We start from the raw sequence: 115,343 nt of genomic DNA, 5'->3' as shown, positions 1-115,343 counted from the left end.
GTGCGCATCCACGCCGTGGACACGCCACCGAGCGCACACAGTGAAAGCATCATTGCGCGTCAGATCGTCGACGCCATTCCCAATGGCGAGCTGAAGCTGCGCTACCAGCCGTTGGTGAGTGCACGCGACGGCCATGTGGTCGGCATGGAGGCGCTGCTGCGCTGGCAGTCGCCCACGCTGGGCATGCTGGTGCCGGAGCGCTTCATGCGTACCGCCGAACGCCTCGGCATCATCGTGCAGATCGGCACCTGGGTGCTGGAAGGCGCACTGAAGCAGGCACGCCTGTGGCGCGACCAGGGCTTTGATGACTTCACCATCGCGGTGAACGTGTCGACCCTGCAGCTGCTGCGGCCGAATTTCTTTGCCGAAGTGATGGGGGTGATCCAGGCCTCGGGCGTGCCGGCGCAGATGCTGACGCTGGAGATCAACGAAAGCGCACTGACCAACAACGTCAATTTCGTCCACGAGACGCTGGCCAACCTGCGCAACGAAGGCATCAGCCTGAGTCTGGACAATTTCGGTACCGGCGACTCCAGCCTGAGTGCGCTGGTGCGCTACCCGGTGGACAAGCTGAAGATCGACCGCAGCTTCATCAAGAGCGCGCCTGCCGGCAACCGCGAGGCGGCTATTGCCCGCGCGATCATCGCGATGGGCCACCAGCTGGGCATGACGGTGATCGCCAACGGTGTGGAGTCGCAGGCGCAACTGGGCTTCCTGCGCCGCAACGATTGCGATGTATTCCAGGGCTACCTGTTCGGCGAACCGATGTCCGCCGATGCCGCCGGCATGACCCTGCGCCGGCGCTACCTGCGCCCGGAAGCATTCGCCGAAACACGGCCGGACCGCACGCTGTTGCTGCTGGATGACGAAGAGAACGTGCTGCGCTCGCTGGTGCGCCTGTTCCGTCGTGATGGCTACCGCATCCTGGCGGCGGGCAACGTGCGCGATGCGTTCGACCTGCTGGCGATCAACGACGTGCAGGTGATCCTGTCCGACCAGCGCATGAGCGACATGAGCGGCACCGAGTTCCTGGGCCGGGTGAAGATGCTGTACCCGGACACGATCCGCCTGGTGCTGTCGGGCTACACCGATCTGAACACGGTGACCGACGCGATCAACCGCGGCGCGATCTACCGCTTCCTGACCAAGCCGTGGAACGATGATGAGCTGCGCAAGCACATCCACCAGGCGTTCCGTACGTACGAGGAGCAGCGCCGCAGCAACGCCGGGCCGGCGCCGGTGGAGCCGGTCGAGGGTGGCGAGGATCGTCCGCCACCGCGCTGATGGCGGCCGCTGGGCATGGCCCGGCGCTACAGGTGCACGCGGGTAGCGCCGGGCCATGCCCGGCGGATTCCCCCACAGGAGCGGTCAGCGCGGCTGCTTCACCGGCAGCACCACACGGAAGCGCGAGCCCACGCCCGGGGTGCTGTCGAGGTCGATGCGGCCGTGGTGCTTGTTGATGATGCTGTAGGAAATCGACAGGCCCAGGCCGGTGCCGCTGCCCACCGGCTTGGTGGTGAAGAACGGATCGAAGATGCGCTGGCGCAGCTCCGGCGAGATGCCGCCGCCGGTGTCCTCGAACTCGACCCACACGTGATCGCCATCAACGCCGGTACGCACGGTGATGGTGCCGCGCTCGGCGATGGCATGACCCGCGTTGAGCAGCAGGTTCATGTAGACCTGGTTCAACTCCGACGGCAGGCACTCCACCAGCGGCAGCTGGCCGAACTCGCGCACCAGGTGCACTTTGTACTTGAGTTCATTCCAGATGATGTTGATGGTCGATTCCAGGCCGGAATGCAGGTCCACCAGCTTCCAGGACTCATCACGACCGGAGTACGAGAAGTCCTTCAGGTCGCGCACGATGCGGGTCACCCGCTCGATGCCCTCGCGCGATTCGGCCATCAGCTGCGGCAGGTCGCGGCTGATGAAATCGATGTCCAGCCGGTCACGGATATCATCGATTTCCGGGATCAGGGCCTTGGGATCCGGTGCACGCAACGCACGTTCGTAGGCTTCAATGACGGTGAACAGGCTGCGCAGGTATTCCTGCAGGCTGCCCAGATTGGAGTGCACGTAGCCGATCGGATTATTGATCTCATGCGCGACGCCGGCAGCCAGCTGACCGATCGACGCCATCTTCTCCGACTGCAGCAGCTTTTCCTGGGTACCGTTCAGGCGCAGATAGGCCTGGCGCAGCTCGGCATGACGCTGCTGCAGCTCCCGTTCGTAATCTTCCTGCCCTTCGATATGGCGGAACAGGGCCAGGAAATGCCCTTGCCCGACCGGGCCGTGATGGTACAGATGGGCGATGATCACACCCTCGCCCAGCGGAAGGCTGCCATTCCAATGGCCGTGCTGGCGCGCCTGCTCCAGCGCATCCGGTGGCAACAGCTCGCGCAGGCGCTGCGGTGGTGGCAATGCGCCGTGCTCGCCGCTGGCCAGCAGGTTCTGGGCGGCCGGGTTGGCCAGGGCCACCTGCCCGTCTTCGGTGAACAGCAGCAGGCCTTCGCGCAGGCGCTCAAGCAGCGCCTGCAGCACCGGCTGCGGCGGAAGGGGGGCGGTAACCAGGGCGTTGGCAGCGGACACGGCAACTCGGGACGTTCGAACAGGCGCCCAATATACGCGGTCATGCGGCGGGCTTCAGCCCGCCGGAATGTATTGTGCGACCGCCGTCGCGTCAGGCGACGGCGAGTGGGCGGCGCGCAGTGACCGTGTGCGACTGACCCTTGGCGTCATAGGCCGAGGCGTCTTCGGTGCGGCCCAGCTGGCGCAGTGCCCAGTTGACCTCACGACGGCGGCGCGACAGCAGTACGCCGTTGGCGCGGTTGCGCTCGGCCAGTTCCTGCAGCTGTTCGCCCTCGCCGACCGGCGGCGCGCCTTCCAGCGCACGCAGCGCTTCCAGCTTGGCACCGGTGGCCCGGATCAGGGCGTGCACGTCGTGCTCGACCAGGGCCTGGCGTTCAACGTCCAGGGCCTGGGCAAGGCGCTGCAGCGGCTCGCTCATCGCCGCGGTCATCCGTGCAGCTGCTGGTCCAGCTCGAGCATACGCGAGGCAATCGCGTCCGGATTGATCTTGTAGGTACCGTTCTGCAGCGATTCGCGCACGGCCGCCACGCGCTGGGCGTCGATCGCCGGTGCGGTGGTCAGCTCACGCTCGATGGCCTGCAGATTGGTGGCCTCGCCGGTCAGGCGCAGGCTGTCGGCCGCCTCGACCGGGCGGGTCGGCGCATCGCTGCTGACGCCGGGCTTGTTGGCCGGGGTCGTTACGCTGCGCAGTGCCTGGGGGACCTGCAGGTTGCCGTCGATTTTCTGGCTCATGGGGTGTCCTGGAGTTGCCGTACACAAGGGATAACGGCCGCAGGGCCGTGATCTTTAGGGATATTCTGCGGTAATTCAACGCGCCACGATTACGTCACCTGCGGCATCGACCGTGCCCTGCACGATCCGCCGCGAGGACAGGTTCTCCACCGAAACCCGTTCATTCTCACCGGCATCGCCCATCGCACGGCCGGCAATGCGGACCTCGACCGAGCCGCGACGCGAGACCAGGGCTACATTGTCTCCTCGCTTGATGAGACGCTGCACCACCAGATCGTTGTTCGACAGCAGGGCCCCGGCCTGCAATGGACGGCGGGCAATGCGGCCGATCGCTGCATTGGGATCGGCCAGCACCGCGCCGGCAATCCGTGCGGCATCACGCTGGGCAGTAGTGATATCGGCGGCAGTGAGGGTTTCTCCAGTGCCGATTCCTCGGTTGAGCACCAGCACGGTCTGGTTGCGCCGCACCTTCACCGGCACGAACAGGCGCCAGCCACCGGCATCGGGGCAGCTGACCTCCACGGTGGTGTTGGCGGTGGGCTGCACCTGCAGCGGGCCGCCGCACTTGGGCAGGCGCAAGGCATCGGCCACCTGGGCTTCCCCCTCGCTACCGGCCGCCAGCGTCGACAGCGCTGCGGCGCGGATGCTCGCCACCGGCTGCCAGTCTGCGGCGGCCGCCCACGGCGACGCCAGGGCGAACGCGATGGCGAATAGAGATGTGACCCGGCGCATGGCGCCTCCTGTCGATGGGATCTGGTCCTGGTGCGTGCAAGGGGTGTGCCAGAGCGACGGGCCTGTTGATCGGGTCCGGGATGGGGGTCCGACCGGATGGGTAGCGTCGACTGTTAGTCGACTTTCGCGCGAAGCGCGGGGTTTCCCGCGATCGGATCGAAGAGCAGTCGACTAACAGTCGACTCTACAAAAGCAGTGTGGAGCACACGGGCGACACACCACCCTCAAGTTCCGCCGCTGCGACGCCGATACAGCAGCCATGTCCCATGACCTGCTCAACCGGATCGACCAGCGGACCCGCCTGGCCGGCCACAACCGCCTGGCGCTGCTGCTGTTCCGCCTCGGCGGACGTCAGCTTTTTGGCGTCAATGTCTTCAAGGTGCAGGAAGTCCTGCGCCGCCCGGAACTGTTCCAGGTGCCCGGCCTGCCCAGCCAGTTCTCTGGTGTGGCCGACGTCCGCGGACGCTCGGTGCCTGTGCTGGACCTCGGTCTGGCCATCGGCCACCCAGAGCGTGAGCCCGATGCGGACACCTCGCCCGGCTACCTGGTCGTCACCGAATTCAACCGTTCGATCCAGGGCTTCCTGGTCAGCGGCGTGGAGCGCATCGTCAACATCGCGGTGGAAGACATCCATCCACCGCCGGAACTGGGCGCCGAGTCGAGCTACCTGACCGCGGTGACCCGCTTCCAGGGCGAGCTGATCCAGGTGATCGACGTGGAAAGCGTGCTGGCCGACATCGCCCAGGTGCGCGGCGAAGCCGTACTCGACCCGGCAATGGCGATGCCCTCCGACGGCCCGCAACTGCAGGTACTGGTGGTGGACGACTCGCGCGTGGCCCGCCAGCAGATCCGCAGCGTGCTGGACCAGCTGGGCGTGGGCGCCACCCTGCTCTCCGACGGCAAGCAGGCGCTGGAGCATCTGCTGCAGATCCATGCCTCCGGCGAGAACCCGGCCGACCGCTACGCCATGGTCATCTCCGATATCGAGATGCCGGCCATGGACGGCTACACGCTGACGACGGAAATCCGGCGCCACCCGGGCCTGGCCGGCCTGTATGTGCTGCTGCACACCTCGCTGTCGGGCGTATTCAACAATGCGATGGTCGAGCGCGTCGGCGCCAACGCCTTCGTGGCCAAGTACTCGCCGCACGAGCTGGCCGACTTCGTGCTGGACCGCCTGCGCAAGGTGGCGATGGCGGCGTAAGGCCGCCGCACGCGTCTCCGCCGGGCATGGCCCGGCGCTACCAGACACCTGCCCCGACCCACGGTAGCGCCGGGCCATGCCCGGCGAGCGCGACCTTGCGCACCACGATTTGGCACACCCCTTGCAGCTTCCCGGGCAACGTTCCTGTGGGAGTGCATCGTGCGCAACCTGATTACCGACTACCTGGGCGTCCACGCCCAGGCCATGCCGTTGCGCGAACAGCGGATGAAGCTGATCGCCAGCAACCTCGGCAATGCCGACACTCCCGGCTACAAGGCCCAGGACCTGGACTTCGATGCCGCCCTGCGCCATGCCCAGGGGCTGGACGCCAACGGCCTGATGACCACCACCAACGAGCAGCACTACGAAATCAGTAGTGGCCTGAACCCGTTCCAGATCGCGCGCGAAGGCGTGCAGCCCAGCCTGGACGGCAACACCGTCGACCCCGATGCCGAGCGCGCTGCCTATGGCCGCGCCGCCCTCGAGTACCGCGCTTCGCTCAGCTTCGTCGAGAGCAAGGTGCGTTCCATGCTGACCGCGATCACGGGGCAATAAGCCATGAGCAATCTGCCGATCTTCGATATCGCCGGCTCTGCGCTGCAGGCGCAGTCGGTGCGCATGAGCACCATCGCCTCCAACCTCTCCAACGCCGACACCGTGGCCGGTTCCGCCGACGCCGTGTACAAGCCGCTGGAGCCGATCTTCCAGGCCGTCACCAGCAAGAACGATCCGAACATCACCTCGGTGAAGGTCAAGGAAATCACCCAGAGCGATGCGGCGCCGATCAAGCGCTACGAGCCGGGCCATCCGCTGGCCGACGGCGATGGCTACATCTACCAGCCCGACGTCGATCCGGTGGCGCAGATGGTCAACCTGATCTCGACCTCGCGCAACTACCAGGCCGGCGTGGAGATGTTGACCACCGCCAAGGAGCTGGCCCTGGCCACCCTGACCATGGGCCGCTGAGGCCCGCAGCACCGGATACCGCCATGACCACCGCCGTCAACAACCAGACCAGCCAGGACGTGTACTCCGCGCTCGGCCTGAATGCACCCAACAGCAACGCCACGAAAAAGAAGAACACGCTGGACCAGGCCGATTTCCTGCGCCTGATGACCGAGCAGCTGCAGCACCAGGATCCATTGAAGCCGATGGACAACACCCAGATGGTCGCGCAGATGGCGCAGATGTCGACCGTGCAGGGCATCACCGATCTGAACAAGACGGTGAAGGGCTTCCAGCAATCGATGGCCAGCGACCAGGTACTGCGTGGCGCCGCGCTGGTCGGCCACCAGGTGCTGGTGCCGTCGGAAAAGCTGGTGCTGGAAAAGGAAGGCACGGTGGAAGGCACGGTGGCCGCACCGTCGGCCGGCATCATCACCGTCGACGTCACCGATGCCAACGGCGCCAAGATCACCTCACTGAGCGTGGAAGCCAAGGCTTCAGGCGAAACCGCCTTCAAGTGGGATGGCAAGGACGCCAACGGCAAGCGCATGGAACCGGGCAAGTATTCCATCGTTGCCAACCACGTCGACACCACCGGCAAGAGCACCAAGCTGTCCACCTATGTGCAGGCACCGGTGGAGAGCGTGACCGTCGGCTCCGACGGCCTGTACCTGAACCTCAAGGGCCTGGGCACGGCCCCGATCGACTACGTGCTCCGCGTCAGCTGAGCCGCACACCCCGCACTTACCAGGAGCATCCCATGGGCTTCAATGTCTCGCTGTCCGGCATCAATGCCGCCAACTCCGACCTGAGCGTCACCGCCAACAACGTCGCCAACGTCAACACCACCGGCTTCAAGGAATCGCGCGCGGAATTCGCCGACCTGTTCTCGGCCACCGGCTACGGCCTGTCGAAGAATGCAGTCGGCTCGGGCGTGCGCGTCTCCAACGTCGCCCAGCAGTTCAAGCAGGGCCACAACGAACAGACCGGCCGCAGCCTGGACATGGCCATTTCCGGTGAAGGCTTCTTCACCATGAACATGAACGGCTCGCGCGTGTACTCGCGCGCCGGCAATTTCCAGACCGATCCATCCGGCTACGTGGTCAACCCGCAGGGCGCACGCCTGCAGGTGTTCGCACCGAATGCCGATGGCACCAACTTCGACGCCGGCCGCATGGTCGACCTGCAGCTGTTGACCACCGACAGCCCGCCGAAGCAGACCAGCGAAGTAAAGGTCGGCTTCACCCTGCCGGCCAACGCCAAGCAGCCGACCGTCACCACGTTCGACCCGACCGACTCGAACAGCTACAACCATTCCAGCGGCGGCATCACCGTGTATGACTCGCTGGGCGTGAGCCACATCCAGGTCTCGTACTTCGTGAAGGGTGCCAACCCCAACGAGTGGACCGTGCGCAACTATGTGGACGGCCAGCCGGCCGGTGCACCGACCCCGGTCACCTTCGACAACAGCGGCAAGCTGACCGCACCGGCCAACGGCAAGGTCAGCCTCGGCACCTTTACCCCGACCACCGGTGCCGGCGTGCTGAACATGACGCTCGATGTGAGTGGCTCGACCCAGTACGGCGAGAAGTTCGCCCTGCGCAACACCCAGCAGGACGGCTACGCCGCCGGCAAGCTCAATGAAATCACCGTGTCGGAAACCGGCGTGGTCTACGCCCGCTACTCCAACGGTGCCGACAAGCCGCTGGGCCAGGTTGCGCTGACCACCTTCAACAATCCGCAGGGCCTGGAATCGAAGGGCAACAACCTGTGGGTGGACACGTTCAGCTCGGGCACGCCGCGTACCGGCATGCCGGATACGTCCAACCTCGGCAAGATCCAGGCCGGTTCGCTGGAAGCATCCACCGTCGACCTCACCGAGCAGCTGGTCAACATGATCACCGCGCAGCGCAACTTCCAGGCCAACGCGCAGATGATCACCACCCAGGACCAGATCACCCAGACCGTCATCAACATCCGTTGATGACCTGCTGACCCTGCAACGGAACTTCCCGCATGGATAAAGCCCTTTACGTGGCGATGACCGGTGCCCGCGCCTCCCTGCAGGCGCAGGGTACGCTCAGCCACAACCTCGCCAACTCCGACACTCCCGGCTTCAAGGAAGCGCTGGCCAACACCGAAGCCTTCCCGATCCGCGGGCCGGGCTTTGCCTCGCGGGTGGATGCGTTGCACGTCGACGCCGGGTTCAACCGTACGCCCGGCTCGCAGCACATCACCGGCAAGCCGCTGGACCTGTCATTGCAGACCGGCACCTGGCTGGCGGTACAGTCCAGCGACGGCAGCGAAGCGTATACACGGGGGGCGGCGCTGTCGGTGACGCCGAACGGCCAGCTGGTGACCTCCAGCGGCCGTGCGGTACTGGATGACAACAACAATCCGATCGCCATTCCGCCCTACCAGGCGATGGAGATCGGGGCCGACGGCACGATCTCGATCATCCCGCAGGGCGAAGGCCCGCAGACGATGGCACAGATCGGTCGCATCAAGGTGGTGCAGGCCCCGGATGAGCGCCTGGAGCGTGGCCTGGATGGTCTGTTCCGCAACACCGACCCCCTCCAGCCATTCGCCCCGGCGCAGGGCACGGCCGTGCACAGCGGCCAGCTGGAAGGCAGCAACGTGGATGCCGCTGGCGCGCTGGTGCAGATGATCCAGCTGCAGCGCCAGTACGAAATGCAGGTGCAGGTGATCAAGCACGGCGACGAAAACGCGCGCAGCGCCAACAGCATGTTGCGCCTGGGCAGCTGACGGAATTCCGGCGCTGGCTGACGCCGGCGCTGGCACACCGCTTGCACACCCGCACTCAAGGGCCGCACCACGCGGCCAGCTTCACCAGACAGGACAGCGAAGATGAACCAGGCACTGTGGATCGCAAAAACCGGACTGGATGCGCAGCAGATGCGCATGTCGGTGGTTTCCAACAACCTCGCCAACACCAACACCACCGGCTTCAAGCAGGACCGTGCCAGCTTCGAAGACCTGCTGTACCAGCAGGTACGCCAGCCCGGCGGCTCGTCTTCGGCGCAGACCCAACTGCCGACCGGCCTGCAGCTCGGCACCGGTGTGCGCGTGGTCGCCACCGCCAAGAATTTCGAACAGGGCGGCCAGCAGCAGACCGGCCGCGCTCTGGACGTGATGGTCAACGGCCGCGGCTTCTTCGAAGTGCAGATGCCCGATGGCAGCTCGGCCTACACCCGTGACGGCTCGTTCAAGATCAACCAGGACAGCGAACTGGTCACCAACAGCGGTTACCCGGTGCAGCCGGGCATCCAGATTCCCGAAGGCGCGCAGTCGGTGACGATCGGTACCGACGGCACCATCAGCGTGAAGATGGCCGACGGCGCAGCTTCGGTGGAAGTGGGCGCGCTGACCCTGACCGACTTCGTCAATCCGGCCGGCCTGCAGGCGCGCGGCGAGAACCTGTTCCTGGAGACCACGGCCTCCGGCCCGGCACAGAACGGCAATCCCGGCCTCAATGGCCTGGGCACCGTGGTGCAGGGCGCGCTGGAAGGCAGCAACGTCAACGTGGTGGAAGAGCTGGTGTCGATGATCGAAACCCAGCGCGCCTACGAAATGAACGCCAAGGCGATTTCCACCACCGATTCGATGCTCGGCTACCTCAACAACAAGCTCTGACCGGCCCAACCGGGAAACCGCCATGTCGCCCCTTTCCAACTTCGCCCGTACCGCCCTCGCCTGCACTGTGGCCGCCCTGCTCGGTGGCTGCGTGATCGCGGGCGACGTGCGCCCCTACCCGACGATGGCACCGATCCAGCCGATCATGCCGCCGCAGGCTGCACCCACCGCCGGGGCGATCTACGCCGCCGGCCCGACCCTGCAGCTGTACTCGGACCGTCGCGCACGGGACGTAGGCGACCTGCTGACGATCAGCCTGCTGGAAAACACCACCGCACAGACCAGTGCCAACACCGCCACCAACAAGGAATCGAACCTGAGCCTGGGCACGCCGTCCATCTTCGGCGCACCGGTCACCCTGGGCGGCAAGGACATTCTGAGCGCCTCGGCCAAGGGTGCACGTGACTTCACCGGCAAGGGCAACAGCGCACAGAGCAACCGCCTGCAGGGCAACGTTACGGTGACCGTGATCCAGCGCCTGCCCAACGGCAATCTGGTGGTACAGGGGCAGAAGAATCTGCGCCTGAACCAGGGCGATGAACTGGTGCAGGTACAGGGCATCGTGCGTCCCGGCGACATCAGCCAGGACAACACCATTCCGTCCAGCCGCGTGGCTGAAGCCCGCATCGTCTATGGCGGTCGTGGACCGGTCGCGCAATCCAACGCGATGGGCTGGCTGAGCCGCTTCTTCAACTCCGGCCTGACGCCGTTCTGAGTATGGCCATGAAACTCTTCTCCTCTTCTTCCTGGCAGCGACGCAATAAAACATGCCCCGAGTCGGCGCGGCCGGTCCTGGGCGCGTGGCGACGCGTTCTTGCAACCGGCGCACGTCGGTCATGGGGCGCGGCGTCGCTCTACTGTGGCGTGTTCATGGTCTTCGCGGTGGTGGCCCCGGCCAGTGCCGAGCGCATCAAGGACCTGGCCCAGGTGGGTGGCGTGCGCGGCAACGCGCTGGTCGGCTATGGCCTGGTGGTCGGCCTTGATGGCAGCGGCGACCGCACCAGCCAGGCGCCGTTCACCGTGCAGAGCCTGAAGAACCTGCTCGGCGAACTGGGTGTCAACGTGCCGGCCAACGTCAATCCGCAGCTGAAGAACGTGGCCGCCGTGGCGATCCACGCCGAACTGCCGCCGTTCGCCAAACCGGGCCAGCCGATCGACATCACGGTGTCGTCGATCGGCAATGCGGTATCGCTGCGTGGCGGCTCGCTGCTGATGGCGCCGCTGCGTGGTGCCGATGGCCAGATCTACGCCATTGCCCAGGGCAACCTGATCGTCGGCGGCTTTGGTGCGCAGGGCAAGGACGGTTCCCGCGTCTCGGTGAACGTGCCGAGCGTTGGCCGCATCCCCAACGGCGCGACCGTTGAGCGCGCCCTGCCCGATCCGTTGGCCAATGGCGGCGACATCACCCTGAACCTGCACAACAACGACTTCACGACGGTCTCGCGCATGGTCGCCGCGCTCAACAACGCGTTCGGCGAAGGTGCCGCGCGTGCGGTCGACGGCGTGACCGTAGCGGTCACCGCGCCGACCGATCCGGGCGCGCGCATCGGCCTGCTGGCACGCATCGAGAACCTGGAACTCACCCCGGGTAGCGCCCCGGCCAAGGTGGTGGTCAATTCGCGCACCGGCACCGTGGTCATCGGCCAGCAGGTGCGCGTGGGACCGGCCGCGATCTCGCACGGGTCGCTGACCGTCACCATCCAGGAAAACACCAACGTCAGCCAGCCCAACGCCTTGTCCGGCGGACGCACCGTAGCCAGCCCGCAGTCGACCATTACCGCCACCAATGACGGCAGCCGCATGTTCAAGTTCAGCGGCGGCACCACCCTGGACGAGATCGTGCACGCGGTGAATGCCGTAGGCGCGGCACCGGGCGATCTCATCGCGATCCTGGAAGCCCTGAAGCAGGCCGGCGCATTGAGTGCCGAGCTCGAGGTGATCTGACATGCGCATTACGCCCGCATTCGATCTGCACCCGGCGCAACAGAACGATCCGGCCAAGATCGACAAGGTCGCGCGGCAGCTGGAAGGCCAGTTCGCGCAGATGCTGGTCAAGAGCATGCGTGACGCCAGTTTTGGCGACTCGCTGTTCCCCGGCGAGAACAAGATGTTCCGCGAGATGTACGACCAGAAGATTGCCGAAGCGATGACCCGCGGCAAAGGCCTGGGGCTGTCGGGCATGATCAGCCGGCAGCTGTCCGGGCAGGCCGCCGAGGGCCCCGCGCTGGACACCCGCGTGGACCCGGCCAAGGCCAGCCGTGCCTACCAGCTCAATGCACCGGCCAAGCCGGCACCGTCGCTGCCACTGGAGGACGGCAGCCAGGCCGTACGCCTGCTGCAGCAGATGGCCGCCGGTGCGCAGCAGGGTGCGCAGGCATCCGTCGCGCCGATGGAACAGGCCCTGGACCTGATCGCCGGTCGTGAGAGCAGCAGCATGCACCGCTCGCTGGGCACCGAAGATCCGTACATCGGCAGCCTGCAGGGCGAAGACTGGGCCGCCAACAGCGACCAGTGGTCGGCCACCGCCAGCAACCGCGGCACCGCGATGAACCCGGCCGATGCGATGGCCACCCGTACCGCCGTGGCCCAGCTCGGCGAACACACACCGGAGGGCTTCGTCGCCAGCATCTGGCAGCACGCGCAGAGCGCAGCCAAGGAACTGGGCGTGGATGCCCGCGCCCTGGTCGCCCAGGCGGCGCTGGAAACCGGCTGGGGCAAGCGCCACATCAAGCATGCCGACGGCAGCACCTCGCACAATCTGTTCGGCATCAAGGCCAATGGCTGGAACGGCCAGCGCGCCGTGGCCGGCACTCATGAATATGTCGATGGCGTGCGCCGCAACGAGACCGCCAGCTTCCGCGCCTACAGCTCACCGGCCGAGAGCTTCGCCGACTACGTGCGCCTGCTGAAGACCAGCCCGCGCTACCAGCAGGCCCTTCAGGCCGGCACCGACGTGCAGGGCTTCGCCAGCGGCCTGCAGCGCGCCGGCTATGCCACCGATCCGCGCTACGCGGCCAAGATCGCCGCGATTGCCGGCGGCCCGACCATCGAGCGCGCCGTCAGCGCTGTGGCCGATGCCGGCTCGCGCCTTGGCCAGACCTTCGCCAGCACCGCAACCGCGGCGCTGGGTATCACTCGTCGTTGAGGAACCCCATGTCCAGCGTACTTTCCACCGGTACCGGTGCCCTGCTCGCCTTCCAGCGTGCGTTGGCGACCACCAGCCACAACGTGGCCAACCTCAATACTCCCGGCTACAGCCGACAGAAGGTCAACTTTGCCACCGCCGATCCGCAGAACTACGGCTATGGCACGGTCGGCAACGGCACCCGCATCACCGACATCCGCCGCACCGCCGACCAGCTGGCGATCTCGCGCCTGCTCGACAGCAGCGGTGAGCTGGCGCGCCTGAAGCAGCTTTCGAGCATGGCCGACCGCGTCAACGCGCTGGTCTCCGACCCCGCCACCAACGTGTCCGGGGTCTGGTCGAACTTCTTCGACTCGGTCAGTGGCCTGTCCTCCAACGCTGCCGGCACCGCAGACCGGCAGAACATGCTGGACGGCGGCAAGGCCCTGGCCAACCGCTTCGTGCAGCTCAACACGCACCTGAACAACCTCAACGGCGAGGTCAACAACGGCCTGATGGCCGGTGCCACCGAGGTCAACCGGCTGGCGCAGGAAATCGCACAGATCAATGGCGCCATCGGCACCAACATCGCCAACGCCGCGCCCGATCTGCTCGATCGCCGCGACCAGCTGATCACCCAGCTGATCGGCTACACCGGCGGTACGGCGGTGATCCAGGACGGCGGCATCATGAATGTCTACACCGCCGGCGGCAACGCGCTGGTGGTAGGCACCACGGCGACCAAGGTCACCACCGTGGCCGACCCGTACCAACCGGAGCGCCTGCAGCTGGCATTGGAAACGCAGGGCAACACGATCCGTCTCGACGCCAAGGCGGTCGGTGGCCAGATTGGCGGCCTGCTGGAGTTCCGCGACACCGTGCTGACCCCGGCCCAGGCCGAACTGGGCAAGCTGGCCGTGGGCCTGGCCGAGAGCTTCAACCAGGCCCACCACCAGGGCGTGGACCTTTACGGCAAGCTGGGCGGCGACTTCTTCAACATCGGCAATCCGCGCGTCACCGCCAACAACAGCAACACCGGCACCGCCAGCCTCAGCGCAACGTATGGCGATCTGGGCAAGCTGGACGCGCAGAACGTGGTGCTGCAGTTCGATGGCAGCAACTGGAAGGCCAGTCGCGCCGATACCGGCGCCAATGTTCCGCTGACCGGCACCGGCACGGCGACCGATCCGCTGGTCATCAACGGCGTCAAGCTGGTGATGGCCGGTACCCCGGCGGCCAATGACCGATTCCTGCTGCAGCCCACCGCCGGCGTGGCCGGCAGCATGGAGATCGCGATCACCGATCCGTCGCGCATCGCGGCCGCCGCAGCCGTGAAGGGTGCCGCCGCGACATCCAACACCGGCACCGGCAAGCTGAGTGGCGTTGCGGTCACCGACTCGACCCATGCCAACCTGCGCAATCCGGCGGCGATCGTGTTCACCTCGGCCACCACCTACACCATCGACGGTGGCCCGCCGCAGACCTACACCCCCGGCCAGACCATCAGCGCCAACGGCTGGAGCTTCGTGCTGGATGGCGCCCCGAAGGTCGGCGACACCTTCAACATCACGCCGACGCCGGCCGGTTCCTCGGACAACAGCAATGCCGCCAAGCTGGCCAAGGTCGAGAGCGCCAAGGCGTTCAATGCGGGCACCGTGACCCTCAACGGCGCTTTGGGCGGCCTCACCACCCAGGTCGGCGCCGCCGCCCGTTCGGCCGAGTACTCGCTGGATGCGCAGCTGGTGATCAACGACAAGGCGCAGGAAGCGCGTGATGAGGTGTCCGGCGTCAACCTGGATGAAGAAGCCGCCGACATGCTGCGCCTGCAGCAGGCCTACCAGGCCGCCTCGCAGCTGATCTCCACCGCCGACAGCATGTTCCAGACCATCCTGGGAGCGGTCCGCCGATGAGCAGCCGCATCTCCACCAGCATGATGTACAACCAGTCCGTGTCGCTGATGATGGCCAAGCAGGCCAAGCTCAGCCACCTGGAGCAGCAGATCGCCACCGGCAGCAAGATCGTCACCGCCAAGGACGATCCGGTCGGCGCCGGTGCTGCGGTCGGCCTGGACCGCAGCCTGGCCGCACTGGACCGTATGAAGCTCAACGCCGGCAACGTGCAGAACCGGCTGGGCGTGCAGGAAAACACCCTGGCACAGGTCAACAACCTGATGGGACGGGTCAACGACCTGACCATCCAGGCCAGCAATCCTGCGTTGAGCGCGGCCGACAAGAAGACGCTGATCACCGAGCTGAACCAGATCCGCGACGGCCTGCTGTCACTGGCCAACGCCGATGACGGCACCGGCCGCTACGTGTTTGGCGGCACCAACGACGGCGATCCGCCGTTCGCCAAGATCAATGGCAAGGTGGTCTACCGCGGTGACCAGACCCAGCGCCAGATCGAGGTCGGCCCTGACACCTACGTACGCGACTCCCTCCCCGGCAGCGAGATCTTCATGCGCATTCCCACCGGCGATGGCTTCGTCGACGGCGGTGCCGCGGCGGGCAATACCGGCAATGGCGTGCTGACCAACATCACCCGCGATGGCAGCGACAGCTGGAACGGGCAGAGTTTCAGTGTCCGCTTCACCGCCGCCAACCAGTACGAAGTGCTCGATGGCGCCGGCAACGTGACCGGTACCGGCACCTACAAGGCCGGTGACAATCTGGAAGTGAACGGGGTGCGCCTGCAGATCACCGGTGCGCCCGCTGCGGGCGACAGCTTCAACGTGAAGCCAGCGACCAGCCGCGACATCTTCGACACCATGGACAAGCTGATCACCGCGCTTGACGCCGACACCGGTACCACCGCGAAGATGAGCGCGCAGCAGAACGAGTTGCAGAGCGCGCTGCGCGACGTGGCACGTGCATCGGAACGGATGATCGATTCACGAGCGGCCGGTGGTGCACAGCTGAAGGCGCTGGACAATGCCGCTGACATGCGTGAAGCCAACAGCGTGACCCTGAAGACCACGCTGTCGCAGATGCGCGACCTGGACTATGCCGATGCGCTGAGCCAGTACCAGCTGCAGAGCACTGCCCTGCAGGCGGCGCAGACAATCTTCTCGCAGATGCAGTCGATGTCGTTGTTCAACAAGATCCGCTGACGCATCTCCTGCGTCACCCCTGAAAGGCCGCGTTGCCCTGCATCGCGGCCTTTTTCGTTTCCGCGGCCCTGGCCCGCTGCGCCCGCCGGGCATGGCCCCGCGCTACCGGCATACGGCTATCTCAGGCCGATTTTCCGTGATTGCCCATCAAGCCCGGCCGGACCCCGCCGATACCTTCATCAGCGCTGGTTGGGCATGCCCGGCCGCTTCCTTCCGGGGTCGCCTTCACGCCCTTCCCGGGCTGAAAACCCCGGAAAAACAGCTTCCGGCAACGAATTACGGCTTCAACGGAATTCACGGCTAAAGGTTGTTGACAAAGCGCCGTTATTCATTTGGCAACAGCGAAGCACACAGCCACACAAAAAAACAGGCGGCGCTTCGTTTCATTCACCAACGGGTTCCATATAAGAGGAGACGACCCCATGGCACAGGTAATCAACACCAATACGATGTCGCTCAACGCTCAGCGCAACCTGAGCACCAGCGGCAGCTCGCTCGCCACCAGCATCCAGCGCCTCTCGTCCGGCCTGCGCATCAACAGCGCGAAGGACGACGCGGCCGGACTGGCCATCAGCGAGCGCTTCACCACCCAGATCCGTGGTCTGGACGTGGCCATCCGCAACGCCAACGACGGTATCTCGCTGGCCCAGGTCGCCGAAGGCTCCCTGAACGAAGTCGGCAACAACCTGCAGCGCATCCGCGAACTGGGCGTGCAGGCCTCCAATGCCACCAACTCCGCCAGTGACCGCAAGGCCCTGCAGGCCGAAGTGACCCAGCTGGTCGGCGAAATCGACCGCGTCGCCAAACAGGCCGACTTCAACGGCACCAAGCTGCTGGATGGCTCCTTCACCAGCCAGCTGTTCCAGGTCGGCGCCAACGCCGGCCAGGCCATCGCCATCAACAGCGTGGTCAACGCCAAGGCCGATTCGCTGGGCGCCGCTACCTTCGCCAACGGCTATGCCGGCACCAGCCTGGCCGCAGCCGACAAGGCCACCGCCGACACCACCTACTCGGGTCTGCAGATTTCGGTGACCCCGCCGGGCGGCACCGCCACCACGATCACCGTCAGCGACTTCACCGTGAAGGCGGGTGAATCGATCACCTCGGCCACCTCCGCTGCGATCAACAACAAGCTGGGCGAAACCGGCGTCATGGCCTCGGTCAATGCCGGTGTGATCAGCCTGGCTTCGGTCAAGGACGGCCAGACCTTCACCCTGGGTGTCAGCGCCGCAACCCCGCCGACCGGCGCCACCGCCGCAACCATCGCCGGCCTGGGCCTGACCGAGACCAGCACCAATGGTGGCCTCCTGACCACTGCGACGGCCAGTTTCGTAAAGGACCTGAATGTGACCACGGCGGAAGGCGCGCAGAAGGCGCTGTCGATCGTCGACAAGGCCCTGGAGTCCGTCAACAGCGTCCGCGCCGACCTCGGTGCGATCCAGAACCGTTTCACCTCGGTGGTGGCCAACCTGCAGACCTCCTCGGAGAACCTGTCGGCCTCGCGCAGCCGCATCCGCGATACCGACTTCGCCAAGGAAACCGCCGAACTGACCCGCACCCAGATCCTGCAGCAGGCCGGGACGGCCATGCTGGCCCAGGCCAACCAGGTACCGCAGAACGTGCTCAGCCTGTTGCAGCGCTGACATGAGTCGTCCCCGAAGCACGTCGGGGGCGTCTAACCCAACTCACGTGCAACCGCTCAAGGACCTCTCCTCATGGCACAAGTCATCAACACCAACACGATGTCGTTGAATGCTCAGCGTAACCTGAGCACCAGCGGCAGCTCGCTGGCCACCACCATCCAGCGCCTGTCCTCCGGTTCGCGCATCAACAGCGCCAAGGACGACGCCGCTGGTCTGGCGATCTCCGAGCGCTTCGGCACGCAGATCCGCGGTACCGACGTCGCCATCCGCAATGCCAACGACGGCATTTCGCTGGCCCAGGTCGCCGAAGGTTCGCTGACCGAAATCGGCAACAACCTGCAGCGTATCCGTGAACTGGCGGTGCAGTCGTCCAACGCCACCAACTCGACCAGCGACCGCAAGGCGCTGCAGGCCGAAGTGACCCAGCTGGTCGGCGAAATCGACCGCGTCGCCAAGCAGTCGGACTTCAACGGCACCAAGCTGCTGGACGGCTCGTTCACCAGCCAGCTGTTCCAGGTCGGCGCCAACGCCGGTCAGGCGATTGCCATCGACAAGGTCATCGACGCCAAGTCCGGCTCGCTGGGCAACGTCAAGTTCACTGCCGATGTGGCTGCAACCGCCAGCGCCGCCGCCGCGACCAGCGATGGCAAGGTTTCGGGCATGAAGCTCAATGGCGTGACCATTGACGACATCAGCTGGAAGGCCGGCGCGACCGCTTCGGACGTCGCCACCGCCGTGGCCAACGGCATCAACAAGCAGATCGGTGAAACCGGCCTGAGCGCCAGCGTCGACGCCACCGGCAAGATCACTCTGGCATCGCTGAAGGCCGACAAGGACTTCACCCTGGATGCGGCCGGCACCATCACCGGCGGCGCTGGTACTCCGGGCACCCCGACGGCTGCCACTGAAATTGGCATGACCGGTATCGCCAGCACCACCGCTGCGGCCACCACCAACGCCAGCTTCGCCAAGAACCTGGACGTCAGCAGCTTCAAGGGCGCCCAGCAGGCACTGGAAATCGTCGACAAGGCACTGGGCTCGATCAACAGCACCCGCGCCGACCTCGGTGCCATCCAGAACCGCTTCACCTCGGTCGTGGCCAACCTGCAGTCGTCCTCGGAGAACATGTCCGCGTCGCGTAGCCGCATCAAGGACACCGACTTCGCCAAGGAAACCGCCGAACTGACCCGCACCCAGATCCTGCAGCAGGCCGGTACGGCCATGCTGGCCCAGGCCAACCAGGTGCCGCAGGGCGTGCTCAGCCTGCTGCGCTGATCCGCACCTTGATCGACCACCGGGCGGCGGTTGAACTGCCGCCCGGTTCCTGAAATACGTTCCACCTTCGCCAAAGGAAAGCACCATGGCACAAGTCATCAACACCAATACCATGTCCCTGAATGCTCAGCGCAACCTGAGCACCAGTGGCAACTCGCTGGCCACCACCATCCAGCGCCTGTCTTCCGGTTCGCGCATCAACAGCGCAAAGGACGACGCCGCTGGTCTGGCGATCTCCGAGCGCTTCGGCACGCAGATCCGCGGTACCGACGTGGCCATCCGCAATGCCAACGACGGCATTTCGCTGGCCCAGGTCGCCGAAGGTTCGCTGACTGAAATCGGCAACAACCTGCAGCGCATTCGTGAGCTGTCGGTGCAGTCGTCCAACGCCACCAACTCGACCAGCGACCGCAAGGCGCTGCAGGCCGAAGTGACCCAGCTGGTCGGCGAAATCGACCGCGTTGCCAAGCAGTCGGACTTCAACGGCACCAAGCTGCTGGACGGCTCGTTCACCAGCCAGCTGTTCCAGGTCGGCGCCAACGCCGGCCAGGCGATTGCCATCGACAAGGTCATCGACGCCAAGTCCGGCTCGCTGGGCAACGTAAAGTTCGCTGCCGACGTTACCGGCGCTGCCATCGTAGATGCTACCGCCGCCGGCTCCGTCGACGGTCTGACCATCAATGGCATCGCCATCGACAAGGTCTCCTACGAGGCCACCGCCAAGGGCGGTGACATCGCCCAGTCGCTGGTCACTGCGATCAACGCCAAGCTGGGCGAATCCGGGGTGACCGCCTCGGTCGACACGACCGACAAGACCAAGGTCGTACTGAGCTCGGTCAAGGCCGAGAAGGATCTGGTCGTCGGCGGCACCGTGGCCGGCAGCGGCCTCACTGCTGCCACCACCAACGCAGCTGATGGTGCCACCAGCGTCGTCAAGGGCCTGGATGTCACCTCGTTCAAGGGTGCCCAGCAGGCACTGGAAATCGTCGACAAGGCACTGGGCTCGATCAACAGCACCCGCGCCGACCTCGGTGCCATCCAGAACCGCTTCACCTCGGTCGTGGCCAACCTGCAGTCGTCCTCGGAGAACATGTCCGCGTCGCGTAGCCGCATCAAGGACACCGACTTCGCCAAGGAAACCGCCGAACTGACCCGCACCCAGATCCTGCAGCAGGCCGGTACGGCCATGCTGGCTCAGGCCAACCAGGTGCCGCAGGGCGTGCTCAGCCTGCTGCGCTGATCCACGGCAAGAAGGCGCCGCTGCCGTCGGGTCGAACCGACGGCAGCGGCAACCCGGAAGCCACGATGCACGAAGGCGCGGGCCATGCCCGGCCCGGGATCACTCCCGAACCGGCCTGGCATCGCCCGCTCCTGCGGATCTCTCTTTCAGCGCTGTACTTTTGACTGTACGTACCGGGCGGCTTCGTCTCCCCCCGATTGTCAGTAGCCTGATCCCTCCCCTGCATTGGGGGAGGGTCTTTTGCAGACCCCAGGCAGCCTGCGGTGAATCCACCCGCACCCTGCCCCAGCTCTCCTGCAACCTGCGTGCCAAAACCGCTCCCGGTGCTCTGGCACAGCACATGCATCAACGAAGTCCTCAAGACCCAGCGGCGCAGGCCGCTATTTTCGTTGACGACGGGCCACCGCACGGCGGGCAGGCCCGAATACCAGGAGAAACGACGTGGCAGACTTTGGATACGGTGGCATTGGCTCGGGACTGAATATCTCGGACATCGTCAACAAGCTGGTCGCGGCCGACCGCAAGCCCACCGACAATGCACTGAACCTGCAGCAGTCCAAGACCAAGATGCAGTTGTCGTCGGTCGGCACCGTCACCTCGGCCTTCGACAAGCTGAAGACTGCACTGACTGCATTGAAGGCCACCACGGCCTTCGACACCCGTACCGTGACGGCCACCGGCAAAGCGCAGCCAGGCAACACCGACGACGTGCTGACGGCATCGGTGGCGCTGTACGACCTGGGCACGACCAAGGCAGCGGCCTCCAACGGCACGCACCAGGTGGAGGTGAAATCCCTCGCGACGGCGCACAAGCTGATTGCCGACACCTCGGTACCCAAGACCGATACCTTTGGTGCCGGAACCTTGACGCTGACCGTTGGCGTCGGCGAAAAGGCCAAGACCATGAAGGTCGAGGTGGAGGCCGGTGACACCCTGACCACCATCCGCAACAAGATCGATGCCGCGGGCCGCAAGGAAGGCGTGCAGGCCACGCTGATCAGCTCCGGCGACAATCAGTACCTGTCGATCGCACAGGAAAAGACCGGTGCGGCCAGCGCCATCAAACTGGAGTACGGCGGCAGCGACCCGAAGCTGGGCGCGCTGGTCGGCAGCCTGAAGCAGAACACCGCAGCCGCCGACGCCGAACTGACCATCGATGGCGTGAAAGTTGTCAGTGCCAGCAATACGGTGGCCGATGCGGTGCCGGGCCTGACCCTGAACCTGAAGGTTACCGGGAAGAGTACTGTCGTGATCAGTACCGACACCACCGCCGCGACCAAGGTGATGCAGGAGTTCGTGACCGCCTACAACGCAGCGATCGCGGCGATCAACACGGAAACCAAGTACGACGCCAAGACCAAGGAAGCCGCCACGCTGACCGGCGACGCGCAGATGCGTGGTGCCACCAGCCAGTTGCGCTCCATGATGTCGGGTGTGTTGAAGGAGCTTTCCGCCGATGGCCTGGACCCGAAAACGCTGGGCTTGCAGACCCGCGGCTATCCCAACGCCGACGGCAGCCTGGTGCTGGACACCACCAAGTTTGCCGCCGCACTGGCCAACCAGCCCGAGAAGATCCGCTCGGCGATCACCGGCGATACAGGCGGCGCGGGCAAGCTCTACACCATGGTTGACGGCTACGTCAGCACGACCACCGGCAAGGAAGGCGCCTTCGTCGCCCGCACCAAGGGCCTGAACAATACGCTGGACAACATCGACAAGCGCCGCAAGGACCTGGACGTACGCATGAAAGGCGTCGAGGAACGTTACAAGAAGCAGTTCCTGGCGCTCGATAGCCTGATGGGCAAATTGCAGCAGAGCAGCAGCGCCTTGTCGCAGCAGTTGTCACAGCTCAATCGCTGAGGCACTGCGCGCAGCGCTCAAGTTTGGCGTGCAACGCACCGATAACGGACGCAACAGCCATCATCGCCGCACCGCTGGTAATGGTCCCCACGATCACCCGGCGGCACCCCGCGCAAGGAGAATCACGAATGTACGGTTCCAGCCGTCAATATGCCGAACAGTACCGCCAGGTGGGAGTGACCAGTGCGGTTGCCGACGCCGATCCGCACAAACTCGTGGCGATGCTGCTGGCAGGTGCACTGGAGCGCGTGCGTCGTGCCATGGCCAGCCTCGAACGGGGTGACCAGGCCGGCAAGGGCAAGGCGATCGGCGAGGTCTGCGCAATCGTCGGCCACCTCAACGGCTCGCTGGATCATGAGGCCGGCGGCGAGATCGCCGGCAATCTGTCGGCCCTCTACGACTACGTGCTGCAGCGCCTGACCGAAGCCAACCTGCACAACGACCGTGCAGCGCTGGACGAATCGCTGCAGTTGCTGGGCGAGATCGACAGCGCCTGGAATGCGATCCCGCAGGAACAGCGCCGTCCTGCAGCGGTGGCACCATGAGCCTGCATGAACTGCATGCCCAGCTGGACGCCTTCGAGAAGGCCCTGGGCGAGGACGCTTTCGAGCAGGCTGACAGCCTGCTCGACGGCCACGACAGCACGCTGCATGCCCTGCTCAGCCATCCGCTGACCGCGGCCGACCACGCTCCGCTGAGCGCACTGTTCGAGCGCCAGCAGAGCCTGCTCGGCCTGCTGCGCCAACGCCGCGACGCGGTCGCCGCCCAGATGAACGATGGCCAGCGCTCCCTTCGCGCGGCGCATGCCTACCTGCAGGCAGAATCGCTGGCATGACCCAACTGCCGACCACGTCACTGCACCATCCTGCAGAGAGCGAACTGTTCGACGAGACGCTCAGCTGCGAGCTGGCGCTGCCCGCCGAGTTCCAGGCCGGCAGCGCTGCCGGACGTACCAGCAGTGCCGAAGGCCTGCTGCGCAGCTTGGCGCTGGTCGAGGACAGCCGGGTCGACGAGCATGAGGAGCGCAGTGAAGCGAGCCTGCAGCTGCAGCGGCTGGAAGCGAAGCTGGACCTTGCGATGGTGCTGCTTGGCCGCCTGGTGCGCCAGCAGGGCCAGGAGCTGACCCTGCGCCCTGTGCGCTGGTCCCGCCGCGGTATCCGCCTGCAACTCGGACCGCGCAGCGGTGCCAGCACCGGTCAGGCCGGCGTAGTGCGACTGCAACCCAGCGACTGGCTGCCCGACCACATCGACCTACCGGTGGAAGTGATCGCTGAAGCTGCCGACGGCGGCGGCGGCCACTACCTGTGGCTGCGTTTCCAACGCCTCGGTGATGGCCTGGAAATGGCGATGGAACGGCATCTGTTCCGCCTGCATCGTCGTCAAGTGGCCGAAGCCCGCCGCGCCCGCTGAAACCTGCCACCATGAAGCCGGACAGGCAACCCTTGGCGCGCCCGTTCAGCTAAGTTAAGGTGGACTCCCCTCACGGATTCCCGACGTGCCTGTGCGAGTTCTCATCGTCGACGATCACACCCTTGTCCGCGCCGGCCTGGCGCGGCTGCTGCAGGGGTTTGCCGACGTGCAGCTCGTCGCCGAGGCCAGCAACGCCGAGCAGGCGCTGCAGCTGGCCCTGCAGCACGCCCCTGACGTGGTCCTGATGGACCTGTCACTGCCCGGCCGCACCGGCCTGGAAGCGCTCAGTGACATCCGCCTGCGCGCCCCTGGCACCCGGGTGGTGATGATGACGATGCACGACGATGCGGCGCATGTACGCGATGCGCTTGATCGCGGCGCGGTCGGATTTGTGGTCAAGGATGCCGCCCCACAGGAACTGGAACTGGCGCTGCGTGCCGCGCACGCCGGCCAGGTGTTCCTGAGCCCGCAGATCTCGGCCAAGATGCTGGCGCCGATGCTGGGCCGCGAGAAGCCCACTGGTATTGCTGCGCTGTCGCCGCGCCAGCGCGAGATCCTGCGCCGCATCGGCAAGGGCGAGAGCAACAAGGAAATCGCCGCCGACCTCGGCATCAGCGTCAAGACGGTGGAGACTCACCGCGCCCGCATGATGGAATCGCTGGGTTGCCGCCGCGCCAATGACCTGCTGCTTCTGGCCGCCCGACACCAGCACGAGCTGGAGTGATCCTCTGCGAAGGGGGTCAGATCCCTTTCCACGGGAAAGGGATCTGACCCCTGCCACGCCCCACGGACGACGAATTCCCGTCACCCTGACAGGCCCTGACAGGAATCCGTACACGACGCACCGCGGACACTGATCGTCACCCACGACGAATCAACAACTTGGCGAAGTTCATCGTCAACATTCCGCGTCAATGTAGGGAATATCCCCACATCCTGTCAGGGTATTCACCAAGCCCTTCAGGAACCCCCCGATTCCGCCCCCGCCGGATCAAAAGCAAGATGCGTTCCACAAGGCGCCGGGGAGCGGTGCCGGGGAACCACGATGAAGGCTGCACTCTCGACCCAGCTGGGCCAACAACTTCACCTCACCCCGCAGTTGCTGCAGTCGATCCGGCTGCTGCAGCTGGATGGCCTGCACCTGGAACAGGAAATCCAGCGCCTGCTGGATTCCAATCCGCTGCTGGAAATCGAAGAAGCTGAAGCACCGGCTGCCGAGTCCACCGATGCGGGCGTCACCGCGCTGGAGACGGCCGCCTTCGACGAACTGCCCGAATCTTCGATGTGGGATGTGGCCGGTAGCAGCTGGCAGGATGGCGATGATGACCGTATGGCGCGCATCGCGGCCGGTGAATCCAGCGACCCGCAGCTGCGTGTGCTGCAGCGCCTCTCGCTGGACATGGACGACCGTGAGCTCGCTGTGGCTGCGTTCTGGCTGGACCATTGCGATGAGGCCGGCTACCTGCAGGCGCCCCTGGCGCAGCTGCAGCTGCTGGCCAGTGCACAGTTCGACATCGCCGCCGACGGCGTCGAGGCCATCCGCCAGCAACTGCTGCACGGTGAGCCGGCCGGCATGGCCGCGCAGGACCTGCGCGAAGGCCTGCAGGCGCAGCTGCGCAGCCTGCACGGCGTGGTTCCGGCACGCCACCTGGCTGCGCACATCCTGGACGGCGCGCTTGATGCACTGGCCGCGCACGACTACACCGCCCTCGCCCGCCAGCACGATGCCGAAATCGATGACGTGCGCGAGGCCGTGCGACTGATCCTTTCGCTGCAGCCGCGCCCCGGCGACAGCCTGCTGCCCGAGCGCAACGCCGTGGTGGTGCCGGACGTGGTCGCCTGGCACGCCGACGGCCAGTGGAAGGTGGCACTGAATCCGGCCACCAGCCGCCGCGTCTCGATCAACAGCCAGTACGAACAAGCGCTGGCCGAAACCAGCGAAGCCGCCCCGGCGCTGCGCGAGATGCTGCAGGAGGCGCGCTGGTTCAGCCGCGGCCTGTCGATGCGCTACGACACCCTGCTGCGCACCGCGCGGGTGATCGTCGAGCGCCAGGCCGCGTTCCTGGTGCGTGGCGAGGAAGCCATGGCGCCGCTGACCCTGAAGGAAGTGGCCGAGGAAATCGGCATGCACGAGTCCACCGTCTCGCGCATCACCACCGGCAAGTTCCTGCAGACCCCGCGCGGCACCTTCGAACTGAAGCACTTCTTCGCCGTGCGCCTGGAAGGCGCCAGCGTCTCCGGCCAGGCCGTGAAGGCCATGGTCCGTCGCCTGATCGACGCCGAACCGGCCGGCCGGCCGCTGGCCGATGAGGCCATTGCCGGCCTGCTGTCGCGCCAGGGGGTGAACATTGCGCGCCGAACCGTCGCAAAATACCGAGAACAACTGGATATCGCCCCGGCCCGTGAACGGCGCCGGCTCGGCACCAGGCAACCGCAGCTGGCCCGGGTGGGCTGAAAAGGATGTTGGACATGAACAAGCTCACGGTCCTGCTGGTCGATGACCACGAGGGCTTCATCAACGCGGCTATGCGCCATTTCCGCAAGATCGACTGGCTGCAGATCGTCGGCAGCGCCGGCAACGGCCTGGAAGCGATCGAGCGTTCGGAAACGCTGCGCCCGCAGGTGGTGTTGATGGACCTGGCCATGCCGGAAATGGGCGGCCTGCAGGCCACCCGCCTGATCAAGTCGCAGGACGATGCCCCGTACATCGTGATCGCCAGCCACTTCGACGACGTCGAGCACCGCGAGCACGCGCTGCGCGCCGGCGCCGACAATTTTGTCAGCAAGTTGTCGTACATCCAGGAAGTCATGCCGATCCTGGAAGGCCTCAGGGAGGATCGATCGTGAGCGAATCGCGCATCCTGGTGCTGGACAACGACGCCGTGCGTGCCGAGCGCACCGTTGCCCTGCTGGAATTCATGGACTTCAATCCGCGCTGGGTCTCCGACGCGGCCGACTTCGACCTGGGCCGCCAGCGCCAGAACGACTGGATGGCCGTGATCGTCGGCAGCCTGGACGACAACGCCGCCAGCACGGCGCTGTACCACTGGCTTGGCGGCAGCAGCCTGCCGCCGCCGGTGCTGCTGGCCGATGGTGATGGGGTGACGTTTGCCCGCCAGCACGGTCTGCACGAAGCCAACATCTGGCCGCTGGAAACCCCGCTGCGCCATGCGCAGATGGAGGCGCTGCTGCGCCGCGCCAGCCTCAAGCGCCTGGACGCCGAGCACCAGGCAGGCGCCACGCAGGATCAGGGTCCTACCGGCAACGGCCCAGCTGTGACTGAGCTGCGCACGATGATCGAGCAGGTGGCCGCATTCGATACCACCGTACTGGTACTGGGCGAGTCCGGCACCGGCAAGGAAGTGGTCTCGCGCAGCATTCATCAGCGCTCGCCGCGCCGCGATGGTCCGTTCGTGGCGATCAACTGCGGCGCCATTCCGGCCGACCTGCTGGAAAGCGAGCTGTTCGGCCACGAAAAGGGCGCCTTCACCGGCGCACTGACCGCCCGCAAGGGCCGTTTTGAAATGGCCGAGGGCGGCACCCTGCTGCTCGACGAAATCGGCGACATGAGCCTGCCGATGCAGGTGAAGCTGCTGCGCGTGCTGCAGGAACGCAGCTTCGAACGTGTCGGCGGCAACCAGACCATCCGCTGCAACGTGCGGGTGATCGCCGCGACCCACCGCGATCTGGAAAGCCGCATTGCCGATGGCAAGTTCCGCGAGGATCTGTTCTACCGCCTCAATGTGTTCCCGATCGACGTACCGGCGCTGCGTGAACGTCGCGAAGACCTGCCGGCACTGGTGGAAACCATCGCCACGCAGCTGGCGCGCACCGGCCGTGGCGAAGTGCGCTTCACCCCGGAAGCCCTGCAGGCGCTGGCCGGCTACGAGTGGCCGGGCAACGTGCGCGAGCTGACCAACCTTGTCGAGCGCCTGGCGGTACTGCACCCGGGTGGCTCGGTGCGCGTACAGGATCTTCCCGCGCGCTACCGTGGCGATGCGGCAATGGTGGCGGTGGCCGTACCGGCACCGATCCAGCCGGCTGCCAGCGAGGAACGCCTGGACCTGCGCAGCTTCTCGTTCCACACCCCGGGCAGCGGCAACCAGCCGTCGCTCGAACACGGCATCGCAGTGAACCGCACCGCTGCACCGGCGGCACTGCCGGACGACGGCCTGGACCTGCGCAACCACATGGCCAACATCGAACTGGGCCTGATCAACGAAGCACTGGAACGCACCCAGGGCGTGGTCGCCCATGCCGCCCAGCTGCTCGGCCTGCGCCGCACCACCCTGGTGGAAAAGCTGCGCAAGTACGGCATTGAACGCGAGCCGGCCGAACTGGCCAGCTGACACGCGCTACCAGCATGAAGGGGGCACGAACGCCTGGGCTTGCCCGGGCGTTGGTGTTTGTGGCGCCGTTGCATGAGTAGATCCACGCCGTGCGTGGATGAAGACCGTGGCCGCGCGCTGACAACGCCGCGCATTTGCACAAATTCCTACAGACAACGTTGCCGCGTTCCGGAGGATGGAGTGGGACTTCTCAACGAGGCTCCACAATGCAACCCATCGCCCTGCTCACCGCCCTGCTCTGCCCCGCCCTGGCCGCCGCCGCCAACTGCACCCTGCCCGCCACGCTCGACCAACGTCAGTTCACCAACCTCAGCGACCCGTTGTACGCGCCCGACAACCCCAACGCCGGGCGCATGGTGCAGCTCAGCTTCGCCGGTAGCCAGTACGTGCTGGACATCCTCGGCACCGACACCCGCATCGGCGGCAGCTACCGCTACCAGCGTCTGGCCCCGCACATCGCGGAAATCGAGATGGTCGAAAGCCACCCCGCCGGCCTCGCCCGCTACACCCTGCTGCTGACCTGCCAGACCGACCGCCAGGGCCGCTTCATCTACACCCAGCACGACGGCCCCATCGCACCACGCCAGCGCCAGAATTCCGGCCGTTGGACCCTGCAGCCCTAGGCCAGAAAACCGACGCCGGTTAAATGGCGCCCTCAATGGGGTCGGATCTCTGTCAACCGAAGCGTGTCGACCAAGGTCGACACCCACCAGAGCAGGATGCCGTCCTGACAGATCGCGGAGGTCTGTCGAAGGCGGGGTGGGTCCGGTTGCGGGGGCGTGAGCGCCATGGATGGCGCGACCGAGCCTCCATGGACGGATTTACGGCGTCCCCCGTAACCGGACCCACCCCGCCAACCTACGGATAGCCCGATTTTGACGTTGATGTTGACGTGGCCTCGGCGGGTGCAGGGCGCAGCCCTGCCAGCACACCCCAACCCTCACTTCACTGAATCGAAAACCGGTTTCGGCACGGCACTTGCAGCTGCTCCCGATGACAACCCCATCCCCTGTTTCTGGAACCGTTGCAGATGTCCCACTCCGTCACGTCGATCCTTTCGCAGATCCGCTCCTATCAGACCCAGATGGGACAGCCGGCGCTCAACCCGCTGGGCGAAACACCGCGCAGCAATGCCCTGCCGGGCACGGTGCTGGATGCACCCCAGGTCCAGCCGGCCAGCTTCACCGAAACCCTGCGTGGTGCGATTGCCGGCGTCAACGATGCGCAGCAGAAGTCCGGCGCCCTCGCCAAGGCCTTCGAACTGGGTGACCCCAGTGCCGACCTGGCCAAGGTGATGGTCGCCTCACAGCAGTCCCAGATCGCCTTCCGCGCCACCGTGGAAGTCCGCAACCGTCTCGTCCAGGCCTACCAGGACGTGATGAACATGCCGCTGTAAGGATAGAACCGCATGGCCCTGTCGCTCTCCAAGGAATCCCTGAACGCCGAAAAGGCGGGCCAGTGGTTCGACCGGCTGCAAAGCCTGCAGATCACCCGTCGGCTCGGACTGATGGCGATGATCGCCGTGGCCGTTGCGGCCGGGCTGTTCGTGTTCTTCTGGTCGCAGAAGCCCGGCATGGTCCCGCTGTATACCGGCCTGGACCAGAAGGCCACCGCTGAAGCGACCGACCTGCTGCGTGCCGCGCAGATTCCGTTCCAGCTGGACCCGGCCACCGGTGGCATCACCGTGCCGGAGAAAAACCTGCACGACGCCCGCCTGAAGCTGGCCGGCTCCGGCCTGACCGACAGCGGCAAGCTCGGCTTCGAGCTGATGGAACGCGACCCGGGCTTCGGCGTCAGCCAGTTCGTGGAAAGCGCGCGCTACCAGCATTCGCTGGAAACCGAGCTGTCGCGCACCATCAACACGCTGCGCCCGGTGCGCGATTCGCGCGTGCACCTGGCCATTCCCAAGCCCAGCGCCTTTACCCGCCAGCGTGACGTGGCCAGCGCCTCGGTCACCCTGGAACTGCGTGGCGGCCAGCAGCTGGAACGCAGCCAGGTCGATGCCATCGTGCACATGGTCGCAGCCAGCATTCCCGATCTGGCGCCGGAACGGGTGACCGTGGTCGACCAGAGCGGACGCATGCTCAGCATCACCGACCCGAACAGCGAGGCCGCGGTCAACGCTGCCCAGTTCGAGCAGGTGCGCCGCCAGGAAACCTCGTTCAACCAACGCATCCGCGAACTGCTGGAGCCGATGACCGGCCCCGGCCGGGTCAACCCGGAAGTCAGCGTGGACATGGACTTCTCGGTGACCGAAGAAGCGCGCGAACTGTACAACGGCGAGCCGCAGAAACTGCGCAGCGAGCAGATGAGCGAGAACAGCACCACCACGCCAGGTCCGCAGGGCGTGCCAGGGGCTGCCAGCAACAGCCCGCCAGGCCAGCAGGCCGCACCGGCCACCGCGCAGACCCCGACCGAAAGCAGCAAGAACGCGACCCGCAACTACGAGCTGGACCGCACCCTGCAGCACACCCGTCAGCCGGCCGGCCGCATCAAACGCGTCTCCGTGGCAGTGCTGGTGGACAACGTGCCGCGCGCCGGCGCCAACGGCAAGGTTGCACCGCAGCCGCTGTCGGCGGCCGAGTTGACCCGCGTCGAGGCGCTGGTCAAGCAGGCCGTCGGCTTCAACGCCGAGCGTGGCGACACCGTGTCGGTGATGAACGCCCCGTTCGTACGCGATACCACGCCGGTCGAAGGACCGGCCTGGTGGGAACTGCCGTGGGTGCACGATGCCGGCCGCATGCTGCTCGGCGCGGTGGTGGTGCTGGCACTGCTGTTCGGCGTACTGCGCCCTGCGCTGCGTGCAATCACCGGCCAGAACAAGAAGAACGACGAGCAGTCGCTGGAACCGCACACCGCGGACGTGCAGCTGGTCGATGACGATGGCATGCCGCTGCCGGCGCTGGGCGCCGACCGGGCCAGCCTGGGCGGGCCGGATGCATTGGCCCTGCCGGTGGATTCATATGAGGAACGACTGCGGATGGCGCGTGAAGCCGTGAAGACCGACTCCAAGCGCGTGGCCCAGGTGGTCAAGGGCTGGGTGGCCAATGACTGAGGCACAACTGACCGGTGTGCAGCGCGCGGCTGTGCTGCTGCTGTCCCTGGGTGAGCTGGATGCAGCCGAAGTGCTGCGCCACATGGAACCCAAGGAAGTGCAGAAGATCGGCATCGCCATGGCCACCATGACCGACATCACCCGCGAGCAGGTGGAACGGGTGATGGACCAGTTCGGCCAGGAGCTGGGCTCGAAGACCTCGCTGGGCGTGGGCTCGGACGACTACATCCGCAACATGCTGGTGCAGGCGCTGGGCAGCGAGAAGGCCGGCAACCTGATCGACCGCATCCTGCTCGGCCGCAACACCACCGGCCTGGACGCGCTGAAGTGGATGGACCCGCGTGCGGTGGCCGACCTGGTGCGCAACGAGCACCCGCAGATCATCGCCATCGTGATGGCCCATCTGGAAACCGACCAGGCCGCCGACGCGCTGAAGCTGCTGCCGGACCGCACCCGCGTGGACGTGCTGCTGCGCATCGCCACCCTCGACGGCATTCCGCCGAATGCACTCAATGAGCTCAACGAGATCATGGAGCGCCAGTTCGCCGGTAACCAGAACCTGAAGTCCTCCAACATCGGCGGCGTGCAGTGCGCGGCCAACATCCTGAACTTCATGGACAGCGGCCAGGACCAGGCGATCCTGGGCGAAATCGCCCGCATCGATGCGCCGTTGAGCAACCGCATCCAGGACCTGATGTTCGTGTTCGACGACCTGGTCGACCTCGACGACCGCGAAATGCAGCTGGTGCTGCGCGAAGTGAGCGGCGAACGCCTGGGCCTGGCCCTGCGTGGTGCCGACATCAAGGTGCGCGACAAGATCACCCGCAACATGTCGCAGCGCGCCGCCGAAATCCTGCTGGAAGACATGGAAGCCCGCGGCCCGGTGCGCCTGTCCGACGTGGAAGGCGCGCAGCGCGAGATCCTGGCCATCGTCAAGCGCATGGCCGATGAAGGCACCGTCACCATCGGTGGCAGTGCGGAGGCCATGCTGTGAGCAACGTCGTGCGCTGGCTTGCCCCGGATCTGCTGGCCCAGCCCGAACCGGTGCTGGATCAGGAGGATGCGTTCGAACTCACCGAGCCGGACCCGGAACACGAGCCGGAGCCGCCGCTGCATCTGCCCACCCTGGAAGAAATCCAGGCGATCCAGGACAGCGCCGAGAAGGAAGGCTTCCAGCACGGCCATGCCGACGGCTACGGCCAGGGCCAGGCCGAAGTGCGTCGCCTGGCCGCGCAGATTGAAGGCATCCTCGACAACTTCAGCCGGCCGCTGGTGCGGCTGGAAAATGAAGTGGTCGGTGCGCTGGGTGAGCTGGCGGTGCGCATCGCCGGCGCCCTGGTCGGCCGTGCCTACGAGACCGATCCGGCGCTGTTGGCGCAGCTGGTCGCTGAAGCCATCGACGCGGTCGGTGGCAGCAGCCGCGATGTGGAAGTGCGCCTGCACCCGGACGACATCGCGGCGCTCGCCCCGCTGCTGAACCTGACGCCGCAGCAGCGCCTGGTGCCGGATACCAGCCTCAGCCGCGGCGACCTGCGCGTACACGCCGAAGCCGTGCGCATCGACGGCACCCTCGAAGCCCGCCTGCGCGGCGCGCTGGACGCAGTGATCCGCCAGACCGGAGCAGGCGCATGACACCCGAATCGCAACCGACCCCGCCACCGGCCGACTGGGCCGTGGCCCGCAACCTGCGCCTGGCCCGTCGTCTGGATGGCCTGCGCGTTGATACCGCGCACGGTCGTGGCCTGATCCGCGAAGGCGTGCTGCGCCGCGCGGTCGGGCTTACCCTGGAAGCCGTCGGCTGCGAGGCGCCGCTGGGCGCCAGCTGCAAAGTGGAAGTCGTCGATGGCGGCTGGGTCGACGCCGAAGTCGTCGGCTTCGCCGGTGAACGTACCTACCTGATGCCCAGCGCCGAACTGCATGGCCTGCTGCCCAATGCGCGGGTAGTGCCGTCGGCGCGCCGTGGCGGCGTGGAAGTGGGCGAAGGCCTCCTCGGCCGTGTCATCGACAGCGATGGCGTGCCGCTGGACGGCAAGGGCCCGATCCGCGCCGAAGGCCATGTCGGCATGGCCGGCGTGTCGATCAATCCGCTGGCGCGTGAGCCGATCACCCAGCCGCTGGATGTGGGCGTGCGCGCGATCAACGCGTTGCTGCCGATCGGCCGTGGCCAGCGTGTCGGCCTGTTCGCCGGCTCCGGCGTCGGCAAGTCGACCCTGCTGGGCATGATGACCCGCTACACCGCCGCCGACGTGATCGTGGTCGGCCTGATCGGTGAACGTGGCCGCGAAGTGCGCGATTTCGTCGAAACCACGCTGGGCGAGGAAGGCCTGCGCCGCGCCGTAGTGGTCGCCAGCCCGGCCGACCGGCCGCCGCTGGCGCGCCTGCACGGCGCTTACCGCGCCACTGCGATTGCCGAGTGGTTCCGCGACCAGGGCCTGAACGTGCTGCTGCTGATGGATTCGCTGACCCGCTTCGCGCAGGCCCAGCGCGAGATCGGCCTGTCGGTGGGTGAACCGCCGACCACCCGCGGCTATCCACCGTCGGTGTTCGCCAAACTGCCGGCACTGGTCGAACGTGCCGGCAACGGTGCCAAGGGCCGCGGCTCGATCACCGCGTTCTACACCGTGCTGACCGAAGGCGATGACCCGCAGGATCCGATTGCCGATGCGGCGCGCGCGATCCTCGACGGCCACATCCTGTTGTCGCGCCGCGTCGCCGACAGCGGCCTGTATCCGGCCATCGACGTCGAATCGTCGGTCAGCCGCGTGGTCACGGAAATCGCCGATGAACCGTGGCGCCTGCGCATCCGCAAGTTGAAGCGACTGGTCTCGGCCTACTCGGCCAACCGCGACCTGATCGCCATCGGTGCCTATCAGCGCGGCAACGACGCAGCCACCGACGAAGCCCTGGAACGTTGGCCGGAAATCATGGAATTCCTCGGCCAGGACGTTGCCAAGGCCGCAGATCTCCCGCACAGCCAGGCGGCACTGCAGCGCCTGGTGGAACAAGAGAGTTAAGCCATGAACCAGTCCAAGCGCATCGATCCCCTGCTCAAGCGGGCCCAGGAACACGAGGACGCCGTCGCCCGTGACCTGGCCGAACGCCAGACCGTGCTCGACACCCATTTGTCGCGCCTGGATGAACTGCGCCGCTATGCCGAGGAGTATGCGAACGCGCAGATGGCGGCAACCAGCCCGGCCCAGCTGCTGAACCGTCGCGCCTTCCTGGACCGCCTCGACAGCGCGGTCGAACAGCAGCAGGCGACGGTCAACGGCAACCGCGAAAAGGTGGAAGCCGAGCGCGCCCGGCTGATCTTGGCCAGCCGCGACAAGGCCGTGCTGGAGCAGCTGGCGGCCAGCTACCGCGCTCAGGAAAAGGTAGTGACCGACCGCCGCGACCAGCGCGAGATGGACGACATTGGCGCACGCCGTGCACGGCTGGCACAGGCCGAGGATCAGGAAGACGGTGAACAGGGAGGCCGCGCGTGATGCCCGCCCCGCTCGCCAGCAGCGCCAACGCGCAGCCGCAGAATTCTGGCAGCAGCGCAACGCGCGCGCCCCGCGGTGATGGCAACAAGGACTTCAGCCAGCTGCTGCAGGGTGGCTCGCCCGGCGCCGATGCACCCTCGAAACCCACGAACCCGCCAACGCCGTCCACACAGGGGCCGGCATCCGACAGCAATGGCCAGGCCGGCGCCGAGCGCAGGCCGGACAGCGCTGCCGCACCCGAAGACACCGCAGCTACGGTGCCCACAGCGCAAGCCAGGCCTGCTGCCGAAAAGGACGCTCCCGCGGCGACCGAAGAAGCCCCTTGGCCGCCGCTCGGCCTGGCCGGACTGGTGCTGGCAGTACCCACACCGGCCGATCCTGCCGCCGCCCTGCCAGCAGCAGCGACGGCTACCGACGCAGACGGCAACGCGCTGCCGGCCCCCGCTGCACTGCCGGTCGCAGCAACCCTGCCGTCCGCAGCAGCGGCGACCACATCGTCCACCGCCGACGGCAACGCCTCCAGCGCCGCCGACCAGGCGACCACTCTGCCGTTGCCTGAGCTGGTGCTGCCCGCCAAGCGCAGCGAGCGTGGGGAAGGCAGCGACGCAACTCTCATTGGTGACCGTGCCACAGCGCCGCTGCTGCACGCGCCGAGCAACGCCGCCGTGCAGGATCTGAAAGCCGCGCTGGCCACGGGCAACGCCATCTTCAACGGGGAACCGACACCGAAGCCAGTGCTCGGTGACGACGGCTTCGACCAGGCTATCGGCGCCCGCCTGGGCTGGTTGGCCGACCAGAAGATCGGCCATGCCCATATCCGCCTGAGCCCGGACGACATGGGGCCGGTCGATGTGCGCCTGCAGTTGAACGGCGACAAAGTGCATGCCAGCTTCAGCAGCCCGCACGTGGATGTGCGCCAGGCGCTGGAAAGCAGCCTGCCGCGCCTGCGTGAGCTGCTGGGTGAACAAGGCTTCCAGCTGGCCCACGCCGATGTCGGCCATCAGGCACCCGGTGGTGACGGCAATGCGTCAGGCCAGCCTGGTGGCGGCGGCATGGCGGGTGACGGAGAACCGTCGCCGGGCGACATCAGCGTGTCGTCGGCCCAGCTGATCCGCCAGCGCGGGTTGCTGGACGCTTACGCCTGACACCGCGCGAGCGGGTAGCGCCGGGCCATGCCCGGCGGAGCCCCAACCCTCCGCCGGGCATGGCCCGGCGCTACCGATACAGGCATCCCGACGGAATTCCGTCGCAGCCCTCGGCCCCGGCTCCGGCACGCCCCTTGCATATCCCGGTGAAGCAACCCTCAGGAGCTTCACCCCGTGGCCGCAGCCGCAGACAAAACCAAGAAGACCGCCGAGAAGGACAAGGCCGCCAAGCCGCGTAGTCCGATCCTGATCACTGCGCTGGTCGCCGTACTGGCCGCCGCTGCCGCCGGTGGCGGCGTCTGGTTCTTCACCCAGTCCAAGGGTGAAGACAAGACCGTTCAGGCTCCCAAGAAGACCACCACCCCGGCCCCGGCCCAGTACTTCGCGCTGGACCCGGCCTTCGTGGTCAACCTCAATGGCCCGGTCGACGGCCCGCGCTACCTGCAGCTGGAAGTGCAGCTGATGACCCGTGACCCGGCCGCGCTGGAAGCGATCAAGACCCACGCACCGGCCATCCGCGCACGTCTGCTGATGCTGTTCTCGCAGGTCAGCCCGGATCAGATCGCCGACATCGCCGGCAAACAGAAACTGCAGGCCGCGTCGCTGGCCGAAGTACAGAAGGTGCTCAAGGCCGAGACCGGCAGCAACGGCGCCGACGATCTGCTGTTCACCAGTTTCGTGACCCAGTAAGGGCTTCCCGATGAATGATCTGCTGTCCCAGGACGAGATCGATGCCCTGCTCCACGGCGTGGACAGTGGCGCGGTCGAGACCGATGCGGAGCCGCCCTCAGGCGAAGCCCGTTCATACGACTTCGCCAGCCAGGACCGGATCATCCGAGGTCGCATGCCGACCCTGGAAATGGTCCATGAGCGCTTCGCGCGGCTGTGGCGGATCGGCCTGTTCAACCTGATCCGCCGTTCGGCCGAACTGTCGGTGCGCGGTATCGAACTGATCAAGTTCAACGACTACATGCACTCGCTGTATGTACCGACCAACCTCAACCTGATCCGCTTCAAGCCGCTGCGTGGCACCGGCCTGATCGTGTTCGAGCCGACGCTGGTGTTCGCCATCGTCGACAACTTCTTCGGCGGCGACGGACGCTACCCGACCCGTATCGAAGGCCGCGAATTCACCGCCACCGAAATGCGCGTGATCCACCTGCTGCTGAAGCAGACCTTCGCCGACCTGCGCGAGGCCTGGGCACCGGTGATGGATGTCGAGTTCGAATACATCAACTCGGAGATCAACCCGCACTTCGCCAACATCGTGACGCCGCGCGAATACGTGGTGGTTTGCCGCCTGCATGTCGAACTCGACGGCGGCGGTGGCGACATCCACGTGACCCTGCCGTATTCGATGCTGGAGCCGATCCGTGAACTGCTCGACGCCGGCATCCAGAGCGACCGCAACGACCGCGACGAGAGCTGGGGCCAGACCCTGCGCGAGCAGCTCAACATCGCCGAGGTGACCCTGTCCAGCGTGCTGGCCAGCAAGCGCATGACCCTGCGCGACCTGACCCGCCTGAAGGTCGGCGACATCCTGCCGATCGACCTGAGCCCGCAGGTGCCGCTGTGCGTGGAAAACATCCCCGTGTTCACCGGCGAGTTCGGCGTCGCCAACGGCATGAACGCCGTGAAGATCACCGCTACCCATCCGCCCGGCACCCGTCCGCGCGTACCCGTCATCCAGGAAGACCCGCAATGAACGATATCGACGCCCTCGAACCGACCCCGGCCCAGTTCAGCAGCCTGCAGGCCGATGAAGCGAACGGTCCGGACCTGAACCTGGACGTGATCCTCGATGTGCCGGTGACCCTGTCACTGGAAGTCGGTCGTGCCCGCTTGCCGATCCGCAACCTGCTGCAGCTCAACCAGGGCTCGGTGGTGGAACTGGAGCGCGGCGCTGGCGAATCGCTGGATGTGTTCGTCAACGGCACCCTGATCGCCCACGGCGAAGTGGTGGTGATCAATGACCGCTTCGGCGTGCGCCTGACCGACGTGGTCAGCCCGAGCGAACGGATCCGGAGACTGCGTTGAGCCTGCTGGCCTCCACCCTGCTGGCGGTCGGCAAGGCCGCCGCCCCGATCGGCCCGCAGGTCGGCCAGCACGCGGCCGCCGCACCGAGCCTGTTCGGCGCGGTGCTGGCACTGCTGGCGGTGCTGGCCCTGGTCATCGGCCTGGGCTGGCTGCTCAAGCGCCTGCCCGGCAGCGGCTTCCGCCCTGCCGAAGGCATGAAGCTGGTGGCCAGCCTGAGCGTCGGTGCCAAGGAACGCGTGGTGGTGGTCGAGGTCAACGGCCAGCAGCTGCTGCTGGGCGTGACCGCTGGCGGCATCAACACCCTGCACACCCTGCCCGAACCGCTGCCGCCGCCGGCCCCGGTACGCGTGCCGGACTTCAAGAACCTGCCGAATTTCGCCCAGCTGCTGCAGCAGCGGCTGCGCAAGGACCCCTGACATGCGTGTCACCCGTACCCGTCTTGCCACCCTGATGCCGTGGCTGCTGTTGCTTGCCCTGTGCCTGTTGCCGGCGCTGGCCTTCGCAGCCCCCGGCGCGCCGACCACGCCGCTGCCCGACATCAATGTCGGCAAGATCGGAGGTGCACCGGTCAGCCTGCCGCTGCAGACCCTGCTGCTGATGACCGCGATCACCCTGATCCCGTCGATGCTGCTGGTGCTGACATCGTTCACCCGCATCATCATCGTGCTGGGCCTGCTGCGCCAGGCGCTGGGCACCGGGCAGACGCCGTCCAACCAGGTGCTGCTGGGCCTGGCACTGTTCCTCACCGCAATGATCATGCTGCCGACCTGGGACAAGTCCTGGAGCACCGGCATGGCGCCCTACCTCAATGGCGAGATCGACTTCCAGACCGCCTGGACGCTGACCACCTCGCCGCTGCGCGCCTTCATGCTGGCGCAGATCCGCGAGACCGACCTGATGACCTTCGCCGGCATTGCCGGGCACGGCACCTACGCCAGCCCCGATGCGATCCCGTTCCCGGTGCTGGTCGCTTCGTTCGTGACCAGCGAGCTGAAGACCGCCTTCGAAATAGGCTTCCTGATCTTCATCCCGTTCGTGATCATCGACCTGGTAGTCGCCAGCGTCCTGATGTCGATGGGCATGATGATGCTGTCGCCGATGCTGGTGTCGGCACCGTTCAAGATCCTGCTGTTCGTGCTGGTCGATGGCTGGGTGCTGACCGTCGGCACGCTGGCGGCGAGCTTCAATCCGGCGTGATTTAGAGGCAGTCGAGCATGGCTCGACTCTACAGAAGCACAGTCGGGCATGGCCCGGCGCTACCGATGGAACCATGATGTCTCCCGAACTTGCCTTGACCGAACTGCGTGGCGGCCTGATCACCGTGTTGTGGGTGGCCGGCCCGCTGCTGCTCACCGTGCTGGTGGTGGGCGTGGTGGTGGGCGTGGTGCAGGCCGCGACCCAGCTCAACGAACCGACCATCGCCTTCGTCGCCAAGGCCGCAGCACTCACCGCAGTGCTGTTCGCACTGGGCAGCCTGCTGATCGGCCATCTGGTTGAATTCACCACGCTGCTGTTCCAGCGCATTCCGCACCTGATCGGCTAGGACACGCGCTTCGATGGACGCCGCCACCCAGATGGCCGCCGATGGATTGAACGCCTTCGGCATGATCGGCACCGTGCTGTGGACCATGCTGCGCATCGGTGCGGTGGCCATGGCCATGCCGATGGTCGGTACCCGTGCCGTTCCCGCGCGGGTGCGCGTGGTGCTGGCCGGCACCCTGGCCATCGCGTTGGCACCGCTGCTGCCGCCAGTGCCGGACTGGACCGGCTTCGATGCCGCTACCGTCCTGACCATCGCCCGCGAACTGGCCATCGGCGTGTCCATCGGCTTTCTGCTGCGGCTGGTGTTCGAAGCCGGCGCAATGGCCGGTGAACTGATTGCCCAGGGCACCGGCCTGGCCTTCGCGCAGATGAGCGATCCGCTGCGTGGCGGTACCTCGGGCGTGATCGGCCAGTGGTTCTACCTGTTGTTCGGCCTGCTGTTCTTCACCGCCAACGGGCACCTGGCGCTGATCTCGCTGGTGGTGGACAGCTACCGGGCGCTGCCGATCGGCGCCCCGCTGCCGGACCCGCACGCGTTCTTCAGCATCGCGCCGACCTTCCTGCTGACCGTGCTGCGCGGCGCATTGACCCTGGCCATTCCACTGATCGTGGCGATGCTGGCGGTGAACCTGGCGTTCGGCGTGCTAGCCCGTGCGGCCCCGGCGCTGAATCCGATCCAGCTGGGCCTGCCGGTCTCGTTGCTGCTGGGCCTGTTCCTGCTGGCCCTGCTGGCCGGCGAAATGGGCCCGCCGGTGCAGCGCCTGTTCGACGCCGCCTTCCAGGCTGCGGACGCGGTCACACACTGACCCGATCATCACGTTTTACTGCTTGCCCTTCCCCCCGGTCTGCGCGTTAGAGTGAATGCGCGGCAACCGGGGGGATGCCGCACGTGGCCGGCGCCCTGCGTCGGCCTGCCTCATGCATGCCCCACCGTGGTTTCCGTCGACAGGCAGGTCCGGGAGACTGACGAATGCTGGTAGGCACGTATAACCCGTGGCTGGTGACGATCTCGCTGCTGGTCGCCGTGATGGCCTCATACACGGCGCTGGCGATGGCCGGGCGCACGGTCACCGCACCCGGCAAGGGTGCAGCATGGTGGTGGCGCCTCGGTGGCGGCTTCGCCATGGGCCTGGGCATCTGGTCGATGCATTTCATCGGCATGCTCGCCTTCGATCTGCCGATTCCGCTCGGCTATGACCTGCCGATCACCCTGCTCTCCCTCGCCCTGGCCATCGCCTCATCGGTGTTCGCGCTGTGGCTGGTCTCGCTGCGCACCCTGCCGCACCCGCGGCTGGCGGGCGGCGCCTTGCTGATGGGTACCGGCATTGCCGGCATGCACTACGTCGGCATGGCTGCAATGCGCATGCAGCCGGGCATCGACTACGACCCGGGCTGGCTGCTGTTTTCGCTGATGGTAGCGGTCGCTGCTTCGTGGACGGCCCTGTATGTTGCGTTCCGCCTGCGTGCGCAGCGCACCCGTGTCGGCGACCGGCTGGCTGCGGCCGGTCTGCTTGGGCTGGCCATTGTCGGCATGCACTACACCGGCATGGCGGCCGCGCGGTTCCCGGAAGGCAGCATCTGCGGTGCGGCGGTGGGCGACGGCCTGCAGAGCGAATGGCTGGCGATGCTGGTGGTGATGCTGACCGTGGCGATCCTGGCCGTGGTGCTGGTGGTGTCGTGGCTGGACCAGCGCGTGGAGGCGCAGCTGCTGCGCCTGCGCAATTCGCTGCTGAGCACGTCGTTGACCGACGCCCAGCAGGAGCTGACCCAGGCCGCGCTGCATGACCCGCTGACCCGCCTGCCCAACCGCCTGCTGTTGCAGCGTCGCATCGTGCAGGCACTGGCCGAGGCCGAACAGGGCGGCAGCCGGTTCGCGGTGATGTTCATGGACCTGGACGGCTTCAAGCAGGTCAACGATGCCTACGGCCACCAGGCCGGCGACGCGCTGCTGGTGGCGGTGGCCGAGCGCACCCGCCAGCTGCTGCGGCCCAACGACATGCTGGCACGCCTGGGCGGCGACGAATTCGTGCTGGTGGTGCGCATCGAACACGACGAAGACCTGCCGACCCTTGCCCGGCGCATCCTGCAGGCGGTCGGCAGCGGCCCGCTGCTGCCGGACAACGAACTGCAGGTGACCGCCAGCATCGGCGTGGCGATCTGCCCGGACCACGCCGCCAGCGAGCGGCAGCTGATGGCTTTCGCCGATGCGGCGATGTACCAGGCCAAGGAATCGGGGCGCAATGCATTCGTGCTGTTCGCCGATTGGATGAACGACAGCGCAGAGCAACAGTTCCGGCTGCTGGCCGACCTGCGCCGGGCCATCGGCAGCGAGCAGCTGTTTCTCCACTACCAGCCGAAGATCCGTGTGGCCACGCAGAAAGTGGCGGGGGCCGAGGCGCTGATCCGCTGGCGGCATCCGGAGCATGGGCTGATCCCGCCGGACCGCTTCATCCGCCTGGCCGAGCGCAGCGGCGCGATCAATGACATCGGGCGCTGGGCACTCGACCAGGCCTGCCAGCAGCTGCGCCGCTGGCACGACGCAGGCCACGAAGGCTGGTCGATGTCGGTGAATCTGTCGCCGGTCCAGTTCAGTTCGCCACACCTGCTGCAGGATGTTCGCGAGGTCCTGCATCGCTACGGCATCACCCCGCGCTATCTGGTGCTGGAAATCACCGAGAGCACGGTAATGCGCGATACCGATACCAGCCTGCGCCTGCTGCAGGCGCTGTCGGCGCTGGGCGTGGGCATCTCCATCGATGATTTCGGTACCGGCTATTCCAGCCTGCTGTACCTGAAGCGGCTGCCGGCCACCGAGATCAAGATCGATCACGCCTTCGTGCGCGATCTGGAGCACAGCGCCGAGGACGTGGTGATCGTCTCGGCCATCGTGGCACTGGGCCACGCGCTGGACATGGACATCGTGGCCGAAGGCGTGGAAACCGCCGCGCAGCGCGCCTACCTGGAGCGACTGGGCTGCGATTACCTGCAGGGCTACCTGCTCGGCCGCCCTGTCGATGCCTCCCGCTTCATGCAGCTGCACGATCTGCCGCGGCCGCGGGTGGAGCTGGCGCAGAGCCCGCCGCCCAGTGACAACGCTCCCCTGTAGCCGAGCCCGCGCCCGGCGCTACCATTGGGTGTCGATCCCCAGTAGATCCACGCCATGCGTGGATGAGCCGTTCCACCGTCATCCAAGGAAGAACCCGTGGCACTACGCACCACCCTTGTTGGTCTACTGCTGGCCCTGAGCTGCGCCCACGCGATGGCCGACGATCTGCCTTGGTCGCTGCCCGCGGGTGCGTCACCTGCGCAGACCGACGCCGCCCTGCTGGCACTGGGCACCGAACTGCTGAAGTCTGCGTCCCTGACCGATGCGCAGCGCAGCCACGCGCTGCTGGTCACAGGTCGCAACGCCGAAGCGCGCAAGGCCATCGAGCAGGCACGTCGTGCACTGGAGGACGGCGGAGACAGCGCAGCGTCCCAGCGCTGGGTACCGATGCTGTTGCTTGCCACTGCCGGCGAGCAGGACGCGCAGGCCTATGCGCGGGCATTCCATTCGGCGTTCGCGCGCCTTGATGATGTAGCCGCCGTACAGGCAGACGCCGCACTGGCCATCGAGCCCGCTCCGGTCCGTACACAGCTGGCGCAGGCCCTGGCCGCCGGGCAGGATGCTGCGGCGCTGTCCGAAACCACTGCACTGAACCTGATCCGCCTGCAAGCGGTACTGCGCGCACAGACGCTGGCCGCCGTACGGGCCCCTGCACTGGTCACCGCGGAAGAGCAGCGTCGCTTCGTCATCGACGACACCTTGCGCATTCCCGCAGGCGGCGACGTGGTGCTGTCGGCCCAGCTGGCGCGGCCACGCGCTGCCACCGCGCCACTGCCTGCGGCCATGCTGTTCACCATCTACACCGATCCACCCAAGAACCGGCAGAAGATGCTGCTGGCCGCCGCGCATGGCTACGCCGGCATCGTGGTCGATGCGCGCGGCAAAGGCCAGGGCACCGGCACCATCGCTCCCTACGAACATGACGGCGAGGACGCCAACGCGGCCATCGACTGGATCAGCCACCAGCCATGGAACGATGGCCGGGTCGCCATGTATGGCGGCAGCTACGAAGGCTTCACCGCCTGGGCGGCGGCGCGCCATCACCATCCCGCATTGAAGACCATCGTGCCCTACGTTGCCGCCATCCCCGGCCAGGGTCTGCCGATGGAGAACAATGTATTCCTCAGCGCCAACTACGGCTGGGCGTTCTATGTGGCCAATGGCCCGATGCTGGACAACGACACCTACGACCAGGACGAGCGTTGGTCGCAGCTGCCGCAACGCTGGTATGCCTCAGGACGCCCCTACCGGCAGATCGACCAGGTCGATGGCACGCCGAACCCCTGGCTGCAGCGCTGGCTCGACCACCCGACGTACGATGCCTACTGGCAGGCGATGGTCCCGCACGGCAGTGAGTTCAGCGACATTCGCATCCCGGTGCTGACCATCACCGGCTACTACGATGATGGGCAGATCTCGGCACTGCAGTACTTCAAAGACCACCTGCGGCACCGCCCCGATGCCGATCATGCCCTGCTGATCGGACCCTACGACCACCGCGGTGCGCAGTCGGCGCTCAAGCCGATGCAGCTGCGCGACTACACGGTCGACCCTGCCGCACAGTTCGACACCCCTGCAGTGACCTTCCAGTGGCTGGACCATGTGCTGCGTGGCGCACCTCGCCCGGCGCTGGTGCCTGACCGCGTGAACTACCAGCTGATGGGCAGCAATCGCTGGGGGCATGCGGCAACACTGGACGCCGCGGCAGGTGCTCACCGCCGCTACCACCTCTCGGCCGCACCCGCTTCGCCCGATGGCTACCACCGCCTGCAGGAACAGCCGCCAGCGCTGGGCCAGCTGAGGCAGACCGTGGACCTGGCCGACCGCAATGAAATGCGGCATGGCTACTACCCGTTCCCGATCATCTCAGCACAGGACGAAAGGGATACGGCGCTGTCCTTTGTCAGCGATCCCTTTACCGGCCCGATGGACCTGGTGGGCAGCTTCTCCGGCGACCTGAAGGTCCGCCTCAACAAGCGCGACTTCGATTTCACTGTCACCCTGTACGAGCTGATGGCCGATGGCCGCCGCATGCAGCTGTCCTACTACATGGGCCGGGCCAGCCACGTGCGCGACCCGAGCACGCGCCAGTTGCTGCAGTCCGGCCAATGGACCCACCTGCCCTTCGACCGGACGCGCATGGTCGCCCGCCGCCTGGCTGCAGGCAGCCGCCTGCTGGTGAAGGTGGACGTACTGAAGGACGCCATGCACCAGGTCAACCACGGCACCGGCCGCGATGTAAGTGACGAATCGGTCGCCGATGCGGGCGCCCCGCTGCAGGTGGACTGGCACAGCGACAGCGTGGTGACGATCCCCCTGCGCCCCGCCAGCGACACCCCCCAGTAGATCCACGCCATGCGTGGATGGGGCCGCCCCGTTCCGTGCTTCGGTAGATCCACGCCATGCGTGGATGGGGCCGCCCCGTTCCGTGCTTCGGTAGATCCACGCCATGCGTGGATACGCAACGGCCCATCACGGAACAGTTCTTGCACGCACCCCGGCAACCCCTGCCGCAGTGCCCGTGATGTCCGAGAACGAATCCGCCGGCGAAAAGACCGAACAACCTACCGAAAAACGCCTGCGCGACGCCCGTGAACAGGGCAACCTGCCGCGCTCGCGCGAACTCGGCACGGCCGCCGTATTCGGCGCCGGCGTGCTGGCGGTGATGGCCATGAGCGGCTCGATCGGTCGGGGTGCCAGCGCCTGGATGAAGCACGCGCTCAGCCCCGAACAGAGCCTTCGGCAGAACCCGAAGGAACTGTTCGGCCACTTCGGCGACCTGCTGCTGCAGTTCATGCTGGTGATCGCACCGCTGGTGCTGGTCTGCCTGCTGGCCAGCTTCGTCGCGCCACTGGTGATGGGCGGCCTGCGCTGGTCGGCCAAGGCGATGATGCCCGACATCAACCGCATGAACCCGATGAGCGGGCTCAAGCGCCTGTACGGCCCCGAGGCCATTGCCGAGTTCACCAAATCGCTGTTGCGCGTGGCCTTTGTCGGCGTTGCCGCCGGGCTGGTGGTCTGGACCGGCTTCGACACCCTGCGTGGCCTGATCCACCACCCGCTGGAGACCGCCATCACCGACGGCCTCGGCTTCACCCTGCGCCTGCTGCTGGCCACCGCCGGCGCGATGCTGGTGCTGGCGGCCATTGATGCCCCATACCAGCGCTGGAACTGGATGCGCAAGCTGAAGATGACCCGTGAAGAGCTGCGCCGGGAAATGAAGGAAAGCGAGGGCAGCCCGGAAGTGAAGGGCCGCATCCGCCAGCTGCAGCAGCAGATGGCCAACCGCCGGATGATGGAAGCGGTGCCCACTGCCGACGTGGTGGTGGTCAACCCGACCCACTATGCCGTGGCACTGAAGTACGAAGGCGGCGCCATGAACGCTCCGAAGGTGGTCGCCCTGGGCGTGGACGAGACCGCCCTGCGCATCCGTGAAGTGGCCGATGGCAACAAGGTCGCCATCGTCTCTGCCCCGCCTTTGGCACGCGCCTTGTATCGGGAAGGCCAACTCGGAAAGGAAATCCCCGTGAGACTGTATTCGGCCGTGGCCCAGGTCCTGTCCTACGTCTACCAGCTGCGCGCCTGGCGCACTGGCCCGATGCCGGACAGCCCGCACATCCAGGTGGATGAATTCGGCAAGGGAGGCCGCCCGTGAGCGCCCAGCCCTCCCCCGGCTTCAACACCCGCCGCGCCCTGGAAATGATCCGTCAGGGCCTTGGCGCGCCGCTGATCGTGCTGGCCCTGCTGGCCATGGTCGTGGTGCCGCTGGCCGCGCCGGTGCTCGATGCGCTGTTCACCTTCAACATCGCCATCTCGCTGATGGTGCTGCTGGCGGTGGTGTATGTGAAGCGCCCGCTGGACTTCACGATCTTCCCGATCGTGCTGCTGGTCACCACCATGCTGCGGCTGGCGCTGAACGTGGCCTCCACCCGCGTGATCCTGCTCAACGGCCAGAACGGTCACGAGGCAGCCGGCAAGGTCATCGCCGCCTTCGGCGAATTCGTGATCGGCGGCAACTACGCGGTCGGCATCGTGGTGTTTGCGATCCTGACCATCATCAATTTCGTGGTCATCACCAAGGGTGCCGGCCGCGTCTCGGAAGTGACCGCGCGCTTCATCCTCGATGCGATGCCCGGCAAGCAGATGGCGATCGACGCTGACCTCAACGCCGGTTTGCTGACGCGTGAAGAAGCCAAGCTGCGCCGCGAAGAAGTCCGCGAGGAAGCCGACTTCTACGGCGCGATGGATGGTGCCAGCAAGTTCATCCGTGGCGACGCCATCGCCGGCATCCTGATCCTGTTCATCAATATGCTGGGCGGCTTGGCCGTGGGCGTGCTGCAGCATGGCATGCCGTTCGGCGACGCCGCTGCAACCTATACCCTGCTGTCCATCGGTGACGGCCTGGTGGCGCAGCTGCCGGCCCTGCTGGTCTCCAGTGCCGTGGCGATGCTGGTCACCCGCGCCTCGCGCTCGCAGGACATGGCCCAGGCGATGACCGGCCAGGTATTCGGCCAGTACCGCGCGCTGGCCATCACCGCCGGCATCCTCGGCGTGGTCGGCCTGGTACCGGGCATGCCCAACGTCGCTTTCCTGACGCTGGCCGCCATCCTCGGCTTCATCGCCTGGAAGGTGTACCGCAAGGGCAAGGCCGCGGCTACCGATACGGCAGCCGGCAGCAATGACGCCGCCGCGCTCAATGCGCTGGGCCGCCCGGCCGCACCGGCACCGACCGCGGAACTGAGCTGGGACGAGCTGCGTCCGGTCGATCCGCTGGGGCTGGAGGTCGGCTACCGGCTGATCCCGCTGGTAGACAGCAACCAGGGCGGCGAACTGATGGCGCGGATCAAAGGCGTGCGCCGCAAGCTGACCCAGGATGTCGGCTTCCTGATCCCGTCGGTGCACATCCGCGACAACCTGGAACTGCCGGCCAACGGCTATCGCGTGCTGGTGCACGGCGTGCCGGTGGCCACCGCCGAGATCCATCCGGACCGTGAGCTGGCGCTGGACCCGGGCAGCGCGCTCGGTGCGCTGGAAGGCATCGCCGGCAAGGATCCCGCCTTCGGCCTGGATGCGACCTGGATCCAGCCGCACCAGCGTGCCCAGGCCGAGACGCTCGGCTACACCGTGGTCGATCCGGCCACCGTGGTTGCCACCCACCTCTCGCACCTGATCCGCGAACACGCGCCGGAACTGCTCGGCCACGAAGAAGTGCAGCACCTGCTGGCCAACCTGGCCAAGAGCGCCCCCAAGCTCGTCGAAGATCTGACGCCGAAGGCCTTGCCGCTGTCGGCGGTGGTGCGCGTGCTGCAGAACCTGCTGGTCGAACGCATTCCGATCCGCCAGCTGCGCAAGATCGCCGAGGCACTGGTGGAACACGCGCCCAGCAGCCAGGACCCGGCCGCGCTGACTGCCGCCGTGCGCACCGCGCTGGGCCGCTTCATTGTGCAGGAGATCGCCGGAATGTCGGCGGAGCTGCCGGTGTTCACGCTCAACCCACAATTGGAACGTGTCTTGCAGGAGTCCACGCAGGGCAACGGCGCCGCGCTGGAACCCGGACTCGCTGAGCGACTGCACCAGAGCCTGGCCGAATGTGTCAGCAAGCAGGAAGCCCGCAACGAGCCCGCGGTTGTACTCGTGCCCGGGCCGGTGCGCGCCGCGCTGGCCCGCCTGGTCCGCCACAGCGTCCCGTCGCTGTCGGTCCTGGCCTACAGCGAGGTGCCGGAGGACAAGCGCCTGAAGCTGGTCGGAACGATCAGCTGACGCCGCCCTCCAATGCGCCAGAAAACAGACACCACTTTCGAACCAACGCAACAGACAGATACCAAGGGGAACCCGCACCGTGCAGACCACCGACCACCCGAGTTCTCCGACCGCCACCCCGCCGTCTTCGTCCCGTGACCACAGCATGAAAATCAAACGATTCGTCGCCGCCGACATGCGCTCGGCCATGAACCTGGTGCGCAAGGAACATGGTCCTGACGCCGTGATCCTGTCCAACCGCCGGATCGAGGAAGGCATCGAGATCGTCGCCGCCGCCAACTACGATGAAAGCGCCGTGCAGCGTGCACTGGAAGCCTCGCGTCGTGACATTGCCCCGCCGCCGGCACCGAAGCCGCGCACCGCTGCCGACGCGGTGATCGCTGCCGTCACCCGCCGCCGCAGCAGCACCCCGGCACCGGAACCGGTGGCTGCGACCACCTCGGCCGTGGCCGCCCTCGCCCGCGCTGCGGTCGGCGCCACTGGCCGCACCCTGGACAGCGCCGACGAGATCGTGCCGACCCGCGGCAGCACCGGTTTCGCCGCAACGCTGGCGCGTGCCGCCGTCAATGAACCGGCGCGAGCGGAACAGGCGTTCGGCCCGTTTGCAGACGCTGTCGCCGCTTCCACCACGATCGCGCCTGCCAACCGCGCCCGCTTCCAGATCGACCCGCCGCACGCTGATCACCCGCAGAACCCGGCCACCGCCGTGCAGCCGCCACCGCTGCCGGGCAACGTTGTGGCCGACGCGCAGCCGCAGGCCTTGGCCGACGAACCGTCGCGGGTGGGCGCAATCGCCGACACCGCCCCGGAACCGGCCCTCGCACCGGCGCCGGTGCTGACCGTGGTCGCCCAGGACGATGCCGAGATCCGACAGCTGCGCCAGGAAGTGGCCGGCATGCGCCACGTGATCGAGCGCGAGATGAACCGATTCACCGACGAGCGCCTGCGTGGCTGCCCGGTGCGCGCCACCGCGCTGGACCTGATGGACGAGTACGGCTTCGACGCCGGCCTGGCCCGCGACGTGGCCATGCAGATTCCGCTGGAGACCGACGCTCACCGCGGCCGCGGCCTGATGCTGGGGCTCATTTCGCGCAAGCTGCCGATCGCTCCGGTCGATCCGCTGGAGGAAGGCGGGGTGATCGCGCTGGTCGGTCCGACCGGCGCCGGCAAGACCACCACCATCGCCAAGCTGGCCTCGCGTTTCGCCGAAAAGCACGCACCGCGTGACGTCGCCCTGGTCACCACCGACACCACCCGCATCGGTGCGCGTGAACAGCTGTACGGCTACGGCCGCCAGCTCGGCATTGCGGTGCACGAGGCCAACAGCGGCACCGACCTGGACCAGCTGCTGGAGCGCCTGAAGGACTACAAGCTGGTGCTGATCGACACCGCCGGCCTGGGCCCGCGCGACCGCGCACTGGCTGCCCAGCTGCAGTGGCTGCGTGCCGCCCGCCAGGTGCGCACCCTGCTGGTGCTGCCAGCCAATACCAGCTTCGGTGACATGGACGAGGTGGTCCGCCGCTTCGGCGCGGCCAACCTGCAGGGCCTGGTACTGAGCAAGCTGGACGAGACCGGCCGCTTCGGCAACGCCCTGTCGGTGGCCGTGGACCACGCCCTGCCGATCACCTGGGTGACCGATGGCCAGGACGTTCCGGAGGACCTGCACCGGGCCAGTGCAGCCAATCTCGTACTTCGCCTTGAAGATTTGCGCCGCGCGGCCGATATGCCCTGCAACCCGGAGTTGAACCATGCCGTCGCGTGAGTACGCCAAGCTGACCAAGACCTTCCCGCTGTCGGCCACCCGCAGCGAGCCGCTCGGCCCTGTGCGCACCATTGCGGTCACTGGCGGCAAGGGCGGCGTGGGCAAGACCAACGTTTCGGCCAACCTGGCCGTGGCGCTGGCCGGCATGGGCAAGCGCACGCTGCTGCTGGACGCCGACCTCGGCCTGGCCAACATCGACGTGATCCTGGGACTGAACCCCACCTTCACGCTGGCCGACCTGGTCGCCGGCCGCTGCTCGCTGGACGACGTCATCGTCGAAGGCCCGAACGGCGTGCTGGTGGTCCCGGCCGCGTCCGGCCGCCGGCACATGGCCGAGCTGGCCCCGGCCGAGCACGTCGGCCTGGTCAACGTGTTTTCCGAGCTGGAACGCGAACTGGACATCATGGTGGTGGACACTGCCGCCGGCATCAACGATGGCGTACTGACCTTCTGCCAGGCCGCACAGGACACCGTGGTGGTGGTCTGTGACGAGCCGGCCTCGATCACCGACGCCTACGCACTGATCAAGGTGCTGTCGCGCGAACGTGGCGTGGACCGTATCCAGGTGGTGGCCAACATGGTGCGCGACCCCAACGAAGGCCGCGTGCTGTACGAAAAGCTGACCCGCGTCTGCGAGAAGTTCCTTGCCGATGTGTCGCTGAATTACCTGGGCTGCGTGCCGCAGGATGACTGGCTGCGCCTGTCGGTGCAGCGCCAGCAGCCGGTGGTGAAGGCCTATCCGTCCAGCCCGGCCGCCCTGGCGATCACCGAGATCGCGCGCCGTACCGCCCGCTGGCAGGCGCCGACCGAACCGCGTGGCGGCGTCGAATTCTTCCTCGAACGCATCCTCAAGCAACGCGGGGTGACGGCATGAAAGGCGCAGCCCAGTACAGGGAAGTGCAGCGCTCGGCGGCGAACGAAGTCATCGCCCAGCATTCGGACCTGGTGCGGCGCATCGCCCACCACCTGGCGGCACGCCTGCCCGCCAGCGTCGAGGTCGATGACCTGATCCAGGCCGGCATGATGGGCCTGATCGAAGCCTCGCGCAGCTACGACGCCGACCAGGGCGCCTCGTTCGAGACCTATGCATCGATCCGCATTCGCGGCTCGATGATCGACGAGATCCGCCGTGGCGACTGGGTGCCGCGCTCGGTACACCGCCGCGCCCGCGATGCCGCTGCCACCATCCGCCGCCTGGAGCAGAGCAGTGGCCGCGCTGCCAGCGCCACCGAAGTGGCTGCAGCGATGGAAATGCCACTGCCCGAATACCTGCGGTTGATGGAAGACGCCGCGCGCGGCCAGGTGCTGAGCCTGGAGTCGCGCATCGAAGACCAGGGCGAGCTGGATACCGTCACCCAGGGTGGCCCGACCCCGCAGCAGGTGCTGGAACGCGGCGAGTTCGGCCGCGAGCTGGGCAAGGCCATCGGCCATCTGCCCGAGCGTGAGCAGCTGGTGCTGTCGCTCTACTACGAGCAGGAGCTGAACCTGAAGGAGATCGGCGCGGTGCTTGGCGTGAGTGAATCGCGGGTCTGCCAGATCCACGGCCAGGCAGTGCTGCGCCTGCGTGGCCGGCTGAAGCTGTTCGAGGCTGCCGACGCAGGCCTCGAAGAATGAACATGCCCGAGGTGGCTGCCCCCGGCCACCCGGACTGAACAACAAAGGAACTCTGCTTTGAACAAGAACATGCGCATCCTGATCGTCGACGACTTCTCGACCATGCGTCGAATCGTCAAGAACCTGCTGGGCGATCTGGGCTTCACCAACACCGCCGAAGCCGAGGACGGGCATGCCGCGCTGTCGCTGCTGCAGAGCCAGCCGTTCGATTTCGTGGTCACTGACTGGAACATGCCGGTGATGACCGGCATCGAACTGCTCAAGGCGATCCGCGCCGATGCCAAGCTGAAGACCCTGCCGGTACTGATGGTCACCGCCGAAGCCAAGCGCGAGCAGATCATCGAAGCCGCCCAGAGCGGCGTGAACGGCTACATCATCAAGCCGTTCACGGCGCAGACGCTGGAAGAGAAGCTCGGCAAGATCTTCGAACGCCTGGCGGCCAGCGCCTGATGGATACCACGGTCGACAAGAGCGCCCTCGCCCTGCGCCTGCAGGAAGCCCTGGACGCACTCGAGTCGGGAGACGAGGCCGCGTGGCGGCAGCGCATCGACGGACTGGTCGCGCTGCGCACGCAGCCGATGATGAGCGGCCTTTCGCGGCTGGCCCGCGAGCTGGGACAGGCGCTGGGTGAACTGCCGACCGTGCCCGACGAAGCCGGCGAGCTGGACGACGCCTGCGCGCGCCTGGACCACGTGGTGGCGATGACCGAACAGGCCACCCACCGCACCCTGGACCTGGCCGAGGAATGCCGCAGCCTGACCGAACAACTGCGTGCCGAAGGCCTGCAGCCGGGCCAGGACGCGCAGCTGGAGCGCATCCGCCACAACCTGACCGAGATCGCCCTGACCCAGAGCTACCAGGACCTGACCGGGCAGATCATCCGTCGCGTGGTCGGCATCGTCCGCCGCGTGCACGAAGGCTTCGGCGCACTCGGTCTGCCGCCGGAACAGCATCGCACCGACCCGGAACTGGCCGGGCCGGCATTGAAGGGACTGGACCGCCACGCGGTCTCGCAGAACGACGCCGACGACCTGTTGTCGGACCTGGGGCTGTAAGCATGAGCGCGGTATCCGACGACATCACTGCCGATTTCATCATCGAGGCACAGGAAATCCTGGATCGCCTCGGCGAACAGCTGGTGTCGCTGGAGCAGGCACCGCAGGACACCGAACAACTCAACGCGGTGTTCCGCGGCTACCACACGCTCAAGGGCGGCGCCGGCTTCCTTGGCGTCACCGCGATGGTCGAGCTGTGTCATGCCGCCGAAGAAGCCCTCGGCGCTGCGCGTGCCGGCCAGGCCGTGTTGCAGGCCCATCATTTCGATGCGGCCCAGCAATCTCTGGATTACCTGCAGTCGATGCTGGATGCCGTGTCCTCGGGCACTGAACCGGGCTACGCGCCGCCGGAACTGATCGCGCAGTTCGATGTGCACGGTGGTGCCGCCACCCCGTCGGTCGCCGCTGCGCCCGCCGCCGCTGGCAGCGACCTGATCACCGACGATGAGTTCGAGGCCCTGCTCGACCAGCTGCATGGCGGCAACGCTCCGACCGCGGTTGCTGCAGCGAAGAAGGCCGACGACGGACTGATCAGCGAAGACGAATTCGAAGCGCTGCTCGACCAGCTGCATGGCGGCGCCGCACCCGGCACCCAACCGGTCGCCGCCGTGCCCGCGGCACAACCGCCCGCACCGCGCCCACCCGCACCTGCTCCGGCAGCAAAGCCGGCGGCCAAACCGCTGGCCGAAGCCGAGCACACCGTGCGCGTGGACACCAAGCGCCTGGACGCGATCGTCAACCTGATCGGCGAACTGGTGCTGTCACGCAATCGGTTGAAGACCCTGCGTGCGCGCCTGCGCGACGAAGAGCTGGACCGCGCGGTCTCGACCCTGGACATCGCCACCGCACGCCTGCAGTCGGCGGTGATGCGCACCCGCATGCAACCGGTGGGCAAGGTGTTCTCGCGCTTCCCCAAGGTCGCGCGTGATGTCGCCCGCTCGTTGAAGAAGGAAGTGGACCTGGAGCTGATCGGCGCAGAGACCGAGCTCGACCGCAACCTGGTCGAAGCCCTTGCCGACCCGCTGGTGCACCTGGTTCGCAACGCCATCGACCATGGCGTGGAGATGCCCGAGCTGCGTGAAGCGCAGGGCAAGCCGCGAATGGGCCACGTACGCCTGTCGGCACAGCAGGAAGGCGACTACGTCAGCATCGAGGTGCAGGACGACGGCGCCGGCATCGACCCGGAGAAGCTGCGAGCGAAGGCACGCGAGAAGGGCCTGATCGATCCAGAAGCCGCTGCACGCCTCAGCAGCGAGGAATGCCTGCATCTGGTGTTCCTGCCCGGGTTCTCGACCAAGCAGCAGGTCACCGACATCTCCGGCCGTGGCGTGGGCATGGACGTGGTGCAGTCGCGCATCCGCGAACTGAGCGGCCAGATCCAGATCCAGTCGGAACTGGGCCGCGGCAGCCGCTTCCTGATCCGCGTACCGCTGACCCTGGCGATCCTGCCGACCCTGCTGGTGCAGGCCGGCGAAGACGTCTACGCGCTGCCGCTGGCGCGTGTGATGGAAGTGCTGCATGCGCCGCGCACCTCGCTGGGCTGGTTCGATGGCCGTGCCGTGCTCGATCGCCGCTCGCACACCCTGCCGCTGGTCGATCTTCGCCAGTGGCTGGATGTGACGCCGGCCGCCTCGCCCCTGCTGACCATCGTTGTGCTGCAGGCCGGTGAAGCCCGTTTCGGCCTGGTCGTGGACCAGGTGCGCGGGCGCGAGGAAGTGGTCATCAAGCCATTGCCCAAGGCATTGCGGGGTCTGGCCGGTTACGCAGGTGCAACCCTGATCGGTGATGGTCGCATGGCCCTGATCCTGGACGTGGACGGGTTGCGATGACGCCCGCCCACCACTGACGGTAGCGCCGGGCCATGCCCGGCGGCCCGGAAACTGTGACCACCGTCTGTACACGATTCCCCGGTGTCTCAAGTCCCATTCACACAAGCCGATACCGGACCCATGGATAGACTCAGCCTCATTGGACTCTTTCTCGCCCTGGCCTCACTGGTCGGCGGCAGCATCCTCAAGGGCGCCGGCCTGGCGTCACTGTGGTCGCCTGCCGCGTTTGTGATCGTCATCGTCGGAACCGTCGCCGCCATCCTGCTGCACACCTCGCCAGCGGTGTTCAAGCATGCGTTCAAGATCGTGCGCTGGGTCGTGCGGCCGCCGCACAGCGACCGCCGCGAACTGATCCAGCAGATTGTCGAGTGGAGCAACATCGCCCGCCGCCAGGGCCTGCTGGGCCTGGAAGCACAGGTGGAGGCACAGCAGGACCCGTTCCTGCGCAAGGGCCTGCAGCTGCTGGTCGACGGTGTCGAGCCCGAATCGATCCGGCACATGCTGGAGATCGAACTGGGCAGCCAGGAGCATCAGGACCACGCCGGCGCCAAGGTCTTCGAGGCGATGGGGATCTACGCCCCTACCCTCGGCATCATCGGTGCCGTGCTCGGCCTGATCGCGGTGATGAAGAACCTCGCCGATCCGAGCAAGCTCGGCCACGGCATTGCCGCTGCGTTCACCGCAACCATCTACGGCATTGCCTCGGCCAACCTGCTGTTCCTGCCGATCGCCGCCAAGCTCAAGAGTGTGATCTCGCACAATACCCGCGACCGCGAAATGGTCATCGAAGGCCTGATCTCGATCGCCCAGGGCGAGAACCCGCGCAACATCGAAACCAACCTTTCCGGCTTCCTGCACTGACATGACCCGCCGCAAGCACCACGAAGAACACGCCAACCATGAAGCATGGGCGATCCCCTATGCCGACCTGATGACGCTGCTGCTCGCTTTCTTCGTGGTCATGTACGCGATCTCCTCGGTGAACGAGGGCAAGTACCGGATCATGGCCGACGCGCTCACCGATGCCTTCGGTGGCGCGCCGCGCACCATCAATCCGGTGCAGGTCGGCAACAAGCAGGTACAGGGCGGTGGCTGGGACAGCCCATCGGTGATCAAGTCCGGTACCAAGGTCGGACCCTCCGCACCGGCTCCCTCGCACGACCCCACCCTGCTGCCATCGATGGCCTCGCAGATGCGCATGCCGGTGTCGGTGCACAACCAGGAACAGATCGCGCGCGCCGAACGCCAGCTCAGCAGCATCGCTGACCGCCTGACCGCCGCGCTGGCCCCTTTGATCGATCGCGGCATGATCAGCGTACGCCGTACCGAGCTGTGGATCGAAGTGGAGATCAACAGCGACATCCTGTTCCCCACCGGCTCGGCCGCGCTGGACGTGCACGCCCGGCAGACCCTGGCCAGCCTGGCCGACGTACTGCGCGACGTGCCCAACAGCGTGCGCGTGGAAGGCCATACCGACAACGTGCCGATCGCCACCGCCACCTTCCCGTCCAACTGGGAATTGTCGGCCGGCCGCGCGGCCAGCGTGGTCCATCTGTTCGCCGACCAGGGCGTGCAGCCGTCGCGGCTGGCGATGGTCGGCTACGGCCAGTTCCGCCCGCGCGAAGAGAACGACAGCGCGCAGGGCCGCAACCGCAACCGGCGGGTGATGGTCATCATCCTGGCCGACACCACCCATGCGGTCGATCCGCTGGGCCAGCGCCTGAACGCTGCAACCGATGCTGCCAACAGCACCGGCACCGAACAAGCCGCTGCAACGCCGGCTACCGCCCCCACCTCCCCCATCGCACCGGTGAAGTTGCCACCGGTGCCGGCTGGCAGCCGCGTCGGCGCCGCCGTTCCCCCGGCAATGAAGGAGTAAACCGATGCGCATCTGGGCAGTCGCCAACCAGAAGGGCGGAGTCGGCAAGACCACTACCACCCTCGCCCTCGGCCGCGGCCTGGCTGCAATGGGCCATCGCGTGCTGCTGATCGACCTTGATCCGCACGCCTCGCTCAGCCGCGCCTTCGGCGTGCCGGTGGATCCGCCGCCGGCCGGCGTGCTGGAACTGTTCGGTGCGCCGCCAGCGGACCTGTCCAGCCTGTGCCACGCCAGCAACATCCACGGCCTGGACTACGTCTGCGCGCAGTCGGCACTGGCGACGCTGGAGCGCCGCAGCGCCAACCAGCCCGGCCTGGGCCTGGCCCTGCAGAATGCACTGGCCCGCCACCAGGGCCAGCACGATTACATCCTGCTGGACTGCGCACCGACCCTCGGCCTGCTGATGATCAACGCGCTGGCCGCTGCCGACCGGCTGATCATCCCGACCCAGGCCGAACCGCTGGCGCTGCATGGACTGGACGGCATGGTCCGCACCGGCGAGATGGTCGAGCGCTCGCGCCGCCGCCCGCTGCCGATCTCGATCCTGCCGACCTTGTTCGACCGCCGCACCCGCGCCGGCAACGAATCGCTGCGCACCATGCAGGACCGTCACGGCACCCGCGTCTGGGAAGACGCGATTCCGATCGACACCCGCATCAGCAACGCCGCTGGGCTGACCCTGCCGAGCGCCGGCGAGGACTACCCGGGTCGCGGCCTGGCCGCCTATCGGCGCGCCCTGAACTGGATCCTCGGCGAGGATGCCCGCGCTCTGGAGCAGGCGGCATGAACAGTACCGGGGTACTGGACGACTATCTGGACGAACTGCTGGGCGAGGCGATCGCTCCGGCCGCAGTCACCCTGCCCGCACCGGGTAGCGCCGGGCCATGCCCGGCGAGCGCAGCGGACACCGAGCGCGAGCCCACATGGGACGATCTCCCGGCCGAAGTGATCTACGAAACCGACACCGTCGCCGCCACACCGGCCGAGGACGACGCAGCACTGGAAGCTGCCTTCGAGGCCGCCAGCCCTGCGCCCACACGTGAGCCCACCTGGGACGACCTGCCGGACGAAGTCATCCACGAAACCGCGCCTGCCCCGGCTCCGGCCGCTGCAAAGACCGGCCCGGAGCCGACCTGGGACGATCTGCCGGATGAAGTGATCTACGAGACCGATCCGGCCGACAGCCATCGCCTCGCCCACACCGACAGCCCCGGCCTGCAGGCCGCATTCGAGGCCGCAGCCGTCGGTGAGGAGGTCGCCACGCCACCGCCCGCCGTAGTCGCAGCACCGGTCTCGCCCCCGGCACCTCGCACCGCGCCGGCACCGGCAGCACGCACCGATGCCGCACCGCCACCGCGCGTGGCCGTGGACGCACCCGCCAGCAATCGGCCCGGCACCTGGCAGGAACTGCAGGCACAGGCGCACCGTCCGGCCAGCAGCCCGCATCCGCAGAACCGCCGCGCCGGCGAGCGCACCTCGCGCTGGCTGCGTCTGCGTTGCGGCGCCCAGGCCTATGCGCTGGAACTGCTGAAGGTGCAGGAAGTGGTCCTGCCAGTACCGTTGCTGCCACTGCGCGGCACTGCCCCGGCAATGCTCGGCATCATGAACCTGCGCGGCCAGGTGGTGCCGGTGATGGACCTGGGCCTGCACCTGGGCGCAACTGCGGCCGAGGAAGACGCGCAGACCCGCATCGTGGTGCTGGAGGAGAACGGCGAGACCATCGGCCTGCGTGTATCGGCCGTGGAAGATGTCGCCAACCTCACCGATTCGCAGATCGAGCCACCCGATACGGCGCGCATCTGCCAGATTTCCAATGATCTGTTCCGTGGCGTGGCCCGGGTCAGCCAGCGGCCGATGATCCTGCTCGATGCCACGCAGCTGTTGAGCTGAGCGGAAAAAAGGGGACGGAGGGGATTAAGTCGCAACTGGCTCAGCGCTTTGCGCCGACGCGGTGCCTGTCGGGGACGCAAGGAGTTGATCCGTTGGATCAACACCTTACGCCCCCACTGCGGGGTCGCCGTTGCCGAGGGGGGCTGCAGTAGAGCCAGGTCGATTGCGACTTAATCCCCTCCGTCCCCTTTTCAACAGCGACCGCATCGACGGGCCGCGTCGATTCCCCTAAAGAAGCCGTGGATCTTGCCGTTATGGATCACGGAACCGTTTGTCCGGAGCAACGATGAGCACTGTCGAACTGGGTGAGGATCTCGGCATCGAGAGCAGCACCGAGCTCAAGAACCGCCTTTCGCCACTTGTGGTGGAAGCAGGCGAACTGACCCTGGATGCAAGCCAGGTCGGTCGCATCCATACCGCGAGCATGCAGGTGCTGTGCGCCTTCGTGCAGGCCCGCCGCGAGGCAGGCCTGGGCACCGGCTTCCACGGTTGCACTGCAACCTTCCGTGACGCTGCACGCCTGTTGGGCGTCACCCAGGCCCTGGGCCTGGACGTAACCCATGACAACCTGAAATCTGTGGAGAACGCTGCATGAGCGCACGTATCTTGGTGGTGGACGATTCGGCGTCGATGCGCCAGATGGTTTCCTTCGCCCTCACCTCGGCCGGTTTTGCCGTCGAAGAAGCTGAAGACGGCGCGGTCGCGCTCGGTCGCGCAAAGGGCCAGCGCTTCAATGCCGTAGTCACCGACGTCAACATGCCGAACATGGACGGCATCGCGCTGATCCGCGAACTGCGCCAGCTGCCGGACTACAAATTCACGCCGATGCTGATGCTGACCACCGAATCGGCTGCCGACAAGAAGTCCGAAGGCAAGGCCGCCGGTGCTACCGGCTGGCTGGTCAAGCCGTTCAACCCCGAGCAGCTCGTCGCTACCGTGCAGAAAGTGCTGGGCTGATCGCCCCGCACTGCTCCCCCTCTTCGCTTCCGGATCGCCACTGCCATGAGCATGGACCTGCAACGCTTCCACGCCACCTTCTTCGAGGAGAGCCGCGAAGGCCTCGACGCCATGGAGGCCGGCCTGCTGGCCCTGGAATCGGGGCAACAGGACGCGGAGATCATCAACTCGGTGTTCCGCGCCGCCCATTCCATCAAGGGTGGCGCCGGCACCTTCGGCTTCGATGCGATCGCCGGCCTGACCCACGTGCTGGAGACGCTGCTGGATGAGCTGCGCGCCGGCAAGCGTGCTCTGGAGGGCAACGCAGTCGACGCGATGTTGTCCTCTGTGGACGTGCTGCGCGCCCTGCTGCGCGAAGCCGAACACGGTCAAGCTGCCGACCCGGCCGCTGTCGTTGCGGTGAAGGCGCGCCTGGAAGCTGTTCTTTCCGGTCAGGCCGCAGCGAGCGCCCCGGCCGCCGCTACGACCAAGGTGGATGACACGCCGGAAGCGTGGCAGATCGGCTTCACCCCGTCGCCGTCGCTGTTCATGAGCGGCAACGATCCGCTGCGCATCATCCGCGAACTGGAACACCTGGGTTCGCTGCAGGTGGCGGCGCGCCTGGAGCGCCTGCCCGGCTTCGACCAGCTCGATCCGCTTGAGGCCCACCTCGCGTGGGACCTGGGGCTGGTCGGCAAGGTGCCGCGCAGCAAAATCGAAGACACCTTCGCCTGGGTGCTGGACGACTGCGAGCTGGACATCCGTCCGGCTGCGCCGCCGAGCCTGGCCACCGAGGCACCTGCCACACCCGCCCCTTCCACGCCGGTTGCTGCACCTGCTGCCGCAGCCGCTCCTGCCAGCGGTGGCGGCCAGGAAGCAGAAACCTCCATCCGCGTCAGCGTCGACAAGGTCGATGCCCTGATCAATCTGGTCGGCGAACTGGTCATCACCCAGGCCATGCTCAAGCAGGTCTCGCACGCGTTGGACCCGGTCCACGCCGAGAGCCTGTTTGCCGGCCTGGACCAGCTTGAACGCAACACCCGCGATCTGCAGGAAGCGGTGATCGGGGTGCGCATGCTGCCAGTCGATGCGGTGTTCCGCCGCTTCCCGCGCCTGGTCCGCGATCTCTCCGGCCGTCTCGGCAAGCAGGTGCGCCTGCGTACCATCGGCGAAGGCACGGAACTGGACAAGGGTCTTATCGAAAAGATCGCCGATCCGCTGGTGCACCTGGTACGCAACTCGATCGACCACGGCCTGGAAATGCCGGACGTGCGTCGCGGCGCGGGCAAGGACGAGACCGGCACGATCACGCTCGCCGCCTCTCACCAGGGCGGGCACATCGTCATCGAAGTCAGCGACGACGGCCGTGGCCTGGACCGCACCAAGATCCTGGCCAAGGCCCACGAACGCGGCCTGGCCGTGCCGGACAACCCGACCGATTCGCAGGTCTGGGACCTGATCTTCCAGCCCGGCTTCTCCACCGCCGATGCGGTCACTGACCTGTCCGGTCGCGGTGTCGGCATGGACGTGGTCCGCCGCAACATCCAGGCGCTGGGCGGCGAAGTGCAGATCGAAAGCGGCCTCGGTACTGGCACCCGCACGCTCATCCGCCTGCCGCTGACCCTGGCCATTCTCGATGGCATGACCGTGGCGGTGGCCGGCGAAACCCTGATCCTGCCACTGGCCTATGTGCTGGAGGCGTTGCAGCCTCAGCCCGAGGACATCCGCAGCATGGCCGGCGAAGGCCGCGTACTGCGCGTCCGCGGTGAGTACCTGCCGATCCTGTCGCTGAGCGAGTACTACGGCTACGGCAACCGCGCTCCGGGCAGCGAATCGCTGGTGGTGGTGGTCGAAGGCGATGGCCAGAAGATCGCACTGGAAGTGGACGAGCTGGTCGGCCAGCAGCAGGTGGTGGTGAAGAACATCGAGAACAACTACCGCCGCATCGGTGGCGTGTCCGGTGCCACCATCCTCGGCGATGGCCGCGTGGCACTGATCGTCGACATCGGCGGCCTGGTGCGCTCGCTGCGGATGCCGCAGGCCGCCTGATTCCTACTGCATGTGCGCTCTGAACCGCCGCCCTTCGGGGCGGCGGTTTTTGTTTGCGTGCGCTCTGCCAAGGGGTCAGATCCCTTCTCGCAGAAAAGGGATCTGACCCCGATCGCCGTGTCACGCATAACGTGAACTGCGTCGGCGCGATGGTTACGCCAGCAACCACGCCATCTGAGCGCAAGCCCCGTTACTGCTGGACTTTCGCGCCCTCATCCCTACGCATCCGAATGTGATCCGGGTCCATAAAGTCCGCCCGAATCGCGCCGCTATTTCGCTTTGACGGCCGTCACCGATCCCCCACCGGGCACCACCGTTCCTCTGCATCCCCAAGCCGGCGCAACGACGCCGGCATTCTGCCCACCTTGGAGCACCCTGCATGAAGTGGTTCCACGATCTGCCCATCGCCCGCAAGCTGGCGGTGGGTTTCACCCTGACCACCCTGATGACTGTCATCCTGGGTGCGTTCGCCCTGGTCCGCCTGTCCGAAGCCAATGCGCAGCTGAGCGCCATGGCGTCCAACGATATTCCGTCGGTTCAGTACCTCGGCGAAGTACGCTCGCAACTGGGTGAATTCCGCACCTATGAGCTGGCCCAGCTGAGCATGCTGGACCAGCCGGAAAAGGTGGCCGACTACAACAAGCGCATGGACGACACCGCAGCGGTCGTGCGCGAACAGCTGGCGGCCTACGCCAAGCTGCCGGCCGGCGCCAAGGAACGCGAGCTGTACAACGCCGTGCAGAGCGACGTCGACGGCTACTTCGCCGCCAATGCCAAGCTGCGCGAAGCGGCCACCGCCGGTGATGGCGTGGTCGCCCGGCAGATCTCCGACGATCAGTCGCGCCCGCTGCGCCGCAAGGCCTTCGAAGACCTGAAGGCACTGGGCGCTTACAGCACCTCGTTGATGCAGGGCAAGATCGACGATGCCAACGCCACCCACCGTAACAGCATGCTGGCGATCATCGCCGCCATCGTGCTGCTGGTCGTGGTTGCCGCAACCCTGGCCGTGGTCATCTCGCGCGCCGTGGTCGGTCCGCTGGGCAAGGCGGTGCAGGCCATCCAGGCCGTCGCCCGTGGCGACCTGAGCGTCACCACCCAGAGCACCGGCAAGGATGAGGCGGGCCGCATGCTGGCCGCCACCACCGAGATGACCGCGATGTTGCGCCGCTTCTCCGAGCAGACCCAGCTGATGGCGCAGATGCATGCCGGCCCGGACATCAGCCATCGCATTCCGGAAGACTTCCCGGGCGTGTACGGGCAGCTGGCCGGCGGCATCAACACGGTCATCTTCGAACACCTCGACTCGATCCGCGATGCCATCGACGTGCTCAACCAGTACGCCACCGGCAACCTTGCCCCCGATGCTCGCCGACTGCCGGGCAGCCGCGCGATCCTGCACGAGTCGATGGACGCCGCCAAGGCCAGCCTGCTGGCCATCAACACGCAGATCCAGCAGCTGGCCTCGGCTGCTGCAGCGGGTGACTTCAGCCAGCGCGGTGATGCGCAGCGTTTCGATCACGATTTCCGCGTGATGATCGAACAGCTCAACAGCATGATGCAGGTAACCGACGGCAACCTCGGCCAGCTGTCGCAGCTGCTGCAGTCGATCGCGGCTGGCGACCTCACCGCGCGCATGGACGGCCAGTTCCATGGCGTCTTCGCGCGCATGCGTGACGATGCCAACACCACCGTCGCCCAGCTGACCCAGATCGTCGGCCAGATCCAGGCCAGCGCCTCCAGCATCACCCTCGCCGCCGGCGAAATCGCCTCGGGCAACAGCGACCTGTCCCGCCGCACCGAGCAGCAGGCGGCCAACCTGGAGGAAACCGCCGCCTCGATGGAGGAACTGACCTCCACCGTGCGCCAGAACGCCGAGCATGCCCGCCAGGCCAATCAGCTCGCCATCGGCGCGCACGGCGTCGCCAGCCAGGGCGGCGACGTGGTCGGCCAGGTAGTGACCACCATGTCGGCCATCGAAGCCTCGTCGAAGAAGATCGCCGAGATCATTTCGGTCATTGACGGCATTTCGTTCCAGACCAACATCCTGGCGCTGAACGCTGCCGTCGAAGCCGCACGTGCCGGTGAACAGGGCCGCGGTTTCGCCGTGGTCGCCAGCGAAGTGCGCACCCTCGCCCAGCGCTCGGCCGCCGCCGCCAAGGAGATCAAGGGACTGATCGATGACTCGGTCGGAAAGGTCGCCGAAGGCTCCAGCCTGGTCCACCAGGCCGGCAGCACCATGGGTGAGATCGTCGCCTCGGTGCAGCGCGTGACCGACATCATGGCCGAGATCTCCGCCGCCTCGCAGGAGCAGTCGGCCGGCATCGAGCAGGTCAACCAGACCGTGGTGCAGATGGACGAAACCACCCAGCAGAACGCCGCGCTGGTGGAGGAAGCCACCGCTGCCGCACGCGCGATGGAAGATCAGGCCGTGCAGCTGGGCGAAGCCGTGGCCCGCTTCCGTTTGGCCTCGCAGGGCACCACTGTCACGCCGACGCGCCTGGCTACGGCACCGGTTCCGCGCCAGGTGGCGACCGCCGTGCCAGCGGCCAAGGCCGCACCTGCGCGCGCGCCGCGTTCATCGGCGGCACAGCCGGCGCTGGCTGCTGAAGGCGACTGGCAGGAGTTCTGAGCCCACGCGAAAAGCATCCACGCATGGCGTGGATCCAACTGCCTGGCAGACCATGGGGTCAGGTCCTTTTCCTTCGGGAACGGGATCTGGCCCCTTACGCATGGAAAGTGATGCAATTCTCACTTCATAATCCGACGCAGTGGCCGATATCTCCATCGAGCCACGCGCCACACCGTGCTGGCGCCCGCCCCTGACCGTAGATTCCATGTCCGACGGCAACGACACTGCAGCGCATGATGTCCACGCGGCCGACGCCGCTGACGAACGTTTCCTGGTCCGCAATCCACGCCAGCTGCGCCAGCTGCTGCGATCGCTGATCGACCAGCGATCACTGATCAACGCGCATATCGACGGCCGGGATCGCTCGTTCCCGACCGCCCTGCTCGAGATCGATGAGGACGAGGACACCCTGCTGCTCGATGGCAGCCCGCAGGAGGCGTCCAACCGCGCCGCCGAGCAGGCCGACCATCTGCTGTGCTTCGCCCAGCTCGAACGCGTGCTGGTGCGGTTCCGCCTGCAGGCGCTGGAGCGGGTGGACAACGACGGCCACGTCGCATTCCGCGCCCCACTGCCGGACGAACTGGTGCACCTGCAGCGACGCGAGATGTATCGGCTGGAAACGCCGGTCACCGACTCACCGCAGCTGCTGCTGCCGCCCGGCGAAACGCGCGCGGATGCGCTGTCGATGCGGGTGGTGGACATCAGTGGCGGCGGCCTGGCGGTGGCCGTGCCTACCGACTGCGCGGTGTTCAGCCTGCAGAAGCGCTACCCGGCGGTACTGTCGCTGCCCGACGGCCCAGACCTGGAGATCGGGCTGGTGGTCTGCAACCTGCTGCCGCAGCGCCAGCCCAATGGCATCGAGGTCAAGCGCGTGGGCATGCGCTTCGACACTCTGCCGCGCGGCGCCGACAGCGCCATCCAGCGCTACATCTTCCGCATCGACCGCCAGCGCAAGGCACGCCGCAACGGCGAGTTGTAGGCCCGTCCGACCGGCACTACCCATTCAGGGCCGATCCGGTACCCCGGTAGATCCACGCCATGCGTGGATGCCCCCAGGCGCTACACCTAAAGTCCCCCCGCGCGGGGCCGATATCGAGCCTGACACCGGGACTTCCGGCAGAACCAGGACCCCTCGATGAACGACAAGACCAGCACCACCGCCAGCGCCGGTGGCGAATTCCTCAGCTTCACCCTCGGTGCCGAGCACTACGGCGTGGACATCCTCAAGGTGCAGGAAATCCGCGGCTATGACGCGGTCACCCGGGTGCCGGATGCGCCGGACTACATCAAGGGTGTCATCAACCTGCGCGGCACCATCGTCCCGGTCATCGACCTGCGCCTGAAGCTGCGCCTGGACAATGCCCGCTACGACGCCTTCACCGTGATGATCGTGCTGAACGTCGAAGACCGCGTGGTAGGTATCGTCGTCGACAGCGTCTCCGACGTGATCCCGCTGTCGGCCGAACAGATCCGCCCGACCCCGGAATTCGGCGCCGCCGTCGACACCCGCTTCATCTCCGGCATCGGCACCCAGGACGACCGCATGCTGATCCTGCTCGACATCGAGACCCTGCTGGACAGCGCCGATATGGGCCAGGCCAACGTCGTTGAAGACGCCGCCGCCTGATCGAACGGACCTGCTTCACGTTCTGGTCACAAAGCCCTTCAGTTCCCTCCGGCAGTGCCGATAGGGGGACAGAAGCCGGCCGCGCAGGAGCGCGCAGGACCGGAACGACCATCACCATCCCCGGAGATACACCTCGATGAAGTCCCTGCTTGCGTTCGTTTCGGCCGCTGTCCTGGCCACCACTGCCGCCTCCGCTTTCGCCCAGTCGGCGGACATGATCCCGCCGGAAATGGCACCGCGCTCGGTCGGCAAGGACGGCATGGTCTGTGGCAAGGTCGAAAAGGCCCGCTACGCAGAAGGTTCCGAAGGCCAGCCGACCTTCCTGTACATGGGCGGCGCCTTCCCGCGCCACACCTTCTCGGCCCGCATCGCCGGCGAAAACCGCGGCAAGTTCTCCTTCCCGCTGGAAACCCTGGAAGGCAAGACCGTGTGCGTGATCGGCAAGATCCAGCGCGACGCCTCGCGTGCCGAAATCGAAGTCAGCTCGCCGGCCAGCCTGAAGCTGGCCAACATCAAGTAATCCGCTGTCCGTCAGACCACGCCGGCCAGCGTGCCGGCGTGGCTGCTGCAACCGGGCCCGATGCCCGGACGCGTCTGCCTTAGGAGATCGCAACGCCCATGCCGTGGATCAACAACCTGAAACTGATGCCGAAGCTGATGCTGACCTTCGGCGTTCTCCTGCTGGTGATGCTGCTGCAGGGCATCGTCGCCTATCGCGGCCTGCATTCGCTGAACAATGTCACCACCGAGCTGGCCGGCTCGCGCATGGAAAGCATCCGCATGGCCGGCGAAATGCGCGGCATGCTGGGTGAATACCGCAATGCCGCCTACCAGCAGCTGATCCGCGCCAGCGACGACGTCAAGGCAGACGCCCGCAAGCAGTCCACTGAACTGCGCGAAAGCATGGACAAGTCGATCAAGGGCTATCCGACGCTGGTCGACAACCCGCAGCAGAAGAAGCTGTTCGATACCTTCGCCAAGGAATGGAAGGAGGCACTGGCCTCCTATGACAGCGTCACCGAGATGCTGGAGCTGGACCTGCCCGACGATGCGATCGACACCTTCGTTGGCGAAACCCGCGCCAAGCACCGCAAGGCAGGCGCGGCACTGGAAGCTCTGATTGCCGAAGACAACCGCCTCGCCCGCGCTTCGCGCGATGAGGCCGAATCCACCTACGCTGCCTCGGCCGTGTTGACCGTGATCGCCCTGCTGGGTGGCGCAGCGCTGGGCCTGGTGCTGGTCTGGCTGTTCGCCCGCGCCCTGGTTGGCAGCGTGCGCGGCGCCGTCTCGGTTGCCAATGACGTTGCCGGTGGCAAGCTGGATGGCCATATCGATGTCAGCCGCAAGGACGAAGTCGGCGAGCTGATGCAGGCCATGCAGCGGATGCAGCGCGATCTGCGCGAGCGCACCGAAACCGACCAGGCCATCGCCCGCGAAAACCTGCGCATCCGCACCGCGCTGGATTACAGCTCGACCGGCGTGTACCTGACTGACACCAGCAATACCATCGTCTACAGCAACCGCGCCCTGCAGCAGACCTTGACCCAGTATCAGGACGAGGTCCGCCGCGACCTGCCGGACTTCGATGCGCAGGCCTCGCTGGTCGGCAAGCCGGTCACCGTGCTCGAGCACCGTGGCGAGATGGACCAGACCCTGCTGGGCAACCTGAAGGCACACGGCGTCGCCCGTCGCCCGATGCAGTACGGCGATGCCCAGTTCGCCCAGGTGGTGTCGACCATCCGCAATGAAGGCGGCGACACCGTCGGTTACGTAGTGGAGTGGCGCGACCGCACGCAGGAAGCGCAGGTCGAGGCCGAAGTGGCCCGTGTGATCGCCCAGGCCGCCGCGGGCGACCTGTCCGGCCGCATCGACGCTACCGACAAGGAAGGCTTCTTCCTGCAGCTGGCCCAGCAGATCAACGGCCTGCTGGACGCCAACGCCGGCAGCATCGAACAGATCTCCGGCCTGCTTGCCGCGCTGTCGCAGGGCGACCTGACCGTGCGCATGCACGGCGACTACCAGGGCGTGTTCGCCCGCATGCGCGATGACGCCAATGCCACCGCCGCGCAGCTGAGCGAGATCGTCACCCGTATCAAGCAGTCCAGCCGCGCGATCAGCTCGGCCGCGGGTGAAATCGCCTCCGGCAACAGCGATCTGTCGCGCCGTACCGAACAGCAGGCGGCGAACCTGGAAGAAACCGCCGCATCGATGGAGGAACTGACCTCCACCGTGCGCCAGAACGCCGAGCATGCCCGCCAGGCCAACCAGCTCGCCATCGGCGCGCACGGCGTGGCCTCGCAGGGTGGCGACGTCGTCGGCCAGGTGGTCACCACCATGTCGGCCATCCAGGCCTCGTCGAAGAAGATCGCCGAGATCATCTCGGTCATCGACGGCATCGCCTTCCAGACCAACATCCTGGCATTGAATGCTGCCGTGGAAGCTGCCCGCGCAGGCGAACAGGGTCGTGGCTTCGCCGTGGTCGCCAGCGAAGTGCGTACCCTCGCCCAGCGCTCGGCCGCGGCCGCGAAGGAGATCAAGGGCCTGATCGACGACTCGGTCGGCAAGGTCAACGACGGCTCGGCGCTGGTGCACAAGGCCGGCGCGACCATGGGCGAGATCGTCGCCTCGGTGCAGCGTGTGACCGACATCATGGCCGAGATTTCTGCGGCCTCTCAGGAACAGTCCGCCGGCATCGAGCAGGTCAACCAGACCGTGGTGCAGATGGACGAGACCACCCAGCAGAACGCCGCGCTGGTGGAAGAAGCCACCGCCGCTGCACGCGCGATGGAAGAACAGGCCGGCCACCTCAGCGAGGCCGTGTCGATCTTCGTGGTGGACGAAGCCGAGGCCGTGGTTGCCCCGCCCCGCGTCGCCGCCCCGGTTCAGCGTGCTGCCGCACCGGTCACCCCGGCTCCGGTTGCGCCGCCAGCACGCCGCACGGCGGGTGGTCGCCCGATGGCCACCGAACTGGCCGACGGAGACTGGCAGGAATTCTGATGCCTGCCTGACCTGAGGTACGAAGACGCCCTGGCCTTGTGCCGGGGCGTTTTCGTTCTGCGACATCCAGACTGCCCGATTGCTCGATGCCGTGCCCTCCGCTAGCGCAATTCAAGCCTCTCGTCGAAATCGAACTCGAGCTGCCTGGGCGCGCGGCAGGCACGGAATCGACGCCATGGCCTCAAGCCTTCCATGCATATCGGTGGCGCTAGAACAAGCGCATGCTGCCACGCAGATACATGGCTCGCGTACGCGCAGCGACGGTAGGTGTGGGAAATAGACAAACGTAGAAAGCGAGCCAACGCGGTCATACGGAAATCATGATGCTCCAGCATCACCAGATAGATACTGGCGACCGAGTAGTGCAACTCCCCCTCGGCCGGCGGAATCGGATCCGCTTCGCAGGCCTCCATTACGCTCAGCGGGTCATCGCCATCGGCACTCAACCGTTCAAGCAGGGGATGGCTCCCTGCGTCGTCCCCCGGCGCATGATCCAGGCGCACGGCGTGCCGGACGTTCAGGTCGGTATAGCGCACAAGCCTCTGGTAGAGATGGCTGATCAACTGGCTTTGATCATCGCGCGCCTTGAGATCCAGCGGTCGCCTGTCGGACTGCTCCCATGTGGCCACCAACAACCAGGCTTCACTGATCACATCGTCTTCGCTGTATTCACCCCGCGTATGCCGCGCAATGCGCTTCAGGTCGCCCTGTCGCTCCACCATGAACTCCGCAAATCCGTCCAATGCCTGCCTGCTCCACACCGTGGCCTTCCACAGTGGGCCCGGTGGCGGCCTCCGGCTATGAACGGAGTTGCAGATTTCTGAGGGCTGCCCGGCGGCTGGATGACGATGGACAGGCAACGGATGCTCACAAATTTCCATCCACGCATGGCGTGGATCTACTGGATCACGCGCTACCGGATGTCCCCCCGCCAGCCGCCGCTGCAAGGAAACCTGAATACGTTCGGACACTGCGCCTCAATCCCCCGCCCCTGCGGCCGATAACGGGGTTGTCACGGCATGTCACGCCGCGACCGGCTCGGCGCCGCCCGCCCGCTTCGACCTGGTCCTGCTCGATGAATCTTCTGCATCGCTGGCAACACTACTTCAGCAATCTCTCCGTCCGGCGCAAGCTCAACCTGCTGACGCTGCTCATCGCGCTCGGTGTGATCGCGCTGTCGGTGATCGCCGCCCGCATGCAGTACCTGGACCTGACCGAGACCCGCAAGACCGCGCTGAAGACCCAGGTTGAACTGAGCGACGGCATCCTCCAGCACTACCATCGCCTGGCCGGTACCGGCGAGCTCAGCGAGAACGCTGCCAAGGCCGCCGCCCTGCAGGCGCTGGAAGTGATGCGCGCCGAGAACGACACCTATTACTACAACGTCTACGACACTGGCTATCACCTGCTGATGCACCCGTTCCGCAAGGACCTGGTCGGCAAGGACATGAAGGACTTCCGCACCGACGACGGGGTGCGGATCTACTACGACCAGGTCGAAGCGGCCAAGGCAGGCGGCGGTTTCGTCAACTACCGCTGGGCCAAGCCGGGCAGCAAGGGCGACGTCGAGAAGGTGGCCTACGCCAGCCTGTTCGCACCCTGGAACTGGGTGATCAGCAGCGGCGTCTACATGGATGACGTACAGAAGCAGGCACTGGTGTTCACCGCCATCATGGCCCTCTCCGGCGGCGTGCTGGTGCTGATCGTGCTGGCCCTGAGCTGGCTCATCGGCAACCGTATCGCCGTGCCGTTGAAGCAGGCCACCGCCGTCGCCGAAGGCATCGCCGCCGGCAAGCTGGACAGCCATATCGGCCCGCAGCCGCACGATGAAACCGGCCGCCTGCTGGAGGCCATGTCCGGCATGCAGCAGCAGCTGCACGCAGTGATCGGCGGCCAGCGCGAGATGGCCCGCCGCCACGACAGCGGCGAACTGAGCTACCGCATCGACGCCAGCGCCTTCCCCGGCGAATACGGGCTGATGGTGCAGGAAACCAATGCCCTTGTCGGCGGCCACGTGCAGACCCTGCACGATGTGCTGGAAGTAGTGCAGCAGTACGCGGTTGGCGACCTCAGCCGTGACATCGCACGTTACCCCGGCGAGAAGGCGGCGATGACCACCACCGTCGATACGGTCAAGGCCAACCTCGGCCGCATCAACGCCGAGATCAAGCAGCTGGCCAGTGCCGCTGCCGCCGGCGACTTCAGCCGCCGTGGCGACGCGCAGCGTTTCGATCACGATTTCCGCCTGATGCTGGAAAATCTCAATGCGATGATGGCGGTCAGTGATGACAACCTCGGCAAGCTCTCGCAGCTGCTGTCGGCCATTGCCGAAGGCGACCTGACCGCACGCATGCATGGCGATTACCAGGGTGTCTTCGCGCGCATGCGTGACGACGCCAACACCACGGTCTCGCAACTGACGCAGATCGTCGGCCAGATCCAGGCAAGCGCGTCCAGCATCACGCTCGCCGCCGGTGAGATTGCTTCGGGCAACAGTGATCTGTCGCGCCGTACCGAGCAGCAGGCTGCGAACCTGGAAGAAACCGCCGCGTCGATGGAGGAGCTGACCTCCACCGTGCGCCAGAACGCCGAGCATGCCCGCCAGGCCAACCAGCTCGCCATCGGCGCGCAGGGCGTGGCATCGCAGGGCGGCAGCGTGGTCGGCCAGGTGGTCAACACCATGTCGGCCATCGAAGCCTCGTCGAAGAAGATCGCCGAGATCATCAGCGTCATCGACGGTATCGCCTTCCAGACCAACATCCTGGCATTGAATGCTGCAGTGGAAGCTGCACGCGCCGGTGAACAGGGCCGCGGTTTCGCCGTGGTCGCCAGCGAAGTGCGCACCCTCGCCCAGCGCTCGGCCGCTGCCGCCAAGGAGATCAAGGGCCTGATCGATGACTCGGTCGGCAAGGTCGCCGAGGGCTCCAGCCTGGTCCACCAGGCCGGCAGCACCATGGGCGAGATCGTCGCCTCGGTGCAGCGCGTGACCGACATCATGGCCGAGATTTCCGCCGCCTCGCAGGAGCAGAGCGCCGGCATCGAGCAGGTCAACCAGACCGTGGTGCAGATGGACGAAACCACCCAGCAGAACGCTGCGCTGGTGGAGGAAGCCACCGCTGCCGCTCGTGCGATGGAAGAACAGGCTGGCCAGCTGGCCGATGCCGTGGCGATCTTCCGACTCGACAACCAGGTTTCCGCGGCAATGAAGGCCGTGGCCGCACGTGTCGAGCCGGTCCGCGCCGCTGCCGTGGCGCGCCCGCAGCCGGCTCCCGCACCGGCACCGGTCCGTCGTAGCAGCAACGCCAGCACCTTCGTCGCCAGCGACAGCGACTGGCAGGAATTCTGAGACCCACCCGCGGCGGCTTCGGCCGCCGCCTCTGCCGATGGATACGTCCCCCGTGCAAAGCTCAACCCCCATCGTCACCGGCCCGCGCGAATTCGAGTTTGCCGACCGCGATTTCCGCCGCGTCTGCGACCTGATCTACCAGCGCGTGGGCATCGCCCTCGCCCCGGCCAAGCGCGACATGGTGTATGGCCGCCTGTCGCGCCGCCTGCGCACACTGGGCATGCGCAGCTTCCAGCAGTACCTGGACCATCTGGAACAGGAAGACGGTGACGAGTGGCAGGCGTTCACCAACGCGCTGACCACCAACCTGACCTCGTTCTTCCGCGAACCGCACCACTTCGACAAGCTGCGCGAAGAGCTGCAGCAGCGCGCGAATCGCTCACCGCTGCTGCTGTGGTCGTGCGCGGCGTCCACCGGCGAAGAGCCCTATTCGATGGCGATCACCGCCTGCGAGGCGTTCGGCACGCTGAAACCGCCGGTACGCATCGTCGCCACCGACGTTGATACCCAGGTGCTGGCTACCGCCGGCCGCGGCGTCTACAACATCGACCGCGTCGCCAGCCTTGATCCGGACCTGCGCCGTCGCTACTTCCAGCGTGGCAGTGGCCCCAACGAGGGCCAGTGCCGCGTGCTGCCGGCGCTGCGCGAGCTGATCGAGTTCCGCCCGCTCAACCTGCTCGCTCCGCGCTACGACGTCGGCGGCCCGTTCGACGCATTGTTCTGCCGCAACGTGATGATCTATTTCGACAAGCCGACCCAGCGCGCGATTCTCGGGCGGTTGGTGCAGCACCTGTCCGAAGATGGCCTGCTGTATACCGGCCATTCCGAGAACTACCTGCACGCGGCCGACCTGATCCAGCCGTGCGGACGCACCCTGTACCGCCGTGCGGCAAAGGCCGGCGCATGAACGCCTCGCTACGTACCGACGATGTGATGCGCTATCAGGACGCACGCTTCAAGACCATCGCCGCCAAGCTGCTGCCGACCCAATACCTGGTGGTCGATGACACCACGGCCCTGACCACCACGCTGGGTTCCTGCGTGGCCGCCTGCCTGCGCGATCCGGTACTGAAGATCGGCGGCATGAACCACTTCCTGCTGCCCGAAGGCAACGCCGGCGATGGTGCACCGGCGCGCTACGGCAGCTACGCGATGGAACTGCTGATCAACGACATGCTCAAGCGCGGGGCGCATCGCAAGCGTATCGAAGCCAAGGTGTTCGGTGGTGCCAACGTGCTCAAGGGCTTTACCAGTAATCCGGTCGGCACCCGCAACGCCGAGTTCGTGCGCCAGTACCTGCAGGCCGAACACATCCCGATCATCGCCGAGGACCTGTGCGGCATCCATCCGCGCAAGATCTGGTTCTTCGCCGATACCGGCCGCGTGGTGGTGCAGCGCCTGCCGCATGCCCATGAAGCTGAAGTGGCTGCGACCGAATCGGCGGTGCGTGCACGCCTTTCGAAGGCCCCGGTCACCGGCGGCGTGGAGCTGTTCGAATGACCCTGACCGGCAACGCCCCCTGCCGGGTCCTGATCGTCGACGACTCCGCCGTCGTGCGGCAGATGCTCACGGAAATCCTGTCCAGCGATCCAGGCATCGACGTGGTCGGCACCGCCGCCGACCCGCTGCTGGCGCGCGAGAAGATCAAGCGACTGGCCCCGGACGTGATCACCCTGGACGTGGAAATGCCGCGCATGGACGGCCTGGCGTTCCTGGAAAACCTGATGCGCCTGCACCCGTTGCCGGTGGTGATGATCTCCTCGCTGACCGAACGCGGCGCCGACACCACCCTGCAGGCGCTGGCACTGGGCGCAGTGGATTTCGTCTCAAAGCCGAAGCTGGACGTGGCGCGCGGCCTGCAGGCCTACGCCGATGAGATCGTCGCCAAGGTCAAGATGGCAGCGCGCTCCCGGGTACGTCCGCTGGTGCGGACTGCAATCCCGAAGCTCACGCTGGACACCGCCCCTGCCGTGCGTCCGACAGCGACCCAGTTCCGCACCACCGACCGTTTGATCGCGATCGGCTCGTCTGCTGGTGGCACCGAAGCACTGCGCATGGTGCTCGAAGGCATGCCCGCCGACGGTCCCGCAGTGGTGATGACCCAGCACCTGCCGGCCAGCTTCAGCAGCGCCTTCGCCGAACGCCTGGACCGCCACTCGGCCATGGCCGTACGCGAGGCCAGCGACGGCGAAGCCGTGCTGCCCGGCCATGCCTACCTGCCACCGGGCGGCAAGCACCTGCGCATCATCCGCGACGGTGCGCGCTGGCGCTGCCGCGTGGACGACGGCCCGGCAGTGAACCGGCACAAGCCGGCGGTGGACGTGCTGTTCCGTTCGGTCGCGCAGAGTGCGGGTGGCAATGCCATCGGCGCCATCCTCACCGGCATGGGTGACGACGGCGCACGCGGCCTGCTGGAGATGCGCCAGGCCGGCGCCCCGACGCTGGTGCAGGACGAAGCCACCAGCGTGGTCTGGGGCATGCCCGGTGCGGCCTTCAAGCTCGGCGCGGCCGAGGAACAGGTGCCACTGGAACGCATCGCCGAACGGCTGCTGGCGCTGGCGCGCGGTTGATCGCATGCAGCAGGTGCAGGCCAGCCGCTGGCCCTGCTCACCCGATACGGGTAGTGCCGGCCGCTGGCCGGCAGCACCACTGCGGGCAATGTGCTCTTTGCCGGGAAGCGCCTTCAAGGCACTGCCGACTGGACCATCCAGTAGCAGATAACCCAGGAACGCGCCCGGGGGATTCTCTGCTTCAACTTCCTGCCGGGCAATGCGCGGCACCGCTGCATCACGCAGTCGCAGTTACGGTCCCCACACCGTGATCCGCACCTTTCCACGCACCGGTATGCCATCCCTGCTGGCGGCGTTGTAGCTCCATCGATACGCCGCCTCCACAGCCGCCGTATCCAGCGCCGCCGATCCGCTGCCGCGCGCAACTTCCACGGCAACCGGGCGACCCTGCTCGTCTACGTCCACCAGCAGGGTGGTCGCGCCATCACCGCGCTCAGGCTTCTGGTAGTTCTCAAGCTGCACCGGATGCTGGCGTTGCGAGTCCGCATCGACCGAGGCATGGATTTCCACCTCTTCGGCAGCCTCTGACCGCGCCGCGTTGGCACGGGCGATCTCCAGAAACTGCTCCTGCAGCATATACACGCGGCGTTCGGCGGCACTCATCCGGGTATCAGCGTCGCCCTCGTCGCTCGCCTGCGTTGCTGGCGGCACGGGTTCATTGGCCCAGGCCGGCATCGAAGCTGCCAGCAGCAGCATCGCCACTCGCCCCAGGCTTGCTGCTGCGCGCAGCATCACAGCTCGAACGACACCGGCACACGGATTTCGCCGCGCACCGGTACACCGTCTTCGCTGGCCGGCAGGTACTGCCACTTGCGTGTCGCCGCCTGCGCGGCCTCGTCCAGCTCCGGCCAGCCAGTGCTCTGCAGCACGGTCGCACCGAGCCATTGTCCGTCGGCAGCCACCTGCACCATCAGGATCGCCTCCCCCTCTTTCCCATCGCGAAACGCCTGCGATGGATAACGCGGCGGGTTGTTGTGCTTGCTCTCCATCACGATCGAAGCCGGCACGTGCGCGGTGCGAACGCTCTCGACAACTGTCTTCTGTACCGCCTGCTGTGCCATCGCGCCGTGCGCCATCATCATTGTGGCCAGCACGGCTGCATGCCCAAACCAGCGCCAGCAGCCAGCGCCGCATCCCTTCAATCGATCCTGCAACATCCCTGTTCTCCTACAGACCAAGCGACAAGTCTAGCGCGGTGAAAACAAAAAACCCCCGGCTCTCACCGGGGGTTCTTCGTTTCAACGGGCTGCCGGCCAGCGGCCGGCACTACCGCATCAGGCAGCGACCGTCTTGGCCACGTCCTGGTATTCCTCGATCTGGTCGAAGTTCATGTAGCGGTAGATCTCCGCGCCGCTGGCGGCGATCACGCCCACATCGGCCATGTACTCTTCCTTGGTCGGGATGCGGCCCAGACGCGAGCAGATCGCGGCCAGTTCGGCCGAACCCAGGTACACGTTGGTGTTGCGGCCCAGGCGGTTCGGGAAGTTGCGGGTCGAGGTCGACATCGCGGTGGAGCCTTCGCGGATCTGCGCCTGGTTGCCCATGCACAGCGAGCAGCCCGGCATTTCCATGCGTGCGCCGGTGGCGCCGAAGGTGCCGTACACGCCTTCCTTGGTCAGCTCCGAGGCGTCCATCTTGGTCGGCGGGGCCACCCACAGGCGGGTCGGCAGGTCGCGCTTGCCTTCCAGCAGCTTGGCGGCCGCGCGGAAGTGACCGATGTTGGTCATGCACGAACCGATGAACACTTCGTCGATCTTGGCGCCAGCCACTTCGGACAGCGTCTTCACGTCGTCCGGGTCGTTCGGGCAGGCCACGATCGGCTCGTGGATGTCGGCCAGGTCGATCTCGATCACGGCGGCGTACTCGGCGTCGGCGTCCGGCTCCAGCAGCTCCGGGTTGGCCAGCCACGCTTCCATCTTCTCGATACGGCGCTGCAGCGAACGCGGATCCTGGTAACCCTCGGCAATCATCCACTTCAGCAGGGTGATGTTGCTGGTCAGGTACTCGATGATCGGTTCCTTGTTCAGGCGCACCGAGCAACCGGCCGCCGAACGCTCAGCCGAGGCGTCGGACAGCTCGAACGCCTGTTCGACCTTCAGTTCCGGCAGGCCTTCGATTTCCAGGATGCGGCCGGAGAAGATGTTCTTCTTGCCAGCCTTGGCCACGGTCAGCAGGCCCGACTTGATGGCATACAGCGGGATCGCGTTGACCAGGTCACGCAGGGTCACGCCCGGCTGCATCTTGCCCTTGAAGCGCACCAGCACCGATTCCGGCATGTCCAGCGGCATCACGCCGGTGGCAGCGGCGAAGGCGACCAGGCCCGAACCGGCCGGGAACGAAATGCCCACCGGGAAACGGGTGTGCGAGTCACCACCGGTACCGACGGTGTCCGGCAGCAGCATGCGGTTGAGCCAGCTGTGGATCACACCGTCGCCCGGGCGCAGCGACACGCCGCCGCGGGTGGAGATGAACTCCGGCAGGGTGTGGTGGGTCTTCACGTCCACCGGCTTCGGGTAGGCAGCGGTGTGGCAGAACGACTGCATCACCAGGTCGGCCGAGAAGCCCAGGCAGGCCAGGTCCTTCAGCTCGTCGCGGGTCATCGGGCCGGTGGTGTCCTGCGAGCCCACCGAAGTCATCTTCGGTTCGCAGTAGGTGCCCGGGCGCATGCCCTGCCCTTCAGCCAGACCGCACGCACGGCCCACCATCTTCTGTGCCAGCGAGAAGCCCTTGCCGGTGTCGACCGGCTGCACCGGCAGGCGGAACAGATCGGTCGGGGCCAGGCCCAGCGCTTCACGCGCCTTGCCGGTCAGGCCGCGGCCGATGATCAGCGGAATGCGGCCACCGGCACGCACTTCGTCGAACAGTACGTCGGACTTGACCTGGAATTCGGCGATGACTTCGCCGTTCTTCAGCGCCTTGCCTTCGTACGGACGCAGCTCGACCACATCGCCGTGCTCCATCTTCGACACGTCCAGCTCGATCGGCAGTGCACCGGCATCTTCCATGGTGTTGTAGAAAATCGGGGCGATCTTCGAACCCAGGCAGACGCCACCGGCGCGCTTGTTCGGGATGAACGGAATGTCATCGCCGGTCCACCACAGCACGCTGTTGGTGGCCGACTTGCGCGAGGAACCGGTGCCGACCACGTCGCCCACATAGGCGACCAGGTGGCCCTTGTCCTTCAACGCCAGAATCTGCTGGATCGGACCGCGCTTGCCGTCTTCTTCCGGGGTGAACGCTGCATCGTCACGCTTGTTCTTCAGCATCGCCAGGGCGTGCATCGGAATGTCCGGGCGGGTGGTCGCGTCCGGTGCCGGCGACAGGTCATCGGTGTTGGTCTCACCCGGCACCTTGAACACGGTGACGGTCAGGCTCTGCGGCACCTCCGGGTTGCTGGTGAACCATTCGGCATCGGCCCAGCTCTGCAGCACGGCCTGGGCGTTGGCGTTGCCAGCCTTGGCCTTTTCCTGCACGTCATGGAACGCATCAAACACCAGCAGGGTCTTCTTCAGCGCATCGGCCGCAATAGCAGCGACGCTGGCGTCGTCCAGCAGCTGGATCAACGGGGCAACGTTGTAACCACCCAGCATGGTGCCCAGCAGTTCGGTGGCGCGCTCGCGGCTGATCAGCGGGTTCTGCTCGCTGCCCAGCGCGATCGCGGCCAGGTACGAGGCCTTGACCTTGGCAGCATCATCGACGCCGGCCGGCACGCGGTGGGTCAGCAGGTCGAGCAGGAACTCGGCCTCGCCCTGCGGCGGGTTCTTCAGCAGTTCAATGACATCGGCCGTCTGCTGCGCGGTCAGCGGCAGGGGCGGGATGCCAAGCGCAGCGCGCTCGGCGACGTGGTGGCGGTAGGCTTCCAACATGACAACTCCCGGGTAATGCGATTTAAGGATTGGACGGGCTCAGGCTTGCGGCACGATCAGCTTCAGGCCCTTGAAGTAGTCGCGGTAAAACGTGTCGTTCCAGGTGATCAGGCCATCGCACTGCAGCAGTGCGTGGGCGCCGACCATGAATTCGTCCAGGCTGCGGCGGCTGCCGTTGCGCTGGCGGTGGCGGCGGTGCATCTCGCCGGCGCGCAGCGCCGATTTGGCTTCCATCGGGTTGAAGTGCACGCCCATTTCTTCCAGCGCTTCGAGCACCTCGGCGCCGCCGCGCAGTGATGCGCAGACCTCGGCGAGGGTCGCGCCGCAGACCACCACGCGGCCACCCACCAGGCTCTGCCTGAGGATGGCCTCCACGGCATCGGCCTGTGGGCCATTGCTGAGCAGCTCGACCAGCACCGGTGAATCGACGGCGATCATCACGGCTTATTCCTCGTCGCGCACCGAACGCACTGCGGCGTCGGACGATTCGAAGCCGTCCAGCGCGAACTTGCCGCGCGCCCGTGAAATGGCATCGTCAACACTCTTGCGCAGGATGATGCGGCTGCCATCCAGTTCGACCTTCAGCAGCGTGCCCTTGGTCAGGCCGAGGGCATCACGTACTGCCTTGGGCAGGGTGATCTGTCCGCGTTCTGCAACAGTGGCTTCCATCAGTAGGCCCTCCAGAGTATGCACAAATTATACATACTTCCCCGGGCATACTTCCACCCTGAACTGGACCGGCACTCCGCCAGCCCTTGCCTCGCAAAGGATCGGCCTCAAACGTGACATACGCCATACACCGTCCCCTGTAGTCTGGAACCGATGCCGCAGGCCGGACCCGGCCCGGGTGAATCCATTCAGTTTGGGGTTCATACTGGAGAACCGGGGCCACCAGGCCCACGGCGACCGCAAGCAGGCCCGTCCACGCACGGGCCAGAGCAAGCCATCCGCAAGAAGGAGTTACCCCGCATGAGCGATTCGTTCTCCACCCGCAGCCAGCTGAACGTCGGCGGCAAGACCTACGACTACTTCAGCCTGCCCACGCTGGGCCAGCGCTTCGATATCTCCCACCTGCCCTACTCGATGAAGATCCTGCTGGAGAACCTGCTCCGGCACGAGGATGGCGGCGTCACCGTCGGCAAGGACCACATCGAAGCCGTGGCCCGCTGGAACCCGGCGGCCGAGCCGGACACCGAGATCGCCTTCATGCCGGCGCGCGTGGTCCTGCAGGACTTCACCGGCGTGCCCTGCGTGGTCGACCTGGCCGCGATGCGCGATGCGGTGGTCAAGCTCGGCGGTTCGCCGGAGCAGATCAACCCGCAGATTCCCTCCGAACTGGTCATCGACCACTCGGTGCAGGTCGATGTGTTCGGCAAGCCCGATGCACTGGACATCAACGGCAAGATCGAATTCCAGCGCAACCAGGAACGCTACGGCTTCCTGCGCTGGGGCCAGAAGGCCTTCGACAACTTCAAGGTGGTGCCGCCGAACACCGGCATCGTCCACCAGGTGAACCTGGAGAATCTGGCCCGCGTGGTGATGACCGCGGACAAGGACGGCAAGGCCATCGCTTACCCCGATACCGTGTTCGGTACCGACAGCCACACCACCATGATCAACGGCATCGGCGTGCTCGGCTGGGGCGTGGGCGGCATCGAAGCCGAAGCCGCCATGCTCGGCCAGCCGTCGTCGATGCTGATTCCGCAGGTGGTCGGCTTCAAGCTGACCGGCAGGCTGCCCGAGGGCGCTACCGCCACCGACCTGGTGCTGACCGTCACCCAGATGCTGCGCAAGCTGGGCGTGGTCGGCAAGTTCGTCGAGTTCTATGGCGACGGCCTGCAGCACCTGCCGCTGGCCGACCGCGCGACCATCGGCAACATGGCCCCGGAATACGGCGCCACCTGCGGCATCTTCCCGATCGATCACGAATCGCTGAACTATCTGCGCCTGTCCGGCCGCAGCGAAGAGCAGATCGATCTGGTCGAAGCCTATGCCAAGGCGCAGGGTCTGTGGCACGACGCCAACAGTCCGCATGCGCAGTACAGCACCACGCTGGAACTGGACATGGGCACGGTGAAGCCGTCGCTGGCCGGCCCCAAGCGCCCGCAGGACCGCGTGCTGCTTGAAGACGTGCAGAAGAACTACCGCGAGGCACTGGTAGGTATGACTGCCAACCGCGACAAGCGCAGCGAGGATGTCTCCACCTTCGTCAATGAGGGCGGCGGCGCTGCGGTCGGCAACGAGCAGCTGGCCAGGGGTTATGCGGATATCGAGACCGAAGGCCGCAAGGTCCGCCTGAAAGACGGCGCGGTCGTCATCGCCGCCATCACCTCGTGCACCAACACCTCCAACCCGGCAGTGATGATCGGCGCCGGCCTGCTCGCGCGCAACGCGGCGGCCAAGGGCTTGAACCGCCAGCCGTGGGTGAAGACCTCGCTCGGCCCAGGCTCGCGCGTGGTCACCGATTACCTTGAAAAGGCCGGCGTACTGAAGGAACTGGAGAAGATCGGCTTCTACGTGGTCGGCTACGGCTGCACCACCTGCATCGGCAACTCCGGCCCGCTGCCAACCGAAGTCAGCGCCGGTATCGCCACCGGCGACCTGGTGGTCACCTCGGTGCTGTCGGGCAACCGCAACTTCGAGGGCCGTGTGCACCCCGAAGTGAAGATGAACTACCTGGCCAGCCCGCCGCTGGTGGTGGCCTATGCCATTGCCGGCACCACCGACATCGACCTGACCACCCAGCCGCTGGGTACCGGCAGCGATGGCCAGCCGGTGTTCCTGCGCGACATCTGGCCGAGCAACAAGGAAATCGGCGACGTCATCGCTGCCACCATCGGCCCGGAGATGTTCAAGCAGAATTACGCCGATGTGTTCAAGGGTGATACCCGCTGGAACACCATCGCCTCGCCGGACGGCAATCTGTACGAGTGGAGCGATGCCTCCACCTACATCAAGAACCCGCCGTACTTCGATGGCATGACCATGCAGACCGGCAGCATCGACGATGTGCACGGTGCACGCGTGATGGGCCTGTTCGGCGATTCGATCACCACCGACCACATCTCTCCGGCCGGCAACATCAAGAAGGACTCGCCGGCAGGCCGCTTCCTGCAGGAGCGCGGCGTGCAGCCGGCCGACTTCAACAGCTACGGCAGCCGCCGCGGTAACGATGACGTGATGGTCCGCGGCACCTTCGCCAACATCCGCATCAAGAACCTGATGTTCGGTGGCGAGGAAGGCGGCAACACCCTGTACTACCCGGCCGGTGGCGGCCAGCCGGAGAAGCTGGCGATCTACGATGCGGCCATGAAGTACAAGGCCGACAACGTGCCGCTGGTGGTGCTGGCCGGCAAGGAATACGGCACCGGCTCGTCGCGTGACTGGGCCGCCAAGGGCACCCTGCTGCTGGGAGTGAAGGCGGTGGTCGCCGAGAGCTTCGAGCGTATCCACCGTTCCAACCTGGTCGGCATGGGCGTGCTGCCGCTGCAGTTCCGCAACGGCGAGAACGCGCAGAGCCTGGGCCTGGATGGCTCGGAAGTGATCGACGTCACCGGCCTGCAGGACGGCGCCAGCAAGCGCGCCACGGTCACCGCGACCAAGGCCGATGGCACCAAGAAGACCTTCGAAGCCTCGGTGATGCTGCTGACCCCGAAGGAAGTCGAGTACTTCCGTCATGGCGGCCTGCTGCAGTACGTGCTGCGCCAGCTGGCCAGCAAGTAACGCTTCACCTGTAGGGCCGGACCATGTCCGGCTGCCGTTGGCAGGAAAGCAGCCGAGCATAGGCTCGGCGCTACAGAGAAGACGAAAGGGCCGGATCCTCGCGGATCCGGCCTTTCTCGTCTACACACGGGTCTACTCGCTCCAGGTCACCCGTCGGCCCATCGGTCACGGCCGCACGCCAAACAGATGCCATGACGTTTTCACTGCTGGGCCACTGGTATCCAGCGACCAAAGACCTTCCGCCCACTCCAGATGCCCGTCCGGCGCATCCTCGTTGAACACCGTCACCGACATCTCACTGGCCGGATGCGGCGTCTGCTCTACGCGATAGCACACCGCACCGGTATTTCCCTGGTAGACATTGGAGAGGAAGCCAGGCGGGCAACGCACATCCAATACCCGGTAACCACTGCTCTCCTCGCTGGCATAGACATTGGTGTGGATCGAGTACGTGACCAGCCCACCAGAATGCGGTGCCAGCTGCAGGTTGAGCTCTGCCGTTTCACCCAGTGCGATCACCGGAAAGTTCAGTTGCACCATCGCATCCGGCGCCGCGCGGGCCGCCAAGGAGAACGAGACCATCAGCGCACAGCTGAGGATTCGGATCATTGTTCAACTCCGGAAGAGGATCGTTGAACAAAGATTGCCGCGAACGGTCCTGCATGTCTTTCAGAATGCTGCGAAATTTCGTGCGGCCCGATCTCGGCGGCTGGCCAGCGAGCAACGCTTCACCTGTAGAGGCGAAGGGTGCCGGCCAGGACGACCGGCATAGCCATGCTCGGCTGCCGTTGGCAGGAAAGCAGCCAGGCATCGGCTCGACGCTACAGAGAAGACGAAAGGGCCGGATCCTCACAGATCCGGCCCTTACTGTTTCTCCGCAGCCAGGCATGGCCTGGCTCTACTGCATCACCGGCGGCATCGGAGTATGCCCGGATGCCCGGTCACCGGCGCGGCGCGTCCGGGTCGGTACGCAGGGCCTTCAGCAGGCCCCACATGTAGAAGGCCAGGATGAACGAGAACGGCAGGCCGCACAGCACCACCGCCGTCTGCATCGCACTGAAGTTGCCCGCAAGCAGCAGGCCCACGCTGGCCACGGTGATGCCCGCCGCCCAGAACACGCGCAGCCAGATCGGCGCGTCATGGCCGTCTTCCACGCCATCGTCAACGCGGCGGGTGCACAGGTTGGCGATCATCAACGTGCCCGAATCGACCGGGGTCAGGAACAGCACGAAGCCGATCACCACTGCGGCACCGGCCACGTACGGCGCGCCGGGCAGGTATTCCAGCAGCTTGAACAGGGTCATTGCCGCATCATGCTGGGCCACGTCACCCAGGATCGCCTGGCCGTGATTGAGCACCAGGTCGATGGCAGTGTTGCCGAAGATCGACAGCCACGCCAGGGTGAAACCGAGCGGGATCAGCAGCACGCCCATGATCACTTCACGGATGGTGCGGCCGCGCGAGATGCGCGCCACGAAAAGGCCGACGAACGGCGCCCAGGCGATCCACCACGCCCAGTAGAACAGCGTCCACGAACCCATCCACTCACGGCCCTTCGGGTCGTTGAGGTACATGTCGAAACTCTTGCGCACGAACGCACCGAGGTAATCGCCGGTGTTCTGGATCAGGCCATCGAACAGGTGCAGGGTCGGGCCGGTGACCAGCACGAACAGCAGCAGGCCGCACAGCAGGCGCACGTTGAGGTTGGAGAGCCACGCGATGCCCTTTTCCACACCGGCCACCACGCCGATGGTGGCCACCACCATCATCACCAGCACGATCGCCACCAGCACCTGCGGCGTATCCGGGATGTGGAACAGGTAGACCAGGCCGGACTGCACCACCAGCGCGCCGATGCCGAGGTTGGTCACCATCGAGATCAGCGTGGCGAGGATGCCGAAGCCATCGACCATGTCGCCGATGCGGCCATGGATGCGCTCGCCGAAGATCGGGTACAGCGCCGAGCGCAGTGCCAGCGGCAGGTCGCGGCGGTAAGCGAAATAGCCCAGTGCCACGCCGACCAGTGCGTACAGCGCCCAGCCGTGCAGGCCCCAGTGCAGGAAGGTCAGCACCATCGCCTCGCGACCGGCAGCCACAGTGCCGCCGGGCTGCCCGGGCGGATTGAGGAAGTGGTCCAGCGGCTCGTAGGCGCCGTAGTACAGCAGCGCGATGCCGATGCCGGCCGAGAACAGCATCGACACCCAGGCCACGTAGCCGAAGGCCGGCGATTCCTCGTTGTGGCCCAGGCGGATGCGGCCATACGGCGAGAACGCCAGCCACAGTACGAAGCCCAGGCACAGCACGATCAGCAGCATGTACCACCAGCCGAACGCGGCCGAGACTTCGGCCTGCGCCCATTGCAGCCAGTGCTCGCTGCCTTCGGGAAAGAGAACGGTGAGCAGCCCGAGGATGCCGATCGACACCGAGGAGCTGAAGAAGACAAAACGGTTCAAGCGCAGGGGCGAACGCTTGGGATGAGCCAGGGAAGACATGGGGTCGTCTCATCAAGTCCGAGGGAGCACATGGGCGGGGCCGGACCGGTAAACCGGGCCCATGGCGTGGGGCGCGAGCGCATCCTAGGGTTTATTGATTGAACGTTCAATCAATAAAAAGCATAATGGCGGGCAGCCCGATCCTTCGGGTCGCAATCCGTGGAGAGACAATGCCGAAGAAAGGCGTGGAACCGGTACGGCGCGAACAGCTGATCCGGGCCACTTTCCAGACCATCGACGAGATCGGCATGGCCGATGCGACCGTCGCCACCATCGCCAGGAAGGCAGGGCTGTCCAGCGGCATCGTCGCCCACTACTTCGGCGACAAGGACGGTCTGCTCAATGCTGCAATGCGGCAGATCCTGCGTGAACTGAAGGACGCGGTCGCCCGCTACCGCACCGACGCCGGCGACGACCCGCGCGAGCAGCTGCGCGCCATCGTCGATGGCAACTTCGATGACAGCCAGATCAACGGCACCGCCATGCGCGTCTGGCTCACCTTCTGGGCCGCGAGCATGCACCAGCCGGAACTGGCCCGGCTGCAGCGCGCCAACGACCAGCGCCTGTTCTCCAACCTGTGCCACCAGTTCAACCGCCTGCTGCCCCACCCGCAGGCCCGCCTGGCCGCCCGCGGCCTGGCCGCGATGATCGATGGCCTGTGGCTGCGCGGCAGCCTGGTCGGCGGCCAGTTCAACGCCGAGAAGTCCCGGCGCATCGCTTACGGCTACATCGACTTCCAGTTGCAGGCTGTCGCGCTATAAGCGTTGCAGCACCCGCCCCCTTCCAAGGAGTACGCCCCATGACCACCCTGCCCGTCCAACAGCTCTACATCCACGGCCAGCGGGTCGATGCCACCAGCGGCAAGACCTTCAAGACCATCAACCCGGCCACAGCCGAGGTGATCGCCGAAGTGCAGGTTGCCAGCCAGGCCGACGTCGAGCGCGCCATACAGAGCGCGGCCGAAGGCCAGAAGGTGTGGGCGGCGATGACGGCCATGGAGCGTTCGCGCATCCTGCGCCGCGCCGTCGAGATCCTGCGTGAGCGCAACGACGAGCTGGCCCACCTGGAAACCCTGGACACCGGCAAGGCACTGGCCGAGACCACCACCGTGGACATCGTCACCGGCGCCGACGTGGTCGAGTACTACGCCGGCCTGGCCACCGCCATCGAAGGCATCCAGCTGCCGCTGCGCGAATCGAGCTTCTTCTACACCCGCCGCGAGCCGCTGGGCGTGGTCGCCGGCATCGGTGCCTGGAACTACCCGATCCAGATCGCCATGTGGAAGTCGGCCCCGGCGCTCGCCGCCGGCAACGCCATGGTATTCAAGCCGTCGGAAGTGACCCCGCTGACGGCCATCAAGCTGGCCGAGATCTACACTGAAGCCGGTGTGCCGGCCGGCGTGTTCAACGTCGTGCAGGGCCCGGGTCGCGAGATCGGCAACTGGCTGACCGAGCACCCGGTGATCGAGAAGATCTCCTTCACCGGCGGCGTCGCCACCGGCAAGAAGGTCATGGCCAGCGCCGCCTCCTCTTCGCTGAAGGAAGTGACCATGGAACTGGGCGGCAAGTCGCCGCTGGTGATCTGCGATGACGCCGACCTCGACCGCGCCGCCGACATCGCGGTGATGGCCAACTTCTTCAGCTCCGGCCAGGTCTGCACCAACGGCACCCGCGTGTTCGTGCCGCGCAGCATGCTGGCCGCCTTCGAGGCCGCCGTGGTCGAGCGCGTCAAGCGCATCCGCATTGGCGACCCGATGGCCGCCGAGACCAACTTCGGCCCGCTGACCAGCTTCCCGCACATGGAAAACGTGCTGCGCTACATCGAAAGCGGCAAGGCCGAAGGCGCCCGCCTGCTGACCGGCGGCGGCCGTGCCACCGACGGCGCGCTGGCCAACGGTGCCTACGTGCTGCCGACCGTGTTCTCCGACTGCCGCGATGACATGACGATTGTCCGGGAAGAGATCTTCGGGCCGGTGATGAGCATCCTTGCCTACGACGACGAAGACGAAGTGGTGCGTCGTGCCAACGACACCACCTTCGGCCTGGCCGCCGGTGTGGTCAGCAAGGACATCAGCCGCGCCCACCGCATCATCCACCGCCTGGAAGCCGGCATCTGCTGGATCAACACCTGGGGCGAATCGCCGGCCGAAATGCCGGTGGGCGGCTACAAGGAATCCGGCGTCGGCCGCGAGAACGGCCTTTCGACCCTGGGCCACTACACCCGCATCAAGTCGGTGCAGGTGGAACTGGGCGACTACGCCAGCGTGTTCTGACCGGCGGGCCCCGGGCCCGCCCCACGTCCGGCCACCGCGCCGATCCGAGATTACGCCGGGACGCCTGCACGCAGCGCGGCCCGGCCTGAAGGAGACAACCATGAGCACCCATAACGAGTACGACTACATCATCATCGGCGCCGGTTCGGCCGGCAACGTGCTGGCCACCCGCCTCACCGAAGATGCCGATGTCAGCGTGCTGCTGCTGGAAGCCGGTGGCCCGGACTACCGGCTCGACTTCCGTACCCAGATGCCGGCGGCACTGGCCTTCCCGCTGCAGGGCAAGCGCTACAACTGGGCGTACAAGACCGATCCCGAGCCCTTCATGAACAACCGCCGGATGGATTGCGGTCGTGGCAAGGGCCTGGGCGGTTCGTCGCTGATCAACGGCATGTGCTACATCCGCGGCAACGCGATGGACTACGACAACTGGGCCGGCATGCCGGGCCTGGAAGACTGGACCTACCTGGACTGCCTGCCGTACTTCCGCAAGGCCGAAACCCGTGACATCGGCCCCAACGACTACCACGGTGGCGAAGGCCCGCTGCGCGTGAACACGCCGAAGGCCGGCAACAACGAGCTGTTCGCGGCGATGGTCGAAGCTGGCGTACAGGCCGGCTACCCGCGCACCGACGACCTCAACGGCTACCAGCAGGAAGGCTTCGGCCCGATGGACCGCACGGTCACGCCGAAGGGTCGCCGCTCCAGCACCGCGCGCGGCTATCTGGACCTGGCCAAGCCGCGCCCGAACCTGACCATCGTCACCCACGCGCTGACCGACCGCATCCTGTTCTCGGGCAAGCGTGCGGTGGGCGTGCAGTGGCTGCACAACGACCAGCCGCAGCGCGCCACCGCCCGCCGCGAAGTGCTGCTGTGCGGCGGCGCCATCGCCTCGCCGCAGATCCTGCAGCGTTCGGGCGTCGGCCCGGCTGACCTGCTGCGCAGCCTGGACATCGACCTGGTGCACCACCTGCCGGGCGTCGGTGCCAACCTGCAGGACCACCTGGAGATGTACCTGCAGTACGAGTGCAAGAAGCCGGTGTCGCTGGCGCCGGCACTGAAGCTGTACAACCAGCCGGCCATCGGCGCGGAGTGGCTGTTCCTGGGCACCGGCATCGGCGCCAGCAACCAGTTCGAGGCCGGCGGCTTCATCCGCAGCGATGCCGAGTTCGACTGGCCGAACCTGCAGTACCACTTCCTGCCGGTGGCGATCAATTACAACGGCTCCAACCCGATCAAGGCGCACAGCTTCCAGATGCACGTCGGTTCGATGCGCTCGCCCAGCCGCGGCCGCATCCACGTTCGCTCGAAGGATCCGCGCGAAGACCCCAGCATCCTGTTCAACTACATGTCGCACGACCAGGACTGGCGCGAGTTCCGTTCGGCGATCCGGATCACCCGCGAGATCTTCGCGCAACCGGCGCTGGCACCGTACAGCGGCCGTGAGATCTCGCCGGGCAGCGCCCTGCAGACCGATGCACAGATCGATGCGTTCGTGCGCGAGCATGCCGAAACCGCCTACCACCCGTCGTGCTCGAACAAGATGGGCCACGCCGATGATCCGATGGCGGTGGTCGACGGCCAGGGCCGCGTGCACGGCCTGGAAGGCCTGCGCATCGTCGATGCCTCGATCATGCCGCAGGTGGTGACCGGCAATCTCAATGCGCCGACCATCATGATCGCCGAGAAGCTGGCCGATGTAATCCGCGGCCGCACCCCGCTGGCCCGCAGCACCGCGCCGTACTTCAAGGCCAATGGCGCACCGGTGCGCAACAAGGCGTAACCCCTTCCACACCCTGCAACACCCGCCGGGCATGGCCCGGCGCTACCCGTATGCATGTGCATCTTCGGTAGCGCCGGGCCATGCCCGGCGGCTTTTGGCGCATATGGCTGCCCGGCACCGCCCCTCTTCGCGTTTTCCCTACGGAACGGTATGCTGCGGTGAGCGGTTCTGGCGGATACTGTCCGCGCCGCACCCATCATCACGATTCCTGGAGGGGGAATATGAGTCTGGATCGTCCCTGGCTGCAGAGCTATCCGAAAGGCGTTCCCGCCGAAATCGACGTCAACGAATTCCATTCGGTAGCTTCGGTCTTCGACGCCTCCGTCGCGAAATTCCGCGACCGTCCCGCCTACTCCAGCTTCGGCAAGGTCATCACCTATGGTGAGACGGACGCGCTGGTCACCCAGTTCGCCGCCTACCTGCTGGGTGAGCTCAAGCTCAAGAAGGGTGACCGCGTCGCCCTGATGATGCCCAACTGCCTGCAGTACCCGGTGGCCACCTTCGGCGTGCTGCGCGCCGGCCTGACCGTGGTCAACGTCAACCCGCTGTACACCGCGCGCGAGCTCAAGCACCAGCTGGTCGACGCCGGCGTCAGCGCCCTGGTCGTGGTCGACAACTTCGGCGACACCGTCGAACAGGTCATCGCCGACACGCCGGTCAAGCACGTGGTCACCACCGGCCTGGGCGACCTGCTCGGCGCCAAGGGCGCGATCGTCAACTTCGTGCTGAAGTACGTCAAGAAGATGGTGCCCAATTACCACATCAAGGGCGCCGTCCGCTTCAAGCAGGCGCTCAAGCTGGGCAGCCGCCACGCGCTTCCGCCGGTCGAGATCGACCACGACGACATCGCCTTCCTGCAGTACACCGGCGGCACCACCGGCGTGGCCAAGGGTGCGATGCTGACCAACCGCAACCTGATCGCCAACATGCAGCAGGCGTCGGCGTGGCTGTCCACCTCGGGCATCGAGCCGGGCAAGGAAGTGATCATCACTGCCCTGCCGCTGTACCACATCTTCGCGCTGACCGCGAACGGCCTGGTCTTCATGAAGTTCGGTGGCTGCAACCACCTGATCACCAACCCGCGCGACATGAAGGGTTTCGTCAAGGAGCTCAAGGGCACCCGCTTCACCGCCATCACCGGCGTCAACACGCTGTTCAACGGCCTGCTCAACACCCCGGGCTTCGACGAGATCGATTTCTCTTCGGTCAAGTTCACCCTGGGCGGTGGCATGGCGGTGCAGCGCGCCGTAGCCGAACGCTGGAAGAAGACCACCGGCGTGACCCTGGTCGAGGCCTATGGCCTGACCGAGACCTCGCCGGCAGCCTGCATCAACCCGCTCACCCTGCCCGAGTACAACGGCGCCATCGGCCTGCCGATCCCGTCCACCGATGCCTGCATCAAGGACGACAACGGCAACATCCTGGCGCTGGGCGAAGTGGGCGAGCTGTGCATCAAGGGCCCGCAGGTGATGAAGGGCTACTGGCAGCGGCCGGAGGAAACCGCCACCGCCATCGACGCCGACGGCTGGCTGCACACCGGCGACATGGCGAAGATGGACGAACAGGGCTTCTTCTACATCGTCGACCGCAAGAAGGACATGATCCTGGTGTCCGGCTTCAACGTGTACCCGAACGAGGTCGAGGACGTCATCGCGATGATGCCGGGCGTGCTGGAAGTCGCTGCCGTCGGTGTCCCGGACGAGAAGTCCGGTGAGGTGGTGAAGGTGGTCATCGTGAAGAAGGACCCGAACCTGACCGCGGAAATGGTCAAGGAACATGCGCGGGCAAACCTGACCGGTTACAAGCACCCCAGAATCGTAGAATTCCGAAAGGAGCTGCCGAAGACCAACGTCGGCAAGATTCTCCGTCGCGAGCTGCGTGATACGCCCGCCCCATAAGGGTTTCCGGGGAAGCAAGCACAACAGGGACCCCGCCGGGAACGGCGGGGTCTTTTTATTACCGGAACATGGCCGGCACAGCGCTTGCGGGCGGTTCACGACGGGTGCATAGAATCAGTCGCCGCCGCACGTTCAGCTCGCCTCCCCTCACTCCTCTCCGTCCGCTCTGCGGTTGGCCGGACGGTCATACGGAGAACTCCCATGTCCGCAGTACGCCCCATCATCACCCGCCCCTCGCTGCACCCGACCCTGCGCATCACCGAAGAACCCGAGCGGGATGTCTACTGGATCCACATGCACGCCAACCTGGTCAACCAACCGGGCCGACCGTGCTTTGCCTCACGCCTGGTCGATGACATCGTCGACTACCAGCGCGAGCTGGGCGATCGCCTCAGCGCCTCGCATGTCCTGTCACCCCATGTCGTTCTGGCCTCGGACAGTGACGTGTTCAACCTGGGCGGTGACCTCGAGCTGTTCTGCCGCCTGATCCGCGAAGGCGATCGCGCCCGCCTGCTCGACTATGCCCAGCGCTGCGTGCGCGGCGTGCATGCCTTCCATGCCGGCCTCGGTGCGCGTGCGCACAGCATCGCTCTGGTCCAGGGCAATGCACTGGGTGGCGGCTTCGAAGCCGCCCTGAGCTGCCACACCATCGTTGCCGAGGAAGGCGTGCTGATGGGCCTGCCGGAGGTGCTGTTCGACCTGTTCCCCGGCATGGGCGCCTACTCCTTCCTGTGCCAGCGGATCAGCCCGCGCCTGGCCGAGAAGATCATGCTGGAAGGCAATCTCTACACCGCCAGCCAGTTGAAGGACATGGGCCTGGTCGACATCGTGGTGCCGGTCGGTGAAGGCGTTGCCGCGGTCGAACAGGTGATCAAGGACAGCAGGCGGATTCCGCATGCCTGGGCCGCGATGCGCGAGGTCAACGAGATTGCCAGCATGGTGCCACTGCACGAGATGATGCGGATCACCGAGATCTGGGTGGATACCGCCATGCAGCTCGGCGAAAAGTCCCTGCGCACCATGGACCGGCTGGTGCGGGCACAGGCCCGGCGCAATGGCGACCCGGCCTGACAGCGCGGCGGTTCAGGACGGGCTGCGCTCGCTGTCGTCACGGCGCGCGATATCCGCGCTGCGGGCGGCCAGTGCATTCCTGCCGAGGCGCAGGGCGGTGGCAAGACTGCCGAGGCGGGTCACCCACTCGCCCTTCAACTGCCAGTCCGCCATGCGCATGATCTCGCCACTGGAGGCAGCAACCTGGACCAACCCCAGGTTGCTCGCCACCCCGCGCAGGGCGTGGGCGTGCTCACGGAAGTCCTCCCAGGACTGGCGTGAGCCGCAGGCCTGCAACTGGCCCATGCTCGCATCAACATCCACCAGGCACTGGTCGATGAACTTGCGCTCGAAGCCATCGCCCATGCCCAGCGACGCCAGCTCATCCAGCACCGCCGTATCCAGCACGCCATCACCCACCGGCAGCGCAGGCACCGACTGGATGCCGGATTCGGGTCGGGTGTTGGCAGCAACATCGGCCAATACTTCCAGCAACCGGGTCGCCACCACCGGCTTGGCCAAGAAGGCACGTGCGCCGGCCTGTTCGCAGCGCAGGATCGAATCGGGAGTGACATCGGCGCTGAGGACCATTACCGGCACATAGGGCATGCCGCTGGCCTGCATCACCCGCAGCTGCTTGAGCAGATCCAGGCCGCTCATGCCCGGCATGTGCAGGTCGACGATGGCCGCGTCGTAGCTGGCCTGCTCCAGCGCATCCAACACTTCGGCGCCACCATTGACACAGGTGACCTTGTGGCCGGCCTTCTCCAGCAGGCGCTGCAGCACCATGCGGTTGGCCTCGTGGTCGTCAGCCACCAGCACGCGCAGGCTGCGCACGCGTGCCCGATGGCGCAGGAACGGGTTTGAAAAGGCGATGACGTTGCCGGCTTCAGTCACCTCGGACGGAGCCGCCGGGGCCGTTGATGCGTCGGCCACGTCCAGCGTGATCTCGACCCAGAACACGCTGCCGCGCGGGGTGTTCGGCGCATAGCCGACCTGCCCGCCCATCGACTCGACCAGGCCCTTGGCAATGGCGGTGCCCAGACCGGTGCCTTCATGACGACGGGCCAGGCCGACATCGCCCTGCTCGAACGCATTGAACAGGCGGCCCCGCAGCGCCACCGGCACCCCGATGCCGCTGTCGACGATCTCGAAGCGCAGGCGCGCGCGCTCGCTGCCGGATACATCAAGGCTGGACACACGCAGATGCACGTAACCGCTGTCGGTGAACTTGACCGCGTTGCCCATCAGGTTGAGCAGGATCTGCTGCAGATGGCCGGCATCGCCAAGCAAGCGCGGCGGCACGTTGTCGTCCACGTGCACCCGGTAGTCCAGCGACTTGGAGCGGGTCTGCGGGGTCAGGATCAGGTTGATCGCCTGCAGCACGTCGGCCAGCGCGAACTCATGCCATTCCACACGCACCTTGCCCGCCTCGATCGCGGAGATGTCCAGCACCTCTTCCACCAGCGCCAGCAGGCTGCGGGTGGACGCCTGGATGGTGTTCAGGCACTCGCGCTGCTCATCGTCCAGGCGGGTGGTCGCGAGCACTTCGGTCATGCCCGCCAGGCCATTGAGCGGCGTGCGGAACTCGTGGCTCATGTTGGCCAGGAAACGGCTCTTGGCCTCGTTGGCCTGGCGCGCTTCGGCCACCGCGCGGGTCAATGCATGCAGCAGCGAATCGAAGTACAGCGGAATCGCGCCCAGGCCCAGCAGCAGGCCCCAACCCAGGTAGTCGTGCCCGCGCCAGTAGGGCGACAGCATCACCGTGCACAGGAAGGCCAGGCAGCCCATGGCCGTGGCCACGCGCAGGTAGGTACTGCCATAGCGCATGCCGTTGCCGATGGTCACCCACAGCATCACCGCATACAGCGGCGCCGCCGGCTCGCCCTGGATGGTCATGATCCAGGCCATGCAGGTGTAATCGGTCAGCATGCCGATCACCCGGCGCACGTGCGAAATGCCTGGATTGACCAGGATCGCCGCCAGCAGGCCAGCGGAAATGGTCAGCTCGAAGGCGAGGATCAGCCAGGTCGTGGTCAGCGCTTCGCCACCGCCGCTCAGCGAGCGCCAGCCCAGGTAGCTGATGAACAGCGCAGTGATGACGATGCGGATCAGGTTCTGCGCGTGTTCGCTGTCCTCGCGGCCCGACAGGCGCTGCCTGAAGCGGGCAAGCAACGAGCGGTTATGGGAGACAGCGGCGGGGGTCGTATCCATGGTCGGATGTCGCATCCTTCGGCGCAGCAGGGAGGAGCAGCACAACGGCACCGCCAGCAGCCCCAACCACAGGGAAAAGGCCAGGCCCAGGTTGGCCTGCCAGTAAGGGGTCATCAGCACGGTCGTACCGAAACTGGCCATCGCCAACACGATGGCCGCAGCCAGGTAGCGCGGGCCGAACCGCAGGCCGTTGCCGACCGTCACCCACATCACCACCGCATACACCCAGGCCAGCGGCTCCCCCATCTGGATCATGCCGATGGCGATCAAACCGTAATCGGCCAGCATCCCGGCAACCCGGCGCGGATCAGAGCGCTCCGGCTTCCACAGCAGCCAACCGAACAGCAGCAGCGAAAGCCCCAACCCGGTCAACACGGTTGCCAGCACGCCCTGGTACTGCTCCAGCCGGTGCAGGCGGGCGCCGGACAGCAGCACATAGACCAGGATCAGCGAGATCAGCACCACCCGCACGATTGCCTGGCCGTGCTCCGAATCCGGACGCTGCGCCAACCGGCGCCTCACGCGTGCGAACAGGTCCTGCACGTCACCCACCCGGTCGCGTCGATGCCGTCGAGTGCTGGGCGCAGATGTCCATCAGCTGCTGGTGACCCCGCATCAGCGCATCCACGCAGCGCGGGTCGAACAGTCGGCCACGCTGGGCATACAGATAGGCCAGTGTGGCTTCCATGGTCCATGCTTCCTTGTACGGACGGGGCGAAATCAGCGCGTCGAAAACATCGGCCACGGCGACGATGCGCGCTTCCAGCGGAATCGCCTCACCGACCAGGCCATCGGGGTAGCCACTGCCGTCATAGCGCTCGTGGTGGCGCAGCGCGATCAGCGCACCGACCTGGATGAAACGGTTCTGGCTGCCACTGAGCAGCTCATGGCCGATCCGGGGGTGGCGGCGCATGATCGCCAACTCTTCATCGTTGAGCTTGCCCTGCTTGAGCAGAACGGCATCGGGAATGGCGATCTTGCCCATGTCGTGCAGGGGCGCGGCCATCTCGATCAGGCGCACGTCGTCTTCGGGCAGGCCCAGCTGCTCGGCAATCAGGCCGGCCACGCGCGCCATGCGCTCCAGATAGGCACTGGTGCCCGCATCACGGAACTCGATCGCCCGGGCCAATCGCGACAGGGTCTCGCGCTCACGCTCCTCGACCTCGTGCATGCTGGCCAGCAAGCGCTGCTCCAGCGACAGCGCGCGTTGCTTCACGTTCTCGGTCTGCTGGCGCAGCTGCAGCAGGTTGTAGCAGCGCGCCCGCAGCTCGCGCGGGCGGATCGGCTTGACCAGGAAGTCGATGACACCCGCTTCCAGCGCGGCCTGCCGGATCGGCTCGTCGCCGACCACGGTGATCAAGATCACGGGAATGTCGCGGTGCTTGGGCAGGCGACGGAAACGGCGGGCGAACTCCAGCCCGTCCATCTCCGGCATGCGGTAATCGAGCAGCAGCAGGTCGACCGGATGCGCCTCGCACCAGGCCAATGCGGTCAGCGGATCACCGAAGTCATACACGCTCAGTTCCGGCGCGATATCTTCGATGACGTGACGCAGCATCGTCCGGGCGGACGTCTGGTCGTCAACAATGACGATGTTCAACGCGTACTCTGCCTGGTTTCTCGACCATGCTGGATCATCAGCAGGCGAGGATACCCTGCCGCTGCGAACGCTCGCACCCTGCATCGGCCTGACTCCCGTGTCATGCGTCCCGGTTCATGATCGTCATCACATTGTGAAGCGGACTCTCCACAGTGCGCACTCCCCCTGGCGCCGATCAAGCCATAACAGACGTCAAGGTAGTGCATTAACGATACGCCGAGTGCGGGAGGCGTCAATCGCGCCGTCTCATTTCGCGACGGCGCGCACAAACGGGAGTCAAAAAGACGACTTACTGCTCCGGACGCATGTACGGGAACAGCAGCACGTCACGGATCGAGCTGCTGCCGGTCAGCAGCATCACCAGGCGGTCAACGCCGATGCCGAGGCCGCCGGTCGGGGCCATGCCGTACTCCAGCGCACGGATGTAGTCGGCGTCATAGTGCATCGCCTCGTCATCGCCGCCTTCCTTCGCCGCCACCTGGGCCTGGAAACGCTGGGCCTGGTCTTCCGGATCATTCAGCTCGGAGAAGCCATTGGCCAGCTCCTTGCCGTTGACGAAGAGTTCGAAGCGGTCGGTATAGCCCGGATCGTTGTCGTTGGCACGGGCCAGCGGCGAGACCTCCACCGGATGGTCGGTGATGAAGGTCGGCTGGATCAGGGTGTGCTCGACGGTGGCCTCGAAGATCTCGAGCAGCAGCTTGCCCCAGCCGTAAGACGGCTTGACGCGGATCTTCAAGCGCTCGCAATGGCGCAGCAGCGCGTCACGGTCGGTGCAGTCCGCGGCGGAGATCTCCGGATTGTGGTGGCGCACGGCCTCGTCCATGCGCCAGCGGCGGAACGCCGGGCCCAGGTCGATCTTCGCACCGTCCCACTCGACCTCGGTGCCACCGTTGACGGTCGTGGCCACGTCACGGATGACGCCTTCGGTCAGGTCCATGACCTCGTTGTACGTGGCATAGGCCTCGTACAGCTCCATCATGGTGAATTCCGGGTTGTGGCGGGTGCTGACGCCTTCATTGCGGAAGTTGCGGTTGATCTCGTACACGCGCTCCAGGCCACCCACGGTCAGGCGCTTGAGGTACAGCTCCGGCGCCACGCGCAGGTACAGGTCCAGGTCCAGCGCGTTGTGGTGGGTGGTGAACGGCTTGGCCGCCGCGCCGCCGGGGATGTAATGCATCATCGGCGTTTCGACTTCGAGGAAGTCGCGGTTGTCCAGCCATGCGCGCATGGCGCGGATGATCTTCGAGCGCTTGATGAACACCGCACGCGATTCCGGGGTCACGATCAGGTCGACGTAACGCTGGCGGTAACGCTGCTCGACGTCGGCCAGGCCGTGCCACTTGTCCGGCAGCGGGCGCAGCGACTTGGTCAGCAGGCGGATCGATTCGGCCTTGACCGACAGCTCGCCGGTCTTGGTCCGGGTCAGGCCGCCTTCGACGGCGATGATGTCGCCCACGTCCCAGCCCTTGAAGGCGGTGTAGGCATCGCCCAGCACCGTGCCCTGCAGGAACAGCTGGATGCGGCCGGACTCGTCCTGGATCTGCGCGAAACTGGCCTTGCCCATGATGCGCTTGGCCATCAGGCGGCCCGCCATCTTCACCTGGCGGCCGTTACCTTCCAGCGCCTCGGCGGTCCAGGTTTCGGCGTCGGCGAACGCTTCCTGCAGGCGGCCAGCGAAGTCCTCGCGACGGAAGTCGTTCGGATACGCGATGCCCTGCCCACGCAGCGCTTTGAGTTTCTCACGGCGCTCGGCGATCAACTTGTTTTCGTCGACGGGGGGGGTATCGGTAGCTTCGCTCATGGATCTGCGGGAATCGTGTAGTGAGGGGGGATGTTGCGCCCGGCGCAGCCGGTTGCCCAGCATACCAAAACCGCCCTGCCCCAGCCCTGGGCCGACCCTCGCCCCGGTAGCCGCCAACCTGGGTTGGCGGCCCCCGTGTCGACCAAGGTCGACACCTACCGGAGCAAGCGCGGGGTAAGCCTCAGGCGTTCCCGGGGAACGCCTGCCGCAGCTCTTCCACCAGCACCCGCTGGTTCTCCGAGTAATCAATCGGCACCGACACCAGGTGCACCCCACCCTCGTTGAACGCCGCCTCCAGCGTCGGGATGAACTGCTCGATGGCCGTCACCTCATGTCCCTTGCAGCCATAGGCCTCGGCGTACTTCACGAAATCCGGGTTGCTGAACGTCATGCCGTAGTCGGTGAAACCATCCACCGCCTGCTTCCAGCGGATCATCCCGTAAGCACCGTCGTTGAGGATCAGCACCACCAGGCTCAGGCCCAGCCGGCGCGCGGTCTCCAGCTCCTGGCTGTTCATCATGAAGCCGCCGTCGCCACAGACCGCCAGCACCCGCCGTTGCGGGTACAGGATCGAAGCCATGATCGCCGACGGCAGGCCTGCACCCATGGTCGCCAGCGCGTTGTCCAGCAGCAGCGTATTGGCCACCTGGGTGCGGTAGTTGCGGGCGAACCAGATCTTGTACATGCCATTGTCCAGCGCCACGATGCCATCCGGCGGCATCACCTGGCGCACGTCGTGCACCAGCCGCTGCGGGGTGAACCCGGCCTCTTCAGCACGATCGGCCAGATGCTCGAGAATCGTCGCGCGCAGCGGCAGCAGCGCATCGGCATTCGGGACCGCGCCTTCGATGCGGTCGGCCAGCTGGGTCAGCGCGCGGCCGATATCGCCGATCACTTCCACCTGCGGGAAATACACCTGCTCCACCGCTGCCTGCGAGTAGCCGATATGGATCACGGTCGGCCCGCCCGGACGCATCACGAACGGCGGCTTCTCGGTGACCTCGTGGCCGATGGTCACGATCACGTCGGCCTGGTCGATGGCCATGTGCACGTAGTCGCGCTCGGTGAGCGCCGCGGTGCCCATGTACAGGCCTGAGCCGCCGGCCACCGCGCCCTTGCCCATCTGCGTGGTGAAGAACGGAATACCGGCACGCAGCACGAACGCCGACAGCGCTTCGCTGGACTGCGGCCGCGACGCCGCCGAGGCGATCATCAGCAATGGCCGCTTGGCATTGCGGATGATCTCCGCCGCGCGGTCCAGCGCCTCCGGGCTGGCAATGGGGCGGTCCACCGCGTGTGGCGGAATCAGTGCCACGTCCCCGACCTCATCAGCCGCGATGTCCTCGGGCAGCTCCAGCAGCACCGGACCGGGCCGCTCTTCCAGCGCAGTGCGGAACGCCTCGCGGACGATGGTCGGGATGGTACGCGCCGAGACGATCTGCCGCGCCTGCTTGGTCAGCGGCTTCATCGTGCTGACGATGTCGACGATCTGGAAGCGTGCCTGCTTGCTGGCCACGATGCCCTTCTGGCCGGTGATCATGATGACCGGCCATGCACCGAGCAGCGCATAGGCGGCGCCGGTGGTGAAGTTGAGCGCGCCCGGGCCAAGCGTGGCCAGGCACACGCCGGGTTTGCCGGTCAGGCGGCCATAGGTGGCCGCCATGAACACGGCCGCCTGCTCGTGACGGGTGATGACCAGCTCGATGCTGGAATGGCGCAGCGACTCGACCACGTCGAGGTTTTCTTCGCCGGGAATACCGAAAATGCGCTCGACGCCTTCGTTCTCAAGCGCGGCGACAAGCAGATCTGAACCCTTTGACATTGGAATGCCGTCCTTTTCGCTGGACTGATGGTGGATCGTTGCAGGAAGGATGGAAGCTGGGCGTCAACGCTTGTCGAACCACACCGTCTGCGCGTTGACGAATTCGCGGATGCCGAAGTGCGAGAGCTCACGGCCGAAGCCGCTCTTCTTCACGCCGCCGATCGGCACGCGCGGGTCCGAAGCGGAGAAACCGTTGACGAAGACGCCACCGGTCTGCAGCCGGCGCGCCAGCTGCATCGCACGGGCGCGGTCGCCGGTCCACAGGTTGCCGCTGAGGCCGAATTCGCTCTGGTTGGCCAGCTCCACCGCATGATCGGCATCACGGGCGCGGCTGATCGAGGCCACCGGACCAAACGTTTCGGTATCGAAGGCCTGCATCCCCGGCTCCACGTCCGCCAGCACGGTGGGGGCGTAGAACGCACCCGGGCGATCCAGTTGATGGCCACCGACCAGCAGCTTCGCGCCCGCGTCCACTGAGGCGCGTACCTGCGCGTCGAGCTGTTCCAGCAGGTCCTGACGTGCCATCGGACCAATGCGATTTCCCGCTTCACGGCCATCACCGATGGTCAGCGCCTGCACCTTCTGGCAGAACTGCGCCACGAAGCGGTCGTACACCGCGTCTTCAACAATGATGCGCTTGCCGGCGATGCAGACCTGCCCGGTGTTCTGGAAACGCGAGGTCACGGCGGCATCGACGGCAGCATCGAGGTCGGCGTCGGCCAGCACGATGAACGGATCCGAGCCGCCAAGCTCCAGCACTACCTTCTTCAGCGCCTGCCCGGCCTGGGCGGCAATGCTGCGGCCGGCCGCCACACTGCCGGTCAGGGTCACAGCGGCGATGCGGTCATCGGCAATCGCGCGGCTGGTGCCGTCGCGGCTGATGTTGGCGGCGATGAAGGTACCTTCCGGCAACCCGGCGTCGCGCCAGGCGGCGTCGAGCAGCTGCGCGGTACCGACGATGTTCTCGGCCGGCTTCAGCAGGAAGCCGTTGCCGCCCATCAGGATCGGCACTGCCGCGCGCATCACCTGCCAGTACGGGAAATTCCACGGCATGATGCCCAGCACCACACCCAGCGGCAGGTAGGACACGTAGGCCTTGTCGTCGGGCACCTGGGTCGGTTCGTCGCGCAGGAACTGGGCACCGTTGTCGGCGTACCAGTCGCACAGCACGGCGCATTTCTCGATTTCGGCCAGCGATTCGGCCTGGACCTTGCCCATTTCGGCAGTGGCCAGCGCGGCCAGCTTTTCACGGTCACGGCGCAGTACCGCGGCCATCGCACGCAGTACGTCTGCGCGCTGTTCGAGGCTCTTGGCGCTCCAGGCCGCAAAGCCAACCTGACCGCGGTCGAGGATTGTTTCCAGCTCGGCGTCGGTGGCGAAGGGATGGCTGGCGATCTGCTGGCCGGTGGCCGGATCGCGGGAAATGGCAGTGCTGGGGGCAGCGGACATGCAGGGCTCCTGTTGTCTCGACAACGGGCGGTGGCCCGTCTCCTGCACAGGAATGTGGACCCGATCCGCGGGCACAACAAGGCGTCTGCTTATCCTGTGACCTGGACTTACCTGTCTGAATGGGAGCTCTTGGCAAGGCTGCGCCCTGCACCCACCGAAGCCAGAGCAACGTCAACGGCAGAAACTGGCATTCCGTGGGTTGGCGGGGCGGGTCCGGTTGAGGGGGACGCTGCAAGTACGTCCATGTAAGCTCGGTCGCCGCATCCATGCGGCTCACGCCCCCTCAACCGGACCCACCCCGCCTTCGACAGTTGGCCGCGATCTGTCGGAACGGCGTATTGCCCTGGTGAGTGTCGACCTTGGTCGACACAGTAGATCCACGCCGTGCGTGGATGATTCATTCGATATCTGACAGATGTGTCGACCAAGGTCGACACCTACCAACAGCCGCGGGAAACTGTCAGAGGCGGGGCGGTGTGGGTTGGCAGGACCGTTGGCGCCATGGATGGCGCCATCGAGCCCCCATGGATGGGTTTACGGCGTGTCCTGCCAGCCCACACCGCCCCACCATTCCACGGATAGCCCGCTGTTGCTGTTGCTGTTGCTTCGGCCTCTGCGGGTGCAGGGCGCAGCCCTGCCGACCAACCTACTTCCGCGGCAGGTAGGTCACCAGGGAAAGGTCATGCCGGCTCTCCGGCACCAGCGCCACGTACTGCAGGTCCAGCAGCCCGCGCGTGGGGTGGTTCAGCTTCTTCGCCCCTTCATCGAACCGACGCACATCGTGCTCCGGCCACCACTGGCGGAACTCTTCGCTGTGCGCGGCGATGTCTTCCACCAGCGCCAGGAACGGGGCCTTGTCCGGCGCCTGCGCCATCGCCGCGCGGAAGCCTGCCAGCAAACCGCGGGTCATTTCTTCCCAGTTGAGGATCAGCGTGCGGTACGGTGGGTACAGGAACATCAGCCGCAGCGTATTGCGCTCATGCGGGGCCAACTGGCTGTAGTCCACGAACAGCTCGGCGATGGCCGGGTTCCAGGCCAGGATGTCGAAACGGGTGTTGCGCACGTACGCCGGGATGGGTTGCATCGCGTCCACCAGCTGGCGCAGGCCGTCGGTCACGCTCTCGTCCGGTGACTCCAGCGGCACGCCATAACCAGATAGCGCGAACGCATAGGCGCGTTCGTCGTCGCTCATGCGCAGTACCTGCGCCAGGCGCTCAAGCACCTCGGGCGAGGCGCGCACTTCACGGCCCTGCTCGATCCAGGTGTACCAGCTGACACTGACCCCGATCGCCAGCGCCACTTCCTCGCGCTTCAGCCCGGGGGTGCGTCGACGCCCGGCTGGCAAGCCGAGCGTGGTGGGATCGACACGGGCGCGGCAGGCCTTGAGAAAGCCACCAAGTTCCTTGCGTTCACTTTCGCTGCGCATCATCGCCCTCCGTTGCGGAAGGCGATGATATCCGCGCAGGTGCGTCGATCAGGCATCGACGCGCTTGGAGCCCACCGCAAGGCCGGCCTTCAGGCTGGCTTCGACGAACTCGTCCAGGTCGCCGTCGAGCACCTTCTGCGTATCGGAACGTTCGATGCCGGTGCGCAGATCCTTGATACGGCTCTGGTCGAGCACGTAGTTGCGGATCTGGCTGCCCCAGCCGATGTCGGACTTGGTGGCTTCCACGGCGTCCTTTTCGGCGTTGCGCTTCTGGATCTCCAGCTCGTACAGCTTGGCGGCCAGCATCTTCATCGCGTTGTCGCGGTTCTGGTGCTGGCTGCGGCCGGTCTGGCAGGCCACGACCGTGTTGGTCGGGATGTGGGTGATACGCACCGCCGACTCGGTCTTGTTGACGTGCTGGCCACCGGCACCGGACGAGCGATACACGTCGGTGCGCAGATCGGCCGGGTTGATGTCGATTTCGATGTTGTTGTCCACTTCCGGCGACACGAACACCGAGGTGAAGCTGGTGTGGCGGCGATTGTCCGAGTCGAACGGCGACTTGCGCACCAGGCGGTGCACGCCAGTCTCGGTCTTCAGCCAGCCATAGGCATAGTCGCCTTCCACGCGCAGCGTGGCCGACTTGATGCCGGCGACGTCGCCACCGGAGACTTCCATCAGCTCGGTCTTCCAGCCGCGCGATTCACACCAGCGCAGGTACATGCGCAGCAGGATCTCGGCCCAGTCCTGGGCTTCGGTACCACCGGCACCGGCCTGGATGTCGACGAACGCCGGGGCGGTGTCCATCTGCCCGGAGAACATGCGCTGGAACTCCAGCTTCTCCACGTGCGCCTGGTGCTTGTCCAGGTCGGCCACTACGGCCTCCACGGTGTCCTCGTCCTGTTCGGACTCGGCCAGCTCCAGCAGTTCGGTGGCGTCGGCCAGCCCTTCCAGCACCGCAGCGATGCCGCCCACGGTCTTTTCCAGGGTCGAGCGCTCACGCCCCAGGTTCTGGGCGTACTCGGCGTTGTTCCAGACGTCGGGGCTTTCCAGCTCCCGCGTTACTTCTTCAAGACGCTCTTTCTTGGCGTCGTAGTCAAAGATACCCCCGGAGCGACAACACGCGATCGGTCAGATCGGCGATGCGCTGGCGGACAGGATTCAGTTCGATCATGTCGGCGGTTATGCATTCAAAAGATGACTGCTAATGATACCGCAGGCCGGGGATGCCCGGAATGAGGGCCTCACCCTGCCCCCAGCGCCTGCCGCAGCAGCGGCAGCTGGCGCCGGCTGCACGGCACCTTCGCCCCGTCGGCCATGTGCAGCAGGGCCTCCCCACCGTCCAGCGGCTCGATCGAGCGCAACTGGCCACGGTGGATCAGCCAGCTGCGGTGCGGGCGCAGGAACACTGCCGGATCCAGCCGCTGCTCCAGCACCGCCATGGTGATCCGCAGCGGGTAGTCGTGGCCGCGTACCCGCAGGTTCACGTAATTCCCCGCCGCCTGGGCGTACTCCACGTCTGCAGTGGCGACCAGGAACTCCTTGCCCAGCTTGCGCACCAGGAAGTGCTGCGGGCGCTCGACCGGCTCCACCGGCGGGCCGACATCGGGCTCGGCCAGCAGACTCGCCTCACCCTGCCTGCGCCTGCCGAACCAGCTGGCAAAGTGCTCAAGCGCCACGAACATCGCGAACGTGCGCACATCCTTCAGGTATTCGTAGGCAAAACGCTCCAGCCAGCCGGCATCGTCCTGGTACCGGTAGCCCAGCGACGCATAGGCCAGATGCCGCACCAGCATCATCCCCACCACATGCAGCAGTGACCAGCCCACACTGGCCAGAAGGTACAACGGCAACCGCTGCCTCCAGGTGTCGGCATGCAACGGCCAGCGCTCGCAGCCCCACCACAGCAGCGGGAGGATCAACAGGATCAGACTGAGGCTGCTGAACTCCCAGATCATCGGCTCCCACAGTCCGAGATCAGCGCCGCGGCGACTGGCATCCATCACCTCGACCAACGCATTGGTCACCGCCGAGGCCGTCAGGATCGCCGCCCATAGCAGCAGGCGGGTTGAAGTGCGCCAACGCGGCGGTCGGCCCTGAGTCATTGCTGCATCCATGTCGTTACGGTGCTCCAGCCTGCCTCAAGGGGCCGAGGGTAGCCGCTCCATTGGTCACGCCACGCCCGCCATTGGTCACTGCGCGGGCCCCGGTTGGCCCCTGGTGGTCGCCCCATATGCTCGACGCCACCACCTTGGCACAACTTCCCGGCCTGGCCCGACCATGACCCGACGCCACGACATCGACGCCCTGCGGGTGTTTGCCTTTGCCCTGCTGATCCTCTACCACACCGCAATGGCCTACGTGGACGACTGGGGCTTCCACCTCAAGAGCGCGCATACCGCCGAATGGCTGCAATGGCCGATGGTGTTCGTCAACCGCTGGCGGATGTCGCTGCTGTTCCTGATCTCGGGTATTGCCATCGCCCTGATGCGGCCGGAAGGCAGGCTGCTGCGCTTTGCCGGCCTGCGCACGTGGCGGCTGCTGCTGCCGCTGCTGTTCGGCATGTTCGTGATCGTACCGATCCAGCCCTATTGCGAAGGCGTGGCCAACGGCCATGTGGCACCGGGCTTCGGCCACTTCCTGCTGCGCTACTGGCAGGTGCGGCCGTGGCCGGAAGACAGCTTCGCCGGCTGGCAGTACGGCATCACCTGGAACCACCTGTGGTACCTGGCCTATCTGTGGAACTACACGCTGGCACTGGCCCTGTTGATGCCGTTGCTGGGAACGGCAGTGGTCCGCCGGGCAATGGCAGGCGTTGCAGCATCGCCAACACTGTTGATCGGCATTCCTTTCGCCCTCTTGCTGGCCTGGGTGATCTGGCTGGAGCCCATCTATCCGTCCACCAATGCCCTGCTTGGCGACTGGTACCAGCACGCAAAGTACGCAACGGTGTTCCTGGCAGGCTACCTGCTCGGTCGCGAGCCGATGTTCTGGCAACGCGTAGTCGCCCTGCGTCGCACCACGCTGTGGCTGGCGCTGGCCGCGGTCGGCTGGTATCTCGGGTTGCGCATCCTTGGCCAGGTACTGCCGGCTGATTCCTCGCTGCGGCAATGGCCCGAACCGTTCTGGGACCTGCAGGTCCGGACCAGCCAGTCGCTGTACGTCTGGACCGCGCTGCTGACCATCCTCGGCTGGGGCAAGGTCTTCCTCGACCGCCCGTTCGGCTGGCTGCCGTACTGCACCGAGGCGATCTATCCCTGGTACATGCTGCACCAGAGCCTGATCATCGTGCTGTTGTTCTGGCTCAAGCCGCTGCAGCTGGGCCCATGGTTGGAACCGGTGCTGCTGCTGGGCGGTACCGTCGGCGGCTGCCTGCTGATCCACGAACTGCTGATCCGGCGCACGCGCTGGCTGCGCCCCCTGTTCGGCCTGAAAGCCGATCCGCTATCGTCACGGACGGTACGCGCCGCGACGGCGCAATGAGGACAACGGATGTTCCAGACCCATTGGCACCTGTGGCTGCAGCAGACTTTCGATGCCGGCTGGATGCTGTCGCTGATGCAGTTTGTCAGCCTGCTCGGCTACGAAATGGCCTATATCGCGCTGATTCTGCTTTGCGCGTTTGGAGCACGACTCCGCGCCGGATTGTGCGTGATGCTGGCGGTGCTGCTGATGGCCTGCGCCACGCACGCGATCAAACAAGGCGCCGCCCTACCCCGCCCATCGGATGTGGATGCCCGCGTACTCGATGAAGGGGTGCCGTCGCATCCCTTCGTCGTCGATGGTGGCGGGCAGGCGTTCTGGTCACTTCCCGATGCACAAGCAAGCGCCATGCTGCGGGCACAGCCCGATGCCGACTATGGCTTCAATAGTGGTCATGTCGGTGTAGCCACCGCTGCCTGCGTCGGTCTGCTGCTGGCCTTCGGCATCCGCCGGCACTGGCTGCGCTGGGCATTGGCGTTCGGCTGGCCACTGCTGATGGCATTGTCACGGATGTACCTGGGCCGGCACTTCCCGGCCGACGTGCTGGCTGGATGGTTGATCGGCATCGGCGTGGCGCTGCTGGCGTGGCAGTTGATGCCGGGGATGCGTTCAAGCCAGCGCTGGCAACTGCCTGTGTTGCTGGCGTTGGGCGCGCTGCTGGCATGGGCGGCAGCGACCTCGCGCTTCGTTCCGGTCGGTGAAGCCGGGCGACTGCTCGCGCTGGGCCTGCTGGTCGCGTGGCTGCAATGGCGAGGCTGGCCGGTGGATCCGCAGAGCGTCACACAACGGGTGCTGCGCGTGCTGGGGGTGGTGGTGATCTACACGCTGGCGCGGCCATTGATCGATCTTCTTGCCGCGGCCGTTCCACTGCCTGATGCACCGGCGACCGCGCTGGTGTGGCAGGCCATTGGCACGCTGTTGATCCTAGGCGGCGGCGTGGCGCTGGCGCGGTGGACTCCGCGCCAGCACCTGCCGAAAGTCGAAGACGTGCAGTAGATCCACGCCATGCGTGGATAGGCCATCCCGACTCCAACCAACAGCCACGCATGGCGTGGCTCTACTTCAATCGGGTAGATCCGCGCCCTGCGCGGACAGGCCTTTCCCCGGCGGTGCAGCCGCCGGGCATGGCCCGGTACTACCGCACCTCGAACTCGCCCACCAGCACGGTCTCGGCGCGGTCCTTCAATCGCATCGTCACCATCTGGTCTTTCTGCTTGGCCGTGCCCCAGTGGGTGGTCAGGCGCAGCATCAGGGTCGTCGCACCGGTCACCAGCTGCTGGCGGCTGCCGAAGTAGTTCGCCTCCACCTTGTACTTGCCCGGCTTGGCGTTACGCAGCGAGAACTGCTCGGGGCCATAGCCGCCGGTGAAGTCCTGCGACATCTGTCCGCCCTGGTAGGTCAGGCGGTTGCCGTAGTACGCGCGCTCGCCGTTCGGGTCGGTCACCCACAGGTCCATGTCGCTGTTGTCGGCGTCCCACGACAGGACCACGCGCAGGTCCAACGGCATCGCCTGAAGCAGGCGCGGGTCGATGCTGGTGGTATCCAACCGGGGCGTGCTGCGGGCCACCAGGTTGGTCAGCTCATCCAGTGCGATCAGCGCGATGCCGTCGAAGCGGCTGTCCCACGGCCGCATCACCACCTGGTACAGCGGCGCCAGTGCCTGCTGCGGCTTGCCGGCCGCTGCCAGCGCCAGGCCCAGGTCGCGGAAGCTCTGCGGTTCTTCCTGGCCCATCGCCAGCACCTGCTCGAACACCGGCACCGCCAGCGCGGGGGCGTCGGCCTGCATCAGCCGATAGCCGAGCACGCGCAGCAGGTGACGGTTGTCCAGATCCATCTCGGCCAGGTTCGACAGCACACGCAGTGCCAGTTCGCGCTGGCCCTGCTCCAGCAGCAGATCGGCCACGTCGAGGAAGAACGCGCTGCTGTCGGCGTGGGCATCGCGCTCGGCCAGATAGCGGTCATACAGCTGCGACTGCGGGCCCTGGCGCAGGCGCCTGGCGATGGCCGAGTCCGGCTGCCACGCCGCCAGCTGGATGCCGAGCTGGCCGTCGTTGGCGGCAGCAGATGCGTCGGCGAGCCCACCAGTGACCGCGATCGCATCCAGCGCCTTGTTCGATGCAGGTGCTGAGCGGCGCGCACGTGCGCTGCTGGCTTCCATGCGCTGCTCGGACGCCGCTGCCATCGGTGCCGGAGCTGGCGGAGCCGCAGGTGCGGCGAGCATCGCTACCGGGGCCGACTCCGCAGCATAGTCGGCGGATGCAACTTCCAGCGCTGCTTCCTTGGCCTGCGGCGACGCCCCCTTCGGCCAGCTGCGGTTCCACCACTGCTGGCGCTCCTTCCAGCGTGCCGCCACTTCATCCAGACGCTGGCGATCAGCAGCGGCGCGATCTCTTACCTGCACCGCATACCTGGCGTCGTACTCGGCGCGCAGCGTGCCCGAAGGGCGGATCGCATAGCGCAGGTAGTCCTCCAGTGTCTCCAGCACGATCAGCGAGGTATCCGGCCCGACCAGGCCGAACTGCTGCGACAGGCGCTGCATCGCCTCACGGTTGCCACGGCGGTCGGCGGCCAGCTGCTGCAGGCGCGCCTGCGCCCACAAGCCGGCCAGCAGTTCACCGTCGTTGCTCTTCTGAGTGGCGGGCAACGCCTGCCATTCGCCGCCACCCACGCGCACCCGCATCGGCGCACCGTCGGCCGCCAGTCGTGCGTGCAGCCACAGCCAGCCTTGGGCTTCACTGCGACGATCGATCACCACATCCTGCACGCCACGCCCTGCATCGACCTGAACATCCAACGGCGACGACAGCAGCTCACGCGCGGCCGATTCGACATTCCTGCCCAACGCGACGAAGCGACCGCCATGCGCCTCGCTCCAGCCACGCAGTCGCACGGCATCGGTACGCGCACCGGCGCTGCTGACCGCAAACAGGCGCTGATCCGGTGCCATCGCCGGCAGCTGCTCCGGCCCATAGGTCAGCAGGCCATCGCTGACCAGCAGGTACTCCTTCACCCTCGGCTCCGGTTGCCACTGCGCCAGTGCGCTTGCACCGTCCGGGCGCACGGCCTGCAGCGCTGCGCGCAATTCATTCCAGTTGCCGGCGCGGATGCGGAATCGACGCACCGGTTCGGCGCGATCACGCAACACGGTCAAGACCACGGTGCCGTCACCCATCGCAGCGAAGTAGCGATCCAGCAGTGCGAACTCGCGCGTGCGATCGCGCTGCCCCGCCGAACCAGAGCCATCCCACAGCAGGCCGATCTCGCTGGGCAACGTGCGGGGTGTGCTGCTGGCCGCCACCGTCAGCTGCGCCAGCAGGTAATGGCCATCCTCCCAGGGCGCCACCTGCACCTGTGCCTGGCGGGCTGCCGGCAGGCTCCACTGCAGCTGCTTCGGCAGCTGCGCGCCCTTGCCCTGCCACTGCAATTGGCCCGCGCTGATGCGGAAGGGTGCCGTACCCGCAGTCGTCGCGCCGGGCGCCTGCAATTTCAGTTCAACCGAGGCCGCACCGGCGGCGAACTGCAGCGGCAGCGTCCACTGCCAGCCTTGGCCGGCGAAGGCCAACGGCTCACGAATCACCAGCTGCACGCGCCGACTGCCACCGGCCGGCAGCGGGTAGATGCGCAGCCGGAACTGGTTGCCAGCGGTCTGTTCCAGCAGGCCCGGGTCTACGCCGCGGCGGGCGATCTCCTCGAACACCTGGCGGCCGCGGTCCTTGGGCACCGGCACCGCGTCACGCATCTCGCCGTTGATATCCAGGGCGAAACCGCTGATCTGCTGGCCATCGGCCAGCGGGAACTGCAGTTCGCCCTCCAGCACGCGCCGGTTCGGGTTATGGAATTCCAGGGTGATCCGGGTCTGGGCGATGCCGGCCTGGACCTCGCCTTCGATGCGGGCGTGTCGCAGTTGGACCGCCTGCTCGGCAGCCGGGGCGATCAGCAACGAGGCAGAGCCACTCGGCACGGGCGGACGCCACGCCGACTGCGCCGACGCGGGCATGGCCATCAGGCCAAGCAGGAACAAGGTGCAGCAACGGGCGAAGACCATGACAGGACTCCAGTGGGATCGTGATTGTCTGAACGCACAAGGTGGATGGATGGGGTTGACCCGGTTCGATGCTGGTCCTCAACCCTGCCAATGCCCAGCCTATATGACCTCTCCTGCCAACCCGAGAATGTGCATGCGCGTCCTTTTTCCGTCTGTTTTGCTCGCCCTGTCATCTCCGTTGGTTGCAGCCGCCACCAGGATGCCCGAGGGAGCCTACTTCCAGCATCACGATTGGGTCGTTGCCTGTGACAACACCCGTACCTGCCGTGCCGCCGGGTACGCCAGTGGCGAAAACAGCACCTTGAGCGTGTTGCTGACCCGCGATGGTGGCCCCCAGCAACCGGTTCGTGGCGAGATGTCGCTGCGGCCGATCGACGGCCAGCAGTCGCCCAAGGGTGCCCTGCGCCTGCGCATCAAGCAGCGTGATCTGGGCGTGCTGACGCCGGCCAAGGTGGAAGGCATGTACACGCTGAACCCGGCACAGACCGCCGCTCTGTTGTCGGCGCTGGTGCGCGATGGCGGCATCACGGTGATCGATGCTGGCGGCCATGCATGGCAGCTGTCGGACAAGGGCGCTGCAGCGGTGCTGCTGAAAGCCGATGACTTCCAGGGCCGCGTGGGCACGGTGGGCGCGCTGACGCGCAAGGGTGCGGCGGCCGAGAGCAGCGTGCCGGCAGCACTGCCAAAGCCGGTGATGCGCAAGGCGTCGACGCAGCGCTCTCTGCCCGATGACCGAGCATTCGCCAAGCTCGCAACCTCGCCTGCATTGCGTGCAGCGCTGCGCGCGACCTTGAAGGAACCGAGCTGCGAAGGACTGCTCGACGCTGATCGGAACACACCCCTCAAGAACTCGCCACTGGGAATCCAGCGCCTCGATGGGAGGCACCTGCTCGTCAGCGTGCAGTGCTGGGACGCGGCCTATAACACCGGCGATGGTTACTGGGTCATCCGTGAGCAAGCGCCCTATCGGGCAGCTTGGGTGACCAGTGACGCCACCTCCTACGGAAATGGCGAGATCATCGCTTCCCAATCCGATCGCTCCGAGCCCAACTGCAGGTCCGAACAATCATGGACTTGGGATGGCACCCGCTTCGTTGCGACCTCAGCTACGAAAAGCGTCTTCTGCCGACATGCACTGGACGGAACCTGGCAGTTACCCACGCAGGTCACCGAAGTGCGGTGAACGCTGAGAGCCCTGCAGCCACGAGGGAAAGCCATTGCAGAACTCCGGTGGTATCGCGAACCGTTGAACGCACGAGCTGCCGGAACGGGGTTTGATGCGGCCAAGCTTTTCAATACCGTCGCCCACAGGCACGATGCCACACTCCCATATGCGCAAGGATGCCGATGCGATTCCCCCTGCCAACTGCCCTGCTGGCCCTGGCCTGCCCAATCGCCGCCCTTGCGGCAGCCCCGGCCAGAAGCCTGTATTTCCAGCACCACGACTGGGTCGTGGCCTGCGACAACATCCTGACCTGCCGCGCCGCTGGCTATGCCCCCGATGAAGGCAGCACCCTGAGTGTGCTGCTCACCCGCAAGGGCGGCCCGGGCCAGGCCATCCAGGGCCGCCTGACGCTGCAGCCGGAAGAAGGCCAGCCCCAGCCCAAGGGTGCACTGCATCTGCACATCCAGCAGCAGGATCTCGGCGTTCTGGCCTCTGCGAAGGGCGAAGGCACGCACAGCTTGAATGCCGCGCAGACCAGCGCACTGTTGTCGGCACTGGTGCGCGATGGTGGGGTCAGCGTGACCGATGGCGCCGGCCACCGCTGGCCGCTGTCAGACAAGGGGGCGGCAGCGGTACTGCTGAAGATCGACGAGTACCAGGGGCGGCTGGGCACACCCGGTGCCGTGATGCGCAAGGGAAGCACGCCGGAATCCAGCGTCCCCGCCGCGCTGCCGGTGCCGGTGGTGCGCAGGGCCGCTACGGTGGACTCGACCCCGGATGATCCGGCGTTTGCGCAACTGGCCGCCTCACCCGCCCTGCGTGCAGCGCTGCGCGCCACGCTGAAGGACAACAGCTGCGAAGGGCTGCTGGAGACCGACGCCGACGTTCCGCTCAGCAACTCCCTGCTGCAGATCCAACGCCTGGACGCACAGCATGTGCTGGTCAATGTGCAGTGTTGGCGCGCGGCCTACAACACCGGCGATGGCTACTGGGTCGCCCGCCCGCAGGCGCCGTTCCAGCCGCAGTGGGTGACCAGCGATGCGATCGACTACGCCGACGGCCAGATCATTGCCGCGCAGAAGGGCCGCGGCCTGGGCGACTGCATCTCGCAGAACACCTGGACGTGGAATGGCATCGCCTTCATCGCCACCTCGGCAGTGGCTGCCGGCCTGTGCCGGGGCGTGCCTGGTGGCACCTGGGAATTGCCGACGCTGGTAACTGAGATCCGCTGATCCCCCGAAAAAAGGGGACGGAGGGGATTAAGTCGCTTGTGCCTTGTTTGCCACTTGCGACTTAATCCCCTCCGTCCCCTTTTCTTCATGCGGGGAGGCTGTGCTCCACGATCAGCTGGATGGCGCTGCCGCCGCGATAGTCGTCGCAGGCCAGACGATAGGCGAGGTGCACGTGGCGAGTGGGCGCGTTGCCGTGCCAGCCGCCGAAGTGGATCGCGTTGATCGTGCCGGGTACGCCTGGCAGGCGCAGTTCCAGCTTGAGGTGGCGTTCCTTCAGTACGCGCCAGTTGGCCACTTCGAAGTGGCCGTCGAACAGGGGCTCGGGGAAACCCTGGCCCCACGGCCCGGCCAGGCGCAGTGCGTCGGCGTGGCGATGGTCGAGCTCGTCCGCGGCCAGTTCGCCGTCGCTGAGAACCTGCTGCTGCAGTGCCGCCGGGTCGAGCATTTCCAGCACAACCGAAACAAAGGCGGCCCTGAAGTCATCGACGTGATCCAGCCGCATGCTCAGTCCAGCCGCCATGGCATGCCCACCGAAACGTTCGATCAGTCCCGGATGGCGCGCATCGACCAGCGCCAGTGCGTCACGGATGTGCAGGCCGGGAATCGAGCGCGCCGAGCCACGCAGGGTGTCGGCGCCCGGTTCAGCCGGGGCGAAGGCAATCACCGGGCGATGCAGGCGGTCCTTCATCTTCGACGCGACCAGGCCGACCACGCCCGGATGCCAGTCGGCGTCGAACAGGCAGGCAGCCACCGGGCGCTGGCCGGCCATGTCCAGCACCACGCGGGTCAACGCCTGCTCGGCGTCGTCGGTCATCGATTGCTGCACGGCGCGCCGTTCCGAATTGATTTGCTCCAGCGTCTGCGCGATCTCGCGCGCCTGGCGCGGGTCTTCGGTCAGCAGCAGCGCGATGCCCAGCGCCATGTCTTCCAGCCGGCCCGCAGCGTTCAGGCGCGGGCCGAGTGCGAAGCCGATATCGGTGGCGGTGAGTCGCGCGGCGTCACGGCCGCTGGCTTCGATCAGCGCACGCAGGCCGACACAGCCCTGCCCTGCCCGCAGACGGCGCAGGCCCGCACTGACCAATGCACGGTTGTTCGGGTCCAGCGCCACCAGATCGGCAACGGTGCCGACCGCCACCAGGTCCAGCAGCGTGGTCAGGTCCGGCCCCTTGCCATCGGCAAAGACACCGGCCTCGCGCATCTGCCGGCGCAACGCCATCAGCACGTAGAAGATCACGCCGACACCGGCCAGCGACTTGCTGGGGAAAGCGTCGCCGTCGAGATTGGGATCGACGATGACATCGGCCGGCGGCAGCTGCGGCCCTGGCAGATGGTGGTCGGTGACCAGCACCTGCCAGCCACGCGCCTTGGCCGCGATGACACCGGCGTGGCAGGCAATGCCGTGGTCGACCGTGACCAGCAGGTCCGGCTGCAGCGCGGCCAGCTCTTCCACCAGTGACGGCGACAGGCCGTAGCCGTGCACCATGCGGTTCGGCACCGCGTGGAAGACATGCTGCGCGCCGAGCATGCGCAGGCCGCGCACGCCGACCGCGCAAGCAGTGGCGCCATCGCAGTCGAAATCGCCAACCACCAGGATGCGCTTGTCGCTGGCGATGGCCTCGACCAGCAGGCCCACCGCACCGTCGATGCCGGTCAGCAGCTCAGGCGCGTGCAGATTGCCCAGCTTCGGCTGCGCCAACTCCGGTGTACCTGCGCCACGGCTGGCATAGAGACGCGCCAGCAACGGCAGCGTGCCCTCCGGCCAGCTGCCGGGCGCGACCGCATCGCGGCGGCGGATCGTCGGCGTATCAGAGGACGGCTGCACAGCATCGGCGGCAAGGGACATCGGCATCGCCGGGTGACGGAAGACCTGCGCATGATACCCCGCCCGGCTTGCCGGGCTCTTCCCGGGCTTGGCGCAGAAGTGGCGATCGCCCATGCTTGTTCGCCTCTGAAACGGAATTCGCCATGTATCGCCCGTTGTCCGCACTGCTTGCCGGCCTGTTACTGCCGCTCGCCAGCCATGCCGCAAATACGCCGGCCACACCCGGTATCGAGTTCGTGCACCACGACTGGTTCCTGGCCTGCGACAACACGGGCACCTGCCGTGCCGCGGGTTATGGCCCGGAAAACGCAGACAGCCTGCTGGGCCTGATGCTGGAACGTGCAGGTGGTCCCGGCACGGTAGTGAAGGCGCGGCTGCGGGTGGGCGAGGATGGCGAAAGCGCCATGCCTGAAGGAGCGATGCGCCTGCAGGTGAACGGCCGTGATCTGGGCCCGGTGCAGGACACCGGCGCCGACGAGGCCGTAACGCTACGTCCCACGCAGGTGGAAGCCCTGCTCGCCGCCCTGCCCGGCCAGGCCCGCATCGAGGTGATCGACAGCAACGGCGCGCGCTGGCCGATGTCCGACCGTGGGGCTGCCGCTGTACTGCTGAAAATGGATGAGGCACAAGGGCGGATCGGAACACCCGGCGCCCTGGTGCGGCGTGGCACGCGTGCCGAAACGAGCGTGCCGGCTGCGCACGCCAAGCCGGTGATCGTGAGCGCGGCACTGATGGCCCCACACTCCGGGGACAGCGAACTGGGAAGCAGCGAAGCGCTGCGCGACGCCCTGATCGCCACGCTCGGCGACGGTGACGACTGTCCGCGCCTGATCGAGTACACGGGCACCCCGGAAATGGTGATCGAGCGGCTGGACGACAGCCATGTGCTGGTGCAGGCGCTGTGCCAGATGGGCGCGTACAACTACAGTAATGGCTTCTGGATCGCGCGCGACCAGCCCCCCTTCGCCCCGCAGACGGTCACGATGGAAGCAGAGGGCTTCTCGCGCGTCGAACGCACGCTCTACGCGCGCTACAAGGGCCGCGGCATCGGCGACTGCGTTTCCGGCTCGGACTGGGTATGGGATGGCCACAGATTCCAGCCCAGCAGTGCGTTCAGTACCGGCATGTGCCGTGGCATGCCGGGCGGGCACTGGATGCTGCCAACCCTGCTCAGCGAGGTGCGTTGAATGCGTGCCCCTTCTTTGCTGCCGGCACCTCTCTTCCTGCTGGGATTGCTGACGGCATCCTCGGCTGCTTCGGCCGCCGATCCGATGGGCGCATCGTTCGCCGAGGGCGACTGGTTCATGGCCTGCGACAACACGCGTGCCTGTCGTCTCGCCGGTGTCGGTGCCCCGGCACCGCTGAGGCTGGCCGTGCTGATCGAGCGCAATGGCGGCCCCGGAGCCGCGGTGGAGATCCGGCTGGCACTTGCCCGCGACAACGCTGACGATCCCGAAGCGCACGCACAGTCACCTGCCGGCGCATTGCAGTTGCGGCTGGACGGAAAGCCCGCGGGCAGCATCGGCGTACTGGCATCAGCCACGGAGCATGCAGCGCTGACCTCGGCTCAGGTGCAGGCGTTCAGTGCAGCCCTCGTCAATCGCTCACCCATCAGCGTCACCGACGGCAAGGGCCAGGCGTGGTCGCTCTCCGCATCCGGCGCGGCCGCGCTGATGCTGAAGATGGATGAGCTCCAGCAGCGCCTGGAGACACCCGGCGCACTGGTGCGACGCGGATCACAGCAGGAGTCAAGCGTGCCGCCGGCTCTCTCGAAGCCGCGGCTGCCAACACCATCCAGGCGGGTGCCGCCGCGTGAGGAAGATGCGCAACTGGGCGAGCGCGAGGACCTGCGTCGCCTGCTTCAGCCCAGCGACAAGGCAGACTGGGCATGCGCTGCCAATGTGCAGCAGACTGCCCCGCGTTCCATCACCGTCCAGCGACTGGACGATCATTACCTGCTCGCCTCTGTTGTCTGCCACACGCCTGCGTTCAATGTGCCGGCGGGCACGTGGGTGATCAAC

99 protein-coding genes (2 of these 99 only partly in view) are annotated in these 115,343 nt (G+C 66.4%); 77 read left to right on the top strand and 22 right to left on the bottom strand.

Annotated elements, in window-relative coordinates:
* On the top strand, positions 1–1,284 hold the 3' portion of the coding sequence (locus ABR323_RS13040) for an EAL domain-containing protein (protein WP_135273564.1). It extends 492 nt beyond the left edge of the window; only the last 1,284 of its 1,776 coding nucleotides appear in the window; its start codon lies off the left edge, out of view; it ends in the stop codon at positions 1,282–1,284.
* A gap of 84 nt (positions 1,285–1,368) precedes the next feature.
* On the opposite strand, the gene ABR323_RS13035 is transcribed toward ABR323_RS13040, so the two are convergent.
* The 4 genes from ABR323_RS13035 to flgA all read right to left on the bottom strand — a co-directional run bounded on the left by ABR323_RS13035 (position 1,369) and on the right by flgA (position 4,053).
* Positions 1,369–2,589: an ATP-binding protein gene (locus tag ABR323_RS13035; protein WP_135273563.1), complete on the bottom strand. Its 1,221-nt coding sequence runs from the start codon at positions 2,587–2,589 to the stop codon at positions 1,369–1,371.
* Between the two features lie 91 nt (positions 2,590–2,680).
* Positions 2,681–3,019 carry a flagellar protein FlgN gene (locus ABR323_RS13030; protein ID WP_006366325.1) on the bottom strand — a complete coding sequence of 113 codons (339 nt, stop codon included), beginning with the start codon at positions 3,017–3,019 and terminating at the stop codon, positions 2,681–2,683.
* A complete protein-coding gene (gene flgM, locus ABR323_RS13025; RefSeq protein WP_006366323.1) occupies positions 3,016–3,321 on the bottom strand; it encodes a flagellar biosynthesis anti-sigma factor FlgM in 306 nt (101 codons plus the stop codon). The genes ABR323_RS13030 and flgM overlap by 4 nt, the downstream gene beginning before the upstream one ends.
* A gap of 75 nt (positions 3,322–3,396) precedes the next feature.
* A complete protein-coding gene (flgA, locus tag ABR323_RS13020) occupies positions 3,397–4,053 on the bottom strand; it encodes a flagellar basal body P-ring formation chaperone FlgA (protein ID WP_439449610.1) in 657 nt (218 codons plus the stop codon).
* Positions 4,054–4,312: 259 nt separating this feature from the next.
* On the opposite strand from flgA, the gene ABR323_RS13015 reads away from it, so the two are divergent.
* From ABR323_RS13015 to ABR323_RS12720, 60 genes are all read left to right on the top strand, one after another.
* On the top strand, positions 4,313–5,257 hold the full coding sequence (locus ABR323_RS13015) for a chemotaxis protein (protein WP_135273561.1): 945 nt from the start codon (positions 4,313–4,315) through the stop codon (positions 5,255–5,257).
* A gap of 159 nt (positions 5,258–5,416) precedes the next feature.
* Entirely contained in the window at positions 5,417–5,812 is a 396-nt protein-coding gene (flgB, locus tag ABR323_RS13010) for a flagellar basal body rod protein FlgB (RefSeq protein ID WP_135273560.1), read from the top strand.
* A gap of 3 nt (positions 5,813–5,815) precedes the next feature.
* On the top strand, positions 5,816–6,223 hold the full coding sequence (gene flgC / locus ABR323_RS13005; RefSeq protein WP_005409575.1) for a flagellar basal body rod protein FlgC: 408 nt from the start codon (positions 5,816–5,818) through the stop codon (positions 6,221–6,223).
* 23 nt (positions 6,224–6,246) lie between these two features.
* The gene (locus tag ABR323_RS13000) at positions 6,247–6,930 is read left to right on the top strand and encodes a flagellar hook assembly protein FlgD (RefSeq protein WP_439449609.1); all 684 of its coding nucleotides are present in this window, start codon (positions 6,247–6,249) and stop codon (positions 6,928–6,930) included.
* 32 nt (positions 6,931–6,962) lie between these two features.
* Positions 6,963–8,186: a flagellar hook protein FlgE gene (gene flgE, locus ABR323_RS12995; protein WP_049436368.1), complete on the top strand. Its 1,224-nt coding sequence runs from the start codon at positions 6,963–6,965 to the stop codon at positions 8,184–8,186.
* Between the two features lie 32 nt (positions 8,187–8,218).
* Positions 8,219–8,968 carry a flagellar basal body rod protein FlgF gene (locus ABR323_RS12990; protein ID WP_439449608.1) on the top strand — a complete coding sequence of 250 codons (750 nt, stop codon included), beginning with the start codon at positions 8,219–8,221 and terminating at the stop codon, positions 8,966–8,968.
* Between the two features lie 102 nt (positions 8,969–9,070).
* A complete protein-coding gene (flgG, locus tag ABR323_RS12985) occupies positions 9,071–9,856 on the top strand; it encodes a flagellar basal-body rod protein FlgG (protein WP_005409571.1) in 786 nt (261 codons plus the stop codon).
* Between the two features lie 22 nt (positions 9,857–9,878).
* Complete coding sequence (flgH, locus tag ABR323_RS12980; RefSeq protein ID WP_439449607.1) at positions 9,879–10,571, top strand: flagellar basal body L-ring protein FlgH; 693 nt, start codon at positions 9,879–9,881, stop codon at positions 10,569–10,571.
* 155 nt (positions 10,572–10,726) lie between these two features.
* A complete protein-coding gene (locus ABR323_RS12975) occupies positions 10,727–11,800 on the top strand; it encodes a flagellar basal body P-ring protein FlgI (RefSeq protein ID WP_439449664.1) in 1,074 nt (357 codons plus the stop codon).
* Between the two features lies 1 nt (position 11,801).
* Positions 11,802–13,001, top strand: a complete 1,200-nt coding sequence (locus tag ABR323_RS12970; RefSeq protein WP_439449606.1) for a flagellar assembly peptidoglycan hydrolase FlgJ — start codon at positions 11,802–11,804, stop codon at positions 12,999–13,001.
* 8 nt (positions 13,002–13,009) lie between these two features.
* Complete coding sequence (gene flgK, locus ABR323_RS12965; protein ID WP_135273553.1) at positions 13,010–14,890, top strand: flagellar hook-associated protein FlgK; 1,881 nt, start codon at positions 13,010–13,012, stop codon at positions 14,888–14,890.
* Positions 14,887–16,089 carry a flagellar hook-associated protein FlgL gene (flgL, locus tag ABR323_RS12960; RefSeq protein WP_439449605.1) on the top strand — a complete coding sequence of 401 codons (1,203 nt, stop codon included), beginning with the start codon at positions 14,887–14,889 and terminating at the stop codon, positions 16,087–16,089. Before flgK ends, flgL begins: the two co-directional genes overlap by 4 nt.
* A gap of 422 nt (positions 16,090–16,511) precedes the next feature.
* Positions 16,512–17,732: a flagellin gene (locus tag ABR323_RS12955; protein ID WP_439449604.1), complete on the top strand. Its 1,221-nt coding sequence runs from the start codon at positions 16,512–16,514 to the stop codon at positions 17,730–17,732.
* Positions 17,733–17,804: 72 nt separating this feature from the next.
* Positions 17,805–19,007: a flagellin gene (locus ABR323_RS12950; RefSeq protein WP_439449603.1), complete on the top strand. Its 1,203-nt coding sequence runs from the start codon at positions 17,805–17,807 to the stop codon at positions 19,005–19,007.
* An 85-nt stretch (positions 19,008–19,092) separates the two neighbouring features.
* Positions 19,093–20,247, top strand: a complete 1,155-nt coding sequence (locus ABR323_RS12945) for a flagellin (RefSeq protein WP_439449602.1) — start codon at positions 19,093–19,095, stop codon at positions 20,245–20,247.
* Between the two features lie 441 nt (positions 20,248–20,688).
* On the top strand, positions 20,689–22,107 hold the full coding sequence (fliD, locus tag ABR323_RS12940; protein ID WP_439449601.1) for a flagellar filament capping protein FliD: 1,419 nt from the start codon (positions 20,689–20,691) through the stop codon (positions 22,105–22,107).
* 128 nt (positions 22,108–22,235) lie between these two features.
* On the top strand, positions 22,236–22,652 hold the full coding sequence (gene fliS, locus ABR323_RS12935; protein ID WP_439449600.1) for a flagellar export chaperone FliS: 417 nt from the start codon (positions 22,236–22,238) through the stop codon (positions 22,650–22,652).
* Positions 22,649–22,942, top strand: a complete 294-nt coding sequence (locus ABR323_RS12930) for a hypothetical protein (RefSeq protein WP_439449599.1) — start codon at positions 22,649–22,651, stop codon at positions 22,940–22,942. Before fliS ends, ABR323_RS12930 begins: the two co-directional genes overlap by 4 nt.
* Complete coding sequence (locus tag ABR323_RS12925) at positions 22,939–23,517, top strand: PilZ domain-containing protein (protein WP_135273548.1); 579 nt, start codon at positions 22,939–22,941, stop codon at positions 23,515–23,517. The genes ABR323_RS12930 and ABR323_RS12925 overlap by 4 nt, the downstream gene beginning before the upstream one ends.
* A gap of 91 nt (positions 23,518–23,608) precedes the next feature.
* Positions 23,609–24,241 carry a response regulator gene (locus tag ABR323_RS12920; RefSeq protein WP_005413261.1) on the top strand — a complete coding sequence of 211 codons (633 nt, stop codon included), beginning with the start codon at positions 23,609–23,611 and terminating at the stop codon, positions 24,239–24,241.
* A gap of 321 nt (positions 24,242–24,562) precedes the next feature.
* Positions 24,563–25,972 (top strand): RNA polymerase factor sigma-54, encoded by a 1,410-nt coding sequence (rpoN, locus tag ABR323_RS12915; protein ID WP_439449598.1) that lies wholly within the window; start codon positions 24,563–24,565, stop codon positions 25,970–25,972.
* A gap of 14 nt (positions 25,973–25,986) precedes the next feature.
* A complete protein-coding gene (locus ABR323_RS12910; protein WP_135273546.1) occupies positions 25,987–26,364 on the top strand; it encodes a response regulator in 378 nt (125 codons plus the stop codon).
* The gene (locus ABR323_RS12905; RefSeq protein WP_439449597.1) at positions 26,361–27,866 is read left to right on the top strand and encodes a sigma-54 dependent transcriptional regulator; all 1,506 of its coding nucleotides are present in this window, start codon (positions 26,361–26,363) and stop codon (positions 27,864–27,866) included. The genes ABR323_RS12910 and ABR323_RS12905 overlap by 4 nt, the downstream gene beginning before the upstream one ends.
* A 206-nt stretch (positions 27,867–28,072) precedes the next feature.
* Positions 28,073–28,489 carry a hypothetical protein gene (locus ABR323_RS12900; RefSeq protein WP_439449596.1) on the top strand — a complete coding sequence of 139 codons (417 nt, stop codon included), beginning with the start codon at positions 28,073–28,075 and terminating at the stop codon, positions 28,487–28,489.
* A 407-nt stretch (positions 28,490–28,896) separates the two neighbouring features.
* Complete coding sequence (gene fliE / locus ABR323_RS12895) at positions 28,897–29,262, top strand: flagellar hook-basal body complex protein FliE (RefSeq protein WP_135273543.1); 366 nt, start codon at positions 28,897–28,899, stop codon at positions 29,260–29,262.
* Positions 29,263–29,274: 12 nt separating this feature from the next.
* Positions 29,275–30,921, top strand: coding sequence for a flagellar basal-body MS-ring/collar protein FliF (fliF, locus tag ABR323_RS12890; RefSeq protein ID WP_439449595.1), 1,647 nt, complete (start codon positions 29,275–29,277; stop codon positions 30,919–30,921).
* Between the two features lie 7 nt (positions 30,922–30,928).
* The gene (fliG, locus tag ABR323_RS12885; RefSeq protein WP_024958226.1) at positions 30,929–31,915 is read left to right on the top strand and encodes a flagellar motor switch protein FliG; all 987 of its coding nucleotides are present in this window, start codon (positions 30,929–30,931) and stop codon (positions 31,913–31,915) included.
* Positions 31,912–32,553, top strand: coding sequence for a FliH/SctL family protein (locus tag ABR323_RS12880; RefSeq protein ID WP_135273541.1), 642 nt, complete (start codon positions 31,912–31,914; stop codon positions 32,551–32,553). The genes fliG and ABR323_RS12880 overlap by 4 nt, the downstream gene beginning before the upstream one ends.
* Entirely contained in the window at positions 32,550–33,935 is a 1,386-nt protein-coding gene (locus ABR323_RS12875) for a FliI/YscN family ATPase (protein ID WP_135273540.1), read from the top strand. Before ABR323_RS12880 ends, ABR323_RS12875 begins: the two co-directional genes overlap by 4 nt.
* 3 nt (positions 33,936–33,938) lie before the next feature.
* Positions 33,939–34,406 (top strand): flagellar export protein FliJ, encoded by a 468-nt coding sequence (fliJ, locus tag ABR323_RS12870; protein ID WP_135273539.1) that lies wholly within the window; start codon positions 33,939–33,941, stop codon positions 34,404–34,406.
* Positions 34,406–35,551: a flagellar hook-length control protein FliK gene (locus ABR323_RS12865; RefSeq protein WP_439449594.1), complete on the top strand. Its 1,146-nt coding sequence runs from the start codon at positions 34,406–34,408 to the stop codon at positions 35,549–35,551. Before fliJ ends, ABR323_RS12865 begins: the two co-directional genes overlap by 1 nt.
* A 174-nt stretch (positions 35,552–35,725) precedes the next feature.
* Entirely contained in the window at positions 35,726–36,241 is a 516-nt protein-coding gene (locus ABR323_RS12860) for a flagellar basal body-associated FliL family protein (RefSeq protein WP_135273536.1), read from the top strand.
* Between the two features lie 10 nt (positions 36,242–36,251).
* Positions 36,252–37,256, top strand: coding sequence for a flagellar motor switch protein FliM (gene fliM / locus ABR323_RS12855; RefSeq protein ID WP_135273535.1), 1,005 nt, complete (start codon positions 36,252–36,254; stop codon positions 37,254–37,256).
* On the top strand, positions 37,253–37,588 hold the full coding sequence (gene fliN, locus ABR323_RS12850; RefSeq protein ID WP_005409543.1) for a flagellar motor switch protein FliN: 336 nt from the start codon (positions 37,253–37,255) through the stop codon (positions 37,586–37,588). The genes fliM and fliN overlap by 4 nt, the downstream gene beginning before the upstream one ends.
* Before the next feature lie 17 nt (positions 37,589–37,605).
* Positions 37,606–38,004 carry a flagellar biosynthetic protein FliO gene (gene fliO, locus ABR323_RS12845; RefSeq protein WP_206141075.1) on the top strand — a complete coding sequence of 133 codons (399 nt, stop codon included), beginning with the start codon at positions 37,606–37,608 and terminating at the stop codon, positions 38,002–38,004.
* A 1-nt stretch (position 38,005) separates the two neighbouring features.
* Positions 38,006–38,785, top strand: coding sequence for a flagellar type III secretion system pore protein FliP (fliP, locus tag ABR323_RS12840; RefSeq protein ID WP_135273533.1), 780 nt, complete (start codon positions 38,006–38,008; stop codon positions 38,783–38,785).
* A gap of 76 nt (positions 38,786–38,861) precedes the next feature.
* Entirely contained in the window at positions 38,862–39,131 is a 270-nt protein-coding gene (locus ABR323_RS12835) for a flagellar biosynthetic protein FliQ (protein WP_005413254.1), read from the top strand.
* A gap of 13 nt (positions 39,132–39,144) precedes the next feature.
* Positions 39,145–39,936: a flagellar biosynthetic protein FliR gene (fliR, locus tag ABR323_RS12830; RefSeq protein ID WP_006365558.1), complete on the top strand. Its 792-nt coding sequence runs from the start codon at positions 39,145–39,147 to the stop codon at positions 39,934–39,936.
* A 164-nt stretch (positions 39,937–40,100) separates the two neighbouring features.
* Complete coding sequence (locus ABR323_RS12825; RefSeq protein ID WP_439449593.1) at positions 40,101–42,236, top strand: putative bifunctional diguanylate cyclase/phosphodiesterase; 2,136 nt, start codon at positions 40,101–40,103, stop codon at positions 42,234–42,236.
* Positions 42,237–42,332: 96 nt separating this feature from the next.
* Positions 42,333–44,582 (top strand): CocE/NonD family hydrolase, encoded by a 2,250-nt coding sequence (locus tag ABR323_RS12820; RefSeq protein WP_439449592.1) that lies wholly within the window; start codon positions 42,333–42,335, stop codon positions 44,580–44,582.
* A 178-nt stretch (positions 44,583–44,760) separates the two neighbouring features.
* Complete coding sequence (gene flhB / locus ABR323_RS12815; RefSeq protein ID WP_135273529.1) at positions 44,761–45,891, top strand: flagellar biosynthesis protein FlhB; 1,131 nt, start codon at positions 44,761–44,763, stop codon at positions 45,889–45,891.
* Between the two features lie 44 nt (positions 45,892–45,935).
* Positions 45,936–47,996 (top strand): flagellar biosynthesis protein FlhA, encoded by a 2,061-nt coding sequence (flhA, locus tag ABR323_RS12810; RefSeq protein WP_206141074.1) that lies wholly within the window; start codon positions 45,936–45,938, stop codon positions 47,994–47,996.
* A 145-nt stretch (positions 47,997–48,141) separates the two neighbouring features.
* On the top strand, positions 48,142–49,758 hold the full coding sequence (gene flhF / locus ABR323_RS12805; protein WP_439449591.1) for a flagellar biosynthesis protein FlhF: 1,617 nt from the start codon (positions 48,142–48,144) through the stop codon (positions 49,756–49,758).
* On the top strand, positions 49,745–50,632 hold the full coding sequence (locus ABR323_RS12800; RefSeq protein ID WP_065723213.1) for a MinD/ParA family ATP-binding protein: 888 nt from the start codon (positions 49,745–49,747) through the stop codon (positions 50,630–50,632). The genes flhF and ABR323_RS12800 overlap by 14 nt, the downstream gene beginning before the upstream one ends.
* Positions 50,629–51,372: an RNA polymerase sigma factor FliA gene (locus tag ABR323_RS12795; protein WP_135273526.1), complete on the top strand. Its 744-nt coding sequence runs from the start codon at positions 50,629–50,631 to the stop codon at positions 51,370–51,372. Before ABR323_RS12800 ends, ABR323_RS12795 begins: the two co-directional genes overlap by 4 nt.
* A gap of 57 nt (positions 51,373–51,429) precedes the next feature.
* Positions 51,430–51,822 (top strand): chemotaxis response regulator CheY, encoded by a 393-nt coding sequence (gene cheY, locus ABR323_RS12790; RefSeq protein WP_006365466.1) that lies wholly within the window; start codon positions 51,430–51,432, stop codon positions 51,820–51,822.
* A complete protein-coding gene (locus ABR323_RS12785; protein ID WP_135273525.1) occupies positions 51,822–52,427 on the top strand; it encodes a protein phosphatase CheZ in 606 nt (201 codons plus the stop codon). The genes cheY and ABR323_RS12785 overlap by 1 nt, the downstream gene beginning before the upstream one ends.
* A 2-nt stretch (positions 52,428–52,429) precedes the next feature.
* Positions 52,430–54,256: a chemotaxis protein CheA gene (locus ABR323_RS12780; RefSeq protein WP_439449590.1), complete on the top strand. Its 1,827-nt coding sequence runs from the start codon at positions 52,430–52,432 to the stop codon at positions 54,254–54,256.
* A 120-nt stretch (positions 54,257–54,376) separates the two neighbouring features.
* Positions 54,377–55,117, top strand: a complete 741-nt coding sequence (locus ABR323_RS12775) for a flagellar motor protein (RefSeq protein ID WP_439449589.1) — start codon at positions 54,377–54,379, stop codon at positions 55,115–55,117.
* Between the two features lies 1 nt (position 55,118).
* Positions 55,119–56,135 (top strand): flagellar motor protein MotD, encoded by a 1,017-nt coding sequence (gene motD, locus ABR323_RS12770; RefSeq protein WP_439449588.1) that lies wholly within the window; start codon positions 55,119–55,121, stop codon positions 56,133–56,135.
* Between the two features lie 4 nt (positions 56,136–56,139).
* Entirely contained in the window at positions 56,140–56,922 is a 783-nt protein-coding gene (locus tag ABR323_RS12765; protein WP_135273522.1) for a ParA family protein, read from the top strand.
* The gene (locus ABR323_RS12760; RefSeq protein WP_439449587.1) at positions 56,919–58,025 is read left to right on the top strand and encodes a chemotaxis protein CheW; all 1,107 of its coding nucleotides are present in this window, start codon (positions 56,919–56,921) and stop codon (positions 58,023–58,025) included. The genes ABR323_RS12765 and ABR323_RS12760 overlap by 4 nt, the downstream gene beginning before the upstream one ends.
* Before the next feature lie 286 nt (positions 58,026–58,311).
* Entirely contained in the window at positions 58,312–58,620 is a 309-nt protein-coding gene (locus ABR323_RS12755) for an STAS domain-containing protein (RefSeq protein ID WP_135273520.1), read from the top strand.
* Positions 58,617–58,982, top strand: coding sequence for a response regulator (locus ABR323_RS12750; RefSeq protein WP_025878971.1), 366 nt, complete (start codon positions 58,617–58,619; stop codon positions 58,980–58,982). Before ABR323_RS12755 ends, ABR323_RS12750 begins: the two co-directional genes overlap by 4 nt.
* 45 nt (positions 58,983–59,027) lie before the next feature.
* On the top strand, positions 59,028–61,010 hold the full coding sequence (locus ABR323_RS12745; protein WP_439449586.1) for a chemotaxis protein CheA: 1,983 nt from the start codon (positions 59,028–59,030) through the stop codon (positions 61,008–61,010).
* Between the two features lie 379 nt (positions 61,011–61,389).
* On the top strand, positions 61,390–63,639 hold the full coding sequence (locus ABR323_RS12740) for a methyl-accepting chemotaxis protein (RefSeq protein ID WP_439449585.1): 2,250 nt from the start codon (positions 61,390–61,392) through the stop codon (positions 63,637–63,639).
* 205 nt (positions 63,640–63,844) lie between these two features.
* Entirely contained in the window at positions 63,845–64,618 is a 774-nt protein-coding gene (locus ABR323_RS12735; protein ID WP_135273517.1) for a flagellar brake protein, read from the top strand.
* A 156-nt stretch (positions 64,619–64,774) separates the two neighbouring features.
* Positions 64,775–65,266, top strand: a complete 492-nt coding sequence (locus tag ABR323_RS12730; RefSeq protein WP_135273516.1) for a chemotaxis protein CheW — start codon at positions 64,775–64,777, stop codon at positions 65,264–65,266.
* Between the two features lie 136 nt (positions 65,267–65,402).
* Positions 65,403–65,786: a hypothetical protein gene (locus tag ABR323_RS12725; protein ID WP_135273515.1), complete on the top strand. Its 384-nt coding sequence runs from the start codon at positions 65,403–65,405 to the stop codon at positions 65,784–65,786.
* Positions 65,787–65,884: 98 nt separating this feature from the next.
* The gene (locus tag ABR323_RS12720) at positions 65,885–68,263 is read left to right on the top strand and encodes a methyl-accepting chemotaxis protein (protein ID WP_439449584.1); all 2,379 of its coding nucleotides are present in this window, start codon (positions 65,885–65,887) and stop codon (positions 68,261–68,263) included.
* A 101-nt stretch (positions 68,264–68,364) separates the two neighbouring features.
* Here ABR323_RS12720 and ABR323_RS12715 read toward each other — a convergent pair whose 3' ends face one another.
* Positions 68,365–69,234 (bottom strand): hypothetical protein, encoded by an 870-nt coding sequence (locus tag ABR323_RS12715; protein WP_439449583.1) that lies wholly within the window; start codon positions 69,232–69,234, stop codon positions 68,365–68,367.
* Positions 69,235–69,338: 104 nt separating this feature from the next.
* On the opposite strand from ABR323_RS12715, the gene ABR323_RS12710 reads away from it, so the two are divergent.
* From ABR323_RS12710 to ABR323_RS12695, 4 genes are read left to right on the top strand one after another with little or no spacing between them, the layout of a single operon-like run.
* A complete protein-coding gene (locus ABR323_RS12710) occupies positions 69,339–71,609 on the top strand; it encodes a methyl-accepting chemotaxis protein (RefSeq protein WP_439449582.1) in 2,271 nt (756 codons plus the stop codon).
* A 37-nt stretch (positions 71,610–71,646) separates the two neighbouring features.
* A complete protein-coding gene (locus ABR323_RS12705; RefSeq protein ID WP_135273511.1) occupies positions 71,647–72,516 on the top strand; it encodes a CheR family methyltransferase in 870 nt (289 codons plus the stop codon).
* Positions 72,513–73,109: a chemoreceptor glutamine deamidase CheD gene (gene cheD, locus ABR323_RS12700; RefSeq protein ID WP_008264676.1), complete on the top strand. Its 597-nt coding sequence runs from the start codon at positions 72,513–72,515 to the stop codon at positions 73,107–73,109. Before ABR323_RS12705 ends, cheD begins: the two co-directional genes overlap by 4 nt.
* Complete coding sequence (locus ABR323_RS12695) at positions 73,106–74,179, top strand: protein-glutamate methylesterase/protein-glutamine glutaminase (protein WP_439449581.1); 1,074 nt, start codon at positions 73,106–73,108, stop codon at positions 74,177–74,179. Before cheD ends, ABR323_RS12695 begins: the two co-directional genes overlap by 4 nt.
* Before the next feature lie 231 nt (positions 74,180–74,410).
* On the opposite strand, the gene ABR323_RS12690 is transcribed toward ABR323_RS12695, so the two are convergent.
* The 5 genes from ABR323_RS12690 to ABR323_RS12670 form a co-directional block, all read right to left on the bottom strand.
* Positions 74,411–74,911, bottom strand: a complete 501-nt coding sequence (locus tag ABR323_RS12690; protein WP_439449580.1) for an energy transducer TonB — start codon at positions 74,909–74,911, stop codon at positions 74,411–74,413.
* The gene (locus tag ABR323_RS12685) at positions 74,911–75,240 is read right to left on the bottom strand and encodes an energy transducer TonB (protein ID WP_439449579.1); all 330 of its coding nucleotides are present in this window, start codon (positions 75,238–75,240) and stop codon (positions 74,911–74,913) included. The genes ABR323_RS12690 and ABR323_RS12685 overlap by 1 nt, the downstream gene beginning before the upstream one ends.
* Positions 75,241–75,453: 213 nt before the next feature.
* Positions 75,454–78,045: a bifunctional aconitate hydratase 2/2-methylisocitrate dehydratase gene (acnB, locus tag ABR323_RS12680; RefSeq protein ID WP_439449578.1), complete on the bottom strand. Its 2,592-nt coding sequence runs from the start codon at positions 78,043–78,045 to the stop codon at positions 75,454–75,456.
* A gap of 39 nt (positions 78,046–78,084) precedes the next feature.
* On the bottom strand, positions 78,085–78,483 hold the full coding sequence (locus ABR323_RS12675) for a type II toxin-antitoxin system VapC family toxin (protein WP_135273537.1): 399 nt from the start codon (positions 78,481–78,483) through the stop codon (positions 78,085–78,087).
* Positions 78,484–78,489: 6 nt separating this feature from the next.
* Positions 78,490–78,714 (bottom strand): AbrB/MazE/SpoVT family DNA-binding domain-containing protein, encoded by a 225-nt coding sequence (locus ABR323_RS12670; RefSeq protein WP_006364928.1) that lies wholly within the window; start codon positions 78,712–78,714, stop codon positions 78,490–78,492.
* A 300-nt stretch (positions 78,715–79,014) separates the two neighbouring features.
* On the opposite strand from ABR323_RS12670, the gene acnA reads away from it, so the two are divergent.
* Positions 79,015–81,768, top strand: coding sequence for an aconitate hydratase AcnA (gene acnA, locus ABR323_RS12665; RefSeq protein ID WP_439449577.1), 2,754 nt, complete (start codon positions 79,015–79,017; stop codon positions 81,766–81,768).
* A 165-nt stretch (positions 81,769–81,933) separates the two neighbouring features.
* On the opposite strand, the gene ABR323_RS12660 is transcribed toward acnA, so the two are convergent.
* Positions 81,934–82,377, bottom strand: coding sequence for a hypothetical protein (locus ABR323_RS12660; RefSeq protein WP_439449576.1), 444 nt, complete (start codon positions 82,375–82,377; stop codon positions 81,934–81,936).
* A gap of 332 nt (positions 82,378–82,709) precedes the next feature.
* A complete protein-coding gene (locus ABR323_RS12655) occupies positions 82,710–84,260 on the bottom strand; it encodes a BCCT family transporter (RefSeq protein ID WP_135273505.1) in 1,551 nt (516 codons plus the stop codon).
* 170 nt (positions 84,261–84,430) lie between these two features.
* Here ABR323_RS12655 and betI point away from each other — a divergent pair, with 170 nt between their 5' ends.
* The 5 genes from betI (at position 84,431) to ABR323_RS12630 (ending at position 91,284) form a co-directional block, all read left to right on the top strand.
* Complete coding sequence (gene betI / locus ABR323_RS12650) at positions 84,431–85,021, top strand: transcriptional regulator BetI (protein WP_135273504.1); 591 nt, start codon at positions 84,431–84,433, stop codon at positions 85,019–85,021.
* A 38-nt stretch (positions 85,022–85,059) separates the two neighbouring features.
* Entirely contained in the window at positions 85,060–86,532 is a 1,473-nt protein-coding gene (gene betB, locus ABR323_RS12645) for a betaine-aldehyde dehydrogenase (RefSeq protein WP_439449575.1), read from the top strand.
* Between the two features lie 100 nt (positions 86,533–86,632).
* Positions 86,633–88,315 (top strand): choline dehydrogenase, encoded by a 1,683-nt coding sequence (betA, locus tag ABR323_RS12640; protein ID WP_439449574.1) that lies wholly within the window; start codon positions 86,633–86,635, stop codon positions 88,313–88,315.
* Positions 88,316–88,536: 221 nt separating this feature from the next.
* Positions 88,537–90,213 carry a long-chain fatty acid--CoA ligase gene (locus ABR323_RS12635; protein WP_135273501.1) on the top strand — a complete coding sequence of 559 codons (1,677 nt, stop codon included), beginning with the start codon at positions 88,537–88,539 and terminating at the stop codon, positions 90,211–90,213.
* Between the two features lie 201 nt (positions 90,214–90,414).
* Positions 90,415–91,284 (top strand): crotonase/enoyl-CoA hydratase family protein, encoded by an 870-nt coding sequence (locus ABR323_RS12630; protein WP_135273500.1) that lies wholly within the window; start codon positions 90,415–90,417, stop codon positions 91,282–91,284.
* Between the two features lie 12 nt (positions 91,285–91,296).
* Here the strand turns inward: ABR323_RS12630 and ABR323_RS12625 are convergent, their stop codons facing one another.
* The 8 genes from ABR323_RS12625 to ABR323_RS12590 form a co-directional block, all read right to left on the bottom strand.
* Complete coding sequence (locus ABR323_RS12625) at positions 91,297–94,029, bottom strand: response regulator (RefSeq protein ID WP_439449573.1); 2,733 nt, start codon at positions 94,027–94,029, stop codon at positions 91,297–91,299.
* Positions 94,022–95,161, bottom strand: a complete 1,140-nt coding sequence (locus ABR323_RS12620) for a response regulator (protein ID WP_006364528.1) — start codon at positions 95,159–95,161, stop codon at positions 94,022–94,024. Before ABR323_RS12620 ends, ABR323_RS12625 begins: the two co-directional genes overlap by 8 nt.
* A 205-nt stretch (positions 95,162–95,366) precedes the next feature.
* Positions 95,367–96,878 carry a lysine--tRNA ligase gene (lysS, locus tag ABR323_RS12615; RefSeq protein WP_439449572.1) on the bottom strand — a complete coding sequence of 504 codons (1,512 nt, stop codon included), beginning with the start codon at positions 96,876–96,878 and terminating at the stop codon, positions 95,367–95,369.
* Between the two features lie 181 nt (positions 96,879–97,059).
* Positions 97,060–98,700 carry an acetolactate synthase large subunit gene (locus ABR323_RS12610; protein ID WP_439449571.1) on the bottom strand — a complete coding sequence of 547 codons (1,641 nt, stop codon included), beginning with the start codon at positions 98,698–98,700 and terminating at the stop codon, positions 97,060–97,062.
* Positions 98,701–98,763: 63 nt separating this feature from the next.
* On the bottom strand, positions 98,764–100,149 hold the full coding sequence (locus ABR323_RS12605) for an NAD-dependent succinate-semialdehyde dehydrogenase (RefSeq protein WP_439449570.1): 1,386 nt from the start codon (positions 100,147–100,149) through the stop codon (positions 98,764–98,766).
* A 646-nt stretch (positions 100,150–100,795) separates the two neighbouring features.
* Positions 100,796–101,578, bottom strand: coding sequence for a helix-turn-helix transcriptional regulator (locus ABR323_RS12600; RefSeq protein ID WP_053510376.1), 783 nt, complete (start codon positions 101,576–101,578; stop codon positions 100,796–100,798).
* A gap of 45 nt (positions 101,579–101,623) precedes the next feature.
* Positions 101,624–102,749, bottom strand: a protein-coding gene (prfB, locus tag ABR323_RS12595) for a peptide chain release factor 2 (protein ID WP_439449569.1) whose coding sequence is annotated in 2 segments (ribosomal slippage) — positions 101,624–102,673 and positions 102,675–102,749 — 1,125 coding nt in all. Because the reading frame shifts where the segments join, the coding sequence is not laid out codon by codon here.
* A gap of 70 nt (positions 102,750–102,819) precedes the next feature.
* Positions 102,820–103,680: a LytTR family DNA-binding domain-containing protein gene (locus tag ABR323_RS12590; RefSeq protein ID WP_439449568.1), complete on the bottom strand. Its 861-nt coding sequence runs from the start codon at positions 103,678–103,680 to the stop codon at positions 102,820–102,822.
* A 175-nt stretch (positions 103,681–103,855) separates the two neighbouring features.
* Here ABR323_RS12590 and ABR323_RS12585 point away from each other — a divergent pair, with 175 nt between their 5' ends.
* Both ABR323_RS12585 and ABR323_RS12580 read left to right on the top strand, forming a co-directional pair.
* On the top strand, positions 103,856–105,058 hold the full coding sequence (locus ABR323_RS12585; RefSeq protein WP_439449567.1) for an acyltransferase family protein: 1,203 nt from the start codon (positions 103,856–103,858) through the stop codon (positions 105,056–105,058).
* A gap of 9 nt (positions 105,059–105,067) precedes the next feature.
* Positions 105,068–106,054 (top strand): phosphatase PAP2 family protein, encoded by a 987-nt coding sequence (locus ABR323_RS12580; protein WP_439449566.1) that lies wholly within the window; start codon positions 105,068–105,070, stop codon positions 106,052–106,054.
* A gap of 139 nt (positions 106,055–106,193) precedes the next feature.
* Here the strand turns inward: ABR323_RS12580 and ABR323_RS12575 are convergent, their stop codons facing one another.
* Complete coding sequence (locus ABR323_RS12575; RefSeq protein ID WP_439449565.1) at positions 106,194–109,103, bottom strand: VIT domain-containing protein; 2,910 nt, start codon at positions 109,101–109,103, stop codon at positions 106,194–106,196.
* Between the two features lie 103 nt (positions 109,104–109,206).
* Between ABR323_RS12575 and ABR323_RS12570 the strand changes: the two genes are divergently transcribed.
* Both ABR323_RS12570 and ABR323_RS12565 read left to right on the top strand, forming a co-directional pair.
* The gene (locus tag ABR323_RS12570; protein WP_439449564.1) at positions 109,207–110,286 is read left to right on the top strand and encodes a DUF1176 domain-containing protein; all 1,080 of its coding nucleotides are present in this window, start codon (positions 109,207–109,209) and stop codon (positions 110,284–110,286) included.
* Positions 110,287–110,450: 164 nt separating this feature from the next.
* A complete protein-coding gene (locus tag ABR323_RS12565) occupies positions 110,451–111,500 on the top strand; it encodes a DUF1176 domain-containing protein (protein ID WP_439449563.1) in 1,050 nt (349 codons plus the stop codon).
* A gap of 85 nt (positions 111,501–111,585) precedes the next feature.
* Here the strand turns inward: ABR323_RS12565 and recJ are convergent, their stop codons facing one another.
* Positions 111,586–113,343, bottom strand: a complete 1,758-nt coding sequence (recJ, locus tag ABR323_RS12560; protein WP_439449562.1) for a single-stranded-DNA-specific exonuclease RecJ — start codon at positions 113,341–113,343, stop codon at positions 111,586–111,588.
* Positions 113,344–113,465: 122 nt separating this feature from the next.
* Between recJ and ABR323_RS12555 the strand changes: the two genes are divergently transcribed.
* Both ABR323_RS12555 and ABR323_RS12550 read left to right on the top strand, forming a co-directional pair.
* Positions 113,466–114,509 carry a DUF1176 domain-containing protein gene (locus ABR323_RS12555; RefSeq protein WP_439449561.1) on the top strand — a complete coding sequence of 348 codons (1,044 nt, stop codon included), beginning with the start codon at positions 113,466–113,468 and terminating at the stop codon, positions 114,507–114,509.
* On the top strand, positions 114,510–115,343 hold the 5' portion of the coding sequence (locus ABR323_RS12550) for a DUF1176 domain-containing protein (protein ID WP_439449560.1). The gene runs 237 nt beyond the window's last position; 834 of the gene's 1,071 nt are visible here — the first part of the coding sequence; its start codon is at positions 114,510–114,512; its stop codon lies off the right edge, out of view.

The organism is Stenotrophomonas sp. ATs4 (genome assembly GCF_051861585.1).
In the GTDB taxonomy this organism is placed as follows: Bacteria; Pseudomonadota; Gammaproteobacteria; order Xanthomonadales; family Xanthomonadaceae; genus Stenotrophomonas; species Stenotrophomonas maltophilia_AS.
The sequence above is the reverse complement of the archived record's forward strand: the minus strand, read 5'-3'. Positions and strand labels throughout refer to the sequence as shown.

Excerpts from the sequence above, each read along its gene's own strand:
- ABR323_RS12875 (WP_135273540.1), top strand. The coding sequence starts at position 32,550 with ATGACACCCGAATCGCAACCGACCCCGCCACCGGCCGACTGGGCCGTG.
- flhB (WP_135273529.1), top strand. The coding sequence starts at position 44,761 with ATGTCCGAGAACGAATCCGCCGGCGAAAAGACCGAACAACCTACCGAA.
- ABR323_RS13015 (WP_135273561.1), top strand. The coding sequence starts at position 4,313 with ATGTCCCATGACCTGCTCAACCGGATCGACCAGCGGACCCGCCTGGCC.
- ABR323_RS12745 (WP_439449586.1), top strand. The coding sequence starts at position 59,028 with ATGAGCATGGACCTGCAACGCTTCCACGCCACCTTCTTCGAGGAGAGC.
- ABR323_RS12630 (WP_135273500.1), top strand. The coding sequence starts at position 90,415 with ATGTCCGCAGTACGCCCCATCATCACCCGCCCCTCGCTGCACCCGACC.
- ABR323_RS12795 (WP_135273526.1), top strand. The coding sequence starts at position 50,629 with ATGAAAGGCGCAGCCCAGTACAGGGAAGTGCAGCGCTCGGCGGCGAAC.
- betA (WP_439449574.1), top strand. The coding sequence starts at position 86,633 with ATGAGCACCCATAACGAGTACGACTACATCATCATCGGCGCCGGTTCG.
- ABR323_RS12760 (WP_439449587.1), top strand. The coding sequence starts at position 56,919 with ATGAACAGTACCGGGGTACTGGACGACTATCTGGACGAACTGCTGGGC.
- ABR323_RS12695 (WP_439449581.1), top strand. The coding sequence starts at position 73,106 with ATGACCCTGACCGGCAACGCCCCCTGCCGGGTCCTGATCGTCGACGAC.
- ABR323_RS12740 (WP_439449585.1), top strand. The coding sequence starts at position 61,390 with ATGAAGTGGTTCCACGATCTGCCCATCGCCCGCAAGCTGGCGGTGGGT.
- flgH (WP_439449607.1), top strand. The coding sequence starts at position 9,879 with ATGTCGCCCCTTTCCAACTTCGCCCGTACCGCCCTCGCCTGCACTGTG.
- ABR323_RS12785 (WP_135273525.1), top strand. The coding sequence starts at position 51,822 with ATGGATACCACGGTCGACAAGAGCGCCCTCGCCCTGCGCCTGCAGGAA.
- fliS (WP_439449600.1), top strand. The coding sequence starts at position 22,236 with ATGTACGGTTCCAGCCGTCAATATGCCGAACAGTACCGCCAGGTGGGA.
- flgC (WP_005409575.1), top strand. The coding sequence starts at position 5,816 with ATGAGCAATCTGCCGATCTTCGATATCGCCGGCTCTGCGCTGCAGGCG.
- ABR323_RS12955 (WP_439449604.1), top strand. The coding sequence starts at position 16,512 with ATGGCACAGGTAATCAACACCAATACGATGTCGCTCAACGCTCAGCGC.
- acnA (WP_439449577.1), top strand. The coding sequence starts at position 79,015 with ATGAGCGATTCGTTCTCCACCCGCAGCCAGCTGAACGTCGGCGGCAAG.
- ABR323_RS12910 (WP_135273546.1), top strand. The coding sequence starts at position 25,987 with ATGAACAAGCTCACGGTCCTGCTGGTCGATGACCACGAGGGCTTCATC.
- ABR323_RS12705 (WP_135273511.1), top strand. The coding sequence starts at position 71,647 with ATGGATACGTCCCCCGTGCAAAGCTCAACCCCCATCGTCACCGGCCCG.
- flgA (WP_439449610.1), bottom strand. The coding sequence starts at position 4,053 with ATGCGCCGGGTCACATCTCTATTCGCCATCGCGTTCGCCCTGGCGTCG.
- ABR323_RS12950 (WP_439449603.1), top strand. The coding sequence starts at position 17,805 with ATGGCACAAGTCATCAACACCAACACGATGTCGTTGAATGCTCAGCGT.
- ABR323_RS12945 (WP_439449602.1), top strand. The coding sequence starts at position 19,093 with ATGGCACAAGTCATCAACACCAATACCATGTCCCTGAATGCTCAGCGC.
- ABR323_RS12730 (WP_135273516.1), top strand. The coding sequence starts at position 64,775 with ATGAACGACAAGACCAGCACCACCGCCAGCGCCGGTGGCGAATTCCTC.
- ABR323_RS12710 (WP_439449582.1), top strand. The coding sequence starts at position 69,339 with ATGAATCTTCTGCATCGCTGGCAACACTACTTCAGCAATCTCTCCGTC.
- flhF (WP_439449591.1), top strand. The coding sequence starts at position 48,142 with ATGAAAATCAAACGATTCGTCGCCGCCGACATGCGCTCGGCCATGAAC.
- ABR323_RS12670 (WP_006364928.1), bottom strand. The coding sequence starts at position 78,714 with ATGGAAGCCACTGTTGCAGAACGCGGACAGATCACCCTGCCCAAGGCA.
- ABR323_RS12750 (WP_025878971.1), top strand. The coding sequence starts at position 58,617 with ATGAGCGCACGTATCTTGGTGGTGGACGATTCGGCGTCGATGCGCCAG.
- ABR323_RS12900 (WP_439449596.1), top strand. The coding sequence starts at position 28,073 with ATGCAACCCATCGCCCTGCTCACCGCCCTGCTCTGCCCCGCCCTGGCC.
- flgG (WP_005409571.1), top strand. The coding sequence starts at position 9,071 with ATGAACCAGGCACTGTGGATCGCAAAAACCGGACTGGATGCGCAGCAG.
- ABR323_RS12655 (WP_135273505.1), bottom strand. The coding sequence starts at position 84,260 with ATGTCTTCCCTGGCTCATCCCAAGCGTTCGCCCCTGCGCTTGAACCGT.
- flgM (WP_006366323.1), bottom strand. The coding sequence starts at position 3,321 with ATGAGCCAGAAAATCGACGGCAACCTGCAGGTCCCCCAGGCACTGCGC.
- ABR323_RS12620 (WP_006364528.1), bottom strand. The coding sequence starts at position 95,161 with ATGCAGGGTGCGAGCGTTCGCAGCGGCAGGGTATCCTCGCCTGCTGAT.
- ABR323_RS12775 (WP_439449589.1), top strand. The coding sequence starts at position 54,377 with ATGGATAGACTCAGCCTCATTGGACTCTTTCTCGCCCTGGCCTCACTG.
- ABR323_RS12925 (WP_135273548.1), top strand. The coding sequence starts at position 22,939 with ATGACCCAACTGCCGACCACGTCACTGCACCATCCTGCAGAGAGCGAA.
- ABR323_RS12725 (WP_135273515.1), top strand. The coding sequence starts at position 65,403 with ATGAAGTCCCTGCTTGCGTTCGTTTCGGCCGCTGTCCTGGCCACCACT.
- ABR323_RS12600 (WP_053510376.1), bottom strand. The coding sequence starts at position 101,578 with ATGATGCGCAGCGAAAGTGAACGCAAGGAACTTGGTGGCTTTCTCAAG.
- fliN (WP_005409543.1), top strand. The coding sequence starts at position 37,253 with ATGAACGATATCGACGCCCTCGAACCGACCCCGGCCCAGTTCAGCAGC.
- fliM (WP_135273535.1), top strand. The coding sequence starts at position 36,252 with ATGAATGATCTGCTGTCCCAGGACGAGATCGATGCCCTGCTCCACGGC.
- acnB (WP_439449578.1), bottom strand. The coding sequence starts at position 78,045 with ATGTTGGAAGCCTACCGCCACCACGTCGCCGAGCGCGCTGCGCTTGGC.
- ABR323_RS13030 (WP_006366325.1), bottom strand. The coding sequence starts at position 3,019 with ATGACCGCGGCGATGAGCGAGCCGCTGCAGCGCCTTGCCCAGGCCCTG.
- fliP (WP_135273533.1), top strand. The coding sequence starts at position 38,006 with ATGCGTGTCACCCGTACCCGTCTTGCCACCCTGATGCCGTGGCTGCTG.
- ABR323_RS12685 (WP_439449579.1), bottom strand. The coding sequence starts at position 75,240 with ATGGCACAGCAGGCGGTACAGAAGACAGTTGTCGAGAGCGTTCGCACC.
- ABR323_RS12780 (WP_439449590.1), top strand. The coding sequence starts at position 52,430 with ATGAGCGCGGTATCCGACGACATCACTGCCGATTTCATCATCGAGGCA.
- ABR323_RS12755 (WP_135273520.1), top strand. The coding sequence starts at position 58,312 with ATGAGCACTGTCGAACTGGGTGAGGATCTCGGCATCGAGAGCAGCACC.
- ABR323_RS12865 (WP_439449594.1), top strand. The coding sequence starts at position 34,406 with ATGCCCGCCCCGCTCGCCAGCAGCGCCAACGCGCAGCCGCAGAATTCT.
- ABR323_RS12570 (WP_439449564.1), top strand. The coding sequence starts at position 109,207 with ATGACCTCTCCTGCCAACCCGAGAATGTGCATGCGCGTCCTTTTTCCG.
- ABR323_RS12975 (WP_439449664.1), top strand. The coding sequence starts at position 10,727 with ATGGTCTTCGCGGTGGTGGCCCCGGCCAGTGCCGAGCGCATCAAGGAC.
- ABR323_RS12610 (WP_439449571.1), bottom strand. The coding sequence starts at position 98,700 with ATGTCAAAGGGTTCAGATCTGCTTGTCGCCGCGCTTGAGAACGAAGGC.
- flgE (WP_049436368.1), top strand. The coding sequence starts at position 6,963 with ATGGGCTTCAATGTCTCGCTGTCCGGCATCAATGCCGCCAACTCCGAC.
- ABR323_RS12970 (WP_439449606.1), top strand. The coding sequence starts at position 11,802 with ATGCGCATTACGCCCGCATTCGATCTGCACCCGGCGCAACAGAACGAT.
- fliE (WP_135273543.1), top strand. The coding sequence starts at position 28,897 with ATGTCCCACTCCGTCACGTCGATCCTTTCGCAGATCCGCTCCTATCAG.
- ABR323_RS12675 (WP_135273537.1), bottom strand. The coding sequence starts at position 78,483 with ATGATCGCCGTCGATTCACCGGTGCTGGTCGAGCTGCTCAGCAATGGC.
- ABR323_RS12990 (WP_439449608.1), top strand. The coding sequence starts at position 8,219 with ATGGATAAAGCCCTTTACGTGGCGATGACCGGTGCCCGCGCCTCCCTG.
- flhA (WP_206141074.1), top strand. The coding sequence starts at position 45,936 with ATGATCCGTCAGGGCCTTGGCGCGCCGCTGATCGTGCTGGCCCTGCTG.
- recJ (WP_439449562.1), bottom strand. The coding sequence starts at position 113,343 with ATGTCCCTTGCCGCCGATGCTGTGCAGCCGTCCTCTGATACGCCGACG.
- ABR323_RS12765 (WP_135273522.1), top strand. The coding sequence starts at position 56,140 with ATGCGCATCTGGGCAGTCGCCAACCAGAAGGGCGGAGTCGGCAAGACC.
- fliR (WP_006365558.1), top strand. The coding sequence starts at position 39,145 with ATGGACGCCGCCACCCAGATGGCCGCCGATGGATTGAACGCCTTCGGC.
- betI (WP_135273504.1), top strand. The coding sequence starts at position 84,431 with ATGCCGAAGAAAGGCGTGGAACCGGTACGGCGCGAACAGCTGATCCGG.
- ABR323_RS12835 (WP_005413254.1), top strand. The coding sequence starts at position 38,862 with ATGTCTCCCGAACTTGCCTTGACCGAACTGCGTGGCGGCCTGATCACC.
- ABR323_RS13000 (WP_439449609.1), top strand. The coding sequence starts at position 6,247 with ATGACCACCGCCGTCAACAACCAGACCAGCCAGGACGTGTACTCCGCG.
- ABR323_RS12800 (WP_065723213.1), top strand. The coding sequence starts at position 49,745 with ATGCCGTCGCGTGAGTACGCCAAGCTGACCAAGACCTTCCCGCTGTCG.
- ABR323_RS12580 (WP_439449566.1), top strand. The coding sequence starts at position 105,068 with ATGTTCCAGACCCATTGGCACCTGTGGCTGCAGCAGACTTTCGATGCC.
- betB (WP_439449575.1), top strand. The coding sequence starts at position 85,060 with ATGACCACCCTGCCCGTCCAACAGCTCTACATCCACGGCCAGCGGGTC.
- ABR323_RS12690 (WP_439449580.1), bottom strand. The coding sequence starts at position 74,911 with ATGCTGCGCGCAGCAGCAAGCCTGGGGCGAGTGGCGATGCTGCTGCTG.
- ABR323_RS12825 (WP_439449593.1), top strand. The coding sequence starts at position 40,101 with ATGCTGGTAGGCACGTATAACCCGTGGCTGGTGACGATCTCGCTGCTG.
- ABR323_RS12720 (WP_439449584.1), top strand. The coding sequence starts at position 65,885 with ATGCCGTGGATCAACAACCTGAAACTGATGCCGAAGCTGATGCTGACC.
- ABR323_RS12635 (WP_135273501.1), top strand. The coding sequence starts at position 88,537 with ATGAGTCTGGATCGTCCCTGGCTGCAGAGCTATCCGAAAGGCGTTCCC.
- ABR323_RS12930 (WP_439449599.1), top strand. The coding sequence starts at position 22,649 with ATGAGCCTGCATGAACTGCATGCCCAGCTGGACGCCTTCGAGAAGGCC.
- ABR323_RS12590 (WP_439449568.1), bottom strand. The coding sequence starts at position 103,680 with ATGACTCAGGGCCGACCGCCGCGTTGGCGCACTTCAACCCGCCTGCTG.
- ABR323_RS12735 (WP_135273517.1), top strand. The coding sequence starts at position 63,845 with ATGTCCGACGGCAACGACACTGCAGCGCATGATGTCCACGCGGCCGAC.
- ABR323_RS12660 (WP_439449576.1), bottom strand. The coding sequence starts at position 82,377 with ATGATCCGAATCCTCAGCTGTGCGCTGATGGTCTCGTTCTCCTTGGCG.
- flgK (WP_135273553.1), top strand. The coding sequence starts at position 13,010 with ATGTCCAGCGTACTTTCCACCGGTACCGGTGCCCTGCTCGCCTTCCAG.
- ABR323_RS12555 (WP_439449561.1), top strand. The coding sequence starts at position 113,466 with ATGTATCGCCCGTTGTCCGCACTGCTTGCCGGCCTGTTACTGCCGCTC.
- ABR323_RS12575 (WP_439449565.1), bottom strand. The coding sequence starts at position 109,103 with ATGGTCTTCGCCCGTTGCTGCACCTTGTTCCTGCTTGGCCTGATGGCC.
- lysS (WP_439449572.1), bottom strand. The coding sequence starts at position 96,878 with ATGAGCGAAGCTACCGATACCCCCCCCGTCGACGAAAACAAGTTGATC.
- motD (WP_439449588.1), top strand. The coding sequence starts at position 55,119 with ATGACCCGCCGCAAGCACCACGAAGAACACGCCAACCATGAAGCATGG.
- fliJ (WP_135273539.1), top strand. The coding sequence starts at position 33,939 with ATGAACCAGTCCAAGCGCATCGATCCCCTGCTCAAGCGGGCCCAGGAA.
- ABR323_RS12585 (WP_439449567.1), top strand. The coding sequence starts at position 103,856 with ATGACCCGACGCCACGACATCGACGCCCTGCGGGTGTTTGCCTTTGCC.
- ABR323_RS12605 (WP_439449570.1), bottom strand. The coding sequence starts at position 100,149 with ATGTCCGCTGCCCCCAGCACTGCCATTTCCCGCGATCCGGCCACCGGC.
- ABR323_RS12565 (WP_439449563.1), top strand. The coding sequence starts at position 110,451 with ATGCGATTCCCCCTGCCAACTGCCCTGCTGGCCCTGGCCTGCCCAATC.
- rpoN (WP_439449598.1), top strand. The coding sequence starts at position 24,563 with ATGAAGGCTGCACTCTCGACCCAGCTGGGCCAACAACTTCACCTCACC.
- cheD (WP_008264676.1), top strand. The coding sequence starts at position 72,513 with ATGAACGCCTCGCTACGTACCGACGATGTGATGCGCTATCAGGACGCA.
- flgL (WP_439449605.1), top strand. The coding sequence starts at position 14,887 with ATGAGCAGCCGCATCTCCACCAGCATGATGTACAACCAGTCCGTGTCG.
- fliF (WP_439449595.1), top strand. The coding sequence starts at position 29,275 with ATGGCCCTGTCGCTCTCCAAGGAATCCCTGAACGCCGAAAAGGCGGGC.